This is a genomic window from Streptomyces sp. NPDC033174 (assembly GCF_055577795.1).
Genome location: NZ_JBVIPQ010000001.1, coordinates 718215 through 831641, shown reverse-complemented (window position 1 = coordinate 831641; position 113427 = coordinate 718215). Strand labels below are relative to the sequence as shown.

General features: G+C 71.7%; 102 protein-coding genes and 2 pseudogenes (2 of these 104 running past the window's edge). 60 read left to right on the top strand and 44 right to left on the bottom strand.

Going from position 1 to position 113427, the window contains the following annotated elements; genetic code table 11:
* Together ACZ5VC_RS03880 and ACZ5VC_RS03875 are read right to left on the bottom strand one after the other, a co-directional pair.
* Nucleotides 1-884, bottom strand: partial view of an NADH-ubiquinone oxidoreductase-F iron-sulfur binding region domain-containing protein gene (locus ACZ5VC_RS03880; RefSeq protein WP_469118497.1) — the 5' portion only. Its footprint begins 691 nt before the window's first position; the window shows 884 of its 1575 coding nt (coding positions 1-884); its start codon is at nt 882-884; the stop codon falls past the left edge of the window.
* Nucleotides 881-2230: a hypothetical protein gene (locus ACZ5VC_RS03875; protein WP_469118496.1), complete on the bottom strand. Its 1350-nt coding sequence runs from the start codon at nt 2228-2230 to the stop codon at nt 881-883. Before ACZ5VC_RS03875 ends, ACZ5VC_RS03880 begins: the two co-directional genes overlap by 4 nt.
* A 432-nt stretch (nt 2231-2662) precedes the next feature.
* On the opposite strand from ACZ5VC_RS03875, the gene leuS reads away from it, so the two are divergent.
* The 5 genes from leuS to ACZ5VC_RS03850 all read left to right on the top strand — a co-directional run bounded on the left by leuS (nt 2663) and on the right by ACZ5VC_RS03850 (nt 11469).
* The gene (gene leuS, locus ACZ5VC_RS03870) at nt 2663-5533 is read left to right on the top strand and encodes a leucine--tRNA ligase (protein WP_469118495.1); all 2871 of its coding nucleotides are present in this window, start codon (nt 2663-2665) and stop codon (nt 5531-5533) included.
* Nucleotides 5534-5653: 120 nt separating this feature from the next.
* Nucleotides 5654-6586, top strand: coding sequence for a hypothetical protein (locus ACZ5VC_RS03865; RefSeq protein WP_469118494.1), 933 nt, complete (start codon nt 5654-5656; stop codon nt 6584-6586).
* A gap of 66 nt (nt 6587-6652) precedes the next feature.
* A complete protein-coding gene (locus ACZ5VC_RS03860; RefSeq protein ID WP_469118493.1) occupies nt 6653-7498 on the top strand; it encodes a DegV family protein in 846 nt (281 codons plus the stop codon).
* 426 nt (nt 7499-7924) lie between these two features.
* Nucleotides 7925-8623, top strand: a complete 699-nt coding sequence (locus ACZ5VC_RS03855) for a ComEA family DNA-binding protein (protein ID WP_469118492.1) — start codon at nt 7925-7927, stop codon at nt 8621-8623.
* 281 nt (nt 8624-8904) lie between these two features.
* Nucleotides 8905-11469: a ComEC/Rec2 family competence protein gene (locus tag ACZ5VC_RS03850; protein ID WP_469118927.1), complete on the top strand. Its 2565-nt coding sequence runs from the start codon at nt 8905-8907 to the stop codon at nt 11467-11469.
* A gap of 35 nt (nt 11470-11504) precedes the next feature.
* Here ACZ5VC_RS03850 and ACZ5VC_RS03845 read toward each other — a convergent pair whose 3' ends face one another.
* The gene (locus tag ACZ5VC_RS03845) at nt 11505-11960 is read right to left on the bottom strand and encodes a pyridoxamine 5'-phosphate oxidase family protein (RefSeq protein WP_469118491.1); all 456 of its coding nucleotides are present in this window, start codon (nt 11958-11960) and stop codon (nt 11505-11507) included.
* Between the two features lie 64 nt (nt 11961-12024).
* Here ACZ5VC_RS03845 and ACZ5VC_RS03840 point away from each other — a divergent pair, with 64 nt between their 5' ends.
* Nucleotides 12025-12903, top strand: coding sequence for an arylamine N-acetyltransferase family protein (locus ACZ5VC_RS03840; protein ID WP_469118490.1), 879 nt, complete (start codon nt 12025-12027; stop codon nt 12901-12903).
* Between the two features lie 46 nt (nt 12904-12949).
* On the opposite strand, the gene ACZ5VC_RS03835 is transcribed toward ACZ5VC_RS03840, so the two are convergent.
* A complete protein-coding gene (locus ACZ5VC_RS03835) occupies nt 12950-13192 on the bottom strand; it encodes a hypothetical protein (RefSeq protein WP_468705811.1) in 243 nt (80 codons plus the stop codon).
* Between the two features lie 57 nt (nt 13193-13249).
* Between ACZ5VC_RS03835 and holA the strand changes: the two genes are divergently transcribed.
* Nucleotides 13250-14245: a DNA polymerase III subunit delta gene (holA, locus tag ACZ5VC_RS03830; RefSeq protein ID WP_469118489.1), complete on the top strand. Its 996-nt coding sequence runs from the start codon at nt 13250-13252 to the stop codon at nt 14243-14245.
* A gap of 742 nt (nt 14246-14987) precedes the next feature.
* On the opposite strand, the gene rpsT is transcribed toward holA, so the two are convergent.
* Entirely contained in the window at nt 14988-15254 is a 267-nt protein-coding gene (gene rpsT, locus ACZ5VC_RS03825) for a 30S ribosomal protein S20 (RefSeq protein ID WP_266965826.1), read from the bottom strand.
* 179 nt (nt 15255-15433) lie between these two features.
* Here rpsT and lepA point away from each other — a divergent pair, with 179 nt between their 5' ends.
* The 4 genes from lepA to hemW all read left to right on the top strand — a co-directional run bounded on the left by lepA (nt 15434) and on the right by hemW (nt 22741).
* Entirely contained in the window at nt 15434-17305 is a 1872-nt protein-coding gene (lepA, locus tag ACZ5VC_RS03820) for a translation elongation factor 4 (RefSeq protein WP_469118488.1), read from the top strand.
* Nucleotides 17306-17534: 229 nt separating this feature from the next.
* Nucleotides 17535-19424: an AMP-dependent synthetase/ligase gene (locus ACZ5VC_RS03815; protein WP_469118487.1), complete on the top strand. Its 1890-nt coding sequence runs from the start codon at nt 17535-17537 to the stop codon at nt 19422-19424.
* A gap of 231 nt (nt 19425-19655) precedes the next feature.
* Nucleotides 19656-21452 carry a SpoIIE family protein phosphatase gene (locus tag ACZ5VC_RS03810; RefSeq protein WP_469118486.1) on the top strand — a complete coding sequence of 599 codons (1797 nt, stop codon included), beginning with the start codon at nt 19656-19658 and terminating at the stop codon, nt 21450-21452.
* A 47-nt stretch (nt 21453-21499) separates the two neighbouring features.
* Complete coding sequence (hemW, locus tag ACZ5VC_RS03805) at nt 21500-22741, top strand: radical SAM family heme chaperone HemW (protein ID WP_469118485.1); 1242 nt, start codon at nt 21500-21502, stop codon at nt 22739-22741.
* Here the strand turns inward: hemW and ACZ5VC_RS03800 are convergent, their stop codons facing one another.
* Both ACZ5VC_RS03800 and ACZ5VC_RS03795 read right to left on the bottom strand, forming a co-directional pair.
* A complete protein-coding gene (locus ACZ5VC_RS03800) occupies nt 22742-23554 on the bottom strand; it encodes a DUF3097 domain-containing protein (protein WP_469118484.1) in 813 nt (270 codons plus the stop codon).
* A gap of 10 nt (nt 23555-23564) precedes the next feature.
* Complete coding sequence (locus tag ACZ5VC_RS03795; protein ID WP_469118483.1) at nt 23565-24299, bottom strand: MBL fold metallo-hydrolase; 735 nt, start codon at nt 24297-24299, stop codon at nt 23565-23567.
* Between the two features lie 167 nt (nt 24300-24466).
* Between ACZ5VC_RS03795 and hrcA the strand changes: the two genes are divergently transcribed.
* The 4 genes from hrcA to ACZ5VC_RS03775 all read left to right on the top strand — a co-directional run bounded on the left by hrcA (nt 24467) and on the right by ACZ5VC_RS03775 (nt 28523).
* Nucleotides 24467-25483: a heat-inducible transcriptional repressor HrcA gene (gene hrcA / locus ACZ5VC_RS03790; RefSeq protein ID WP_469118482.1), complete on the top strand. Its 1017-nt coding sequence runs from the start codon at nt 24467-24469 to the stop codon at nt 25481-25483.
* The gene (gene dnaJ / locus ACZ5VC_RS03785) at nt 25484-26620 is read left to right on the top strand and encodes a molecular chaperone DnaJ (protein ID WP_468705788.1); all 1137 of its coding nucleotides are present in this window, start codon (nt 25484-25486) and stop codon (nt 26618-26620) included.
* Nucleotides 26621-26709: 89 nt separating this feature from the next.
* The gene (locus ACZ5VC_RS03780; RefSeq protein ID WP_469118481.1) at nt 26710-27783 is read left to right on the top strand and encodes a nitronate monooxygenase; all 1074 of its coding nucleotides are present in this window, start codon (nt 26710-26712) and stop codon (nt 27781-27783) included.
* Nucleotides 27780-28523, top strand: a complete 744-nt coding sequence (locus tag ACZ5VC_RS03775; protein ID WP_469118480.1) for a 16S rRNA (uracil(1498)-N(3))-methyltransferase — start codon at nt 27780-27782, stop codon at nt 28521-28523. Before ACZ5VC_RS03780 ends, ACZ5VC_RS03775 begins: the two co-directional genes overlap by 4 nt.
* 62 nt (nt 28524-28585) lie before the next feature.
* Here the strand turns inward: ACZ5VC_RS03775 and ACZ5VC_RS03770 are convergent, their stop codons facing one another.
* Nucleotides 28586-28957, bottom strand: coding sequence for a hypothetical protein (locus ACZ5VC_RS03770; RefSeq protein WP_469118479.1), 372 nt, complete (start codon nt 28955-28957; stop codon nt 28586-28588).
* A gap of 81 nt (nt 28958-29038) precedes the next feature.
* Between ACZ5VC_RS03770 and ACZ5VC_RS03765 the strand changes: the two genes are divergently transcribed.
* The 6 genes from ACZ5VC_RS03765 (at nt 29039) to ACZ5VC_RS03740 (ending at nt 34838) form a co-directional block, all read left to right on the top strand.
* Complete coding sequence (locus ACZ5VC_RS03765) at nt 29039-30304, top strand: ATP-binding protein (RefSeq protein ID WP_469118478.1); 1266 nt, start codon at nt 29039-29041, stop codon at nt 30302-30304.
* Nucleotides 30301-31353, top strand: a complete 1053-nt coding sequence (locus ACZ5VC_RS03760) for a tetratricopeptide repeat protein (RefSeq protein ID WP_469118477.1) — start codon at nt 30301-30303, stop codon at nt 31351-31353. Before ACZ5VC_RS03765 ends, ACZ5VC_RS03760 begins: the two co-directional genes overlap by 4 nt.
* The gene (locus ACZ5VC_RS03755; protein WP_469118476.1) at nt 31353-32426 is read left to right on the top strand and encodes a tetratricopeptide repeat protein; all 1074 of its coding nucleotides are present in this window, start codon (nt 31353-31355) and stop codon (nt 32424-32426) included. The genes ACZ5VC_RS03760 and ACZ5VC_RS03755 overlap by 1 nt, the downstream gene beginning before the upstream one ends.
* 143 nt (nt 32427-32569) lie before the next feature.
* Nucleotides 32570-32929, top strand: coding sequence for a histidine triad nucleotide-binding protein (locus ACZ5VC_RS03750; RefSeq protein WP_469118475.1), 360 nt, complete (start codon nt 32570-32572; stop codon nt 32927-32929).
* Between the two features lie 5 nt (nt 32930-32934).
* Nucleotides 32935-33837, top strand: a complete 903-nt coding sequence (locus tag ACZ5VC_RS03745; protein WP_469118474.1) for a ribonuclease Z — start codon at nt 32935-32937, stop codon at nt 33835-33837.
* 5 nt (nt 33838-33842) lie between these two features.
* A complete protein-coding gene (locus tag ACZ5VC_RS03740; protein WP_469118473.1) occupies nt 33843-34838 on the top strand; it encodes an adenosine deaminase in 996 nt (331 codons plus the stop codon).
* On the opposite strand, the gene ACZ5VC_RS03735 is transcribed toward ACZ5VC_RS03740, so the two are convergent.
* A complete protein-coding gene (locus tag ACZ5VC_RS03735; RefSeq protein ID WP_469118472.1) occupies nt 34799-36166 on the bottom strand; it encodes an MFS transporter in 1368 nt (455 codons plus the stop codon). The two genes, ACZ5VC_RS03740 and ACZ5VC_RS03735, sit on opposite strands and share 40 nt — an antisense overlap.
* Before the next feature lie 242 nt (nt 36167-36408).
* On the opposite strand from ACZ5VC_RS03735, the gene ACZ5VC_RS03730 reads away from it, so the two are divergent.
* The 5 genes from ACZ5VC_RS03730 to ACZ5VC_RS03710 all read left to right on the top strand — a co-directional run bounded on the left by ACZ5VC_RS03730 (nt 36409) and on the right by ACZ5VC_RS03710 (nt 40840).
* Nucleotides 36409-37536 (top strand): carbohydrate kinase family protein, encoded by a 1128-nt coding sequence (locus ACZ5VC_RS03730; protein WP_469118471.1) that lies wholly within the window; start codon nt 36409-36411, stop codon nt 37534-37536.
* A 129-nt stretch (nt 37537-37665) separates the two neighbouring features.
* The gene (locus ACZ5VC_RS03725) at nt 37666-38694 is read left to right on the top strand and encodes a PhoH family protein (protein ID WP_469118470.1); all 1029 of its coding nucleotides are present in this window, start codon (nt 37666-37668) and stop codon (nt 38692-38694) included.
* A gap of 12 nt (nt 38695-38706) precedes the next feature.
* The gene (ybeY, locus tag ACZ5VC_RS03720; RefSeq protein WP_468705764.1) at nt 38707-39204 is read left to right on the top strand and encodes an rRNA maturation RNase YbeY; all 498 of its coding nucleotides are present in this window, start codon (nt 38707-38709) and stop codon (nt 39202-39204) included.
* A complete protein-coding gene (locus ACZ5VC_RS03715) occupies nt 39201-40490 on the top strand; it encodes a hemolysin family protein (RefSeq protein ID WP_469118469.1) in 1290 nt (429 codons plus the stop codon). Before ybeY ends, ACZ5VC_RS03715 begins: the two co-directional genes overlap by 4 nt.
* Nucleotides 40487-40840 (top strand): MmcQ/YjbR family DNA-binding protein, encoded by a 354-nt coding sequence (locus tag ACZ5VC_RS03710; protein ID WP_469118468.1) that lies wholly within the window; start codon nt 40487-40489, stop codon nt 40838-40840. Before ACZ5VC_RS03715 ends, ACZ5VC_RS03710 begins: the two co-directional genes overlap by 4 nt.
* A gap of 57 nt (nt 40841-40897) precedes the next feature.
* On the opposite strand, the gene ACZ5VC_RS03705 is transcribed toward ACZ5VC_RS03710, so the two are convergent.
* Complete coding sequence (locus tag ACZ5VC_RS03705) at nt 40898-42322, bottom strand: MFS transporter (RefSeq protein WP_469118467.1); 1425 nt, start codon at nt 42320-42322, stop codon at nt 40898-40900.
* A gap of 102 nt (nt 42323-42424) precedes the next feature.
* Here ACZ5VC_RS03705 and ACZ5VC_RS03700 point away from each other — a divergent pair, with 102 nt between their 5' ends.
* From ACZ5VC_RS03700 to era, 7 genes are all read left to right on the top strand, one after another.
* Nucleotides 42425-43312, top strand: a complete 888-nt coding sequence (locus tag ACZ5VC_RS03700) for a helix-turn-helix transcriptional regulator (protein WP_469118466.1) — start codon at nt 42425-42427, stop codon at nt 43310-43312.
* A 102-nt stretch (nt 43313-43414) separates the two neighbouring features.
* Nucleotides 43415-44146, top strand: a complete 732-nt coding sequence (locus ACZ5VC_RS03695; RefSeq protein ID WP_469118465.1) for a hypothetical protein — start codon at nt 43415-43417, stop codon at nt 44144-44146.
* Between the two features lie 27 nt (nt 44147-44173).
* On the top strand, nt 44174-44527 hold the full coding sequence (locus ACZ5VC_RS03690) for a cytidine deaminase (RefSeq protein ID WP_469118464.1): 354 nt from the start codon (nt 44174-44176) through the stop codon (nt 44525-44527).
* Between the two features lie 80 nt (nt 44528-44607).
* Nucleotides 44608-44976 carry a hypothetical protein gene (locus tag ACZ5VC_RS03685; RefSeq protein ID WP_469118463.1) on the top strand — a complete coding sequence of 123 codons (369 nt, stop codon included), beginning with the start codon at nt 44608-44610 and terminating at the stop codon, nt 44974-44976.
* A 358-nt stretch (nt 44977-45334) separates the two neighbouring features.
* Nucleotides 45335-46681: a beta-xylosidase gene (locus tag ACZ5VC_RS03680; protein WP_469118462.1), complete on the top strand. Its 1347-nt coding sequence runs from the start codon at nt 45335-45337 to the stop codon at nt 46679-46681.
* Between the two features lie 350 nt (nt 46682-47031).
* A complete protein-coding gene (locus ACZ5VC_RS03675) occupies nt 47032-47982 on the top strand; it encodes a DUF916 domain-containing protein (RefSeq protein ID WP_469118461.1) in 951 nt (316 codons plus the stop codon).
* A gap of 30 nt (nt 47983-48012) precedes the next feature.
* Nucleotides 48013-48954 (top strand): GTPase Era, encoded by a 942-nt coding sequence (gene era, locus ACZ5VC_RS03670; RefSeq protein ID WP_469118460.1) that lies wholly within the window; start codon nt 48013-48015, stop codon nt 48952-48954.
* A gap of 202 nt (nt 48955-49156) precedes the next feature.
* Here era and ACZ5VC_RS03665 read toward each other — a convergent pair whose 3' ends face one another.
* The gene (locus ACZ5VC_RS03665; RefSeq protein ID WP_469118459.1) at nt 49157-49885 is read right to left on the bottom strand and encodes an SGNH/GDSL hydrolase family protein; all 729 of its coding nucleotides are present in this window, start codon (nt 49883-49885) and stop codon (nt 49157-49159) included.
* An 85-nt stretch (nt 49886-49970) separates the two neighbouring features.
* Here ACZ5VC_RS03665 and ACZ5VC_RS03660 point away from each other — a divergent pair, with 85 nt between their 5' ends.
* Nucleotides 49971-50612 carry a TetR/AcrR family transcriptional regulator gene (locus ACZ5VC_RS03660; RefSeq protein ID WP_469118458.1) on the top strand — a complete coding sequence of 214 codons (642 nt, stop codon included), beginning with the start codon at nt 49971-49973 and terminating at the stop codon, nt 50610-50612.
* A 38-nt stretch (nt 50613-50650) separates the two neighbouring features.
* Here the strand turns inward: ACZ5VC_RS03660 and ACZ5VC_RS03655 are convergent, their stop codons facing one another.
* On the bottom strand, nt 50651-50917 hold the full coding sequence (locus tag ACZ5VC_RS03655; RefSeq protein ID WP_469118457.1) for a protealysin inhibitor emfourin: 267 nt from the start codon (nt 50915-50917) through the stop codon (nt 50651-50653).
* Nucleotides 50918-50920: 3 nt separating this feature from the next.
* Nucleotides 50921-51982: a M4 family metallopeptidase gene (locus ACZ5VC_RS03650; protein ID WP_469118456.1), complete on the bottom strand. Its 1062-nt coding sequence runs from the start codon at nt 51980-51982 to the stop codon at nt 50921-50923.
* Between the two features lie 292 nt (nt 51983-52274).
* On the opposite strand from ACZ5VC_RS03650, the gene leuA reads away from it, so the two are divergent.
* Together leuA and ACZ5VC_RS03640 are read left to right on the top strand one after the other, a co-directional pair.
* Nucleotides 52275-54038 carry a 2-isopropylmalate synthase gene (leuA, locus tag ACZ5VC_RS03645; protein WP_469118455.1) on the top strand — a complete coding sequence of 588 codons (1764 nt, stop codon included), beginning with the start codon at nt 52275-52277 and terminating at the stop codon, nt 54036-54038.
* A gap of 181 nt (nt 54039-54219) precedes the next feature.
* A complete protein-coding gene (locus tag ACZ5VC_RS03640) occupies nt 54220-54915 on the top strand; it encodes a TerB family tellurite resistance protein (RefSeq protein WP_468705720.1) in 696 nt (231 codons plus the stop codon).
* Nucleotides 54916-54928: 13 nt separating this feature from the next.
* On the opposite strand, the gene ACZ5VC_RS03635 is transcribed toward ACZ5VC_RS03640, so the two are convergent.
* The 5 genes and pseudogenes from ACZ5VC_RS03635 to ACZ5VC_RS03615 form a co-directional block, all read right to left on the bottom strand.
* Entirely contained in the window at nt 54929-56323 is a 1395-nt protein-coding gene (locus ACZ5VC_RS03635) for an FAD-binding oxidoreductase (RefSeq protein WP_469118454.1), read from the bottom strand.
* A gap of 259 nt (nt 56324-56582) precedes the next feature.
* Nucleotides 56583-58379, bottom strand: coding sequence for a helix-turn-helix transcriptional regulator (locus ACZ5VC_RS03630; RefSeq protein ID WP_469118453.1), 1797 nt, complete (start codon nt 58377-58379; stop codon nt 56583-56585).
* A 131-nt stretch (nt 58380-58510) separates the two neighbouring features.
* The gene (locus tag ACZ5VC_RS03625; RefSeq protein WP_469118452.1) at nt 58511-59884 is read right to left on the bottom strand and encodes an FAD-dependent oxidoreductase; all 1374 of its coding nucleotides are present in this window, start codon (nt 59882-59884) and stop codon (nt 58511-58513) included.
* Nucleotides 59885-59998: 114 nt separating this feature from the next.
* Nucleotides 59999-60130 (bottom strand): annotated as a pseudogene (locus ACZ5VC_RS03620) (hypothetical protein); the annotation flags it as partial.
* 143 nt (nt 60131-60273) lie between these two features.
* A pseudogene (locus ACZ5VC_RS03615) lies at nt 60274-60942 on the bottom strand (Scr1 family TA system antitoxin-like transcriptional regulator); the annotation flags it as partial.
* Between the two features lie 165 nt (nt 60943-61107).
* Between ACZ5VC_RS03615 and ACZ5VC_RS03610 the strand changes: the two are divergent.
* Both ACZ5VC_RS03610 and ACZ5VC_RS03605 read left to right on the top strand, forming a co-directional pair.
* A complete protein-coding gene (locus ACZ5VC_RS03610; protein ID WP_469118451.1) occupies nt 61108-61335 on the top strand; it encodes a hypothetical protein in 228 nt (75 codons plus the stop codon).
* A gap of 5 nt (nt 61336-61340) precedes the next feature.
* Entirely contained in the window at nt 61341-61556 is a 216-nt protein-coding gene (locus tag ACZ5VC_RS03605; RefSeq protein WP_469118450.1) for a hypothetical protein, read from the top strand.
* 91 nt (nt 61557-61647) lie between these two features.
* Here the strand turns inward: ACZ5VC_RS03605 and ACZ5VC_RS03600 are convergent, their stop codons facing one another.
* On the bottom strand, nt 61648-61860 hold the full coding sequence (locus ACZ5VC_RS03600; protein WP_469118449.1) for a hypothetical protein: 213 nt from the start codon (nt 61858-61860) through the stop codon (nt 61648-61650).
* Nucleotides 61861-61868: 8 nt separating this feature from the next.
* On the opposite strand from ACZ5VC_RS03600, the gene recO reads away from it, so the two are divergent.
* Together recO and ACZ5VC_RS03590 are read left to right on the top strand one after the other, a co-directional pair.
* A complete protein-coding gene (gene recO / locus ACZ5VC_RS03595) occupies nt 61869-62615 on the top strand; it encodes a DNA repair protein RecO (protein WP_469118448.1) in 747 nt (248 codons plus the stop codon).
* 14 nt (nt 62616-62629) lie between these two features.
* A complete protein-coding gene (locus ACZ5VC_RS03590) occupies nt 62630-63466 on the top strand; it encodes an isoprenyl transferase (RefSeq protein ID WP_468705702.1) in 837 nt (278 codons plus the stop codon).
* 75 nt (nt 63467-63541) lie between these two features.
* On the opposite strand, the gene ACZ5VC_RS03585 is transcribed toward ACZ5VC_RS03590, so the two are convergent.
* From ACZ5VC_RS03585 to ACZ5VC_RS03570, 4 genes are all read right to left on the bottom strand, one after another.
* Nucleotides 63542-63952 (bottom strand): Fur family transcriptional regulator, encoded by a 411-nt coding sequence (locus tag ACZ5VC_RS03585; protein ID WP_468705700.1) that lies wholly within the window; start codon nt 63950-63952, stop codon nt 63542-63544.
* A 73-nt stretch (nt 63953-64025) separates the two neighbouring features.
* Entirely contained in the window at nt 64026-64919 is an 894-nt protein-coding gene (locus ACZ5VC_RS03580; RefSeq protein WP_469118447.1) for a metal ABC transporter permease, read from the bottom strand.
* 2 nt (nt 64920-64921) lie between these two features.
* The gene (locus ACZ5VC_RS03575) at nt 64922-65704 is read right to left on the bottom strand and encodes a metal ABC transporter ATP-binding protein (RefSeq protein WP_469118926.1); all 783 of its coding nucleotides are present in this window, start codon (nt 65702-65704) and stop codon (nt 64922-64924) included.
* Nucleotides 65705-65718: 14 nt separating this feature from the next.
* Nucleotides 65719-66699, bottom strand: a complete 981-nt coding sequence (locus ACZ5VC_RS03570; protein WP_469118446.1) for a metal ABC transporter substrate-binding protein — start codon at nt 66697-66699, stop codon at nt 65719-65721.
* Between the two features lie 197 nt (nt 66700-66896).
* Here ACZ5VC_RS03570 and ACZ5VC_RS03565 point away from each other — a divergent pair, with 197 nt between their 5' ends.
* A complete protein-coding gene (locus ACZ5VC_RS03565; protein ID WP_469118445.1) occupies nt 66897-68279 on the top strand; it encodes a glycine--tRNA ligase in 1383 nt (460 codons plus the stop codon).
* 14 nt (nt 68280-68293) lie between these two features.
* Here ACZ5VC_RS03565 and ACZ5VC_RS03560 read toward each other — a convergent pair whose 3' ends face one another.
* Nucleotides 68294-68737, bottom strand: a complete 444-nt coding sequence (locus ACZ5VC_RS03560) for a hypothetical protein (protein WP_469118444.1) — start codon at nt 68735-68737, stop codon at nt 68294-68296.
* A 168-nt stretch (nt 68738-68905) separates the two neighbouring features.
* Between ACZ5VC_RS03560 and ACZ5VC_RS03555 the strand changes: the two genes are divergently transcribed.
* Both ACZ5VC_RS03555 and ACZ5VC_RS03550 read left to right on the top strand, forming a co-directional pair.
* Nucleotides 68906-70117: a sensor histidine kinase gene (locus ACZ5VC_RS03555; protein ID WP_469118443.1), complete on the top strand. Its 1212-nt coding sequence runs from the start codon at nt 68906-68908 to the stop codon at nt 70115-70117.
* Entirely contained in the window at nt 70105-70752 is a 648-nt protein-coding gene (locus tag ACZ5VC_RS03550) for a response regulator transcription factor (RefSeq protein WP_468705688.1), read from the top strand. Before ACZ5VC_RS03555 ends, ACZ5VC_RS03550 begins: the two co-directional genes overlap by 13 nt.
* Before the next feature lie 67 nt (nt 70753-70819).
* On the opposite strand, the gene ACZ5VC_RS03545 is transcribed toward ACZ5VC_RS03550, so the two are convergent.
* Nucleotides 70820-71404, bottom strand: coding sequence for a TetR/AcrR family transcriptional regulator (locus ACZ5VC_RS03545; protein WP_469118442.1), 585 nt, complete (start codon nt 71402-71404; stop codon nt 70820-70822).
* Between the two features lie 32 nt (nt 71405-71436).
* Complete coding sequence (locus tag ACZ5VC_RS03540; protein ID WP_469118441.1) at nt 71437-72459, bottom strand: aldo/keto reductase; 1023 nt, start codon at nt 72457-72459, stop codon at nt 71437-71439.
* 213 nt (nt 72460-72672) lie between these two features.
* Here ACZ5VC_RS03540 and ACZ5VC_RS03535 point away from each other — a divergent pair, with 213 nt between their 5' ends.
* Nucleotides 72673-72867, top strand: a complete 195-nt coding sequence (locus ACZ5VC_RS03535; protein WP_469118440.1) for a DUF6243 family protein — start codon at nt 72673-72675, stop codon at nt 72865-72867.
* A 108-nt stretch (nt 72868-72975) separates the two neighbouring features.
* Here ACZ5VC_RS03535 and ACZ5VC_RS03530 read toward each other — a convergent pair whose 3' ends face one another.
* Entirely contained in the window at nt 72976-74400 is a 1425-nt protein-coding gene (locus tag ACZ5VC_RS03530; protein ID WP_469118925.1) for an MFS transporter, read from the bottom strand.
* Between the two features lie 128 nt (nt 74401-74528).
* On the opposite strand from ACZ5VC_RS03530, the gene ACZ5VC_RS03525 reads away from it, so the two are divergent.
* Nucleotides 74529-75389 carry an MmyB family transcriptional regulator gene (locus ACZ5VC_RS03525; RefSeq protein ID WP_469118439.1) on the top strand — a complete coding sequence of 287 codons (861 nt, stop codon included), beginning with the start codon at nt 74529-74531 and terminating at the stop codon, nt 75387-75389.
* Here ACZ5VC_RS03525 and ACZ5VC_RS03520 read toward each other — a convergent pair.
* On the bottom strand, nt 75362-76786 hold the full coding sequence (locus ACZ5VC_RS03520; protein ID WP_469118438.1) for an MFS transporter: 1425 nt from the start codon (nt 76784-76786) through the stop codon (nt 75362-75364). The genes ACZ5VC_RS03525 and ACZ5VC_RS03520 overlap by 28 nt on opposite strands.
* A gap of 52 nt (nt 76787-76838) precedes the next feature.
* Between ACZ5VC_RS03520 and dusB the strand changes: the two genes are divergently transcribed.
* From dusB to ACZ5VC_RS03505, 3 genes are all read left to right on the top strand, one after another.
* Nucleotides 76839-77975, top strand: a complete 1137-nt coding sequence (gene dusB / locus ACZ5VC_RS03515; protein ID WP_469118437.1) for a tRNA dihydrouridine synthase DusB — start codon at nt 76839-76841, stop codon at nt 77973-77975.
* Nucleotides 77976-78383: 408 nt separating this feature from the next.
* Nucleotides 78384-81092: a pyruvate, phosphate dikinase gene (ppdK, locus tag ACZ5VC_RS03510; RefSeq protein ID WP_469118436.1), complete on the top strand. Its 2709-nt coding sequence runs from the start codon at nt 78384-78386 to the stop codon at nt 81090-81092.
* A 561-nt stretch (nt 81093-81653) separates the two neighbouring features.
* Nucleotides 81654-82670 (top strand): ArsR/SmtB family transcription factor, encoded by a 1017-nt coding sequence (locus ACZ5VC_RS03505; protein ID WP_469118435.1) that lies wholly within the window; start codon nt 81654-81656, stop codon nt 82668-82670.
* Here ACZ5VC_RS03505 and ACZ5VC_RS03500 read toward each other — a convergent pair.
* Nucleotides 82640-83794 carry an alkaline phosphatase PhoX gene (locus tag ACZ5VC_RS03500; protein ID WP_469118434.1) on the bottom strand — a complete coding sequence of 385 codons (1155 nt, stop codon included), beginning with the start codon at nt 83792-83794 and terminating at the stop codon, nt 82640-82642. The genes ACZ5VC_RS03505 and ACZ5VC_RS03500 overlap by 31 nt on opposite strands.
* A gap of 301 nt (nt 83795-84095) precedes the next feature.
* Between ACZ5VC_RS03500 and ACZ5VC_RS03495 the strand changes: the two genes are divergently transcribed.
* A complete protein-coding gene (locus tag ACZ5VC_RS03495) occupies nt 84096-84506 on the top strand; it encodes a VOC family protein (protein ID WP_469118433.1) in 411 nt (136 codons plus the stop codon).
* Nucleotides 84507-84518: 12 nt separating this feature from the next.
* Here the strand turns inward: ACZ5VC_RS03495 and ACZ5VC_RS03490 are convergent, their stop codons facing one another.
* The 6 genes from ACZ5VC_RS03490 to ACZ5VC_RS03465 all read right to left on the bottom strand — a co-directional run bounded on the left by ACZ5VC_RS03490 (nt 84519) and on the right by ACZ5VC_RS03465 (nt 91089).
* Nucleotides 84519-85451 carry an oxidoreductase gene (locus tag ACZ5VC_RS03490; RefSeq protein ID WP_469118432.1) on the bottom strand — a complete coding sequence of 311 codons (933 nt, stop codon included), beginning with the start codon at nt 85449-85451 and terminating at the stop codon, nt 84519-84521.
* A 69-nt stretch (nt 85452-85520) separates the two neighbouring features.
* Nucleotides 85521-86318: an SDR family NAD(P)-dependent oxidoreductase gene (locus ACZ5VC_RS03485; protein WP_469118431.1), complete on the bottom strand. Its 798-nt coding sequence runs from the start codon at nt 86316-86318 to the stop codon at nt 85521-85523.
* Nucleotides 86319-86432: 114 nt separating this feature from the next.
* Entirely contained in the window at nt 86433-87017 is a 585-nt protein-coding gene (locus tag ACZ5VC_RS03480; RefSeq protein ID WP_469118430.1) for a TetR/AcrR family transcriptional regulator, read from the bottom strand.
* 46 nt (nt 87018-87063) lie between these two features.
* Entirely contained in the window at nt 87064-87390 is a 327-nt protein-coding gene (nirD, locus tag ACZ5VC_RS03475; protein WP_469118429.1) for a nitrite reductase small subunit NirD, read from the bottom strand.
* Nucleotides 87387-89900, bottom strand: a complete 2514-nt coding sequence (nirB, locus tag ACZ5VC_RS03470; RefSeq protein ID WP_469118428.1) for a nitrite reductase large subunit NirB — start codon at nt 89898-89900, stop codon at nt 87387-87389. The genes nirD and nirB overlap by 4 nt, the downstream gene beginning before the upstream one ends.
* Before the next feature lies 1 nt (nt 89901).
* Nucleotides 89902-91089, bottom strand: a complete 1188-nt coding sequence (locus ACZ5VC_RS03465; protein ID WP_469118427.1) for an NAD(P)/FAD-dependent oxidoreductase — start codon at nt 91087-91089, stop codon at nt 89902-89904.
* Between the two features lie 224 nt (nt 91090-91313).
* Between ACZ5VC_RS03465 and ACZ5VC_RS03460 the strand changes: the two genes are divergently transcribed.
* Nucleotides 91314-92090, top strand: a complete 777-nt coding sequence (locus tag ACZ5VC_RS03460) for a sulfite exporter TauE/SafE family protein (protein ID WP_469118426.1) — start codon at nt 91314-91316, stop codon at nt 92088-92090.
* 45 nt (nt 92091-92135) lie between these two features.
* On the opposite strand, the gene ACZ5VC_RS03455 is transcribed toward ACZ5VC_RS03460, so the two are convergent.
* The 3 genes from ACZ5VC_RS03455 to ACZ5VC_RS03445 form a co-directional block, all read right to left on the bottom strand.
* A complete protein-coding gene (locus ACZ5VC_RS03455; RefSeq protein ID WP_469118425.1) occupies nt 92136-92753 on the bottom strand; it encodes a class F sortase in 618 nt (205 codons plus the stop codon).
* A 103-nt stretch (nt 92754-92856) separates the two neighbouring features.
* Nucleotides 92857-93423: a hypothetical protein gene (locus ACZ5VC_RS03450; RefSeq protein WP_469118424.1), complete on the bottom strand. Its 567-nt coding sequence runs from the start codon at nt 93421-93423 to the stop codon at nt 92857-92859.
* A 218-nt stretch (nt 93424-93641) separates the two neighbouring features.
* Nucleotides 93642-94412 (bottom strand): aminotransferase class IV, encoded by a 771-nt coding sequence (locus tag ACZ5VC_RS03445; protein ID WP_469118423.1) that lies wholly within the window; start codon nt 94410-94412, stop codon nt 93642-93644.
* A gap of 136 nt (nt 94413-94548) precedes the next feature.
* On the opposite strand from ACZ5VC_RS03445, the gene ACZ5VC_RS03440 reads away from it, so the two are divergent.
* From ACZ5VC_RS03440 to ACZ5VC_RS03425, 4 genes are all read left to right on the top strand, one after another.
* A complete protein-coding gene (locus ACZ5VC_RS03440) occupies nt 94549-95157 on the top strand; it encodes an NADPH-dependent FMN reductase (RefSeq protein ID WP_469118924.1) in 609 nt (202 codons plus the stop codon).
* A gap of 129 nt (nt 95158-95286) precedes the next feature.
* Nucleotides 95287-96459 carry a DUF418 domain-containing protein gene (locus ACZ5VC_RS03435; protein ID WP_469118422.1) on the top strand — a complete coding sequence of 391 codons (1173 nt, stop codon included), beginning with the start codon at nt 95287-95289 and terminating at the stop codon, nt 96457-96459.
* 136 nt (nt 96460-96595) lie between these two features.
* On the top strand, nt 96596-96919 hold the full coding sequence (gene cutA, locus ACZ5VC_RS03430; RefSeq protein WP_469118421.1) for a divalent-cation tolerance protein CutA: 324 nt from the start codon (nt 96596-96598) through the stop codon (nt 96917-96919).
* Nucleotides 96916-97350 (top strand): gamma-glutamylcyclotransferase family protein, encoded by a 435-nt coding sequence (locus ACZ5VC_RS03425; protein WP_469118420.1) that lies wholly within the window; start codon nt 96916-96918, stop codon nt 97348-97350. Before cutA ends, ACZ5VC_RS03425 begins: the two co-directional genes overlap by 4 nt.
* Here the strand turns inward: ACZ5VC_RS03425 and ACZ5VC_RS03420 are convergent.
* The 3 genes from ACZ5VC_RS03420 to ACZ5VC_RS03410 form a co-directional block, all read right to left on the bottom strand.
* Nucleotides 97310-99391 (bottom strand): molybdopterin oxidoreductase family protein, encoded by a 2082-nt coding sequence (locus ACZ5VC_RS03420; RefSeq protein ID WP_469118923.1) that lies wholly within the window; start codon nt 99389-99391, stop codon nt 97310-97312. The genes ACZ5VC_RS03425 and ACZ5VC_RS03420 overlap by 41 nt on opposite strands.
* Nucleotides 99392-99568: 177 nt before the next feature.
* Nucleotides 99569-100306, bottom strand: coding sequence for a SanA/YdcF family protein (locus tag ACZ5VC_RS03415; RefSeq protein WP_469118922.1), 738 nt, complete (start codon nt 100304-100306; stop codon nt 99569-99571).
* Nucleotides 100307-100386: 80 nt separating this feature from the next.
* Nucleotides 100387-101124 (bottom strand): aquaporin, encoded by a 738-nt coding sequence (locus tag ACZ5VC_RS03410; RefSeq protein ID WP_469118419.1) that lies wholly within the window; start codon nt 101122-101124, stop codon nt 100387-100389.
* A 401-nt stretch (nt 101125-101525) separates the two neighbouring features.
* Here ACZ5VC_RS03410 and ACZ5VC_RS03405 point away from each other — a divergent pair, with 401 nt between their 5' ends.
* The 6 genes from ACZ5VC_RS03405 to ACZ5VC_RS03380 all read left to right on the top strand — a co-directional run bounded on the left by ACZ5VC_RS03405 (nt 101526) and on the right by ACZ5VC_RS03380 (nt 109491).
* Entirely contained in the window at nt 101526-102266 is a 741-nt protein-coding gene (locus ACZ5VC_RS03405) for a hypothetical protein (protein WP_469118418.1), read from the top strand.
* Between the two features lie 147 nt (nt 102267-102413).
* Nucleotides 102414-103355: a sirohydrochlorin chelatase gene (locus ACZ5VC_RS03400; RefSeq protein WP_469118417.1), complete on the top strand. Its 942-nt coding sequence runs from the start codon at nt 102414-102416 to the stop codon at nt 103353-103355.
* Between the two features lie 42 nt (nt 103356-103397).
* Nucleotides 103398-104711 carry a deoxyguanosinetriphosphate triphosphohydrolase gene (locus ACZ5VC_RS03395; protein WP_469118416.1) on the top strand — a complete coding sequence of 438 codons (1314 nt, stop codon included), beginning with the start codon at nt 103398-103400 and terminating at the stop codon, nt 104709-104711.
* Nucleotides 104712-104895: 184 nt separating this feature from the next.
* The gene (locus ACZ5VC_RS03390; RefSeq protein WP_469118415.1) at nt 104896-106155 is read left to right on the top strand and encodes an NAD(P)/FAD-dependent oxidoreductase; all 1260 of its coding nucleotides are present in this window, start codon (nt 104896-104898) and stop codon (nt 106153-106155) included.
* 80 nt (nt 106156-106235) lie between these two features.
* Nucleotides 106236-108128 carry a DNA primase gene (dnaG, locus tag ACZ5VC_RS03385; RefSeq protein ID WP_469118414.1) on the top strand — a complete coding sequence of 631 codons (1893 nt, stop codon included), beginning with the start codon at nt 106236-106238 and terminating at the stop codon, nt 108126-108128.
* A 109-nt stretch (nt 108129-108237) separates the two neighbouring features.
* A complete protein-coding gene (locus tag ACZ5VC_RS03380; RefSeq protein WP_469118413.1) occupies nt 108238-109491 on the top strand; it encodes an RNA polymerase sigma factor in 1254 nt (417 codons plus the stop codon).
* A 133-nt stretch (nt 109492-109624) separates the two neighbouring features.
* On the opposite strand, the gene ACZ5VC_RS03375 is transcribed toward ACZ5VC_RS03380, so the two are convergent.
* The 3 genes in view from ACZ5VC_RS03375 to ACZ5VC_RS03365 are tightly spaced (at most 54 nt apart) and all read right to left on the bottom strand, a layout consistent with a single transcriptional unit that may run on beyond the window.
* Nucleotides 109625-111574, bottom strand: a complete 1950-nt coding sequence (locus ACZ5VC_RS03375; protein ID WP_469118412.1) for an ABC transporter ATP-binding protein — start codon at nt 111572-111574, stop codon at nt 109625-109627.
* Complete coding sequence (locus tag ACZ5VC_RS03370) at nt 111574-113307, bottom strand: ABC transporter ATP-binding protein (RefSeq protein ID WP_469118411.1); 1734 nt, start codon at nt 113305-113307, stop codon at nt 111574-111576. Before ACZ5VC_RS03370 ends, ACZ5VC_RS03375 begins: the two co-directional genes overlap by 1 nt.
* A 54-nt stretch (nt 113308-113361) precedes the next feature.
* On the bottom strand, nt 113362-113427 hold the final stretch of the coding sequence (locus ACZ5VC_RS03365) for an FGGY family carbohydrate kinase (protein WP_469118410.1). It continues 1374 nt past the right edge of the window; only the last 66 of its 1440 coding nucleotides appear in the window; its start codon lies beyond the right edge, outside the window; it ends in the stop codon at nt 113362-113364.

Here is a 113427-nt window from a genome sequence, read left to right as displayed (position 1 = left end):
TTGTGGACGGCCACCGCGTCGATCCAGTTGCCGTGGTAGCCGCCGGTGAGGACGCCCTGAGGCAGCGGCGGGGCGCCCGCCAGCTGGAGCACGTACCGCAGGGGGACCCCGGTGGGCACCTCCACCACCATCGGGCGCGCCACCGCCCCGGAGATCGTCAGCATGACCGTGCCGGGCTCGCTGTCCAGGCCGGTGTTGCCGTAGCGGCGGGGGCCGATCCGGGCCGCGATCGCGAGCTGTGCGAACGTCTCGGCGTTGGACAGCAGCGTCGGCGCGCCGCCGACACCGGACTCCGAGGCGCGCTCCCGGCGCCCGGCCGGCAGGGCGGGACCGCCGCCCGCCGCGCGGATCACCGAGGACGCCTCGCCGGACACCATTCGCTCGGGCGTGCGGACCACCCGCGCGCGGAGCTGCTGTCCGCGCCGGTCGCTCAGACCGCGCTCGGCCAGTGCGGCGCGGATGGAGATCTCGGTGGAGTTGCGGGTCACGGCCACGATCAGGGTGCGGGCGCCCAGCGCCTCGGCGGCCAGCAGGGCGCCGTCCAGGATCAGATGCGGCGCCCGGGCCAGCAGCACGGTGTCCTTGCGGCAGGCGGGCTCGCCCTCACTGCCGTTGATCACCACGACCGGCCGCACCCCTCGGCGGATCGCGGCCTGCCCGACCGCGCGGAGCTTGCGGCCGAAGGGGAACCCCGCGCCGCCGCGGCCACGCAGGGATATGTCGTCGGCGAGCTGGGCGAGGTTCTCGCCGCTCATCGGCTCGAGCGGTCCGTGCACCTTCAGGTGCATGGACAGGTCCAGGCGTTCCACCAGGTCGAAGCCCTGGGTGAGCTGGGGGAGGCCGACGACTCGGACCTCGGGGACATCGGGGAGCGGGGCGTTCAAGAGCGATCTCCTGCGGGTGCGGACCAGGGTTCGCCGGCGGACGGACGGTTGAGCGGGCCGGGATCTGGGTCGGTCGGTGCGTAGGGAGGGGACGGACTCTCATACGCACGGGAGGGGCCATATGACTCGTATGACTCGTACGACGGGGACGGGGCGTACGACGGGGACGGGGCGTACGTGGGGGACGGCGCGGGCGGGGAAGGGGTCGGCCAGTAGCCGGGCCTCGGCGCCGGGTCCTGGACGACCGGTATCTCCTCGGTCATCGGAATGCGTTCGGCGAGCGGTATCTCCTCGGTCTCGTCCGTACGGTCCCTGCGGTCCGCGCGCGAGATGCGGACGGTGGGGGAGCCGCCCACGTTCCCCAGGGACGACACCGTGCGGTACCCGGCCGATATCCCCGCACCGGGGGACGTGCTCCGCGCGGAGACCGGAGGGGCGGCTTCGTACAGCTGGGGAGAGGGCGGGTCGAGCGGGCGCGCGGGTGTGCGCGCCGGTCCGAAGGAGCGGTCCAGGGGCTCCGCCCGTACGGTCGGGCGGGCCGCGTCGTCCTCGTACCGGCCCTGGGAGGGGAGGCCGGTGCCGCCGGGCAGGGGAGCGGCCGACGGGTCGCGGCGGGGCTCCTCGGCGGCGGGCTGTGCGGCGGCCCCGCCGGGTCCGATCAGGGCCAGCAGACGGGCCGCCAGACGGTTGCGGACCGGACGCGGCAGCAGACGCAGCGAGACGGCCCCGGCGACGCCGCTGAGCGCCAGGCAGTACATGACGACGACCCACGTGGCGGCGGGGCGGCCCGTGTAGAGCCCGTGGACCAGCGCGGAGCACCACGCCGGGTAGGCCAGCATGTGCAGCGGCCGCCAGCGCGCGGCGACACTGCCGCGGCCCGCCAGGGTGGAGCGCAGGGCACCGGTCGAGGCGGCGATCACCATCAGCAGTCCGGCGAGCGAGCCGAAACCGATGAGCCCGGAGGTGCCGCTGACGCCCAGACCGAACGGGATCAGGGCGCCGAGCAGCTCCACGTGACCGAGCGACACCTTGACCGTGGCGTGCAGCAGCAGGAATCCGAGCGACGCCACGGCGGTGGCCCGGTGGATGCCCTGGGCGAGCAGCCGGTGGCGGGTGGAGAGCAGCAGCCGGTCGGTGGCGATCAGGCCCCAGGCGACCGAGGCAGTCAGCGACACCAGGGACAGCACGCCGGTGGTGAAGTCGAGCGCGGCGCGGAAGCTGTCACTGCCGCCGATGGCGAGCACGGGGATGAGAACGAGTACGGCCACGGAAAGCCCGCCCTGGACCGGCCTGCTCAGACCGGCGTTCACGGCGGGTATGGAACGGATCTTGCGATGAGGGTTCATGGGGGCGACTCCGAATGGTGCGGATAAGCGGTCCCGTTGCCGCACTCTAAGTCGCCCCATACCGGCGGGTACGAAGTTTGCGGGTTTAGGGAGGGGGTGACTCCGCAACTGACTCCGGGGTTGCCCCGGATAGGGTCGGTACGCGGGGTAACCCCTGCCCGTCCCGGCGCTCCCCGGCGCTTCACGCCCTCCACGCGCGCGCGTGCCCGCACTGCGGATGCTCGATGCGGCCCGTGCGGGGCCTGCGGTACCCTGACGCCATGCGTGCCGTACGCCTTCTGCTTAGCGAGCCGCGCTGATCAGTCCCGACGGATGAGAGATCCGATCGGAATCGGCGCGGCGTCCCCTCCTGTGCGAGGGGATTTTTCATTTCGTCAACCGCGTGGAATGACCGGGCAGCAGGCAGAGACGATCGATGGAGCTTCAAGGATCATGAGCGAGATGAATTCGGCTGCTGAGGCAGTGGCCCCGCATCGTTATACGGCGGTCATGGCCGCCGACATCGAGGCACGCTGGCAGGACTTCTGGGACGCCGAGGGGACCTACGAGGCGCCCAACCCCAAGGGCGATCTGGCGGGCGACGCCGCGGTGGTCGCGCGCCCCAAGAAGTTCATCATGGACATGTTCCCGTACCCCTCGGGCGCGGGCCTGCACGTCGGCCACCCGCTGGGCTACATCGCCACCGATGTGTACGCCCGCCACCAGCGGATGACCGGCCACAACGTGCTGCACACCCTCGGCTTCGACGCCTTCGGGCTGCCGGCCGAGCAGTACGCCGTGCAGACGGGCACGCACCCGCGCGTGTCCACCGAGGCCAACATGGAGAACATGAAGGTCCAGCTGCGCCGGCTGGGTCTGGGCCACGACAAGCGCCGGTCGTTCGCCACGATCGACGCGGACTACTACAAGTGGACCCAGTGGATCTTCCTGCAGATCTTCAACTCCTGGTACGACGACGAGGCCGCGAAGGCCCGTCCGATCAGCGAGCTGATCGCCCTGTTCGAGAGCGGTGAGCGCCCGGTGCCCGGCCACGGCACGCGCGCGTGGAGCGAGCTGACCGCGAACGAACGCGCCGAGGTCCTGGGCGGCTTCCGCCTGGCCTACGCCTCCGACGCGCCCGTCAACTGGTGCCCCGGCCTGGGCACCGTCCTGGCCAACGAAGAGGTCACCGCCGACGGCCGCTCCGAGCGCGGCAACTTCCCCGTCTTCAAGGCCAAGCTGCGCCAGTGGAACATGCGCATCACCGCCTACGCGGACCGCCTGCTGGACGACCTGGACGCGCTGGACTGGCCCGAGGCCATCAAGCTGCAGCAGCGCAACTGGATCGGCCGCTCCGAGGGCGCCCGCGTCGACTTCGCCGTCGGCGACGACGCGATCACCGTCTTCACCACCCGCCAGGACACGCTGTTCGGCGCGACCTACATGGTGCTGGCCCCCGAGCACGACCTGGTCGAGAAGATCGTCCCGGCGGTCTGGCCCGAGGGCACCCACGAGGTGTGGACCGGCGGGCACGCGACCCCCGGGGACGCCGTCGCCGCCTACCGCAAGCAGGCCGCCTCCAAGTCCGACGTCGAGCGACAGGCCGAGGCCAAGGACAAGACCGGTGTCTTCACCGGCGCGTACGCGATCAACCCGGTCAGCGGCGAGCAGGTGCCGGTCTTCATCGCCGACTATGTGCTGATGGGCTACGGCACCGGCGCCATCATGGCCGTTCCCGCTCACGACGCCCGCGACTTCGCCTTCGCGCGCGCCTTCGAGCTGCCGATGCGCTGCGTCGTCCAGCCGTCCGACGACCGCGGCACGGACCCCTCGACCTGGGACGACGCCTTCTCCTCGTACGACGCGAAGCTGGTCAACTCGGCGAACGACGAGATCTCGCTGGACGGCCTGGGCGTCGTCGAGGCCAAGGCGAAGATCACCACGTGGCTGTCCGCACGTGGCATCGGCGAGGGCACGGTCAACTTCCGGCTGCGCGACTGGCTGTTCAGCCGGCAGCGCTACTGGGGCGAGCCCTTCCCGATCGTCTACGACGAGGACGGCGTCGCGCACGCGCTGCCCGAGTCGATGCTGCCGCTGGAGCTGCCGGAGGTCGAGGACTACTCGCCGCGCACCTTCGACCCGGACGACGCGGACACCCAGCCGGAGACCCCGCTGTCGCGCAACGAGGACTGGGTCAACGTCGAGCTGGACCTGGGCGACGGCCCCAAGCGCTACCGGCGCGAGACCAACACCATGCCGAACTGGGCCGGTTCCTGCTGGTACGAGCTGCGCTACCTGGACCCGCACAACAGCGACAAGCTGGTCGACCCGGAGATCGAGCAGTACTGGATGGGTCCCCGTGAGGGGCAGCCGCTCGGCGGTGTGGACCTGTACGTCGGCGGCGCCGAGCACGCCGTACTGCACCTGCTGTACGCCCGGTTCTGGTCCAAGGTGCTGTTCGACCTGGGCTACGTCTCCTCGGCCGAGCCGTTCCACAAGCTGTACAACCAGGGCATGATCCAGGCCTTCGTCTACCGGGACGCGCGCGGGATCGCCGTACCGGCCGCCGAGGTCGAGGAGCGGGACGGCGGCTTCTGGTACCAGGGCGAGAAGGTCAGCCGGGTCCTGGGCAAGATGGGCAAGTCCCTGAAGAACGCCGTGACTCCGGACGAGATCTGCGCCGAGTACGGCGCGGACACCCTGCGCCTGTACGAGATGGCGATGGGCCCGCTGGACGTGTCGCGGCCGTGGGACACGCGCGCGGTGGTCGGTCAGTACCGGCTGCTGCAGCGGCTGTGGCGCAACATCGTCGACGAGTCCACCGGTGAGGCCACCGTCGTCGACGGCGAGCCGGACGAGGACACCCTGCGTGCCCTGCACAAGGCGATCGACGGCGTGGGCCAGGACATGGAGGCGATGCGCTTCAACACCGCCATCGCCAAGGTCACCGAGCTGAACAACCACCTGACCAAGACGGGCGGCCCGGTGGCGAAGTCCGTCGCCGAGCGGCTGGTGCTGCTGGTCGCGCCGCTGGCCCCGCACATCGCCGAGGAGCTGTGGCGCAAGCTGGGGCACACGGAGTCGGTCGTCCACGAGGACTTCCCGGTCGCCGACCCGGCGTACGTCGTGGACGAGACCGTGACCTGTGTCGTGCAGATCAAGGGCAAGGTCAAGGCGCGTCTGGAGGTTTCCCCGTCGATCACTGACGCGGAGCTGGAGGCGCTGGCGCTGGGTGACGCGGGCGTGGTGGCCGCGCTGGACGGCGCCGGGATCCGCAAGGTGATCGTGCGCGCGCCGAAGCTGGTGAACATCGTGCCCGCGTAACGGGCGCGGACCGGGCACTGGGGATTTCCCCTACGGGCAGGTTGGGGGTTCCGATGGAACCCTCGGCCTGCCCGTTCCGTTTACGGTGGAAGGACCACACCCGATGCCGGAGGGGCGTTCATGGAAGCCGCGATTGTGATCATGGCGCTGCTCTTCGTCGCGTTCGTGGCGCTGGGGGTGTACGCGACGGTGAAGGTAGTCAAGGCCGCCAAGCGCGGCGTCGACCGGACCATCACCCACGCCCGGCGCACCGTCGAGGACACCACGCTGCGCGCCAAGAGCTTCGGTCAGGGCGGTGCGGCGGGCGAGCTGGCGCAGCTGCGACTCTCCCTGCGGACGTCGATGCGGGCGACGCAGGAGGCGCTGCACGCCGGTGTGGCGGAGGACGCCTCGCTGAAGGAGTCGCTCGATCTCTTCCGGCGACTGAGCGCGCACGGTCTGGAGTTGGACGAGGAGCTCAAGCGTCTGGAGCGGGAGCCGGACCGGTCCGGGGTGGCCGCGGTGCTCGCCGACGTGCGGGAGCGCGCGGAGCGGATCACCCACTCCGCGGACTCGCTGCGGTGGGCCGCTCGGGACCGGGCGCGCAGGTTCGCCGACGACGAGCTGGCGTCCCTGAGCGCCCAGATCGATGTCGAGGCGGGGGCGCTGCGGCACTGGGACCGGCCTGAGGAGCGGCGTCTCGCGGAGGCGCCGGGGTTCTCGGCGACTTCGGGCGCGGCGGGGGATTCGGGCGCGGCGGGCGCGTCGCGGGGTTCGGGCGCGTCGGGTGCTTCCGCGGGCGTCACGGGAGGCTCGAGCTCCTCGGCTTCGTCCCGCTCCTCGGCTTCTGGCGGGTTCTCGTGGCCGGAGGCCGGAGGGGCGGCGCCGGGGGCGGAGCAGGCATGGCCGGCGGAACCGGAGCACGCGCCGGGGACCGCCGGGTCGGGCGCGGAAGCCGGGCGGGAGTCCGGTGCCGGGAAGACGGAAGGGCCCCAGGCGATCACCGCCCGCGACCCCCGTCAGCAGCCGGTCCACCCGTGGCAGAAGTCGGCCCGTCCCGAGACGACGAACTGACCCCGGCCACCGCTTGTGGTGGGGCCGGGCTGCCGTCCGGCCGCCGTGGCGGGTAACCTCCCGCTCATGTCCCGCCATGTCGCGATCGTCACCGATTCCACGGCCTACCTGCCGCCGCAGACGATGGCCCGGCACGGCATCACCTCGGTGCCCCTGACGGTCGTCATCGGCGACCAGGCCCTGGAGGAGGGCACCGAGATCTCGGCCCGCTCTCTGGAGCAGGCGCTGCGGAAGCGACGGTCCGTGACCACATCCCGGCCGAGCCCCGAGGTGTTCGCGGAGGCCTACCGCGCGGCCGCCGAGGCCGGAGCGAGCGGCATCGTCTCACTGCATCTGTCGTCCGAGCTCTCCGGAACCTACGACGCGGCCGTGCTCGCGGCCAAGGGCGCCCCCGTGCCCGTGCGGGTCGTGGACACCGGAATGATCGCGATGGCGCTGGGATTCTGCGCGCTCGCGGCCGTCGAGGTGGCCGACGCCGGCGGGACGCTCGACGAGGCCGTGAGCGCGGCCGAGAAGCGGGCCGCCGGGACGTCCGCGTACTTCTACGTCGACACCCTGGACTATCTGCGCAAGGGCGGCCGCATCGGAGCCGCCCAGGCGCTGCTCGGCTCGGCGCTCGCCGTGAAGCCTCTGCTCGAACTGGACGGCGGCCGCATCGAGCTGCGCGAGAAAGTGCGGACGGCGTCGAGGGCGATCGCCCGGCTGGAGGAGATCGCCGCCGAGCGGGCGGGCGCGAGCCCGGTGGACATCGCCGTCCACCATCTCGCCGCGCCGGACCGGGCGGCGGCGCTGGCCGACCGGCTGCGCGATCGGGTGCCGGGGATCGAGGAACTGCACGTGAGCGAGGTGGGCGCGGTGATCGGAGCGCACACCGGACCAGGACTCCTGGCCGTTGTCGTCTCGCCTCGGTGAGAGAGTCGTTCACTCACGCGAGTGACGGAGTTATCCACAAGCGGGGGGTTGTCCACGGAAATTGAGCCTGCTCAGCGGGTTCTCGTGGAGATCTCTACCGTCCTCGGCATGGCTCTTCGCACACATTTCGCAACCAGTGGCCCCGGTCGCGCACCGGGCTCCGACGTCCGTACGCACACCGGCGCCCGCACGCGGCGCGGGGCCCGGAGGAGACACCTGGCAGGGGCGGCCGCGGTCGCGTCCCGCAGGCGGGCCGAGGCCCTTTTCGCGGGGGCGATGGCACCTTCGCGGGACGACGCGCAGGAGTTACCCGCTGATACGGCCGGGACCGCGCCGCCGCAGGGCGGGCCGGGTCCTCGCTCGGCCGCAACACCCTCGGACGTACCGGGGCAGGCGCCGGACGCCGGGCGCGGGGGAGGGCCGGAGGTGGCGGAGCCGGGGTGGCGGGAGCGGGCCCGGTTCGCGCTGCAGGAGCGGTTGCCGCTGTGGGTGCGGCTCAGGTGCGGGATGGAACCAAAAACCCTGGCCGCGTTGGCGGTTGTGCTCGTCGTGGCCGCCGGCTCGGCCGGGAGGTACTTCTGGGCCGGGCGCCCGGAGCCCGTCCGGGCGCCCGATGTCGTACGCCTGGCGCCGTCGGCGGCCACCGGCCCGGGCGCTTTCCCCTCCACCACCGCTGCGGCCGGGCCGCCGCCCGTCGTGGTCGATGTGAGCGGGAAGGTGAGGCGGCCGGGGGTGCTCAGGCTGCCGGGCGGGGCCCGGGTCGCCGACGCTCTGCGGGCGGCGGGCGGTGTCCGGCCGGGCACGGACCTCACCGGTCTCAACCGGGCCCGGGTCCTCACGGACGGGGAGCAGGTCGTCGTCGGCCTTCCCGTGGCGGCCGGGGGCACCGGCCCGGGCGGCAATCCGAACACCGCCGGCGCGGGAGGACCGGCCGGGCCGGTGAGCCTCAACTCGGCCACGGTGGAACAGCTGGACACCCTGCCCGGAGTGGGCCCCGTACTGGCCCAGCACATCGTGGACTTCAGGACCGAGCACGGAGGTTTCCGTTCGGTCGACCAGTTGCGCGAGGTCAACGGGATCGGCGACCGCCGGTTCGCGGACCTCCAGACCCGCGTACGGCCATGACGCGCGCGGCTGTTCGCACCGCGCCCCGCCATCCGCTCGGTGCCGCCGATCCGCGGCAGGAGGCCCCGGCCGATCTGCGCCTGGTCCCGCCCGCGCTGGCGGCCTGGGGAGCGGGAGCCCTGGCCCTGGGCGCGTCCGGGTGGTCGGCCCTGATCGGGGTCCTGGCGTGCGTGACGGCAGCGGTCCTGTTGCTGCTGCCGGTCGCGAGGGACGGCGTGCGGGGCCGTGGCAGGGGCGCTGCCGTGGGAGATGGGGCTGACCGGGCCGTGGGCGACGGGGCTATGGCCGATCCGGGCTTGGCCGTGGGGGACAGGGCCGGCCGGGCCGTGGGCGACGGGGATTCGGCCGGTCGGGGCCCGATGGGTGACAGGGCTGGTCGGGCCGTGGGCGGTCGCGGCACAGGTGACGGAGATCTGGCCGGTCGGGGCTTGGGCGTGGGGGACAGGGCTGGTCGGGGCGCGGGCAGCCGGAACCGGCTCCGGTGGTGGGTGGTTCCGGAGGCCGGACAAGGGGCGGCGCGCAGACGGGTGCGTGGGATCAACGCCACCGCGTGCGCGGGGGTGCTGCTCTGCGCCGCGGCGGCGGCGGCCTCCGCCGGGCTGCACGCGGCCGACCTGCGTCGCGGGCCGCTTCCGGGGCTGGCCCGCGCCTACGCGACCGTGACCGCCGAGGTGACGGTCACCTCCGACCCGCGCACAACCCGGCCGCGCGTCAGCGGGGACCGCTCGGTGCCGGAAACGATCGTCCTGGACGCCGAGGTGACCGGTGTGGAGGCGCCCGACGGGGCCGTGACACGGACACGAGCACCCGTCCTGCTGCTCGCGCCGCCCGGCGCACGCGAGGAGTGGCGGCGGCTGCTTCCCTCCACCGGCCTGCGCGTGAAGGCGCGGTTGGCACCCCCGCGGCGGGAGGGGGATCCCTATGCGGCCGTCCTGCGAGTGCGGGGAGCCGAGCCGCCCACCGTCACCGCGCCGCCGAGCCTGCTGCAACGCACGGCCGGGGACCTCCGCGCCGGGCTCCACCGGGCGACCGAGGGGCTCGATCCGGACGCCCGCGCCCTGCTGCCCGGCCTCGTCGTGGGGGACACCTCACGGATCCCGCCCGAGCTGCGCGACGCGTTCGAAGCGACCGACCTCACTCATCTCCTCGCGGTCTCCGGGTCCAACCTCACCGTGGTCCTTCTGCTGCTGATCGGGACACCCTCCACCGCGCTGAGAGCCGAACGCGGAGGTCTCGCGCCGCGAATCGGCATCTCACTGCGGGCCACCGCACTGCTCGGCGGCGGACTCACCCTCGCCTTCGTGATCGTCTGCCGGCCCGATCCGAGTGTTCTGCGGGCGGCCGCCTGCGGACTGATCACCCTGCTCGCGATCGGCACAGGACGCCGCAGGTCGCTGATCCCGGCGCTGGCGGCCGCCGTGCTGCTGCTGGTGCTCTGCGACCCCTGGCTGGCGAGGAGTTACGGCTTCCTGCTCTCCGTACTGGCGACGGGCGCACTGCTCACGATCGCGCCCCGCTGGAGCGCGGCGCTGCAACGGCGCCGGGTGCCGCCCCGGATCGCGGAGGCGCTGGCGGCGGCCGCCGCGGCGCAGGCCGTTTGCGCGCCGGTGGTCGCGGTGTTCGCCGCCCGAGTCAGCCTGGTCGCGATCCCCTGCAACCTCCTCGCGGAACTCGCCGTCGCTCCCGCCACGGTGCTCGGGTTCGCCGCGCTGGGCACCGCGCCGCTGGCCATGCCGGTGGCCGAGCTGTTCGCGACGTGCGCGGGATGGCCGGCCGGGTGGATCGCGGCCATCGCCCGGGCGGGAGCCGCCCTGCCCGGCGCGGAGGTGGACTGGCCCGGTGACTGGCCGGGCGGCTTGCTGCTGGCCGCCGCCACGGGCCTCGTACTGCTCGCCGTCCGCCGGATACCGCACCGCCCCTGGATCGCGGCCGGATGCGCCGTGGTCCTGCTGCTCGTGGTGGCACGGCCCGCGCCGCTCACCCGAATCGTCACCGGCTGGCCGCCGCCGGACTGGGTGTTCGCGATGTGCGAGGTCGGTCAGGGGGACGCGACCGTGCTGGCGGCCGACGGCGACACGGCCGTCGTCGTGGACGCCGGGCCCGAGCCGGAGCTCGTCGACGCCTGTCTGCGCGACCTCGGAGTGCGGCGCGTCGCCCTGCTGCTGCTCACCCACTTCCACGCGGACCATGTCGCCGGTCTGCCCGGTGTGCTCCGGGGCCGGGCGGTCGGGGTCATCGAGACGTCGCCGCTCGAAGAGCCGCCGGGGCAGGCGGCGTTCGTCCGCAGGACGGCCGCGAGGGCGGGCGTACCGGTGATCCGGGCGCAGGCGGGCGAGCGGCGCCGGATCGGCTCACTGGACTGGCAGGTCCTCTGGCCGCCCGCTCCCACGGCGCCCGGTCTGTCGGCCGACGCGCCCGCTCCCACGGCGCCCGGTCTGCCGGCCGACGCGCCCGCCGGTCCCAACGACGCCAGTGTCACGCTGCTCGTCCATACCGCCGGCGGTTTGGTCCTCCTGCTGCTCGGCGACTTGGAACCGCCTGCTCAACAGGGGTTGTTACGAGCGCATCCGACCCTCCCGCGGGTGGACGTGCTCAAGGTCGCCCACCATGGGTCGGCCCACCAGGACCAGGGTCTGCTCCGGCGGGTTCGCCCCCGGCTGGCACTCGTCTCGGCCGGTCCGGAGAACCCGTACGGGCACCCGTCGCCCCGGACGGTCGGTGCGCTGGGCGACGCGGGAGCGCTGGTGCTGCGTACGGACCGGGACGGGGCGATCGCGGTGAGCGGGGCGGGCCGGGAACTCGTGGCCGTTCGGAAAGGAGAGACCTTGGCGGACAGGCCCCCGTGATCGCCGCGGCGAGCGGCGCACGGCCGGACCCGGTCTCACTCGAGCCACTCGCCGTCCCGCATCAGCAGCCGGCCCCGCAGCTCGTTCTCCTCGCGCCACGCCCTCACCGCGCGCGGGGTGGCGCGGACGTACACCCAGACGTCCCGGTCGCGCGGATCCCAGTCCAGCTTCGCCGCGAAGGCGTCCGCGGACTCCGTAGGCAGATCGGCGCCGGCCGTCAACTCCGCTGTGCCCTCGATCAGTACGACGTCCCGGGTGTGGCCGAGGCTCAGCCGCACCTCCGCGTTCGCCGCCAGGTTGAGGGCCGTGGGGTTGGCGCGCTTGGTGCACATCAGCAGCGTGCCCCGGTCCCAGACGAACGACAGCGGTACGAGACACGGTGTGCCGTCCGCCGACGCCGTGGCCACCCAGACGTCCTCGTCCTGGTGGAGCCGGGCCAGTACGTCGCGCCTTCGCCGCTCCCGGCCGCGGGCCGGCTCGTGTTCCGTCATGACGATCAAGCTAGCCGGGTACGCGGCTGCCGTCGTCGGCCAACCGTCCTAGGACTCAGGCCGCATGACGGGCACGGTTCGCGCACGTCAGACTGGGGCCGTGAGTACCTCCCGGGACACGAAGGCGTACCTCCGCCGCATCGGCGAGACGCGTCGTCCTCGTTCACTCCGGCCCGGCGCCGCCACGCTGCGCGAGCTGCATCTGCGGCATCTGCTCACCGTGCCGTTCGAGAACCTCGCGATCCACTGCGGCGAGGCCATCGTGCTGGAGGAGAAGGCGCTGCTCGACAAGGTGGTCGGTGCGGCTCGGGGCGGCTTCTGTTACGAACTGGGCGGGGCCTTCGCGGTGTTGCTGCGGGGCCTCGGCTTCAGTGTCGCCCTCCTCCAGGCGCGCTGCTTCGACGACGAGGGGCGGCTCGGCATTCCGTACGACCATCTCGCCCTGCGCGTCGAGACGGACGACGGGACCGGCCCGTGGCTCGCGGACGTGGGCTTCGGCGACCACAGCCACTACCCGCTCGCCCTCGACGTGCGGGGCGAGCAGAAGGACCCGGGCGGCGTGTTCCGTATCCAGGAGACGCCCGAGGGCGATCTGGACGTACTGCGCGACGGAGAACCGCAGTACCGCCTCGAGCCCCGGCCCCGCGAACTGTCCGACTTCGAGGCCGGGGCCTGGTACCACCGGACCTCGCCCGCTTCGCATTTCACCCGGGCCCCGGTGTGCTCGCGCCTCACCGAGGACGGGCGGATCACCCTCCGCGGACACAAGCTCGTCACGACGGTGGACGGCGAGCGGACGGAGCGGACGCTCGACGGCGACGAGGAGGTGCTGGCGACCTACCGGGACCTCTTCGGGTTCGTGCCGTCCCAAGTACCGGCCGAGCCGGCCCCCGAGGCCGAGGCCGAGGCCGAAGCCGACGGCGACGGCGAGGAGGAGGACTGACCGTCGTCACGTCCCCCGTCCCGCCCGTCGTCCGTCCCCGGTTCCGCTACGGGGCTTCCAGCCAGCCCTCGTACTCCGCCGCCAACGCGTCCAGCGCTCCTGAGTCGAGCCGGCTCTCCGGGTCTTCCACGACCACCAGCCACTGGGCGTCCTCGGCGTCGTCCTCACCGGCCAGGGCGTCCCGTACGAGCTGCGGCTCCTCGCCGATCGCGAAGCGCTCGCCCAGCTCCTGGGCGGCTTCCTCGGCGGCGTCGCGGTCGGGCAGTACCAGTACGTGTCGTTCACTCACCCGCCCATTCTCCGGTACGTCGGGGAGTGTCAGTGGCCCGTGGGATGCTGGAACGCGATGAGCCGCAAACAAAGCCAGCAGAATGCGACGGACGACCTCCTCGCCCCCGTGACGCTCGCCGTGGGCCAGGAGGACCTGCTCCTCGACCGTGCCGTGCAGCAGGTGGTGGCGGCCGCGCGCGCCGCCGACGCCGACACGGACGTCCGCGATCTCACCTCCGAGCAGCTGCAGCCCGGCACGCTGGCCGAGCTGACGAGCCCGTCGCTCTTCGCCGAGCGGAAGGTGCTGGTGGTGCGGAACGCGCACGACCTCTCCGCCGACACGATCAAGGACATCAAGGCGTACCTCGACGCGCCCATCGAGGAGATCACGCTCGTGCTGCTGCACGCGGGCGGCGCCAAGGGGAAGGGCCTGCTGGACGCGGCGCGGAAGGCGGGGGCGCGGGAGGTCGCCTGCCCGAAGACGACGAAGCCCGCGGAGCGGCTGACGTTCGTCCGGGCCGAGTTCCGGGCGCTCGGGCGGTCGGCGACGCCCGAGGCGTGCCAGGCGCTCGTCGACTCCATCGGCAGCGACCTGCGGGAGCTGGCGTCGGCGGTGTCGCAGCTCGTGGCGGATGTCGAGGGCACGATCGACGAGGCGGTCGTCGGCCGGTACTACACCGGCCGCGCCGAGGCCTCCAGCTTCAACGTCGCCGACCGCGCGGTGGAGGGGCGGGGGGCGGAGGCCCTGGAGGCCCTGCGCTGGTCCCTCTCGACGGGCGTCGCGCCGGTCCTGATCACCAGCGCACTGGCGCAGGGCGTGCGGGCCATCGGCAAGCTGTCCTCCGCGCGCGGTGGCCGCCCCGCGGATCTCGCGCGGGAGCTGGGGATGCCACCGTGGAAGATCGACCGGGTGCGGCAGCAGATGCGCGGCTGGACGCCGGAGGGGGTGGCGATGGCGCTGAGGGCCATCGCGGAGGCGGACGCGGGGGTGAAGGGGGGCGGGGACGATCCGGAGTACGCGCTCGAGAAGGCGGTGGTGACGGTCGTGAGGGCGGCGCGCCTCCGGCGCTAGCGCGACGGGTTCGCCTCATCGGGGACGCGACCCCTGGACCGGGTCGGCGTCGGCCCCCCGCTAACGCGACGGGTTCGCCTCATCGGGGACGCGACCCCCGGACCGGGTCGGCGTCGGCCCCGACCAGTAGGGCCGTCGCGCCGACGTCCGTGGCGTGTCGCGGAGATTGGCCGTCGCCGCCGGTGCGGGGCGCCGCCTCCGCCGATGCGGGTTGCCGGAGACGGCACCCGGCGCCGATCACGTTCACGCGGTTGCCCACCCACCCGCGCATCCCTGCGCCCCGGCCCGGGCCCCGCTGGCGCCGTCTTCGAGCCGGCCTTGCCGCCGTCCTGCCCCGTCCGGCCGCCGACCCCGACGACCCCGTTGCCGCGCCGGCCCTCCGCGCCGGCCTGTACCCCGGCCCCCGGCCCCCGCCCCCGGCCGACCCCGTCGTCGCGCCCCCTCCGCGCCCGCCCGCATCCCGCCCCTCGCCCGGCCCCCGCCCCCGCCCGACCCGTCGTCCCGCCACCCCCGCCCACCCACGCAAAACCGCCCCACGCAAAAACCCCGCCCCCGCCCTGGGGAAGGGCGGAGAACGGGGTTCGCGTGAAGATGGTGGGCTCGCACCCGCGTGGCGAACGCAGATCGTGTGCGAGTCCGGGGGCCGGGGCGGAGCGGGAGAGAGGGCCCGCTTGGTCCGTTCCGGCGATCAAGTCGTCCGGCTGGTGACCCTGGGGTCGGCCGGGGGTGTTACGGAAGGAGCTCAGCCCTGCAGAGCGGCAACCTTGGTCGCCAGCGCCGACTTCTTGTTGGCGGCGGCGTTCTTGTGGATGACGCCCTTCGAGACAGCCTTGTCGAGCGCACGCGCGGCAGCGCGAGAAGCCACGGTGGCCTTCTCGACGTCACCGGCGGCGACAGCCTCACGGGCCTTGCGGATCGCGGTCTTGAGCGACGACTTGACGGCCTTGTTGCGCAGGCGCGCCTTCTCGTTGGTCTTGTTCCGCTTGATCTGGGACTTGATGTTCGCCACGAAAGAGCCTTCTCAGGTTCGATGATCTTTGAGGTAGTGACCCGTACTGAGAGGGCACGAGACACAGCTGCCCAGATTACCAGCCGCCCCGCGACCGGCCCAAACCGAGCGCCCGTCCCCGTCCGTGGGACCATGGAACCTACGTATCGATCCAACATCGCCCCGAGACGAGACCCTGCGTGCCCGCGACTCCTACCAACGTGCCCGAGCCGAGCCGTACCGACCCGGCGCTGATCCGCAATTTCTGCATCATCGCGCACATCGACCACGGCAAGTCCACGCTTGCCGACCGGATGCTCCAGCTGACCGGTGTGGTCGACCAGCGGCAGATGCGCGCCCAGTATCTCGACCGGATGGACATCGAGCGCGAGCGCGGCATCACGATCAAGTCCCAGGCGGTGCGGCTGCCCTGGGCGCCCACCGAGGGCCCGGACGTGGGCAAGACCCACATCCTGAACATGATCGACACGCCGGGTCACGTCGACTTCACCTATGAGGTGTCGCGGTCCCTGGCGGCCTGTGAGGGCACCGTCCTCCTCGTCGACGCCGCGCAGGGCATCGAGGCGCAGACCCTCGCGAACCTGTACCTCGCGATGGAGAACGACCTCACCATCGTCCCGGTGCTCAACAAGATCGACCTGCCGGCCGCCCAGCCGGAGAAGTTCTCCGAGGAGCTCGCCAACCTCATCGGCTGTCAGCCCGAGGACGTCCTCAGGGTCTCCGCGAAGACCGGCGTCGGCGTCGACGCGCTGCTCGACCGGGTCGTGCGGAACGTCCCCGCGCCGGTCGGCGTCAAGGACGCCCCGGCCCGCGCGATGATCTTCGACTCGGTCTACGACTCCTACCGCGGTGTCGTGACGTACGTACGTGTCATCGACGGACAGCTCAACAAGCGCGAGCGCATCAAGATGATGTCCACCGGCGCCACCCACGAGCTGCTGGAGATCGGCGTCTCCTCGCCCGAGATGACGCCGTCCGACGGTCTCGGCGTCGGCGAGGTCGGCTACCTCATCACCGGCGTGAAGGACGTCCGCCAGTCCAAGGTCGGTGACACCATCACCACCCTGAACAAGGGCGCCACCGAGGCGCTCGGCGGTTACAAGGACCCCAAGCCGATGGTGTTCTCCGGCCTCTACCCGCTGGACGGCTCGGAGTACCCGGACCTGCGCGAGGCCCTCGACAAGCTCCAGCTCAACGACGCCGCCCTGGTGTACGAGCCGGAGACCTCCGCCGCCCTCGGCTTCGGCTTCCGCGTCGGCTTCCTCGGTCTTCTGCACCTCGACGTCATCCGGGAGCGGCTGGAGCGCGAGTTCGGGCTCGACCTGATCGCCACCGCCCCCAACGTGGTCTACCGCGTGGTCATGGAGGACGGCTCCGAGCACACGGTCACCAACCCGAGCGAGTTCCCCGAGGGCAAGATCTCGGACGTGTTCGAGCCGGTGGTCCGGGCCACGATCCTCGCCCCGACCGAGTTCATCGGCGCGATCATGGAGCTCTGCCAGACCCGCCGCGGCACCCTCCTCGGCATGGACTACCTCTCCGAGGACCGGGTCGAGATCCGCTACACCCTGCCCCTGGCCGAGATCGTCTTCGACTTCTTCGACCAGCTGAAGTCCAAGACCCGGGGCTACGCCTCCCTGGACTACGAGCCCACCGGCGAGCAGGCCTCCAGCCTGGTCAAGGTCGACATCCTGCTGCACGGCGACAAGGTCGACGCGTTCTCCGCCGTCACGCACAAGGACGCCGCGTACGCCTACGGTGTGCGGCTCGTCGCCAAGCTGCGCGAGCTGATCCCCCGGCAGGCCTTCGAGGTGCCGATCCAGGCCGCCATCGGCTCCCGGGTCATCGCCCGCGAGACCATCCGCGCCATCCGCAAGGACGTCCTCGCCAAGTGCTACGGCGGTGACATCTCCCGTAAGCGGAAGCTGCTGGAGAAGCAGAAGGAAGGCAAGAAGCGGATGAAGATGGTCGGCTCCGTGGAGGTCCCGCAGGAGGCCTTCATCGCGGTGCTGTCCAGTGACGACTCCGCCGGCGGCAAGTCCAAGAAGTAGTACGGACGCCGAACGGCGGCAATTGTCTGACTGCTACACCTAACGGGCCCCCGCATGGACAGCGTGGGGGCCCGTTCGTTATGAACCGGGTATCAAGCGGCGACCCACAGCCCCTTACGCACCCGCCCACGGCGCTCTACCCTGATCACGCCCCGAAGGTTACTCGCCAGTTAAACAACCCAGCCCCTCGTGCAGCTCTGCCGCACTGCCCGCAGGCCCGGAGGATGTCGTGAGCGACTCACAAACCTTGATCGAGAACCGACCGCCCTCCGTGGCGACCCTCTTCCTTGAGCGCGTGGCGCGGACTCCCGACGCGGAGGCCTATCGCTACCCCGTCCCGTCGGCCACCGGACAGGGACCCGACGACTGGAAGTCGCTCAGCTGGGAGCAGGCCGCCGAGCGGGTCTACGCCATCGCGGCCGGACTGATCGATCTCGGTGTGCTCTCCGAGGAGCGCGTCGCGCTCGCCTCCGCCACCCGGGTCGAGTGGATCCTCGCCGACCTGGGCGTGATGTGCGCGGGCGGCGCCACCACCACCATCTACCCGCAGACCAACGCCGAGGAGTCCGCGTACATCCTCGCCGACTCCGAGAGCCGGGTGCTGATCGCGGAGGACGCCTCCCAGCTCGCCAAGGCCCGTGAGCGCCGCGGCGACCTGCCGAACCTCGCGCACGTCGTGGTCGTCGACGGCGCCGGTGTCGAGCCCGCCGAGGGCGAGCCCGAGGGCTGGGTCCTCACCCTCGACGAGCTGGAGGTCCGGGGCAAGGCGTATCTGGACAAGCACCCGGAGGTCGTCAAGGAGCGGGTCGGGGCCATCCGCTCCGAGCAGCTCGCCACCCTCATCTACACCTCCGGCACCACCGGCCGCCCCAAGGGCGTACGGCTCCCGCACGACAACTGGTCGTACATGGCCAAGGCGATCGCCTCCACCGGTCTGGTCACCAAGGACGACGTCCAGTACCTGTGGCTGCCGCTCGCGCACGTCTTCGGCAAGGTGCTGACCTCCGGACAGATCGAGGTCGGGCACGTCACCGCCGTCGACGGCCGCGTCGACAAGATCATCGAGAATCTGCCGGTGGTCCAGCCGACCTACATGGCGGCCGTGCCCCGCATCTTCGAGAAGGTCTACAACGGGGTCGCCGCCAAGGCCAGGGCCGGCGGTGGCGCCAAGTACAAGATCTTCCAGTGGGCGGCCGAGGTGGCGCGCGCGTACGCGAAGGAGTCCCAGGACAACTTCCGCCGTACCGGCACCGCCTCCGCGTCCTTCGGTCTCACCGCCAAGCACAAGATCGCCGACGTGCTCGTCTACTCCAAGCTCCGCGAGGCCTTCGGCGGCCGGCTGCGCGCCGCCGTCTCCGGCTCGGCCGCCCTCGCACCCGAGATCGGCTTCTTCTTCTCCGGCGCCGGCATCCACATCCTCGAGGGCTACGGCCTCACCGAGTCCAGCGCCGCGTCCTTCGTCAACCCCGGCGAGGCCTACCGCACCGGAACGGTCGGCAAGCCGCTGCCCGGCACCGAAGTGCGCATCGCGGACGACGGCGAGATCCTGCTGCGCGGCCCCGGCATCATGGAGGGCTACCACGGGCTGCCCGAGAAGACCGCCGAAGTCCTTGAGTCCGACGGCTGGTTCCACACCGGCGACATCGGCGAGCTCTCGCCCGACGGATACCTGCGGATCACCGACCGCAAGAAGGACCTCATCAAGACGTCCGGCGGCAAGTACATCGCGCCGGCCGAGGTCGAGGGCCAGTTCAAGGCGGTCTGCCCGTTCGTCTCCAACATCCTGGTCCACGGTGCCGACCGGAACTACTGCACGGCGCTGATCGCGCTGGACGAGCCCGCCATCCTGGGCTGGGCCGAGGAGAACGGCCTGGGCGGCAAGACGTACGCCGAAGTGGTCGCGACCCCGAAGGCCGAAGCGCTGGTCCAGGGCTATGTGGACCGGCTCAACGAGGGCCTGCAGCGCTGGCAGACCATCAAGAAGTTCCGTCTGCTCCCGCGTGACCTGGACATCGAGCACGGCGAGCTGACGCCCAGCCTCAAGCTGAAGCGGCCGGTCGTCGAGCGGACGTACAAGGACCTCATCGACGACATGTACGCCGGATCGCGCGAGGCGTAGAAACCCGGCGCAAGCCGGCGCACACGACGTCGTAGCAGGTCGAAGGGGGTGGGGCGGCTGCGCCCCGCCCCCTTCGCCTGACACGGCCCCGCCGAGTTCGATGACTCGGCGCTTATGAGCGGGCTCGGTCTGTCACCCTGTCGGTGTCCACGCGGCGCTATGCCACAGCCGATCGGGAGCCGCACAGTGAGGTCCATTCCGTCGCAGCGGGAGACCGCTACCGCTCACCCGGTGTCGTCCGAGGTGCGCGCCGGGCTGCCCGGCGACCCGTTCACCCCGGCCGCCGCCCGGCGCTTCGCCCGCGCCGCGCTCGCCGAGTGGGGCGACGCGGGCGCTGTCGGCGACGGGGTCGCCGACGATGCCGTGCTCGTCGTCAACGAGCTCGTCACCAACGCCATCGTCCATGCCGGTACGGACGTCGAACTCCTCCTCCGGCTGGAGGAGGCCACCGCCGTGGTCGTCGAGGTGACCGACCGGCACCCCGCCCGGACCGTGGCCGTCTGGGACTTCGGCGCGCACGAGTCCGGCGGCGGCCTCCAGCTCGTCGCCGCGCTCTCCGAGTGCTGGGGCGTCACCTACCGGCCCGGCCTGAAGACCGTCTGGGCCCGGCTGCCGCTCGCGGGCGCGGAGGTCCGCACCGACGTCGTCGTCCCGCATGTGCGCGAAGCCCACGGCGGCCATGTCCACGACGACCACGCCGGGGACGCCGGGGCGGACGGCGGCTGGGACAGCGGCTGGGACGCCCGGGGCGCCCTGTCCTTCCTCGCCGAGGCGTCCGAACTGCTCGCCGGACAGCTCGACGAGGACATGGTCGCCGCGCTCGCCGGACAGCTGCTCGTGCCGCGCCTCGCCCACTGGTGCGCGTTATGGCTGGCCCCCGAGGGGGCGAGCGCCGCGCCCCGGCCCGTCGGCGTCTGGCACGTCGAGGAGTCCGCCACCGAGCGGCTGCGTACGGCCCTGAGCAAGGAGCCGCCGCAGGTGCCCGACCCCGTGAGGGCCGGGCCGGTCCCCGCGGCCTGGCCCTACGACGGCGACAGCGAGGACGGCAGCGCCCTCGCCTTCCCCCTCGTCGCCGCCGGACGCGCGCTGGGCACCCTGCTCCTCGGCCGCCGGGGCCCGCACCCCGTACCCGACGACCTCACCAGCCTGGTCGAGGACTTCGCCCGGCGCGTCGCCCTGGCCATCGGCGCCGCCCGCCGCTACGCCCGGCAGGCGACCATCAGCCGGGTCCTCCAGCGCGGGCTGCTGCCCAGCCAGGTGGCCCGGATCCCGGGCGTGGACAGCTGCGTCGTCTACGAGCCCAGCGACGAGTCGCTGGCCGGTGGGGACTTCTACGACATCTTCCCGGCCGGCGGGACCGGCGACCGCTGGGGCTTCATGCTCGGCGACGTCCAGGGCAGCGGGCCCGAGGCCGCCGTCGTCACCGGCCTCGCCCGGCCCTGGCTGCGGCTCCTGGCCCGTGAGGGCTACCAGGTCGGTGAAGTCCTCGACCGCCTCAACGGGCTGCTTCTCGACGACGCGACCGAGGCGGCCGAGGCCGCCGCCCTGATGGCCGCCGCGGCCGGCGGACAGGACGTGCCCGACCGGCCCCAGCCCCGCTTCCTGTCCCTGCTCTACGGCGAGGTCGTGCCCCTCGGCGCGGACGGCGGCGCCCGCTGCACCGTGGCCTGCGCGGGACACCCGCTCCCCCTCGTCCTGCGGCCGGACGGGACCGTACGGCAGGTGGCCGAGCCGCAGATCCTCCTCGGGGTCGTCGGTGACGTCGCGTACGAGAGCCACACCTTCGACCTGGAGCCGGGGGACACCCTGCTGTGCGTCACCGACGGGGTGACCGAGCGGCGCTCCGGCGGGCTGATGTTCGACGACGGGGACGGTCTGGAGCGGGCGCTCGCCGGCTGCGTGGGGCTCACGGCGGACGCGGTCGCCGACCGGATCCGGCAGGCCGTGCACACGTTCGCGGACGCGCCCGTGGCGGACGACCTGGCGCTCCTGGTGCTCCAGGCGGGCCCCCCGGCGGTCGTGCGGTGACCGCCTGGCCGTGAGAGAGGACGGACAAAGCCGCGCGGTGACGGACAATGGACTCCATGCCTTCCGTACTGCCCGATGGTGAGCCCATGCCCGAGGACGGGGCGCTGCCCGCGGCCGCCCTGAGCGGGGCGGGCGAGCGGCCCCTCGGCTTCTATCTGCACGTCCCGTACTGCGCGACCCGCTGCGGGTACTGCGACTTCAACACCTACACGGCCAGTGAGCTGCGCGGAAAGGGGGGCGTGCTGGCCTCGCGGGACAACTACGCCGAGATGCTCGTCGAGGAGGTCCGGCTCGCCCGGAAGGTCCTCGGCGACGACCGGCGGCCCGTCCGTACCGTCTTCGTCGGCGGCGGTACGCCGACGCTGCTCGCCGCCGGCGATCTCGTACGGATGCTCGACGCGGTCCGCGCCGAGTTCGGACTCGCCGAGGACGCCGAGGTGACCACCGAGGCGAACCCGGAGTCGGTCGGCCCCGCCTACCTCGCCGAGCTGCGGGCCGGCGGCTTCAACCGCATCTCCTTCGGGATGCAGAGCGCCCGCCAGCACGTGCTCAAGGTCCTCGACCGCACCCACACCCCCGGCCGTCCCGAGGCGTGCGTCGCCGAGGCGCGGGCGGCGGGCTTCGACCATGTGAACCTCGACCTGATCTACGGCACGCCCGGGGAGTCCGACGACGACTGGCGGGCCTCCCTGGACGCGGCGATCGGCGCGGGCCCCGACCATGTCTCCGCCTACGCGCTGATCGTCGAGGAGGGCACCCAGCTGGCGCGGCGGATCCGGCGCGGCGAGGTGCCGATGACCGACGACGACGTCCACGCCGACCGGTATCTGATCGCCGACTCGGTGCTCGCCGAGGCGGGCTACGACTGGTACGAGGTGTCCAACTGGGCCACCACCGAGGCCGGGCGCTGCCTGCACAACGAGCTCTACTGGCGCGGCGCGGACTGGTGGGGCGCGGGCCCCGGCGCGCACAGCCACGTCGGCGGCGTGCGGTGGTGGAACGTGAAGCACCCCGGCGCGTACGCGGCCGCGCTGGCGGAGGGACGGTCACCGGGTGCGGGCCGGGAGATCCTGGCGGACGAGGACCGGCGGGTGGAGCGCGTGCTGCTGGAGCTGCGGCTGCGGGAAGGGTGCGAGCTGTCCCTGCTGAAGCCGGCGGGGCTGGCCGCCGCCGAGCGCGCGGTAAGGGAAGGGCTCCTGGACCCCGCCCCTTACGAGGCGGGGCGGGCCGTGCTGACGCTGCGGGGGCGGCTGCTGGCGGACGCGGTGGTGCGGGACCTGGTGGACTAGCTAGGGCATCTCCTGGGCCGTCACGAAGTCGATCAGCTCTTCCACCCGGCCCAGCAGCTGCGGTTCCAGGTCCTTGTATGACCGCACCCCCGAGAGGATCCGCTGCCAGGCCGCCCCCGTGTTCTCGGGCCAGCCGAGGGCGCGGCAGACGCCCGTCTTCCAGTCCTGGCCGCGCGGGACCGACGGCCAGGCGCGGATGCCGACCGAGGACGGCTTCACCGCCTCCCAGACGTCGATGTACGGGTGGCCGACGATCAGGGTGTGGGCGTCGGAGACCGACGCGGCGATGCGGGACTCCTTGGAGCCCGGGACCAGGTGGTCCACCAGCACCCCGAGGCGGGCGTCCGGACCCGGCGCGAAGTCGGCGACGATGGCCGGGAGGTCGTCGATTCCCTCCAGGTACTCGACCACCACGCCCTCGATGCGCAGATCGTCGCCCCAGACCCGCTCCACGAGTTCCGCGTCGTGCCGGCCCTCCACATAGATGCGGCCGGCTCGCGCGACCCGGGCCCGGGCGCCCGGGACGGCGATCGAACCGGAAGCCGTACGGGCCGGGCGCACCGGCGCCGGTGCCGCCGGGCGGACCAGTGTGACCGTACGGCCCTCCAGGAGGAAGCCGCGCGGCTCCAGCGGGAACACGCGGTGCTTGCCGAAGCGGTCCTCCAGCGTCACCGTGCCCGCCTCGCAGCGCACCACCGCCCCGCAGAAGCCCGTCGTGACCTCCTCGACCACCAGATCCACGTCGGCGGGCACCTCGGGCACGGGGGCCGACTTCTTCCACGGCGGTGTCAGATCGGGGTTGTAGCTGCGCATTCGCCAGACGCTACGACACGCCGAACCGCCGGGCCAGCTCATCGCGTTGGGCGCGTACGAACGCGGCGTCGACCACCGCGCCGTGACCGGGGACGTACACCGCGTCCTCACCGCCCAAGGAGAGAAGCCGGTCCAGCGCGGCCGGCCAGCGCGACGGGATGGCGTCCGCGCCGGCCTGCGGGTCGCCCGACTCCTCCACCAGATCGCCGCAGAAGACGACCTCGGGGGAGTCCTCGGTCAGGCCCGGCACGAGGAGCGCCAGATCATGGCCGCTGTGGCCCGGCCCCACATTGGCCAGCAGCACCTGGCGCCGTCCCAGCTCCAGGGTCCATTCCCCGGACACCAGATGGTGGGGCCGCACCAGGACGTCGGTGGCCTCGAGGGCCTCCCTCTCGGTGACCCCGTGGCGCACCGCCGAGCCCCGCAGCCCGTCACGGTCGCGGGTGAGGACGTCGTCGATGCCCACCGCCCCGTACACCTGGGCCCCGGCGAACGCCGCCGTCCCGAGTACATGATCGAAGTGGGGGTGGCTGAGTGCGATATGCGTCACCCTGCGGCCGCCGAGCAGTGCCTGCGCCTGGGCACGCAGCTCCGCCCCCTCGCGGAGCGTGGAGCCCGTGTCGAAGAGCAGGGCCGCGTCGTCGCCGACGACGAGTGCGGTGGTGGCGTCCCAGACGGGAAGGCGTCGCCGGCCCACCCCCTCGGCGAGCCGCTCCCACCCGTGGTCTTCCCAACGCACGTCCATACCGCGACGCTATCGGCAACGACCCCGCACCGCCGCGCGGTAGCGTTGCTGGCCGCCCGCCCTTGCTCGGCGCATACCCACTCGCCGTACACTGACCAGGGAATCGCTGGCACTCAGACAGGGCGAGTGCCAGAGGACGACAAGAAACCAGAGCTGGAGGTGCGCGCATGCTCAGCGAACGCAGACTCGAAGTGCTGCGCGCCATCGTCCAGGACTATGTCGGCACCGAGGAGCCCGTGGGCTCGAAGGCGCTCACCGAGCGCCACAAGCTCGGGGTGTCACCGGCGACCGTGCGCAACGACATGGCCGTGCTGGAGGAGGAGGGCTTCATCGCCCAGCCCCACACCAGCGCGGGCCGCATTCCGACCGACAAGGGCTACCGCCTCTTCGTGGACCGGCTGGCGGGCGTCAAGCCGCTGTCGACCCCGGAGCGCCGGGCCATCCACAACTTCCTCGACGGCGCGGTCGACCTCGACGACGTCGTCGGGCGCACGGTCCGGCTGCTCGCGCAGCTGACCCGGCAGGTCGCGGTGGTCCAGTACCCCTCGCTGACCCGGTCGACGGTGCGCCATGTGGAGCTGCTGTCGCTGGCGCCCGCGCGGCTGATGCTCGTCCTCATCACCGACACCGGCCGGGTCGAGCAGCGCATGATCGACTGCCCCTCGCCCTTCGGCGAGACCTCGCTGGCGGACCTGCGGGCGCGGCTCAACAGCCGGGTCGTGGGACGCCGCTTCGCGGACGTGCCCCAGCTGGTGCAGGACCTGCCCGAGTCCTTCGAGGCGGAGGACCGGGGTACGGTCTCGACGGTGCTGGCGACCCTGTTGGAAACCCTGGTGGAGGAGCACGAGGAGCGGCTGATGATCGGCGGTACCGCCAATCTCACGCGCTTCGGGCACGACTTCCCCCTCACGATCCGGCCGGTGCTGGAAGCACTTGAGGAGCAGGTCGTGCTTCTCAAGCTGCTCGGCGAGGCCAAGGACTCGGGCATGACCGTACGAATCGGGCACGAGAACGCTCATGAAGGGCTGACCTCCACGTCCGTCGTCGCGGTCGGCTACGGTTCGGGCGACGAGGCAGTCGCCAAACTCGGCGTGGTCGGACCGACCCGCATGGACTACCCCGGAACGATGGGAGCGGTACGCGCAGTGGCACGTTACGTCGGACAGATCCTGGCGGAGTCGTAAGTGGCCACGGACTATTACGCCGTTCTCGGCGTGCGCCGCGACGCATCGCAGGACGAGATCAAGAAGGCGTTCCGGCGCCTCGCCCGCGAGCTTCACCCGGATGTGAATCCGGACCCGAAGACGCAGGAGCGGTTCAAGGAGATCAACGCGGCGTACGAGGTGCTCTCGGACCCGCAGAAGAAGCAGGTCTACGACCTCGGCGGCGACCCGCTGTCCGCTTCGGGCGGCGGGGGCGCGGGCGGTTTCGGAGCCGGCGGCTTCGGCAACTTCTCCGACATCATGGACGCGTTCTTCGGTACGGCGTCGCAGCGGGGTCCGCGTTCGCGCACCCGGCGCGGCCAGGACGCCATGATCCGTCTGGAGATCGACCTCAACGAGGCGGCCTTCGGCACGACGAAGGACATCCAGGTCGACACGGCCGTCGTCTGTACGACGTGCTCCGGCGAGGGCGCGGCGCCCGGGACGTCGGCGCAGACGTGTGACATGTGCCGCGGTCGCGGTGAGGTGTCACAGGTGACGAGGTCCTTCCTGGGCCAGGTCATGACCTCCCGTCCCTGCCCGCAGTGCCAGGGCTTCGGCACCGTCGTCCCGACCCCGTGCCCCGAGTGCGCGGGCGACGGCCGGGTGCGGTCGCGCCGGACCCTCACCGTGAAGATCCCCGCCGGTGTCGACAACGGCACCCGCATCCAGCTCGCGGGCGAGGGCGAGGTCGGCCCCGGCGGCGGTCCCGCCGGTGACCTGTACGTCGAGATCCACGAGCTGCCGCACGCGGTCTTCCAGCGGCGCGGCGACGATCTGCACTGCACGGTCACGATCCCGATGACGGCGGGCGCGCTCGGTACGAAGGTGCCGCTGGAGACGCTCGACGGGCTCGACGAGGTCGACATCCGCCCGGGCACCCAGTCCGGCCAGTCGATCCCGCTGCACGGCCGGGGCATCACGCATCTGCGGGGTGGCGGCCGGGGCGATCTGATCGTCCATGTCGAGGTCATGACCCCGTCGAAGCTGGACCCGGAGCAGGAGCGACTGCTGCGGGAGCTGGCGAAGCTCCGGGGCGAGGAACGGCCCACCGGCCAGTTCCAGCCCGGGCAGCAAGGACTGTTCTCCCGCCTGAAGGACGCGTTCAACGGGCGGTGAGCGGGATTTCTCCCTCGGCCCCCTTCCGCCGCATCTTGGCGGAAGGGGGCCGTCCCCTTGTGCCGCCGGGGACGTGACACCATGCGTCCATGTCCTCCGCACTGACCGATCTCTGCCGTTATCCGATCGTGCAGGCCCCCATGGCGGGTGGCGCCTCCCGTCCCCAGCTTGTCGCGTCCGTGTCCGAGGCCGGTGGCCTCGGCTTCCTGGCCGCCGGGTACAAGACCGCCGACGGCATGTACCAGGAGATCAAGCAGGTCCGCGGGCTGACCGGTCAGCCGTTCGGGGTCAATCTCTTCATGCCGCAGCCCGGGCACGCCGATCCCGGCGCCATCGAGGTGTACCGGCACCAGCTCGCCGGAGAGGCCGGCTGGTACGAGACCTCCCTCGGGGACCCCGACGCGGGGCGCGACGACGGCTACGACGCCAAGCTGGCGATCCTCGTGGAGGACCCGGTGCCCGTCGTGTCGTTCACCTTCGGCTGTCCGACGCGCGACACCCTCGACGCCCTCGCGCGTGTCGGGACGTTCACCGTCGTCACCGTCACCACGCCCGAAGAGGCCCAGGCCGCCCAGTGGGCCGGAGCCGACGCCGTGTGCGTCCAGGGCGTCGAGGCCGGCGGGCACCAGGGCACCCATCGAGACGACCTCGCCGGCGACGGCGCCGGGGTCGGACTGCTGTCCCTGGTCACCCAGGTCCGTGAGACCGTCCAGCTGCCGATCATCGCGGCCGGGGGGCTGATGCGCGGCAACCAGATCGCCGCGGCCCTCGCGGCCGGGGCCGACGCCGCGCAGCTCGGGACCGCGTTCCTGGTGTGCCCCGAGTCGGGCGCCCACACCCTGCACAAGCAGGCCATGACCAACCCGCTGTTCGTACGGACCGAGCTCACCCGGGCGTTTTCCGGGCGACCGGCCCGCGGCCTGGTCAACCGCTTCATGCGGGAGCACGGGCCGTACGCCCCCGCCGCGTACCCCGAGGTGCACCACCTGACCTCCCCCCTGCGCAAGGCCGCCGCCGCGGCCGGTGACGCGCAGGGCATGGCCCTGTGGGCCGGACAGGGCCATCGGCTGGCCCGGGAACTGCCTGCCGGGCAGCTCGTCGAAGTCCTCGCCGCCGAACTCGACTCGGCGCTCGCCGCCCTGGCACTGCGGAGCGTGTCATGACCGCCCCCGTCTTCGTCGTCGACCAGGTGCCCGCCGGCGGGCAGTTCCTCCTCGACGGACCCGAGGGGCGGCACGCCGTCTCCGTGAAGAGGCTGCGCGCGGGGGAGGAGATCGTGCTCACCGACGGCCTGGGCCACTGGGCGCGGTGCGAGGTGCTCGCCGCCGAGGGCAAGGACCAGCTGACGGTGGAGGTCTCCGGCCGCCACGAGGACCCGGCGCCGTCGCCGCGGATCACCGTCGTCCAGGCCCTGCCCAAGGGCGACCGCGGAGAACTGGCCGTCGAGATCATGACGGAGACCGGTGTGGACGCGATCGTCCCCTGGTCCGCCTCGCGATGCATCACGCAGTGGAAGGGCGACCGCGGCCTCAAGGCGCTGGGCAAGTGGCGCGCCACGGCCCGCGAGGCGGGCAAGCAGTCACGCCGCACCCGTTTCCCCGAGGTGACGGACGCGATGACGACGAAGCAGGTCGCGGCGCGCCTCGCCACGGCGGACTTCGCGGCGGTACTCCACGAGGACCGCGACCACGCGAGCGGCGCGCTCGCCACGGCCGCGCTTCCCTCCGAGGGGGACATCGTGCTGGTCGTGGGCCCCGAGGGCGGCGTCTCCCCGGACGAACTCGCGGCCTTCGAGAAGGCGGGCGCGAAACCGTACCGCCTCGGCCCCACGGTCCTGCGCACCTCCACGGCGGGCACGGCGGCGACGGCACTCCTCCTGGGCCGCACGGGCCGCTGGAGCTGAGGGGACGCAGGCCTCGGGCCGGCCCCGCGGCCAGGTCTGACTCCCGGCCCGCACCGGGCCCCTCACTCCCGCCCCGTCAGGGTGTCGAAGAGGGGCCAGCCGTCCGCTTCGTGGATCCCGTGGGCCGTGGGCAGGAGGCCGCGTGTCCCGGCCTCCTCCAGGAGGCGGCGGACCGCGCCCGGCTCGTGCAGGTTGAGGTCGTGGCCCTGGGTGTCGCCCACGGAGCCGGAGGGCCAGTACGCGTCCCGGGTCAGCCGGCCCGGGCGTTTCGCGAAGACCAGGCGCAGTTGGGCGTGGCGCGTGTCGGCGCGGCGCAGGGTGAGGAGTTCGCGGCAGTCGCCGCCGGCCCCTCCGTCGGTGTGTGCGTGGCTCACCGCCCACAGCCACACCGTGTCGCCGACAACCAGCCTGCGGGGCGCGCGATCGCTTCTCATGCCCCTACCGTAGGCCGCGGCCCGGCCGGTTCGCCGCGACCCCGTGGCGGCCGCTCCGGACCCCCTCCGTAGGGTGTCCGCATGCCCGACGAGTCCCCCCTGATCCGCAGCCTGCGCGCCGCCGTGGCGGCCGCGCCCGACGACGTACCCCTGCGGCTGCACTTCGCCGAACTCCTGCTCTCCGAGGGGCGGAACGACGAAGCGGTGACCGAGGCCGCCGTCGCTCTCCAGCACGCGCCGGGCGACGCGACGGCGCGGGCGCTGATGGTACGGGCGATGGGCGTGCCCGAGGCCGCCACCCCGCCTCCCGCGCCCCAACCGCCCTCTCCGCCCGCCCCGTTCGACTGGGCCGCCGCCGAGCAGGAGGTCGGTGACGCCGTCCCGCCCCGGTTCGTCGAGCCGGCGCCCGAGCTCGAGCAGCCGCTGACCGCCGACGGCAGCGGCGACCCCGCGGACGCCTCCGCGTGGGACATCGACGCGCCCGGATCCGTACGCCTCGCCGACGTCGGCGGCATGCAGGAGGTCAAGGACCGCCTGGAGGCCGCCTTCCTCGCCCCCATGCGCAATCCCGAACTGCGCAAGCTGTACGGCAAGAGCCTGCGCGGCGGACTCCTGTTGTACGGGCCGCCCGGCTGCGGCAAGACGTTCATCGCGCGCGCCGTCGCCGGTGAACTCGGCGCGAGCTTCATGTCGATCTCTCTCTCCGACGTCCTCGACATGTACATAGGCACGTCCGAGAAGAACGTCCACGACATCTTCGAGACCGCCCGCGCGCAGGCCCCGTGCGTCGTCTTCCTCGATGAACTGGACGCGCTCGGCGCCAAGCGCAGCCGTACCCACCACAGCGGTCTGCGCAATGTCGTCAACCAGCTCCTCACCGAACTCGACGGCGTCGACAGCGGCGCCAACGAAGGCGTGTTCGTGCTCGCCGCCACCAACGTCCCCTGGGACGTGGACCTCGCGCTGCGCCGCCCCGGCCGGCTCGACCGCACCCTGCTCGTCCTGCCGCCCGACCCCGCGGCCCGCGAGGCGATCCTCCGCTACCACCTGCGGGACCGGCCCATCGAGGCCGTCGACCTCGGCAAGCTCGTCAAGGCCACCGAGGACTTCTCGGGCGCCGACCTCGCCCATCTCTGCGAGACCGCCGCCGAGTCGGCGCTCCTCGACTCCGCCCGCACCGGCACCGTACGCATGATCAACATGAAGGATCTGCTGGGCGCGGCGAAGCAGCTCAGGCCCTCCAGCGAGTCCTGGTTCGCCGCCGCGCGCAATGTGGCGATGTTCGCGAACGACGGCGGCATGTACGACGACCTGGTCACGTACCTGAAGAAGAGGCGCAAGCTGTGAGCGGTCCGCACCCGCAGGTCGAACAGGCCCAGATGCTCTACGAGATGCGCCGCTACGAGCAGTCCGCCGAGCTGGCCGCCCGCCGTCTCGCCGACGCCCCGGACGACTCCCGCGCCTGGGCGATGCTCGCCAAGTGCCACATCGGTCTCGGTCGGCACGAGGAGGCCCTCACCGCCGCCGACGAGGCGCTGAAGGCCGAACCCGAGTACGCCCACGGGCACTATGTGCGCGGCTTCGCCCTGCGCCGGATGTCCCGGCTCCCCGAAGCCGAAGAGGCACAGCGCGAGGCGATCCGCCTCCAGCCGGACGACTGGGGGCCGCACTCCGAGCGCGCCGAGATGCTGATCTTCTTCCCCGACCGCAAGGAGGAGGCGCTCCAGGAGGCCATGGAGGCGGTGCGGCTCGGGCCGGACGAGACCAGGCCGTGGGAGACGATGTACAAGGTCGCGCCGTTCAGCGCGCGTTTCGACCTGGTCGACGAATCGCTTCGGCAGATGCTGCGGATCGATCCCACCCACACCCTCGCCGTCAGCGTGACGGCCGAGCGAGAGGCGAGGAACGCCCCGGCCGCTCAGGCCGCCGATACGTACGCCACCGCGCTGGCCGCCGCCCCCGACTCCAACTGGCTGCGCGGCGACCTCGACCGGGCGGTGTACCGGATGCTGCGTGGCACCCGCTGGCTGGCCCTGCTCTGTCTCGTCATGGCGGCCGTCACCGTCGACATCTTCCCGACCGACGGAGAGGTGAAGGAGCTCCCGGTGCCGCTCGGCACCCGCCTGTGGGCGATGACCCTGATGGCCGCCGTGTGGGGCTTCGGCGCCTGGCGCCGCTACCGGCGGATGCGGACGGGCGCGCGGCTGACCGTACGGTCGCTGGTGCGGCGGCTGTTCTGGCCGCGCGTGGTCCTCGGGCAGGCGACCTGGGCCACCCTGTGCGGGCTGCTGATCATCACGGTGCCGTGGACCGAACGGGGCGTGCCCCAGTGGCTGTTCTGGCTCGGACTCGTACCGAACCTGCTCAGCATCACGCACGACCGGGACAAGGTCTGATGGCAGCCGGCCTGGAGCGTGCCGATGCCCTCTACGACGTCGGCCGGTACGAACAGGCCGCCGCGCTCCTCTCCACGCACCTCGCCTCGGAGTCCGGCGACGCGGGCGCGCTCATACGCCTGGCCCGCTGTCACAACCGGCTCGGCGACCGGACCGCCGCGCTGGCCGCCGTCGACGAGGGACTGCGCGCGGACCCGGGGGACCTCGCCGGCTGGATCGTGCGCGCGGACGCACTCCTCGGGCTCGGCCGTCACGCCGAGGCCGAGCAGGCCGCCCGCCGCGCGATCGAGATCGCCCCGAACAGCTGGAGCGGGCATCTCGCCCTCGGCACGGTCCTGGACCGGGCCGGCGGGTCGCGCCGCCGCGAGGCGTACGCCGCTGCCCTCCGCTCCGTCGAGCGCGGCCCCGAGGAGGACGCGACCCACTTCCTCGTCGGACTCACCGCCCAACGGCTGGGCGACCACGCCACCGCGCAGCGGGCGTACGAGACGGCCCTGCGGCTCAACCCGGAGAGCAGCGAGGCGCACAACAACCTCTCGCTCCTCCACATGCGCCGGCGGTGGTTCCGGCGCGGCGCGTGGACCCGCGCGGCCGAGGGCTTCGTGGAGGCCGCGGCTCTCGACCTGGACGACCGTGAGGCCCGCTACAACCTGGAGACCATGGCCTGGGGGACGGCGGCGGGGGCCCGCTGGGTGGCGCTCATCGGCTTCTTCGCCGCGGCGGCCGGCTCGGCGCCACTGCGCACCGGGGGCACCGGCAGCGCGGCGCTGAGCGCCGAACTGGTCGGTGCGGCCGTCCTGATCGGTGCCTGGACGGCCTGGGCGCTGTGGATGCGCCGCCGCGTCCCGCCCCGGCTGCGCCGGCCGCTCCTCCTCCTGGCCCGCGGCTGCCCGCCGGTTCTCGCGATGACGGCCGCGGTGGCGCTCCTCGGCCTCCACTCGGCGATCACTCTGGCCGTGCCCGGCCTGGGTGGGGGGATCGTGGCCGGCCTGGGCGCGCCGCTGTTCTGGGGCGTCGTGATCACGTACTGGGCGAGCCGAGCGTTCATGAAGCGCCGGGCACCCCGGGGTTGAATCCCCCTCCCGCCCCGATGGCGGCGGGCCGCGCCGACTGGGGACGGACGGGAGGCCCGGCCCCCGCGCCCCCCACGAACCCCAGCCGCAGGCGGATAGCATGCCCCCTGTCAGTGATCATCGGAGGCGAGGAGGCCCACGCCATGGCCGGAGAGCCGCAGAGCGACTGCCTGTTCTGCAAGATCGTGGCAGGGGAGGTCCCGGCCACCCTCGTGCGTGAGTCGGAGACCACCGTCGCCTTCCGTGACATCAACCCCCAGGCGCCCAGCCACGTCCTGGTCATCCCCCGCGTCCACTACCCGGACGCCGCCTCCCTCGCCGCCGCCGAGCCGCAGATCGCCGCCGACATACTGCGGGAGGCCGGGGAGGTCGCCGCCCAGGAGAAGACCGAGGCGGCCGGCTACCGCATCGTCTTCAACACCGGCACCGGCGCCGGCCAGACCGTCTGGCACGCGCACGCCCACATCCTCGGCGGCCGCGGTCTCAACTGGCCCCCCGGATAGCCGGAATGTCAGTACGCGAACTCGTCGTCCTCGGCACCGCCAGCCAGGTCCCCACACGGCACCGCAACCACAACGGCTATCTGCTGCGCTGGGACGGCGAGGGTCTTCTCTTCGACCCGGGCGAGGGCACCCAGCGGCAGATGCTCCGCGCCGGGGTCGCCGCACACGACATCAACCGGATCTGCGTGACGCATTTCCACGGGGACCACTCCCTGGGCCTCGCCGGGGTCATCCAGCGCATCAACCTCGACCAGGTCCCGCACCCCGTCACCGCGCACTACCCGCTCAGCGGGCAGCGGTTCTTCGACCGGCTGCGGTACGCCACCGCCTACCGCGAGACGGTGGACCTGCTCCAGGAACCGGTCGCCGGCGACGGACCCCTCGCCGTCACGGAGGCGTACAGCGTGGAGGCCCGCAGGCTGTCGCACCCCGTCGAGTCGTTCGGCTACCGGCTCGTGGAGCCGGACCGCCGCCGCATGCTGCCCCAGAAGCTCGCCGAGCACGGCATCAAGGGCCCGGACGTCGGCCGGATCCTGCGCGACGGCGCGCTGGACGGCGTCACCCTCGACGAGGTGAGCGAGGTCCGGCGCGGCCAGCGGTTCGCGTTCGTCATGGACACCCGGCTGTGCGACGGTGTCCACGCGCTCGCCGACAGCGCCGACATGCTGGTCATCGAGTCGACGTTCCTCGACGAGGACGTCCGGCTCGCCACCGACCACGGCCACCTGACAGCCGGCCAGGCGGCGGCCGTCGCGGCCGACGCGGGCGTACGTCACCTCGTACTGACCCACTTCTCGCAGCGCTACAGCGACCCCGACGTGTTCGAACAGCAGGCCAGGGCCGCCGGATTCGACGGCGAGCTGACCATTGCCCGGGACCTCGTCCGGGTCCCCCTCCCCAAGCGATAGGGACCATGCACCTTCCCAAGGCCGAACTGCACCTCCACATCGAGGGCACCCTCGAACCCGAACTCGCCTTCGCGCTCGCCGCCCGCAACGGCGTCGCCCTGCCTTACGCCGACACCGAGGAACTCCGCGAGGCGTACCTCTTCAGCGATCTGCAGTCCTTCCTGGACCTGTACTACGCGCTGATGTCGGCCCTGCACACCGTGGACGACTTCGCCGAACTCGCCGAGGCGTATCTGGCGCGCGCCGCGGAGCAGGGCGTGCGCCACGCCGAGATCTTCTTCGACCCGCAGGCCCACACCTCCCGCGGCGTCCCCATCGGCACGGTCGTCGAGGGCCTCGCGCGGGCGCTGGACCACAGCGAGGAGCGGCACGGCATCTCCACGCAGCTCATCATGTGCTTCCTGCGCGACCAGCCGGCCGAGTCGGCGCTCGCGACGCTGGAGGCGGCGAAGCCGTATCTGCACCGGATCACCGGCGTCGGACTGGACTCGGCCGAGGTCGGGCATCCGCCGTCCAAGTTCCGCGAGGTGTACGCGGCGGCCGAGGCGCTCGGTCTGCGCAAGGTCGCCCACGCGGGCGAGGAGGGCCCGCCCGCGTACATCCGGGAGGCCCTGGACATCCTCGGTGTCGAGCGCATCGACCACGGGCTGCGGGCGATGGAGGACCCGGAGCTGGTGGAACGCCTCGTGCGGGAGCGGGTGCCGCTCACGCTGTGCCCGCTGTCGAACGTACGGCTGCGCGCCATCGACGTCCTGGAGGACCATCCGCTGAAGGCGATGATGGAGGCCGGGCTGCTGGCGACGGTCAACTCCGACGACCCGGCGTACTTCGGCGGCTATGTCGGGGACACCTTTCACGCCGTGCGCGAGGCGCTCGGTCTCAGCCGGGACCAGCTGCGGCAGCTGGCCCGGAACTCCTTCGAGGCGTCCTTCCTGGACCACGACGAGGAGCGCAGGGCGCGCTACCTCGCCGAGGTCGAGGCGTACGTCTTCGAGGACTGAGCCTCCGCCTGCCGCGGGGCCGGGCGCGTCAGGCGGAACGAGCGCTGTACGAGGAGCCTGCGCGCCGGGGCCGGTACGGAGATCTCCGCCACCGTCTGCTCCGGCGCGCCGATCTGCGGCAGCAGACCGGCCGCCGCGCCGGTCCTTCCGGCGACCACCGCGGCCGGGGCGCCGCCGCGGCGCCGGACCGAGCCGGGGACCAGCGGACGGCCCGAGGTGTGCAGGGCGACCGCCGTCATCGGCGCCGCGACCAGCAGCAGCACCGCGCACAGCACCAGCCCCATGCCCGGATAGCCGGCGTGCTCGGACAGCACGCTGCCGGCGACCGGGCCGCAGGCCACCCCCAGGGAGGAGGCGGAGCCGACCAGGACCGCCCAGCGGCCGCGCGGGTCGAGGGAGGCGGCCAGTCCGATCAGATACGACAGGACGACCGGGTAGAAGGTGTTCCAGAGAATCTCGCCGGTGGCGAAGGCGGCGAGGTCCTCGGCGGCCGAACTCGCCACCACACAGGCCGCGATGACGACCGTGCCCACGCCGATCGGCACCGCGCGTCCCAGCCGGGCGCCCAGAGCGCCGGCCGCCGTGACTCCGGTCAGACCGGCTCCCAGCGCCACCGCGAAGACCGCGCCGACGGTGACCTCGGAGAGTCCGGCCTGGGTCAGTCCGATGCGGCCACTGACCCCCCACAGCGCGTTCTGCGCGAGTGACCAGAGCAGGATCGCGACGGCCAGGACGACCCCGGACCGCAGATGCGGCACCCGGCCGGCGGCGGCCACCGAGGGCGTGTGCGGCGAGGCGTCGGCCAGCCGGCCCGTGACCGGCCACACCAGGGCCGCGACCAGCGCGATCGAGGCGAACGGCAGCGCGTGTCCGCCGCCGAGGTGCGGGATCGTCAGATAGAGCGCGCCCGCGGTCGCGGAGACCGAGAGCAGCCCGAGCGCGGAGGCGCGGTGCGGGTCGCGCTCGGCGGCGATGCCGGCGGCGGCGACGGCCGTCGCCGTACCCGAACCGAAGCCGCCCACCGCCGCACCGAGGACGACCAGGGGGACGTACGAGGTGAGCGCGGCGCAGCCGTACCCGCCGATGGCGAGCGCGAGTCCGAGACGGGCCAGCGGGCGCGGACCGCAGCGCTCGACCCGGGAGGCGAGCGTGAAGCCGGCGGCCGAGGAGCCGAGCAGCAGGACAGAGCCGACGAGACCCGCCTGCGCGGGTGTCAGACCGAGTCCCGCGGAGAGGCGTCCGACGACGGTCGGGAGGAGATATGCGGCGAGATACCCGGCGGTGAAGAGCGCGACGAGGGGCCACGGGGCGCGGGGGCGCGAGGGCATGGGCGTTCCAGGAAAAGAGCGAAAGGGAGGTGGAGCGCCCGGTGTTGCACGGGATCGCGGCCAATTTGTATCAACTGTCCCAGGCGCGGGAGAAGGCAGACTGCTGTGATCTGAGTCACAATCGGTTTGTTGCCCATGCGAGCGGGTAAAGAAGTCGATTTTCGCGGTGTCGGAACCCCACCGCCGTCCCGTCTCCCATCGGGCACACTGGCAAGATCTGAACCGCGACCGGGGAGCCTGCCGTGACCGAAGTCAGGGGAGAGACACCACAACACACGACCGGATTCGATCCGTTGCGAGCAGTGCGCTCCCCGGCGGATCCGGTGTGCGACGTCTTCCTCACCGGCACGGTCTTCCTCGACATCATCTTCACCGGCCTCGACAGCGCCCCGGTACGGGGCACCGAGTCGTGGGCCAGGGGCATGGGCCAGAGCCCCGGCGGCGTCGCCAACATGGCCACCGCGCTCGCCCGCCTCGGACTGCGCACCTCGCTCGCCGCCGCGTTCGGCGACGACCACTACGGCGACTACTGCTGGGACGCCTTGGAGCAGGGCGAGGGCATCGATCTGTCCCTGTCACGGACCGTCCCCGGGTGGCACTCCCCCGTGACCATCTCCATGGCGTACGAGGGCGAGCGCACGATGGTCTCGCACGGTCACGACGCGCCACCCGAAGACGCCCCGCCGCTGGACGGCGCGCTGCCCCAGTACCCGCCCCGCGCGCGCGGGGCCGTCGTCTCCCTGGTGCCGGGGCGCGGCGAGGAGTGGGTCGCCGAGGCCGCGCGCCGCGGCACCCGGGTCTTCGCCGACGTCGGCTGGGACGACACGGGCCGCTGGGACCTCGCGGGCCTGGAGGACCTGGAGCACTGCGAGGCGTTCCTGCCGAACGCCGAGGAGGCCATGCGCTACACCCGTACCGACTGCCCCCGCGCGGCTGCCCGCGCCCTCGCCGACAAGGTCCGCTACGCCGTCGTCACGCTCGGCGCGGAGGGCGCGTACGCCGTCGACGGGGCCACCGGCGAGACCGCGGAGGTACCGGCGATCGAGGTGGCCGCCCTGGACCCGACCGGCGCCGGCGACGTCTTCGTCGCCGGATTCGTCACCGGCACGCTCGCCGACTGGCCGCTCGCCGACCGGCTCGCCTTCGGCGGTCTCGTCGCGGCGCTGTCCGTCCAGGAATTCGGCGGGTCGCTGTCCGCGCCGGGCTGGCCCGAGGTGGCGGCCTGGTGGCACCAGGTCCACAACCACCCCGACCAGGACGCCGCCGCCCTGCGGCGCTACGCCTTCCTGGAGGGCCTGGTGCCCCCGCTCGGCGGCCCCATCCCGCTGCGCCGGGCCGTCCCCACCATCGGCTTCCGCCGCTCCGCCTAGCGGCGGCCACGGCGGGCCGGGAAAAGCCCTCGGACTTGTCAGTGGCACGTCGTAGGCTTGGTATTCCAGAGGTTGTCGAGCAGCGAGAACCCTGCAACGGGAGGTATGTGCAGGCCACAGTGCCGGCCCATGACTCAGACACCCACAGCCCAGACACCGCCGCCCGGGCAGGCGCGAGCCCACTTCACCGTCCCGGCCAAGCACCCGATGGTGACGGTGCTCGGTTCGGGTGACGCCCTGCTGCGCGTGATCGAGAAGGCGTTCCCGGCCGCCGACATCCACGTCCGGGGCAATCAGGTCAGCGCGATCGGCGACGCGGTGGAAGTCGCTCTGATCCAGCGCCTGTTCGACGAGATGATGCTGGTGCTCCGCACCGGTCAGCCGATGACGGAGGACGCAGTGGAACGCTCGATCGCCATGCTCAGAGCGAGCGAGAGCGGCGACGGGGGCGGCCCGGAGACCCCGGCGGACGTGCTCACGCAGAACATCCTCTCGAGCCGTGGCCGCACGATCCGCCCCAAGACGCTCAACCAGAAGCGCTACGTCGACGCGATCGACAAGCACACGGTCGTCTTCGGCATCGGCCCCGCGGGCACCGGCAAGACCTATCTCGCCATGGCCAAGGCGGTCCAGGCCCTGCAGTCCAAGCAGGTCACGCGGATCATCCTGACCCGGCCCGCCGTCGAGGCGGGCGAGCGGCTCGGCTTCCTGCCCGGCACGCTCTACGAGAAGATCGACCCGTATCTGCGGCCGCTGTACGACGCGCTGCACGACATGCTCGACCCCGACTCGATCCCGAAGCTGATGGCCTCGGGCACGATCGAGGTCGCACCGCTGGCGTACATGCGCGGCCGGACGCTCAACGACGCGTTCATCATCCTGGACGAGGCGCAGAACACCAGCCCCGAGCAGATGAAGATGTTCCTGACCAGGCTCGGCTTCGACTCGAAGATCGTCATCACCGGTGACATCACCCAGGTCGACCTGCCGGGCGGCACCAAGAGCGGTCTGCGTCAGGTCCAGGACATCCTCGAGGGCGTCGAGGATGTGCACTTCTCGCGCCTCACGTCGCACGATGTCGTACGGCACAAGCTCGTCGGCCGTATCGTCGACGCGTACGAGCAGTACGACAGCCGTAACGGCTCCGACGGGAAGTAGTCCAACCGCACCATGTCGATCGACGTCAACAACGAGTCCGGAACCGAGGTCGACGAGCAGGCGATCCTCGACATCGCCCGCTACGCGCTCACGCGGATGCGCATCCACCCGCTCTCCGAGCTCTCGGTGATCGTCGTGGATGCCGACGCCATGGAGCAGCTGCACATCCAGTGGATGGATCTGCCCGGCCCGACCGACGTCATGTCCTTCCCGATGGACGAGCTGCGCCCGCCGGCCAAGGACGACGAGGAGCCCCCTCAGGGCCTCCTCGGTGACATCGTGCTCTGCCCCGAGGTCGCCAAGCAGCAGGGCGAGGACGCGCCGACGCAGCACTCCATGGACGAGGAGCTCCAGCTCCTCACCGTCCATGGCGTGCTGCACCTGTTGGGCTACGACCACGAGGAGCCCGACGAGAAGGCCGAGATGTTCGGGCTCCAGGCGGCGATCGTGGACGGCTGGCGTGCGGAGAAGGGCCTCACCGGCCCCTCCCCGGCGCCGACCGTCTCATGAGCGCCCAGCTGATCCTCGGAGCCGTCGCCCTGGTCGTCGTGGCCTGGCTGGCCGCCTGCGCGGAGGCCGGCCTCGCCCGGGTCTCCATGTTCCGGGCCGCCGAGGCCGTACGGTCCGGGCGGCGCGGCGCGGACAAGCTCACCCAGGTCGCCTCCGACCCCACCCGCTATCTCAATGTGGCCCTGCTCGTCCGGGTAGCCTGCGAGATGGCGGCCGGTGTCCTGGTCACCTACGCCTGCCTGCAGGAGTTCTCCAAGACCTGGCAGGCGCTGACCGTGGCCATCGCGGTGATGGTGCTCGTGTCGTACGTCGCCGTGGGCGTCTCCCCCCGCACCATCGGCCGCCAGCACCCGCTGAACACCGCGACCGCGGCCGCCTACGTACTGCTTCCGCTGGCCAGGATCATGGGCCCGATCCCGCAGCTGCTGATCCTCCTCGGCAACGCCTTCACCCCCGGAAAGGGCTTCCGCAAGGGACCCTTCGCCTCCGAGGCCGAGCTGCGCGCCATGGTCGACCTGGCCGAGCAGGAGTCGCTGATCGAGGACGACGAGCGCCGCATGGTGCACTCCGTCTTCGAGCTCGGCGACACCCTCGTCCGCGAGGTGATGGTGCCCCGCACCGACCTGGTCTGCATCGAGCGCTTCAAGACCATCCGGCAGGCCCTCACCCTGGCCCTGCGCTCCGGCTTCTCCCGCATCCCGGTCACCGGCGAGAACGAGGACGACATCGTCGGGATCGTCTACCTCAAGGACCTGGTCCGCAAGACGCACATCAACCGGGACTCCGAGGCCGACCTGGTCTCCACCGCGATGCGGCCCGCCGCCTTCGTGCCCGACACCAAGAACGCCGGTGACCTGCTGCGCGAGATGCAGCAGGAGCGCAATCACGTCGCCGTCGTCATCGACGAGTACGGCGGCACGGCCGGCATCGTCACGATCGAGGACATCCTGGAGGAGATCGTCGGGGAGATCACCGACGAGTACGACCGGGAGCTGCCGCCGGTGCAGGACCTCGGCGGCGGGCGGTACCGGGTCACCGCCCGCCTCGACATCGGCGATCTCGGCGAGCTCTTCGGGATGGACGAGTACGACGACGAGGACGTCGAGACCGTCGGCGGACTGCTCGCCAAGGCGCTCGGCCGGGTCCCCATCGCGGGCGCGACGGCCCTGGTGCACCTGCCGGACGGGCGCGAACTGCGGCTGACCGCCGAGTCCACGGCCGGTCGGCGGAACAAGATCGTCACCGTACTGGTCGAGCCGACCGCGGCCGAGGGGGAGCCCGAGTGACACCGGAGCAGCTGCGCACGTTCTGTCTGGCGTTCAACGACGCGACGGAGGAATTCCCCTTCACGCCGGAGACGTCCGTCTTCAAGGTCGCCGGAAAGATGTTCGCGCTCGCGGCCCTGGACGCCCGGCCGCTGAAGGTCAATCTGAAGTGCGACCCGGAGATCGCGGTACGGCTGCGCGAGGAGCATCCCGCGATCGTGCCCGGCTGGCACATGAACAAGCGCCACTGGAACACCGTCACCGTGGGAGAGCTCCCGGACCGCATGGTCCGGGAGCTCGTCGAGGACTCCTACGATCTGGTCGTCGCGGGCCTGCCCAGGGCCGAGCGGCTGCGCCTCGACCGCCCCTAGGGCCCGCCTTTCGGATCTTGCCGGGCTCGCGTGCCCTGGCACACGCACCTGGGGCCCTCAGGCCCGCGCCTTGCGCAGGCCCGCCGCGACCAGCAGGGCCGTCGCGACGACGATCACCGCGTCCACCGCGAGGACCAGGCGCACGCCGGAGAAGAGATCTCCGCCCGTCGTGGCCAGCACCCCCAGCAGCGGGATGCCGACCGTGATGCCGACCTGCTGTGTCGTGGTCACGAGCCCGGTCGCCAAACCCTGCTCCTCGTTCGGCACGCCCGACGTCACCGTCAGGCCGTACGAGATGATCGCTCCCAGGTGGCACATGCTCGCCAGCGAGACGGCGGCCGTCGCGAGCAGCGCGCCGGAGTCCGTGCCGATGCCCAGCAGGGCTGCGACGAACACACCCTGGCCCAGGAGCGAGCCGACCAGTGTGCGACGGGCACCGAAGCGGCCGATCACCTTCGGGGTGAACGCCCCGGCCACGATCGACAGCACCCCCTGCACACCGAAGACCAGACCGGTCCGGAAGGCGCTGAGTCCCAGCGTCTCCTGGAGGTACAGGGTCAGGACGAAGATGACGGTGGACATCATCGAGAAGGTGATCAGGCCGCCCAGATTGCCGAAGGCGACGGTTCCCCGGCGCAGCATCGGCAGCGAGACCAGCGGCGCGGCGTGCCGCGACTCGACCAGGACGAACGCGGCCAGCAGCAGCAGTCCGACGACCAGCGTCACGAGGACGTCCGTCCCGCCGAACCCGCGCTCGGCGGCGGTGGACAGCGCGTAGATCAGCGCGAGCAGTCCGCCGGTGACGGTCACCGCGCCCGGCACGTCCAGACGCGGCCTCTCCAGAGTACGGGACTCGGGCAGCAGCCCGGGCGCCAGGGGCAGCACGATCAGCGTGAACAGGGCCAGCAGGCCCATCGTGGAACGCCAGCCCAGTGTGTCGGTCATGACCCCGCCCAGCACCATGCCGATGGTGAAGCCCAGCGACAGCAGCGTGCCGGAGATGCCCAGCGCCCGGGCGCGCTGCGGCCCCTCGGGGAAGGTCGTCGTCAGCAGGGACATCCCCGTCGGCACGATCGCGGCCGCGCCGATGCCCTGGAGCGCCCGCCCCGCCAGGAACGAGGAGGGGTCCCATGCGAACGTCGCCAGCAGCGAGGCCGCGCCGAACAGGGACAGACCCGTCAGGAACAGCTTCTTGCGCCCGTACAGGTCGCCGATCCGGCCGAAGAGCAGCAGAAATCCGCCGGACGGCAGCGCGAAGGCGGTGACCGCCCACTGCAGCGCGGACTGGTCGAGGCCCAGCTCGGGGCCGAGCACGGGCAGCGCCACATTCAGTACGGAGAAGTCGAGCGCGACCATGAACTGCGCCGCGCACAGCACGAAGAGGATGAGCTTGGCGCGGCCGGTGAGCCGCGGTGGAACGGCCGTGTCCGGCACGGCGGTCGGGGCCGTCGCGGGAGTCGGGGCGGAGGTGTCGATTGCCATGCCCCCACCCTCGGGCCCGGGGAACAGCGGTGGGGAGCGGGAACTTATCCTGTTGGTCGCACCACCAGGCATCAGGCGATCAGGCAGGGGGACAGCTCGCAGATGGCCACCACGCTCGAGAATCCGTCGATGAAGGCGCACCGACTCACCGAGCTGCGTGAGTTCCTGATGAGCCGTCGGGCCCGGGTCAGTCCGGCCGAGGCGGGGCTCCCGGACGGTGGCGCCCGCCGCCGCACGCCCGGCCTGCGCCGGGAGGAGGTGGCCGTCCTCGCCGGAGTCGGCGTCTCCTGGTACCAGTGGCTGGAGCAGGGCCGCGACATCACCGTCTCGCCGCAGGTACTGGACTCGGTGGCCCGGGTCCTGCGCCTCAGCGCCGCCGAGCGCCGCCATCTGTACGTCCTGGCCGCGCTCAACCCGCCCGCCCCGGAGGTGGATCCGGGCGCGCGGGACATGTGCCAGGGGCTGACCCGGCTGATCGACGCGTGGATGCCGTTCCCCGCGCACATCATGGACGCGTACTGGAACACCGTCATGTACAACGACTCCGCGTCGATCGTCCTCGGGATGCGCCCGGAGATCTCTCAGAACTGCCTGGTCGCCTTCTTCACCGACCCCATCTACCGTGATCGTGCGAAGAGTTGGGAAATCAACGCCCCTCGGGTCGTCGCGCAGTACAGGGCCGCGTGCTCGGAGGGCCCCGACGACGAGGGATTCCGGGCAGTCGTCGAGGAGGCGCGGGCGGTCAGCGAGGAGTTCTCCGCACTCTGGGAGCGGCGCGACATCACCCCCGGCGGCCAGACCCGCAAGGAACTCGAGCACCCCCTGGTCGGCACGCTGGTGGTGGAGTCCACTCAGCTGAGGGTCCCCGCCCGGCCGGACCTGACGATCGTGCTGCACACCCCGCTCCAGGAGGCGGACACGGCGGCGAAGCTGGAGTGGCTGGTGTCGCCACAGGGGCGGCGCGGGGCGATGTACCCCATGGCGGGCTGAGCGCGGGGCTGTCACCCGTGCCGTATATCCTCCTCGCCGTCCGGCCCGGGGGAGGGCCGTGACGCCCCTGCCACCCTCATACCCCCAAGGGGAGTACTCCTCGTGCGTACCCGTATGCGCCACGGTCTGGCCGCGGCCCTCACCGTCTCCGCGCTCTGTCTCACCTCCGCCTGTGCCGGCGGTTCCCAGGACTCCGACGCCAAGAAGCCGGCCGACGGGCAGACGGCCACCTCGGCGGCGCCCGCGCCCACCACTCCCGAGCCGGCGAAGCCGCTCACGGCCGCACAGATGAAGGCCGCGGCGCTCGGCGTCAAGGATCTGCCGGCCGGCTGGAGGGCCGCCAAGATCGAGCAGCCGGGCGGCGCCGCGACGGCGGACAAGCCCGAGTGCGCCCCGATAGCCGCCATGCTCGCCGACAAGGTGTCCGGCGCGCTGATGGGTCCGAACCTGGAGTTCGAGCGCGACAAGGGCGACACCACCTTCGCCCAGCAGGTCTTCACCTACCAGGGCAGCGGTGCCACCGACTACCTGAAGGAGATCACCACCGCGCTGGCGAGCTGCACCTCGTTCACCGCCCGGCAGGACGGCATGGAGCTCTCGGCCAAGGTCGAGAAGCTCACCGCCCCGGCCGCCGGGGAGGAAGCTCTGGCGTTCCGGCTGAAGCTGGACATCGCCGAGGCGTCGGTGAAGTTCGAGGCCAACATGTTCGTGGCCCGCCAGGGCGCCGGCGTGACCCGGCTCGCGCACCTGCCCGCCGACGCCTCCGGTCACAAGGACTTCGCCGCCCTGGCCAAGCTCGCGGGCGACAAGTTCACCAAGGCTGCCCAGAGCTGATCGCGGGCGCCGTCTTATCCTCGGTCCATGACACAGAGCAGCGATCTCGGCGCCGAGGACCTCAAGATCATCACGCTGGCGCGCAGCGCCCGCGCCCGCAACGGTGTGCCCGAGGGCGCGGCCGTACGGGACGAGACGGGGCGGACCTATGTCGCGGGGACGGTGGCGCTGGAATCGCTCCAGCTGAGCGCGCTCCAGACCGCCGTCGCCATGGCGGTCGCCAGCGGCGCCCGGTCGTTGGAGGCCGCCGCGGTCGTCTCGGACGCCGAGGCGGCCTCCGACGCGGACCGGGCGGCGGTGCGCGACCTGGGCGGCCCGCAGACGCCGGTGCTGCTGGCGGGCCCCGACGGGGCGCTGCGCTCTTCGGTGACGGCGGGCTGACGCAGCCGGTGGGGAAGGCTCCGACCGGCCACGGATCGCGCCGGAACACGACGGTCGTCCTGTGCGTTGGTCTCGTCGGCGTGCTGATCAACACCGTCGACGGGGTGATGAGGCAGCGGGTGGCGCCGCACGACGCGTTTGCGCTGCTTCTCTCCCTGTGGGCGGGAGCCGAACTGCTGAAGGGCCGCAGGCCCCGGGCCCGTCGGGCGCTCCGGGGCGCCGCGGCGGTGGTGACGGTCGCCGCCGGTCTGGCCGCCGGAATCCCGGCGGCGGTCGCGCTCGTACGTGGCGACCCGTTCGACTGGCTCGACCTCGCGCTCGGCGTCTGTGTGGTGCTGGGTGCGGCGCTCGGGGGCGCGGCCCTTGTCGGCCGCCTCAGGGCGCGCGGGACCGTCGCTCCCCAAGGGGCGGCAAGGCGGGTCGCTCCCCAGGCGCCGGCGCGACGGTGATGGGCCCAAGAATCACCGGACCTTCTCTTGCCATCGGGACCCGCTCGCGCATCAATGACAGCGGGACATCCGACGGGCCGTCAGATGCCCCTGCCGAGCCGGACGGGGCCGGACCGGGCGCGAGCCCGCGCCGGCGTCGCGCCCGGCTCGGCCGCCGGGACCGTCCGTCGTCGGCCGACAGCTCCGCACTCCAGGGCCGGCGCCGCCGTGTCGGTGGCGCCGGTCCCCGTGCTGACCTGCGCAAACGCGGATCTTGACAGTATCTGATGGGTCATCAGGGAATGCGGCCCGATGCCATTGACTTCTCCCTCCCCGCAGCCGTCAATGGCGCCCTCTCATCCCTCAGGAGGGGGCACACATGGCATCCCTGCTCATCCCGAGATCCAGCGGTCGAAAACGCCGCTGGACAGCCGTCCTGGGTGTGGCCGCGCTCGCGGTCACCGCCGGCGGCGCGCTCGCCGCACCGGCCGGCGCGCTGGCGACCGCGTCCCAGGCGGTCGACTTCCCCACGCACTGCGTACCGCCGCCGATCGCCGGCATCCCGCCCATCGACGGCACGACCACCGCCAAGATCACTGTCGACAAACCCACCCCGAAGGTGGGCGACTCGGTCACCGTCACCTACACGGTCACCAAGCCCGCCGCGAGCAACCCGGTCGACCTGGCCCTGCCCGCCGACATCATGACGCCCAGCGGAAAGGTCGCCCTCGGCGGCGCCCAGACCGGCGCGGTCACGGTCACCGGCCCCAAGAAGAACCCGCCGGTGCCCGGCAAGGGCACCTTCCCCGAGTTCTCGATGACCGGCACGTTCACGGTCACCGCCCCGGGGTCGATCACCCTCTCGCCCGGTGACTACAACATCCACACCAGCTACATCATGGAGCTGGACACCCCCTGTACGGTCACCAATCCGCCCGCCCCCGTCTCCGAGACGGTCGTCGCGTCCCCGCAGCCGGGGGCCAACGAGCGGGCCGTCCAGCTCGGCACCGCCTCCGGCGCACCGGGCGCGCAGGTCGCCGTCACCGGCGCAAAGTTCACCCCGCTCGCCGAGGTGACGGTCGCCGGACGGGCCGGGGCCGCCGAGACCGCCGACAGGACGACGGTCACGACGGACAGTGCGGGCGGCTTCACCGCGAGCCTCAAGGTCAGCGACAAGGCGACCACCGGGATCGTGGCGTACGAGGGCGCCGACTGGAACGCCGACAAGGGCGCCGGACCGGCGGCGTACACCGTCATCGACGACACCCCGCCGCCGCCGGGCAGCCAGAAGCTCACCTCCGCGGTCACCGCGGGCGAGCTGTCCATGTCCCAGGCGGGCGACACCGTCCGGATGTCGGCCGTCGACTTCGGCCGGGGCGGCGCGTCCACCGGCGACCTGCGGACCGTGACGGTCAAGGACTTCCGCGGCGGCCCCGCCGGCTGGTCCCTCACCGGAAAGGTCACCGATTTCACCGGCCCGGGCGGCTCCATCGCCGCCGACAAGCTGAGCTGGACGCCGGCCTGCACCACCAAGCAGGGCAGCCCGAGCACCTGCGCGCCCGGCTCCGCCGGGACCGTGGGCGGCGGGGGAGCGACCCTGGCCTCCACGCCGAACGGGGCGCTCACCGGCGGCGAGTTCACCGTCGACGCCAAGCTCTCGCTCGACGTCCCGGCGTTCACGGCACCCGGTTCGTACGCGGGAGTCCTGACGCTCACGCTCACCTGACCCGGTCGCACCGTTTGACTCAGTCGCACCGATCAAGGCGAGTGAGCCAAAGGGGCGCGCGGGTGTCGAAAGGGGGTCCCCCCGTCGAAGGTAGGGGGAGCGCGGAGGTCCCAGGTCCTGACGCTCACGGACCCGGCGCTCACCGATCAAGGCGAGTGAGCCAAAGGGGCGCGCGGGTGTCGAAAGGGAGAACGCGCGGAGGTCCCGAGGAACGAGGGACCGAGCAGGATCGACCGTCGACACACGCTGAAAGCGCCCCGGAGGCGAACCGAGCCTTCAAATAACAACGCGGGCCGGGCGCGCACCCGGTCGGCCCGCTCCGCCTCGACCCGTCCCCTGGGGGCCGCACCGTGCGTCGCAAGCTGTACGTCCTCCTCGTCATCGGCGCGCTCTTCCTCGTCTCCGCGCCCACGACCCTCGCCCGGGCCGCCGAGAACAGCGAATGGTCCGTCTACCCGGCCGCCTCCGAACTCGGCAGGCGGCCCTACTTCTATCTCGCCGCCGACCCCGGCACGACCCTCCGCGACGAGGTCACCGTCAGCAACAAGAGCGCCGCCCCTCTGACCTTCCGGCTGTACGGCGCCGACGCGTACAACACCGAGCGGGATGGCGGCTTCGCGGTCCGCACCGAGAAGGAGCCGCAGCGCGGCGCCGGCGCCTGGATGAAGCCCGCCCGAAGCCGCGTCACCGTCCCGGCGCACGGCAAGGTCACCGTGCCCGTCACCCTCACCGTCCCGGCGGACGCCGAGCCCGGCGACCACCCCGGGGCCCTGGTCGCCCTCGACGAGCGCGTCTCCCGCACGGCCGACGGGTCCGTCGCGGTAGGTGTGCGGCGCGCGGTCGGCGCCCGGATCTATCTGCGCGTGAACGGGCCGACCGTCCCCGCGCTCGCCGTCGAGGACGTCACCCTCTCCCAGGACCGGCCCCTCGTCCCCGGCACCCGCGAGAGCAGCGCCCTCATCTCGTACACGCTCCACAACCGGGGCAATGTCACACTCAACCCCAAGGTCGCCCTGAAGGCCGAGGGCCTGTTCGGCCGGACGCTGCTCGACCGCGATCTCGCCCGGATCCCCTCCGAGCTGCTGCCCCGCCAGAAGATCCGGCTCACCGAGCGCTGGGCGGGCTCACCGCAGTTCGACTGGGGCGAGGTGACCCTGACGGCCAGCGCCAAGGATGTCCGCGAGTCCGCGCGCGCGGGGTTCGTCGCGCTGCCCTGGCTGGTCGGCGCGGTGGTCCTGGCGGCGGGCGCGGCGGCGCTCGGGTGGACGGTGGTGCGGCGTCACCGGGCACTCGGTACGTGAGCGCCGCCGGGATCGGGGAGAATGACCCCCATGAGCGCTCGTACTGATGAGAACAACGCCCCGCACCGGGCCGGCTTCGCCTGCTTCGTCGGCCGTCCCAACGCGGGCAAGTCGACCCTGACGAACGCTCTGGTCGGACAGAAGGTGGCCATCACCTCCAGCCGGCCGCAGACCACCCGGCACACCGTCCGCGGCATCGTGCACCGCCCGGACGCGCAGCTGATCCTGGTGGACACCCCCGGTCTCCACAAGCCGCGGACCTTGCTCGGCGAGCGGCTCAACGACGTCGTGCGGACCACCTGGGCCGAGGTCGACGTCATCGGCTTCTGCCTGCCCGCCGACCAGAAGCTCGGCCCCGGCGACCGTTTCATCGCCAAGGAGCTCGCCGGGATCAAGAAGACCCCCAAGGTCGCCATCGTCACCAAGACGGACCTGGTCGACTCCAAGACCCTGGCGGAGCAGCTCATCGCCATCGACCAGCTCGGCAAGGAGCTCGGCTTCGAGTGGCAGCAGATCGTCCCGGTCTCCGCGGTCGGCAACAGTCAGGTCGACCTGGTCGCCGACCTGCTGATCCCGCTGCTCCCGGAGAGCCCGCCGCTCTACCCGGAGGGCGACCTCACGGACGAGCCGGAGATGGTCATGGTCGCGGAGCTGATCCGTGAGGCGGCGCTGGAGGGCGTACGGGACGAGCTGCCGCACTCGATCGCGGTGGTCGTCGAGGAGATGATCCCGCGTGAGGACCGCCCGGCGGACAAGCCGCTGCTGGACATCCACGCCAACGTCTACATCGAGCGCCCGAGCCAGAAGGGCATCATCATCGGCCCGAAGGGCAGCCGCCTCAAGGAGGTCGGCATGAAGTCCCGCAAGCACATCGAGGCGCTCCTGGGCACACCGGTCTTCCTGGACCTCCATGTGAAGGTCGCGAAGGACTGGCAGCGCGATCCGAAGCAGCTGCGGAAGCTGGGCTTCTGAGCGGGGGCCGGTGACGTCGGCCGGAGGCCGGCGGGGGCGCTCGAAGCCCGTGAGGCCTCCCGGGGCCGACCGGTGCGAGGGCGGCCATGGGGAGGGGTCCCGAAGCGGCTGCGGAGCTGGGCTTCTGAGGGGGCCGGTGACGGTCGGCCGGCCCGTCCCCGGTGCGGCCGGTGCGGCGGCAGCCCTGGGGTGGCGCGGGTGATCAGGCCCGTAGCAGCCGCGCGAGGTCGGTTTCCGTGTCCGTCTCGATGAGGGTCGCGATTCCCGCCGCCAGATTGCGCGCCCAGCCCCGGTAGCCGGGCACCGACGGGTGGAAGCGGTCGGCGGCCAGCCAGTCGCCGGCGTAGCGGGGCGGCCCGCTCGACGGGATGTGGAAGAGCGCGTTCCCCTGTCGCGCCACCGCCTTCAGCTGCCGGTCGAGCAGGCGTACGTACACCCCGAAGGGCCGCCGCAGTCGCGGTGGCAGCCCACCGTGGGCGTCCAGCTCGGGAAGCCCCGCGAAGGCGATCGCCACGTCGTGGCCGAGGCGCAGCCGGATCTCCCGCACCAGCCGCCGCACCTCGCTGCGCAGGGCGCGGGGGCGGCGGCCGCGCATGGCGTCGTTCGTGCCGGCCGAGAGCAGGATCAGGTCGGGCTGCCAGCGCTCAGTGGGTTCGGTGAGCCGGTTCATCAGGCTCTCCCCGATCTCCCGGACGGTGGCGCCGGAGCGCGCGACGACCCGCCAGCTGACGGAACGGCCGGTCAGGGCGGTCACGGCGGTGGCGACCTGGCCCGCGAGAGCGTCCCGGTGGTCGGTGGTCCCGACCCCCGCGGCGGTGGAGTCCCCGAGCAGCAGCAGGCGCAGCGGCGGGCCGAACCCGGGCGTGGTGCCACTGTCCCCGCTCGCGTCGGGCAACCGCGGTGTTCTGGGCCGCAGCCTCTGCTTGATCATCGAGAGCACGATCCGATGCCTCCCCGTTCGGTGGGCGCACGCTTCCATAACGCTGTTATGCCCATAACAGCGTTATGCTGCTCGCGTGTCAACCACGATGCGTCGCAAGCTCCTCGACGAAGCCGCCCGGATCCTGGCCGAACAAGGACCCGCCGCGCTCAGTGCGCGCCGTCTCGTCCAGGCCGCCGGAGCCTCCACCATGGCCGTCTACACCCACTTCGGTTCCATGGCCGAGCTGGTGAGAGAGGTGATGCGGGAGGGCTTCGAGCGGTTTCGGGCCCGCCTGCGGGTGGTGGAGGAGGCGGAGGGGGACGACCCGGTGGCCGGCCTGACCCGGCTCTGCGCCACGTATCAGGAGTTCGCCCGGGCCGAACCGGACGTCTACGCCGTCATGTTCGGCGGTTCGCGGCTGGCCGGCTTCGCCTTCACCGACGAGGACCGGGCGATGGGGGTGGACGTCCTGCGCGTCCCGCACGCCGCGATCCGCCGCTGTGTGGCGGCGGGCCGCTTCCGGCGTGGTGACGAGGGCGAGACGTCATTGCTGGCGTGGCAGCTGTGGTGCCAGATGCACGGCCTCGCCCAACTGGAAGCCGCCGGCTACTTCGTCGGCCGGCACAGCGCCGCGGTGACCTTGTCAGCGCTGATGCGCGACTTCGCCGTGGCGGCCGGCGACGACCCACAGTCCGCGACGGCCTCGGTGGCATCGGCGACGACGCCGGCAGCCTGAGCGCCCGACGGCCTCCCGAGCAACCCCCCGCCGCAGCCCTACGCGCCCTCCTTGAGGACGCGGGAGATCAGTTCGCGCTGCTCCCGCGTCAGGTCCGGGTCCGCGCAGTACACCGTCCGGCCGTCGACGGTGATCTCGTAGGCGAAGCCGTCCGGCACGCCCACCGGTGGTCCGTCCCCGGCGCAGGCGACCGCCTCCGCGGCCAGGGCGTGCCACTCCGCGGCATCGGGCCGTCCCGAGGTGTCCACCTCGGCGTACCGCTCGATGCCGCCGAATCCTCCCGTGCGTCGTACCTGGATACGCATGGGCTACTCGATACCCACCCCCACCTGGGACCACGCCTTGACCACGGCCTCGTGCTCCGCCGCCTCGCCGTAGCGCGCGGCGGCCGCCGCCACCGAGGCCTTCGCGAAGTCGGTGAAGCTCGCGTCGACCTGCAGGGCGCCGCCAGTCAGGACGTCGTACCAGATCTGTCCCGCGCGCTCCCAGGCGTAGCCACCGAGGGCCGTGGCCAGCAGGTAGAAGGCGTGGTTCGGGATGCCGGAGTTGATGTGAACGCCGCCGTTGTCGCGGCCCGTGCGGACGTAGTCCTCCATCTTCGCGGGCTGCGGGTCCTTGCCGAGGACGTCGTCGTCGTACGCCGTGCCGGGCGCCTTCATCGATCGCAGCGCGACGCCCTGGACGTTCTCGTGGAGCAGGCCCGCGCCGATCAGCCAGTCGGCCTCGGCGGCGGTCTGGCCGAGGGCGTACTGCTTCACCAGTGAGCCGAAGACGTCCGAGACGGACTCGTTCAGCGCCCCGGGCTGACCGAAGTAGGTCAGATTGGCGGTGTACTGCGTGACGCCGTGGGCCAGTTCGTGGCCGATGACGTCGACGGGGATCGTGAAGTCGAGGAAGATCTCGCCGTCACCGTCGCCGAACACCATCTGCTCGCCGTTCCAGAAGGCGTTGCCGTAGTTCTCGTCGTAGTGGACCGTCGCGTCCAGCGGCAGCCCGGATCCGTCGATGGAGTCGCGCGCGTACGCCTTCATGAAGAGGTCGAACGTCGCGCCGAGGCCCGCGAACGCGCGGTTGACGGTGGCGTCCTGCGTGGGCTGGTCGCCCTCGCCGCGGACTCTGGTGCCCGGCAGGGTCGTCCCGTGCCCGGCGTCGTGGACCGTCCGATGGGGCTTGCCCTCCTCCGCCCCGGCGGGCGCCGCGACGGGCCGGGCTCCGGTGACGGTGGTCAGGCGGCGGCTGGTGCGGTGGGCCGAGTCCGCGACGAGGGTGCGGCGGGCGGCCTCGGCGACGGCCGGATTCTCGGCGCGCGCGAGCTTGTCGAGGAGATGCGGCGGGACGATGGTGCAGAAGACGGGCTGAATGGCATCCATGTCCGGACTGTGGCACTGAGTCATCAAGCTGTCACTAGATGCGACGAGGATTGGTGAAATGGAGTGATGCATCACTGTTTGGGCTTGACGACCCACGTGTCCCGCATACTGATACGGGACCGGCGCTCTTGGCGCCCCTCGGCTAGGCTGCGGTCATCATGCGTTTCGGGCTGCTTCTCCTTAGCTGCCGCGGCGAGGGCCTGTAGTCGTAGGCCGACCCCCTCCCCGCGGGATCTGGTGTTGCGTTCGACAGTCGGCCGTCCCCCCGCAGGACCCCGAGGAGCCCTACGCAATGACTCAGTCCCAGTGGATCGGCCGTCCCACCCCGATCACCAACGAGACCCACACTCAGAAGCCCTCCGGGATGCCCGTGCACAAATACGGCGTCTACGAGCAGGTGGACATCCCCGACCGCACCTGGCCGGACGCGCGGATCACCAAGGCGCCCCGCTGGCTGTCGACCGACCTGCGCGACGGCAACCAGGCGCTGATCGACCCGATGAGCCCCGCCCGCAAGCGCGAGATGTTCGACCTGCTGGTGCGCATGGGCTACAAGGAGATCGAGGTCGGCTTCCCGTCCTCCGGTGAGACCGACTTCGCGTTCGTACGGTCGATCATCGAAGAGGGCGCGATCCCCGAGGACGTGACCATCTCCGTCCTGACCCAGGCCCGCGAGGACCTGATCGAGCGGACCGTGGAGTCGCTGCGCGGCGCCCACCGGGCCACCGTGCACCTGTACAACGCGACCGCGCCGACCTTCCGCCGGGTCGTCTTCCGGGGTTCCAAGGACGACATCAAGCAGATCGCCGTCGACGGCACCCGTCTGGTGATGGAGTACGCCGACAAGATCCTGGGTCCGGAGACCACCTTCGGCTACCAGTACAGCCCGGAGATCTTCACCGACACCGAGCTGGACTTCGCCCTGGAGGTCTGCGAGGCGGTCTGTGACGTCTGGCAGCCCGGCCCGGGCCGCGAGATCATCCTGAACCTGCCCGCCACCGTGGAGCGTTCGACGCCGTCCACGCACGCGGACCGCTTCGAGTGGATGTCGCGCAACCTGTCCCGGCGCGAATACGTCTGTCTGTCCGTGCACCCCCACAACGACCGCGGCACCGCCGTCGCCGCCGCCGAGCTGGCGATCATGGCCGGCGCGGACCGGATCGAGGGCTGCCTGTTCGGCCAGGGCGAGCGCACCGGCAACGTGGACCTGGTGACCCTCGGGATGAACCTGTTCTCGCAGGGCATCGACCCGCAGATCGACTTCTCGCAGATCGACGAGATCCGCCGGACCTCCGAGTACTGCAACCAGATGGAGGTCCACCCGCGCCACCCCTACGCGGGCGACCTGGTCTACACCGCCTTCTCCGGCTCCCACCAGGACGCCATCAAGAAGGGCTTCGACGCCATGGAGGCCGACGCGGCCGCCGCGGGCAAGACCGTCGACGACATCGAGTGGGCCGTGCCGTACCTGCCGATCGACCCGAAGGACGTCGGCCGCTCGTACGAGGCCGTCATCCGGGTCAACTCGCAGTCCGGCAAGGGCGGTATCGCCTACGTCCTGAAGAACGACCACAAGCTGGACCTGCCGCGCCGGATGCAGATCGAGTTCTCGAAGATCATCCAGACGATGACCGACACCGAGGGCGGCGAGGTCACGCCGAAGGCCATCTGGTCCGTCTTCCAGGACGAGTACCTGCCCAACCCGGCGAACCCGTGGGGACGCATCCAGCTGCGCTCGGGCCAGACCACGACCGACAAGGACGGCACGGACACGCTGACCGTCGAGGCCGTCGTGGACGGCACCGACACCGTGCTGACCGGCAGCGGCAACGGTCCGATCTCCGCGTTCTTCGCGGCGCTGCAGGACATCGGCATCGACGCCCGTCTGCTGGACTACCAGGAGCACACCATGAGCGAGGGGGCCAGCGCGCAGGCCGCCTCGTACATCGAATGCGCCATTGACGGAAAGGTCCTGTGGGGCATCGGAATCGACGCCAACACGACGCGTGCCTCGCTGAAGGCGGTCATCTCCGCAGTCAACCGCGCTGCTCGCTAGCCAGCCATACGGGTCGGCGGCCTCTGTCGCCCCCGATTCGACGAAGCCCGCCCGCCTTTCCGGCAGGCGGGCTTCGGCCATGTCGAGCGCGTTCTCACGACGAGGTACTGACGCCACATCACCGATGTGGCTAACATCACGCCAACGCGGCAGTGTTGCCGGAACGTGACGGAGGTGCGTCGTGCGGTCAGCCCGGGGATCAGGTGGCGGAAAAGTGGGCGTCTGCGGCATTCGCACTTCTTGGAACACCATCGGTGACGGTGAGTTCTTCTGCCCCGACTGCGGAGGCGACCGCAATTACCGCCGCCGCACCGGCCGGCGCCGCTTCGCCTTCTTCGGTGTCCCGCTGATGCCGCGCGGCTTCACCGGACCCGTCGTCGAATGCGCCGCGTGTCATACCCACTTCGGTACCGAGGTCCTGGACCACCCCACCACCAGCCGCTTCTCGGCGATGCTCCGCGACGGCGTGCACACCGTCGCCCTCGCCGTCCTCGCCGCGGGCGGCACCTCCTCCCGGACGGTCGTGGAGACCGCGGTCTCGGCGGTGCGGGCGGCCGGGTTCGAGGAGTGCACCGGTGATCAGCTGACCTCCCTGGTCGAGGCCCTGGCCGCGGACACCGGCAGATTCATCCCGGACGCCGGCCCGTGCGGCGCGGCCCTCGCCATCGAACTCCACGAGGCCCTGGAGCCCCTCTCGCCCCACCTGGCACCGGCCGGGCGGGAGTCGATCCTCACCCAGGGCGCGCGGATCGCCCTCGCGGACGGCCCCTACAGCCCGGCGGAGAGGGACGTCCTGACCACTGTCGGCAACGCGCTGCAACTGGGCGCGGACGACACGGCCCGGCTCCTCGCGGCCGCCTCGCGCACACCGTTCTAGTCCCCCTCCCGCCCTACGGGGCGACGTTGTGATTGACCCGGAAGAGGTTCCCGGGGTCGTACCGGCCCTTGATCGCCCGCAACCGTTCGTAGTTCTGGCGGTAGTTGGCCCGGACCCGGTCCTGGTCGTCGGCATCGAGGAAGTTGATGTAGCCGGCCTCCTCGGTGTACGGGCGCAGCGCCGCGTCGTAGGCGCGCGTCCAGGCGACATTGCGCTCGGTGTCGGCGGGATCGGTGTAGCTGGCGCCGAAGGCCGTGGAGAAGAGCGCGTCGCGGTAGGCGAAGGCGGTGTCGCCCGGGCCGACGCGGTGGCAGGCGCCGTCGATCGGGAAGATCACGGTCTGCGTGTGCATCGACGGGATCGTCTCCCCGTACGTCATATGGGCATCGATCGCACCGTCGGACAGCTCCTTGCTGAAGTTGCCCTTCCAGTAGTGGAAGAGTCCCGGCGGCAGATCCTCGTCGAAGAGGGTGTTGATCACCGGGTACGGCATCCGGTCCACGGCCTGCCCGACGACCTTCCCCAGCCCGGCGAGAGCGGCGCGGACCTTCTCGTCCCCCTCGACCGGACCGCTGAAGCAGGTCAGAACTCCACAGACCGGCCGACCGTGCCAGCGCTCCGGCAGGAACGGCAGCTGAGGGCCGAGGAACACGGCGAAGAGGGTGTTCAGCTCCTCCGGGGACTCGGCGTTCAGCTCCTGCCAGCGGCGGGCGACATCACCGTCGAGCGGATAGAGCGTGACACCGCCGAAGATGTCGTCCACCGGGTGAAGCCGGTACTCGAGCGACGTCACGACGCCGAAGTTGCCGCCTCCGCCGCGCAACGCCCAGAAAAGGTCGCTCTCGTGGCGCTCGTCGCAGGTCACGAAGGTGCCGTCGGCGGTCACCACGTCGGCCGAGACGAGGTTGTCGCAGCTCAGGCCGCAGCGGCGGGAGAGCGTGCCCATGCCGCCGCCGAGGGTCAGGCCGCCGATGCCGGTCGTGGAGACGACACCGCCGGTGGTGGCGAGGCCGAACGGATGGGTCGCGTGGTTGAAGTCGCCCCACGTGCAGCCGCCCTCGGCGCGGGCGGTCCGGGCCTCGGGGTCGACACGGACCGCGCGCATCCGGGTCAGGTCGGCGACGACGCCGCCGTCACAGGTGCCGTATCCGGCGGCCGAGTGGCTGCCGCCGCGGATCGCGAGCGGCAGCCCGTTGTCACGGGCGAAGCCGACGGCGGCGATCACGTCACCGGCGTCGACGGCCCGCACCACGACCGCGGGGTGGCGGTCGTGCATCGCGTTGTAGACGTGGCGGGCCTGTTCGTACGAGGGGTCGCCCGGCGCGACGACCTCGCCGCGCACGGCGGCGCGCAGCAGCTCCAGGGGCAGATCCGCGAGGTCGGGGGGTGGGGTGGCGAGTGTGCTCATGATGCGCCCTTCAGGAGTGCGGGGACGTGTCCTCGCTGTGCCTGTCGCGCGGGGCCGCCGGTCCCGCGCGCCTCACTTCGTTCGTAGGCCCCGGGCGGCGGGCGGCGCATCGGCCGAACCGCCCAACCACGGGCAGTCGGCGGCGTGGGCGGAACAGCCCATGCGCCGCGCCTGGGTCCTGTCCATTTTTCGGATCTTGCCGGGCTCGCGTGCCCTGGCACACGCATCTGTTGCGTTGTCGTCGGTCGCCAATGCTCCCCTAGGCCGCGAGGCCGTGCGTATACGCATAGGCCGTCGCGGCCGCACGGGAGGACACGCCCAGCCTGGCGAAGATGTTGTTGAGGTGCCGGGCGACGGTGTGTTCGCTGATCACCAGCGACCGGGCGATGTCCCGGTTGGTGCCGCCCGCCGCGACCAGCCGCAGGACCTCTGCCTCCCTCGTGGTGAGGCCGCCGGGCAGGGACCTGCGCGTCCCGCTGACCAGGGCCGCCGCACGTCGCGCGTCGGGCACCGCGCCGAGCTGCTCGAACGCGGCCCGCGCGGCCGTCAGCTCCAGCCGCGCTGCCTCGTCGTCGCCCGCGGCCCGGTACGCGGCGGCCAGCAGCACCCGTACCTGCGCCGCCTCGTACGGCACCCGCAGCTCCCGCCAGCCCGCCAGCGCGCGGCGCAGCGGCCGCAGGGCCCGGTCGGGGTCGTGGGCGCCGTACCGGGCCAGTTCCAGCGCGCCGAGGGCGGTGTCCGCCATGGACCCCAGCAGCGTCGCGCCGGCCGTCGGTTCACCGGCGAGGGCCAGGAGCTCCGCGACCGCCTCGGCCGCGCCCTCGATGTCTCCGACGGCCAGATCCACCTCGGTCTGCGCCGCCCGCAGCCGGGCGCGCCCCAGCACGTCATGGCGCGCGTCGCCCTGACACGCCAGGGCCAGCCGCAGCCCGGTCACCGCGGCGTCGGCCTTCCCCTGCGCGAGCCGGAGCAGCGCGAGGCCGGGCTGCGGGATGCGGCCGAGGTCGTTGGCATGGGTGTACGAGACGGCGGCGTCGTCGTGCCGGCCGCGGCGACGGGCGATCTCCCCGGCGACGTACTGCGCCTCCGCGGCGGCCTCCAGACTGTCGGGCAGCACCTCCTCGCAGACCAACTCGGCCTCGGCATCGGCGAGGGCCCACTCCCCGAGCAGATCCAGCACCTGCACATGGTGGATCCTGCAGAGCCCCCGGAACGGGTTGTCGGTGCGAACTCCCGGGCCGGGCACGAGCGGGGCGGTGGGCCAGGGCGGAGGGACGGGGGTGACGGGCGCCCGGCGGGCGACGGCCCCGCGCGCCGCGTCCCCCGCCGCCCCGCGTCCGGCACCGGACCAGGGGCCCGCGCACCAGGCCATCGCTGCCGTCGTCCATTCGACCGCTCGGCCGAAGTCCGCCGCCTCCATGCACTGGGTGAGCGCCAGGCAGTACAGCCAGCCGGTGAACATGCCGTTCAGCTCGCCCGCCGTCACCGCGCACATCGCGTCGTCCAGGACGGCCAGCCCCTCCGTCCTGCGGCCGTTGCCGAACAGTGCCGTCGCGTGGGCCTGGCGGCTCAGGGCGACGAGTCCGGGGCTGCCCGCCTGACGGGCGATGCGATACATGCGGCGGGCGGCGGCCAGGGCGCCGACCGGGTTGTGGTGCTCCCCGGCCTCCTCCACATCGGTCCAGGCCAGATAGCACTGCTCCGGGCACTCCGGTACCTGCTCCAGATGGTGGCGGGCACGGTGCAGCCAGCCCGCCGCGGCGGCGGGCCGCCCCAGGTTCCGGTACTCGAAGTGGATCCACCAGGCCGCGTACCCGGCCCGCCGGTGGTCGCCCGCCGCCGCGTAGCCGGCGTGGGCCCGCAGCCGGGCGCCGAGCGACTCGTCCACACGCCCCGCCCACCACGCGGCGTCGGCCAGCGTGTCCAGGTCGTGGGGGTCGAGGGCGTGGGAGGGATGCTCGTCGAGCTGGCGCAGGACGGCGTACGCCTCGGCCCAGGACTCACGGGCCGCCGCGTCCCGCGCCCACTCCACGGAGGGGGCCTGCTGGACGGCCATGGCCGCTCCCTTCCCTTCCAGAGTAGGAGCGGACGGGTTCTCCCGCGCACCCCCGGCGCACAGACGGCCGCGCCCCGCCCATCCCGTGAGGATGAGCGGGGCGCGGCCGTCTGCTCGTACCGGTCGTCAGCTCACTCGGCGAGCGTCACACCGCTCGCGCGGAGCATCTCCTCGCGCTCGACGAGCTTCACCCGCTCACGGCCCTGCGCCTCGCCGAGCGCCTTCTCCGCCGCGTCCAGGCTGTGCCAGCCCTCCCACGTCGTGTACGTGACGCCCCGCGCCTCCAGGAACTCCACGATCGACTGCTCGTCCGGGGCGTCGGGGGTGTGCAGGCGGCCCTCGCGGTGGTCGTCGAGGAGGTTCGCGACCGTCTCGTTGGCGTCGCCCTTGGTGTGGCCGATGAGGCCGACCGGACCGCGCTTGATCCAGCCGGTGACATACGTCGACCGGAGGTGCTCGCCGCCCTCGACGACCCGTCCGCCCTCGTGCGGCACGGTCCCGCTGGCGAAGTCGAAGGGGAGCTTGGGCAGCTCGTCGGAGAGGTAGCCCACCGCGCGGTAGACGGCCTGCACGTCCCAGACCTGCGTCTCGCCCGTGCCCTTCACATTGCCCGTGCCGTCCAGTTCGGTGCGCTCGGTACGGAGTCCGACGACTTTGCCGTCCTCGCCGACGACCTCGGTCGGCGACTCGAAGAAGTGCAGGAACAGCTTGTGCGGCCGGTCGCCGACGTCCCGGATCGCCCAGTTCTCCAGCGTCTTGGCGACCATGTCGGTCTGCTTGTTCTTGCGGCGCTCGGCGATCGAGCCCTCGTCGTAGTCGATGTCCTCGGGGTTGACGACGACCTCGATGTTCGGCGAGTGGTCCAGCTCCCGCAGCTCCATGGGGCTGAACTTCGCCTGGGCCGGCCCGCGCCGTCCGAAGACGTGGATCTCCAGCGCCTTGTTCGCCTTGAGTCCGTCGTAGACGTTCGCGGGGATCTCGGTCGGCAGCAGCTCGTCCGCCGTCTTCGCGAGGATCCGCGCCACGTCCAGGGCGACGTTGCCGACACCGAGCACGGCCACCTTCTCGGCCTCCAGCGGCCAGGTGCGCGGCACGTCCGGGTGCCCGTCGTACCAGGACACGAAGTCGGCGGCGCCGTACGACCCGTCGAGGTCGATCCCGGGGATGTCCATCGCCCGGTCGGCGCTCGCGCCGGTCGAGAAGATCACCGCGTCGTAGAACGCGCGGAGGTCGTCGAGGCCGAGGTCCGAGGGGTAGTCGACATTGCCGAAGAGACGTATCTGCGGCTTGTCCAGCACCTGGTGCAGCGCGGTGATGATGCCCTTGATGCGGGGGTGGTCGGGCGCGACGCCGTACCGGATCAGCCCGAAGGGCGCCGGCATCCGCTCGAAGAGGTCGATGGACACGCCCGGCTCGGCGGCGGCCTCGGACTTCAGCAGGGCGTCGGCGGCGTAGATGCCGGCGGGGCCGGCGCCGACGATTGCGACCCGCAGGGGGCGAGGCATGAGGGTTCCCTTCGAGCGACCTGGGCGGCGGACAGCCGTCCTACTTAGGTCACCCTTTCAAACCACTGACGCGGGCCGGTACCCGCCCCCGGCCTATGACCCCATAAGGCGGCCTTATGGGGTCCCATGGGGTCGGCTTATGAGAGCGAGCCGACGAAGGCGGCCCAGGCGGGGGCGCCGATCAGGAGGACGGGGCCCGGCCAGGGTCTTGCTGTCCCGGACAGGGACGACGCCGGCGATGTCGTCGAGGACCTCGAGGCAGTCGCCGCCGTCTCCGTCGCTGTAGGAGCTCTTGGGTCAGGGGGCGGAGCCGGGGAAGTCGTACGCGACTTCGACGCCTCCGGCGACAGAGCGGCGGCCCTCAGTAGATCGTAAGCCGCCCGTGTGCGTTTCACTACTGCTGGTTCGTCCAGCAGATTCCCCGAATACACGGCTTCCGTATAGGCGGTTGGAGGTGCGTCCTCGAACTTCATGAGCTTCACCGGTTTGCCCATCTGCGCGTACGCGCCGTCCTCGAAGGGGAGTGCCTGGGGCCAGGACCCTCCGCTCGCGGATCAGCACCGCGATGTGGTCGAGCCGGCTGGCCATGGCGGCGTGGCTGCCCACCGGGACGCGCAGCACCGCCTCGTGCACGATCCCCAGTACTCGGGCCGGGCGTTTTTGAGGATCTGGGCGCGCTCCATGCGTGCCGTGACTGTCTCATCGATGTACTCCTCGCCGGCGAGTGGATTGCTCGCCAGAGTCACCGCCCGGGCGTAGGCGGGAGTCTGGAGTAGGCCGGGCGCGACCGTCGGTTCGAACTCGCAGATCTTCGTCGCCAGCGCCTCCAGCTCCGCCACCGCAGCGAAGTAGTCCGCGTACCGCGAATTGCTGATCGGCTTCCGGCGCATCCGCTCGAAAATGCCATCGGTTTGTAGCACCTCGTCGATCCGCTGCGCCACGTCCAGCTGCGGCTTCCGAATCGCCTGTTCGAACTGTCCGATAGACCCGCCGGAAACGAAGACCCGCCGCCCCAGCTCCGCCTGGATTGACCCCGCCGCCTCCCGCCGCCGCTTCAGCTCGGTCCCGAAGAACTCCTACGCATCCTGCCGCGACCTGTTGGCCATGGGTTAACTGCCCTGTGCTGCTCCGCAGTTGTAGCGCGTGTGCAACGGACGATTCTAGGTGGGTAGGGCCAAAGTGGGGGACGTAAACAGGAAATGGATTCGGGAAGGTTCGCCAGGGTGAAGAAGGAAGAGGAGAACCAGGCTCCGGTCGGGAGCATTGACGATGCGCGGGAGGCGGTGGCGGAATTGCGTGCGGCTCTGGAGAAAGTCGGTATCAGGCTGCCTTCGCTGGGACTCGACCCCGTCTCGTGCGCGGACGAAGTGCCCCGGCCCCTGGTCGAATTGGGACGCTGCACGGTCGAGACGGCCCGCCGACTGGCCGCTGCTCTACCGGGGGAAGGATGAACGGGATGGCCTTGCCCGTAGGGCTGTACGTCGTAGAGATCAGCACAGGACGTGTGGGCCGCGTCATGGGGCACGAGGGGCCCTATCTCCAGCTGAGACCCTTCGGCGGTGGCCGGGAGTGGGACTGCGAACCGGAGGGCGTACGGCTCGCGACGGCTTCGGAGCGGCTCAGCGCGGCGACGGCGTACGCGAACGCGCGGAGCCGGGGCGAGGTGCCGTGAAGGGGCCGTCGGGCGGTGCCCGCGTCAGCCGTACCAGGTGATGTCGCGGATGTGGACGTACGCGTGACGCGGCACAGCGGAACGCTCTCGATCACAGCCCTGCCTCGGATTCCGCCGTCTCCCTGATCCGGCGGATCTCCTCGATCGCCTCCGCCGGGTCCGCGACGTCCGCGTCGACGATCTGCTCCAGCTCGCGCAGACGGGCCGCTCTTCGAGGGAACCGTTCGATCGCGACGAAAACGGCCCACGAGTGCACAAAGGCGCGCAGCGGGAGGGGCCGCCGGGGCCCCGCCGTACGGGACAATGGGCCGTATGAGTCTGTTCCGCGACGACGGCATCGTGCTGCGCACCCAGAAGCTGGGTGAGGCGGACCGCATCATCACGCTCCTCACGCGCGGTCACGGGCGCGTACGCGCCGTGGCACGCGGGGTGCGGCGGACGAAGTCGAAGTTCGGGGCGAGGCTCGAGCCCTTCTCGCACGTGGACGTGCAGTTCTTCGCGCGGGGCAGCGAGCTGATCGGGCGTGGGCTGCCGCTGTGCACGCAGAGCGAGACGATCGCGCCGTACGGCGGCGGGATCGTCAGCGACTACGCCCGCTACACCGCCGGGACGGCGATGCTGGAGACGGCGGAGCGGTTCACGGACAACGAGGGCGAGCCGGCGGTGCAGCAGTATCTGCTGCTCGTCGGGGGGCTGCGGACGCTCGCCCGGGGCGAGCACGCGCCGCATCTCATCCTCGACGCGTTCCTGCTGCGCTCCCTGGCCGTCAATGGCTACGCGCCCAGCTTCGAGGACTGCGCGAGGTGCGGCATCCACGGCCCGAACCGTTTCTTCTCGGTCGCGGCGGGCGGAGTCATATGCGGCGACTGCCGGGTGCCCGGCAGCGTCGTACCCTCACCGGAGGCCATCGGCCTCCTCAGCGCGCTGCTGACCGGCGACTGGGAGACGGCGGACGCGTGCGCACCGCGTCATGTCAGGGAGGGCAGCGGACTGGTGTCCGCCTATCTGCACTGGCACCTGGAGCGCGGCCTGCGCTCGCTCAGATACGTAGAGAAATAGGAGATGTGAGCCGCATGGCACGACGCGGAATCCTCGGACGGTCCCGCCGTGAGTACAAGGTCCCCGAGCCGCACCCCTCCGGCGCGCGCCCCCCGAAGATCCCGGCCGAGCTGGTGCCGAACCATGTGGCGTGCGTCATGGACGGCAACGGCCGCTGGGCGAAGGAGCGCGGGCTGCCGCGCACCGAGGGCCACAAGGTCGGCGAGGGTGTCGTCCTCGACGTGCTCAAGGGCTGCATCGAGATGGGCGTCAAGAACCTCTCCCTGTACGCCTTCTCCACCGAGAACTGGAAGCGCTCGCCCGACGAGGTCCGCTTCCTGATGAACTTCAACCGGGACGTCATCCGGCGGCGCCGGGACGAGATGGACGAGCTGGGGATCCGGATCCGCTGGGTCGGCCGGATGCCGAAGATGTGGAAGTCGGTCGTCCAGGAGCTCCAGGTGGCGCAGGAGCAGACTGTCGACAACGACGCGATGACCCTGTACTTCTGCGTCAACTACGGCGGCCGCGCGGAGATCGCGGACGCGGCGCAGGCGATCGCGCGGGACGTGGCGGCGGGGAAGCTGGACCCGTCGAAGGTGAACGAGAAGACCTTCGCGAAGTACATGTACTACCCGGACATGCCGGACGTGGACCTCTTCCTGCGGCCGAGCGGCGAGATGCGCACCTCCAACTACCTGATCTGGCAGAGCAGTTACGCGGAGATGGTCTTCCAGGACGTGCTGTGGCCGGACTTCGACCGGCGCGACCTGTGGCGCGCGTGCCTGGAGTACGCCCAGCGCGACCGCCGCTTCGGCGGGGCGGTCCCGAACGAGGAACTCGTGGCCATGGAGAACGGGCTCGTCAAGTGACGGCCTGACCGCGACGGCGTACGCGAGGGGCCCGCACCGATCAGTCGTCGGTGCGGGCCCCTCGCGTACCTCGGGTCACTTCGCCGCGCACTCCGCGCAGGTGCCGAAGATCTCGACCGTGTGCGCCACGTTCACATAGCCGTGCTGCGCCGCGATCGTCTCCGCCCACTGCTCCACCGCCGGGCCCTCGACCTCGACCGCCTTGCCGCACATGCGGCACACCAGATGGTGGTGGTGGTCGTCCGTCGAACAGCGGCGGTAGACCGACTCGCCGTCGCTGGTGCGCAGCACGTCGACCTCGCCCGCGTCGGCGAGGGACTGGAGGGTGCGGTAGACCGTGGTCAGGCCGACGGAGTCGCCTCGGTGCTTGAGCATGTCGTGCAGCTCCTGCGCGCTGCGGAACTCGTCCACCTCGCTCAGCGCCGCCGATACGGCGGCCCGCTGCCGGGTCGACCGGCCGCGCACGGGGGGTCCTGCAGTCGCCACAGGTGCCTCCTCACAATCGCCCGCACAAATACTCTGTCGGGCGCCATTCTGCCAGCTCGCGCTGTCGGTCCGGTCAGGCCGCGACGTCGTCCTTCGGTGGGCGGGTGCCCGGGACCGCCATGTCGCACGTGTCGGCGGCGGCCTCGACGGTGCGCGCGCGGCGCCTGGCGAGGGGCCCCGCGAGCGCGGTGAGGGCGATGAACACGGCGATGGCCAGCAGCACGATGGTCGCGCCCGGGGAGACGTCCTGGTAGTACGTCGTGACCGTGCCGGCCAGCGTGACGCCGGTACCTATCACCACGGACAGGACGAACGTGGCCCGGAAGCTGCGCGTCAGCTGCTGCGCCGCCGCGACCGGAACCACCATCAGCGCGCTGACCAGCAGCAGACCGACGACCCGCATCGCGACCGTCACCGTCACGGCGGCGGTGACGGCGATCAGCAGGTTGAGCGCCCGTACCGGCAGACCCGTGACCCGGGCGAACTCCTCGTCCTGGCTCACCGCGAAGAGCTGGCGGCGCAGCCCGATCGTGACGAGGACCACGAAGGCCGCCAGGACGCAGATCGCGGTGACGTCCTCGGTGGAGACCGTGGACAGCGAGCCGAAGAGGTAGGAGAGGAGGTTCGCGTTCGAGCCGTTCGGCGACAGGTCCATCAGCAGGACGCCGCCGGCCATGCCGCCGTAGAAGAGCAGCGCCAGCGCGATGTCGCCGCGGGTGCGCCCGTACGCCCGGATCAGCTCCATGGCGACCGCGCCGGCGACCGAGACGGCCGTGGCCATCCAGACGGGGCTGGCCGACAGGAGGAAGCCGAGGCCGACGCCCGTCATGGCGACATGGCCGATGCCGTCGCCCATCAGCGCCTGGCGGCGCTGCACCAGGAAGATGCCGACGGCGGGCGCGGTGATGCCGACGAGTACGGCCGCGAGGAGCGCCCGCTGCATGAAGGCGGGCTCGAGGAATTCCATGATCAGGTCAGCAGTCCCGTGCGGAGCGGCTCGTCGGCCGCGTGCGGATGTACGTGGTCGTGGCCCGGCAGCGCGTGCTGGCCGACGGCCTTCGGCGGGGGGCCGTCATGGACGACGCAGCCGTCCCGCAGCACCACCGCGCGGCTGATCAGTGGCTCCAGGGGACCCAGCTCGTGCAGGACGAGCAGCACGGTCGCGCCGCCCGCGACCTGCTCGCGCAGGGTCTCGGCGAGGATCTCCTGGCTGGCCAGGTCGACCCCGGCCATCGGCTCGTCCATGATCAGCAGCTCGGGGTCGGAGGCGAGCGCGCGGGCGATCAGGACCCGCTGGTGCTGGCCGCCGGAGAGCGCGCCGACGGAGTCCTTGGCCCGGTCGGAGAGGCCGACGAGTGCGATGGCGCGGTCGACGGCGGCCCGGTCCGCCCTGGACATCGGGCCGAACCTCCTGCGGGAGAGCCGGCCCGAGGAGACGACCTCGCGCACGGTGGCGGGGACGCCGGAGGCGGCGGTGGTCCGCTGGGGCACGTACCCGACGCGCGTCCAGTCGCGGAAGCGCCGCAGTTGGGTGCCGAAGAGGGAGATGGCGCCGCCGGTCAGCGGGACCTGCCCGATGACGGACCGGACGGCGGTCGACTTGCCGGAACCGTTGGCGCCGAGCAGCGCGACGACTTCGCCGCGCCGGACGGTGAGGTCGATGCCGCGCAGGACGGGGCGCGAGCCGAGCGCCGCCGTGGCTCCACGGACGGATATGACGGGCTCCATGGGCTGCTCCTCCATTGCCTGCATCGCTGCTGTACGGGTCACTTCGCGCCGAGGGCCTTCTTCAGCGCGGCGAGGTTGGACCGCATGACCTCGATGTAGTCATCGCCCCTGGACGTGTCCGTGATTCCCTCCAGCGGGTCCAGGACGTCGGTCTTCAGACCGGTGTCCTTCGCGAGGGTCTTGGCGGTCTTGTCGCTGGCGAGGGTCTCGAAGAAGACGGTGGTGACCTTCTCCTTCTCCGCCATGTCCTGGAGTTCCTTGATCCGGGCGGGGCTGGGCTCGGCCTCCGGGTCCACCCCGGAGATGCCCTCCTGGTCCAGGCCGTACCGCTCGGCGAGGTAGCCGAAGGCGGCGTGGGTGGTGATGAAGGTCTTGGTCGCCGTGTTCTTCAGGCCCTGCCCGAAGGAGGCGTGCAGGGCGCCGAGCTTGGTGACCAGCTCGGCGGTGTTCTTCTTGTAGGCCGCCGCGTGGGAGGGGTCGGCCTTCTCCAGGGAGGCGCCGACGCCCTTGGCGACCTCGGAGTACTTCACCGGGTCCAGCCAGATGTGCGGATCGGCGCCGGCCTCGCTCTCGTGGCCGTGCTCCTCGGCTGCGTGCGCCTCGCCCTCGTGGCCGTGGTCGTGGCCGACCCCGGTTCCGTGGCTCTCCAGAGTGGTGAGGGTCCCGGCATCCACGGTGTGCTCCACGCCGGCCTGCTTGATCGCCTCGTCCACGGCGGGCTGCACGCCCTTGAGGTAGAGGATGTAGTCCGCTTCACCGAGCTCGCCGATCTGCCTCGGCTTGAGCTCCAGGTCGTGCGGCTCGACCCCCGGCTTGGTCAGAGTGGTGACCGATACGTGTTCCCCACCGATCTGCTCGGCGAGATACTGCAGGGGGTAGAACGACGCCACCACGCTCAGCTTGCCGTCGCTCTTCCCGTCGGCGGCGCCGGAGGTTCCGGAGCAGGCGGACAGGGAGACGAGGCCGAGGCAGACAGCCCCGGCGACGGCGGTGGTGGGTATGAGGCGGCGTACGTTCATGACACTCATTTTCAACAAAAGTGGAAACGATTGTCAACAAAGCCGCTGAGTGGCCTCGACCACCTACCGATTTGATCCTGGGGGTGCGGCCGCCGGTAATCTGAAGCATTCGCCCGCCCGTCTCCCGACCACCACCCCCCACCGAGCGCTTCGCGCCTCCATCAGTCCAAATTCGTCCTCGTAATGAAGAGAGCACCGTGGCCGCCGACAAGATCGACACCATCGTCAGCCTGAGCAAGCGCCGTGGCTTCGTCTACCCGTGCAGCGAGATCTACGGCGGTTCCAAGGCCGCCTGGGACTACGGACCGCTGGGTGTCGAGCTCAAGGAGAACATCAAGCGCCAGTGGTGGCGCGCGATGGTCACCGCGCGCGAGGACGTCGTCGGCATCGACTCCTCGGTGATCCTCGCGCCCGAGGTCTGGGAGGCGTCCGGTCACGTCGCCACCTTCTCCGACCCGCTCACGGAGTGCACCTCCTGTCACAAGCGTTACCGCGCGGACCACCTGATCGAGGCGTACGAGGCCAAGCACGGCAAGGAGCCGGCCAACGGCCTCGCCGACATCAACTGCCCCAACTGCGGCAACAAGGGCCAGTTCACCGAGCCCAAGCAGTTCTCCGGCATGCTCGCCACGCACCTCGGCCCGACCCAGGACGCCGGCTCCCAGGCGTACCTGCGCCCCGAGACCGCGCAGGGCATCTTCACCAACTTCGCCCAGGTGCAGCAGACCTCGCGCAAGAAGCCGCCGTTCGGCATCGCGCAGATGGGCAAGTCCTTCCGGAACGAGATCACTCCGGGCAACTTCATCTTCCGCACCCGCGAGTTCGAGCAGATGGAGATGGAGTTCTTCGTCAAGCCGGGCGAGGACGAGCAGTGGCACGAGTACTGGATGGAGCAGCGCTGGAACTGGTACCGCGACCTCGGTCTCCGCGAGGAGAACATCCGCTGGTACGAGCACCCCAAGGACAAGCTGTCCCACTACTCGAAGCGCACCGCCGACATCGAGTACCGCTTCAACTTCGGTGGCAGTGAGTTCTCCGAGCTGGAGGGCGTGGCCAACCGCACCGACTTCGACCTGAAGGCGCACTCCGCGGCCTCCGGCCAGGACCTGTCCTACTTCGACCAGGAGGCCGGCGAGCGCTGGACTCCGTACGTCATCGAGCCGGCGGCCGGCGTCAACCGCGCCATGCTCGCCTTCATGCTCGACGCGTACATCGAGGACGAGGCGCCCAACGCCAAGGGCGTCATGGAGAAGCGCACCGTGATGCGTCTCGACCCGCGCCTCGCGCCGGTGAAGGTCGCCGTGCTGCCGCTGTCCCGCAACCCGCAGCTGTCGCCGAAGGCCAAGGGCCTGGCGACCGACCTGCGCAAGAACTGGAACATCGAGTTCGACGACGCGGGCGCCATCGGCCGCCGCTACCGCCGCCAGGACGAGATCGGCACGCCGTTCTGCGTGACCGTCGACTTCGACACCCTCGACGACGACGCGGTGACCGTGCGCGAGCGCGACACCATGAAGCAGGAGCGCGTCTCGCTGGACCAGATCCAGTCGTACCTGGGCGGCCGTCTGCTCGGCTGCTGACGACAACGCCTGCCCTACGAAGCCTCTGGTTCCGCACGACGGAACCGGAGGCTTCGTACTGCCAGCACCCCGCACACCACCGCGAGCGGCAGTTCCGCGCAGACCGCCATCGTGACGGCGGTGATCCGCTCGGGCCCCGGCGCCGCCGTCACCACGTCGAACCAGGCGTCCGTCACCAGCAGCGCGGACGTGGCGGCGGCGGTGAGCGCGCCACGCGGGTCGCGGCGCCCGAACAGCACCCCGGTGCCGGTCAGGCCGGCCGCCATCAGGGCGTCCAGACCGACCCAGGCGGTGGCCCAGTGGGAGACCTCGGTGGTGTCGGGAAGAGTGCGGGCCAGCACGAACATCCACGGCACCAGCGCCACCCCGCAGGCCGTGAGCAGCCGGGCAGCGAGGCGCGGGGCGGTACGCGGCTTGCCGCCACGGTCGAGACGGGCGGTCGGCACGACGGCGGTCATGACGCGGGCTCCTTCCGTACCGGGCTCTCCGGCACGTGATCAAGCCTCCGGCGCGGGGCGACGGGAGTCAGTAACACCTGATGCCGACTTGGGGTGGCACTGGTTGCACCCCTGATCCGGTAGGGGGGTTCATGGCTGCCGGTCGAACCGGGCACCTACGGTTGGATCATGAACTTGCCGCCCCGGCTGCGCCGCTCGCTCACGCGGTTGCGGCGTGACCTCCTCTTCATCGCCTCCGGGATACCCCTGCATCTGGTCACGGCCGCTCTGTTCGTGTGGGCTGTGACGCACGCGGCGGGGCTCCTGGCGGGGACGTCGGACGCCGCCCCCTATCTGCTCCCGATCGCCGTCGCCCTCATCGCCGTCGCGGGGTTCGGGCTCACCGAGGGGCACCGCCGGCGCTACCGGGAGCTGTTCGGGAGGGACCTGCCCCGGCTGCGGTACGCGGTGGCCGGGCGCCAGTTCGCGTACAACTGCCTGGTCGCGCCCCTGCTGGGAGTGCTCGAACTGGCCGTGCTCGCGCTGCTGGTGGGGGGAGTGGCCGCGACCACGGTCTTCGGATGGGAGATGGTGGTGCCGGCCCGGGTGCGGATCGCCCACCCCGGCTGGACCACCTGGGCCGCTTATCTGATGGTCGCGGGCATCGCCGCCCTCGCGCTCGTACCGCGTCTCGCCGGAGCACTCGTACGGCTGGAGAACCGCATCGCCCCGGCCGTGCTGAGGGACGCCCCGGGGGAGGCGCTGAAGCAGCGGGTCGAGGACCTCACCGAGAGCCGGGCCGGCGCCGTCGACGCGGCCGATGCCGAGCGCCGCCGTATCGAGCGGGATCTGCACGACGGTGCCCAGCAGAGGCTCGTCTCGCTCGCGCTGAACCTGGGGATCGCCAAGGTGACGCTCAAGGACCTGCCGCCCGAGGTGTGGCAGGTGATCGACGACGCGCACCGGGAGGCCAAGGAGTCGATCGAGGAGCTCAACCAGCTGGTACGGGGGCTGCATCCGGCCGTACTGGACGAACTGGGCCTCGACGCGGCGCTCTCCGGCCTGGCGGCCCGGGCACCGCTGCCCGTACGGCTGCTGGTGGACATGCCGGAGCAGGCCGCGCCCGCGGTCGAGGCCGTCGCCTACTTCGTGGTCTCCGAGGCCCTGACCAACATCGCCAAGCACGCCCGGGCGACCCGCGCCGGCGTGATCGTCACGCGGCTGCCGGACATACTGCGGGTGGTCATCACCGACGACGGTGCGGGGGGTGCGGACCCGTCCGGGGGCACCGGGCTCACGGGGCTCGCCCAGCGGGTGCGGTCCGTGGACGGGGCCTTCCGGATGAGCAGCCCCGTCGGGGGCCCGACCGTCATGACTGTGGAGCTGCCGTGCGTGCTGTGATCGCCGAGGATTCCGTCCTGCTCAGGGTCGGCGTGGTCAAGATCCTGGAGATGGCCGGGTTCGAGGTCGCCGCGGAAGTGGGCGACGCGGAGGGGTTGTTGGAGGCCGTGGCGGAACATCGCCCGGACCTCGCCGTCGTCGACGTCCGGATGCCGCCGGGCTTCACGGACGAAGGGGTACGGGCCGCGCTGCGGCTGAGGCGTCAGTGGCCCGGGACGGCGGTGCTGATGCTGTCGCAGTACGTGGAGGAGCGGTACGCGACCGAACTGCTCTCGGCCCACACCAGTGGTATCGGCTATCTGCTCAAGCAACGGGTCGCGGACGTGGAGGAGTTCATCGAACTGCTGCGCCGGGTCGCGAACGGCGGGACGGCCCTGGACCCGCAGGTCGTGGCACAGCTCCTGGTACGCCGGCAGAGCGATCCGCTGGAGCGGCTGACCGAGCGGGAGCGGGAGGTCCTCGCGCTCATGGCGGAGGGCCGTTCCAACGCCGGGATCGCCGGCCGGCTGGTGATCAGCGAGAGCGCGGTGGCCAAGCACATCAACAGCATCCTCGCCAAGCTGGATCTGCCCCGGGCCGACGCGGACCACCGGCGGGTCCTGGCGGTCCTGCGCTTCCTGGGGGGCGGCTCCTGAGGCTCGGGCGCCCCGGCCTCGGCGTCCGGCGTCCGGCTCGTGTGACCTGTGGGCTCCCGTGCGGGGCCTATGCGCGCAGGCCGCGCAGCAGCAGCGCCACCACCGCGTCGAACTCGGCGTCGATGGTGGGGCTGCTCCACTCCGGCGCGTACGCCGGGTCGTGGAAGCGGGCGGTCGCGTCGAAGACGGCGCGGGCGGTGCTCCCCGTTTCCGCCGGCGCGAAGTCCCCGGCGCCGACGCCCTCGTCGAGGATCTGCCGGACCTGGCCGACGAGCGCGACGATGTGGGCGTCCACGACCCCGCTGTTCTCGTCGATCAGCACGCCGTACGTGGCGAACAGCTCGGGGTCGTCCAGGGCCTTGTGGCGCTTGGACGCGAAGAGCGCGGCGAGCCAGTCGCCCAGCTTCCCGGGCGCCGGACGGCCCTGCGCCCCGGTGATCTCGGACAGCGCGCCCTCGGAGCGGGCCAGCCAGCGCTCGGTGACGGCCTCGCGCAGCGCCGCCTTGGTGCGGAAGTGCCGGTAGACACTGCCGTGGCTGACGCCCAGCGCCCGGGCCACGTCCACGACCGTGGCCTTCGCCGGGCCGTAGCGCCGCAGCACCTCCTCGGTGGCTTCGAGGATGCGGTCGGCGGTCAGCGGCTCGGTGCTCATAACCAGTGAAGGTACCCGCCTCCGCGGACGGCTCAGCGCTCGCTGTCGAGGTGGGCCATCTGGGCGGCGGGGTAGCGCTCGCCCGCCGCCGCGCCCGCGGGGACGGCCTGCTCGATGGCGGCCAGGTCGTCGGCGTCGAGGGTGAGGTCGAGGGCGCCGAGGGCCTCGGAGAGCCGGTCGCGGCGGCGGGCGCCGACCAGCGGGACGATGTCGGTGCCCTGGGCGAGCACCCAGGCGATGGCGGTCTGGGCGACCGAGGCGCCCTTGCGCTCCGCGAGCTCACGGAGCCGGTCCACCAGGGCCAGGTTGTGCCGGAGGTTCTCGCCCTGGAAGCGGGGGCTCATCCCGCGGAAGTCATTGGCGGCCAGCTCGCGGTCACGGGTGAAGTGGCCGCTGATGAGACCGCGCGAGAGCACGCCGTACGCGGTGACGCCGATGCCGAGCTCGCGGGCGGCCGGCAGGATCTCGTCCTCGATGCCGCGCGAGATCAGGGAGTACTCGATCTGGAGATCGGCGATCGGGGCGACGGCCGCGGCCCGGCGCAGGGTGTCCGCGCCGACCTCCGAGAGGCCGATGTGGCGGACGTGGCCCGCCTCGACCAGCTCGGCGATGGCGCCGACCGTCTCCTCGATCGGGACGTCGGGGTCGACACGGGCGATCCGGTAGACGTCGATGTGGTCGGTGCCGAGGCGCTGGAGCGAGTACGCGGCGAAGTTCTTGATCGCGGCCGGGCGGCCGTCGTAGCCGGTGAAGCCGCCCTCGACCGTGCGCAGGGCGCCGAACTTCACGCTCGTCAGGGCCTGTTCGCGCAGCCCGGCCGGAGCGGTGCGGAGCGCTTCGTTGATCAGCAGCTCGTTGTGGCCCATGCCGTAGAAGTCGCCGGTGTCGAGGAGGGTGATGCCCGCGTCGAGCGCGGCGTGGATGGTCGCGAGGGACTCGGCGCGGTCGCTGTCTCCGTAGAGCGCGGACATGCCCATGCAGCCGAGGCCGAGCGCGGAGACGAGGGGGCCGGTGGCGCCGAGCGGGCGGGTGGGGAAGGGGGTGGTCGTCGTCATGACGCCACTATGGCATATCGAATAACAGATTTCAATATCTGTCATTCGATGCGCGAGGCGGTGGAAACCGGGTGCCGGGGCGCCGGAAAGCGGGGTACCGTCACGGGCATGTCTTCGTTCCTCCAGATCTACGAGTGAGAGTGCGGCGGGCCCGCACCCGCCCCCCGACCACGCGATTGCCGGATCACTTCTCACCAGGACTGGGAGACCCCCATGGCCAAGAGCCGCAACAACCTTCTCGGCGTAGGCGGACAGCGCAAGAAGCTGTCCCGCGCCGACCAGCAGGGCAACGGCCCCGCGCGCAACGCCGACCGCAAGTCGGCGGCCGAGCAGAAGCTGGAGCTCGTCCGCAAGATGCGCGAGCGCGCGACGGGCACGGAAGGCGCCGACAACGCCGAGGCCGAATAGCCGTGCGAGCAGGCGCAGCCGCGTGAACGGCTGAACCTGCCGCCAGTCACCACAGCGCGGGGCCCGGGGCACTTTCGTGACCCGGGCCCCGCGTTCGCGCATGTCGCCTCAGCCCACCGCCCTCGGCAGCCGCAGACCCAGCAACCCCGTCAGGGCCACCGCCCCCAGCTGCACCAGCAGCGTCACCACCAAGGCGTCACGCATACCCGTCGACTCCGCCAGGGCCAGGAAGAGCGAGCCCAGCGTCGCCACGCCCAGCGCCAGGGCCGACTGCTGCGTCGTCACCATCACACCGCTGCCCACGCCGGCCCGGTCCGCCGGGATCTCGGACAGGACGATGCGGAACAGGACCGGCAGCTGGAGCCCCTGGCCGAAGCCGGCGAGCACCACGCCGGGCAGCAGCTCCACGAAGCCGAGCCCGGGCCAGGCGCGCCAAGCCGCCAGGATCAGCAGCCCGATGCCGGCCGCCTGGATCACCGCCCCGGCCACGACCACCCGGCTGCCGTGCCGCCGGACCAGACGGGGCCCCGACAGCGACGCGACGAAGAAGGCGGCCGCCATCGGCACCAGGGCGAGCCCGGAGGCCACCGCGCTGTGTCCGAGCCCCTGTTGGAGCACGACCGCGATCACGAACATGAAGCCGCTGAAGCCGATCGAGAAGGGCAGCACCATGCTCAGCCCCCGCCGCAGCGACACCAGCTCCAGCAGACTCGGCGGCACCAAGGGCGTCCGGCCCTGACGGTCCGCGCGACGCTCCACCCGCCAGAAGGCCACCGCCGCGAACGGGAAGACCCCGAGGGCGACCCACGTCCACAGCGGCCAGCCCGTCGAGCGGCCCTCGGTGAGCGGGGCGAGGAGCGTCAGGAGGGCGAGGGCCAGCAGGAGGGTTCCGGGGACGTCGATCGGCGCGGGCCGCTCGGAGCGGGTTTCCGGCATCGTACGGAAGGCCAGCGCGAGCCCTGCGAGCGCGACGGGCACGTTCACCAGGAAGACCGGCCGCCAGCCGGTCCCCGCGATGTCCGCCGCGACGAGGACACCGCCGAGGATCTGGCCGGCGACCATGGACAGTCCGGCCGTGGCCCCGTACAGGCCCATGGCCCGCGCCCGGCGCGCTCCCGTCGTCGAGGCCTGGATGGTCGCCAGCACCTGAGGCAGCATCAGCGCGGCCGCCGCGCCCTGCGCCACCCGCGCGCCGACCAGTGTCCAGGCGGTCGGCGCGAGGCCGCAGGCCAGTGAGGTGAGGCCGAAGGCGGCCATGCCCGCCAGGAACAGCCGACGGCGGCCGAGGAGGTCACCGAGCCGTCCGCCGAGGACGAGCAGGACGGCGTACGCGAGCCCGTACCCGGCCACCACCAGCTCCAGCAGCGCCGGTCCGGCGGTCAGGTCCTGGTCGATGGTCGGCAGGGCGACGTTGACGATGAAGAAGTCGACCAGCGGCAGTGCGGCACCGAGGAGCACGGTGAACAGGCCGAGCGCGCCGAGCGCGGGCGCGGGGTGGTCGACGACCGCGCCGATGGGCGCGGCCTTGACAATTGCGGAGGAGGAGTCGGTAGTACTCACGGCATGGACGATCCACCCGTCCTCAGCCTGGTACCAGAGTCTCTTTATCCTGGTACAACCACTACCTGGCAACGGCCCGGCGCCTTGGGCACCCTGGGGGCATGACGATGGTGGCGCAGCACGACGGGACCGACGTACGACGGCACGAGCTGGCCGGGTTCCTGCGCAGCCGTCGCGAGCGCATCACCCCCGAACAGGTCGGTCTGGTCCGGGGCCGCCGCCGGCGCACCCCGGGGCTGCGCCGCGAGGAGGTCGCCCAGCTCTCCGCCGTCGGCGTCACCTGGTACACCTGGCTGGAACAGGCCCGGCCCATCCAGGTCTCCTCGCAGGTCCTGGACGCGCTCGCCCGTGCGCTGCTGCTCGACCCCGTGGAGCGGGCCCATCTCTTCTCCCTGGCGGGAGCCGTCGACCCGGCGCCCGAGACGCCCTGTCCGGCCGTCACCCCGGCGCTGCGGCACATGCTGGACCAGTTGGAGCCCGTGCCGGCCTGCGTGATGAACAGCCGCTACGACATCCTCGCCTACAACCGCACCTACGGGCGGCTGCTGTGCGACATGGACGCCCTGCCCCCGGAGGACCGCAACTGCATGTGGCTCGCCTTCACCAACGCCGACTGGCAGGCGGCGGTCGCCGATCTGCCCGACTCGCACCGGGTGATGGCGGGCAAGTTCCGTGCGTCGATGGCCGGGCATCTCGCCGAGCCCGCGTGGAAGGCGCTGCTCGCGCGGCTGGAGGCGGCCTCGCCCGCGTTCCGTGAGGTGTGGGCGCGCCACGAGGTCCTCCCGCAGGGGCGCAGGATCAAGGGCATCCGCAACGCCCACGTCGGCCTGCTGCACCTGGAGCACACCAATCTCTGGCTCGGTCCGGCGGCGGGCCCCCGGCTCGTCGCCTATGTGCCGGTGGACGAGGAGTCCCGGGCGGGTCTGGAGCGGCTTCAGGCGCTGGCGCTCGCGGAGGTCTGAGCGTCGGCGGACTCCAGGCGGGCGGCGTTGCGTTCGGCCGTGTGGCGGGCCCAGGCCCCGCTGGTCAGCGCGCCGGCCAGCAGGACGCACAGGCCGCACGCGGTGATGACCCACCAGGCGGCCCGGCTCGCCTCGACGAAGCCCTCGATGTGCGACGTGGGGCTCACTCCCGACGCCAGTACGGCCCCGATGACGGCGACGCCCAGGGTCGCCCCGATCTGGCGGCTGGTGGAGGCGACGGCGGCCGCCACGCCCGCCTGGGCGCGGGGCATCCCCGAGACGGCGGTGTTGGTGATGGGCGCGTTCACCATGCCGAAGCCGAGACCGAACAGGACGTACCCGGTGAAGAGCAGCGGGGTGGACGCCTCCGCGTCGAGGACCGCGAAGACGAGCCCGCTCGCGGCCATCGCGACACCCGCGACCAGCAGCGACAGCCGGGGCCCGCGACTGCCCACGAGCCGTCCGGACAGTGGCGCGCAGACGAGGGTCAGGCCCGCCATCGGCAGCATGTACAGCCCCGCCTGCAGAGCGGACAGGCCGCGGACGTCCTGCAGATAGAGCGTGTTCAGGAAGAGGAACCCGCTCAGCGCGGCGAACGCGCTCACCGCGATGACCGTGGCCCCGCTGAACGGCGCCGAGCGGAAGAAGCGCAGGTCGATCAGGGGCTCGCGGCGCCTCGGCTCGTACAGCAGCAGCCCGGCGAGCGCGACGGCCGCCGGCGCGGCGACGAGCGGTTCGCGCTCGATGATCGCGTATGTGAGCGAGCCCAGGAACACGATCACCAGGAGCTGGCCGACCGGGTCCACCCGGCGCGGCCTGGGCGCGCGGGACTCGGGGACGTACCGCAGGGTCAGCAGCAGCGCGGCGAGACCGATGGGCAGATTGATCCAGAAGATCGAGCGCCAGCCGACCGACTCGACGAGGAGGCCACCGACGATCGGCCCCGCCGCCATGGAGATGCCGACGACCCCGCCCCAGACGCCGATCGCGCGGGCCCGCTCCCGGGGCTCGGTGAAGGTGTTGGTGATGATCGACATGGCGACCGGGTTGAGCATCGACCCACCGACGGCCTGGACCATGCGGAACGCGACGAGCGAGGTCAGATCGGGCGCGAGCGAGCAGAGCAGCGAGCCGAGGGAGAAGAGGACCAGGCCGGTGACGAAGACCTTGCGGCGGCCGATGCGGTCGGCGGTCGAGCCGGCGAGCATCAACAGCGAGGCGAGGACCAGGGTGTAGGCGTCGATCGTCCACTGCAGCCCGGCGACGGTGGCGTGCAGCTCCTTCTGGATGGAGGGGAGCGCGACATTCAGGACGGTGTTGTCCAGGCTGACGATCAGCAGGCTCATGCAGCAGATGACCAGGACCAGCACGCGCCGCCGGGATGTGAGCTCTGGCATACGTCGATAGTACGACTAACTAATGACTGCGGGTGTGCGCGACAATGGGGCAATGACCGCGTTCACTCCTCTCGCCATCGGCCCGCACACCGTGCAGCCGCCGGTGGTGCTCGCGCCCATGGCCGGCATCACCAACGCTCCCTTCCGCACTCTCTGCCGTGAATTCAGTGGCGGCAAGGGACTGTTCGTCAGCGAGATGATCACGACGCGGGCGCTGGTCGAGCGCAACGAGAAGACCATGCAGCTGATCCATTTCGACGAGACGGAGACGCCCCGCTCGATCCAGCTGTACGGCGTGGACCCGGCCACCGTCGGCAAGGCCGTCCGCATGATCGTGGAAGAGGACCTGGCCGACCACATCGACCTGAACTTCGGCTGCCCGGTCCCGAAGGTGACCCGCAAGGGCGGAGGCTCCGCGCTGCCGTACAAGCGGCCGCTGCTGCGGGCGATCCTGCATGAGGCCGTCTCGGGCGCGGGCGACCTCCCGGTCACCATGAAGATGCGCAAGGGCATCGACGACGACCACATCACCTACCTCGACGCCGGGCGGATCGCCGTCGAGGAGGGTGTGACGGCGATCGCTCTGCACGGGCGGACGGCGGCGCAGCACTACGGCGGCACGGCGGACTGGGACGCGATCGCGCGTCTGAAGGAGCACGTCCCGGAGATCCCGGTGCTCGGCAACGGCGACATCTGGTCGGCCGACGACGCCCTGCGGATGATGCGCGAGACGGGCTGCGACGGCGTCGTCGTGGGGCGCGGCTGCCTGGGGCGGCCGTGGCTCTTCGGCGACCTGGTGGCGGGCTTCGAGGGCACCGGCGCCTTCGCCGAACCGACGCTGCGGGAGGTCGCGGACGTGATGATCCGGCACGCGACGCTGCTCGGCGAGTGGATCGGCGACGAGTCGCGCGGGGTCATCGACTTCCGTAAGCACGTGGCCTGGTACCTGAAGGGCTTCGCGGTCGGCTCGGAGATGCGCAAGCGGCTGGCGGTCACCTCGTCGCTGGACGAGCTGAGCGCTCAGTTGAGCGAGCTGGACCTGGATCAGGCGTGGCCGGTGGGCGCGGACGGCCCCCGTGGCCGCACCTCGGGCAACAACCGGGTGGTACTGCCGGACGGCTGGCTGAAGGACCCCTACGACTGCTCCGGGGTCAGCGCGGACGCAGAACTGGACACGTCGGGCGGGTGAGCCCACATGGGCGAGGGGCCGCTCAGATGGTCCGGATGCTGGAATTCCGGCTGCGAGTGCGGCGTGATCCTCGCCACCCCTGATAGGGGGTGCGCTCAGATGAGCGGTTGTGAACTGACTGCATTTCTCAAAGGGTGGCACTGGGTGCCACCCTTTGTGTGTTCAAGACTTAAACGCAAGAGTCGAGAAGTTCGCTCATGTGAGCGTTTATTCTCTGGTTTGAGTCAAAGAACCTTCGAGGGGTGAAGGACTGCGGCGCCCCTGAGTTACCCCCTAGTCACTTTCGATCTGCTGGCGGACGGGTGGTTAAGGCCGTATGACGGGTAGGCGTACATACCCAGACGCCTTCGATCTGGGTATGTTCCTCGCCGTCAGGGCAGCCACCGAGTCCTCGAGGAGTCGAGACCCGTGTCGGAAAACAAAGATCAGAAGTTCGTGTACGACTTCACCGAGGGCAACAGGGACCTCAAGGACCTGCTCGGTGGCAAGGGCGCGAACCTCGCCGAGATGACCAACCTCGGCCTCCCGGTTCCTCCCGGCTTCACCATCACCACCGAGGCCTGCAAGGTCTACCTGGAGAGCGGCACCGAACCCGCCGCGCTGCGCGACGAGGTCAGCGCGCACCTCGACGCCCTCGAGCAGACCATGGGCAAGAAGCTCGGCCAGGCCGACAACCCGCTTCTGGTCTCCGTCCGCTCGGGCGCCAAGTTCTCCATGCCGGGCATGATGGACACCGTCCTCAACATCGGTCTGTCCGACGAGTCCGTGACCGGGCTCGCCACGCAGGCCGGCGACGAGCGCTTCGCCTGGGACTCGTACCGCCGTCTGATCCAGATGTTCGGCAAGACGGTCCTCGGCGTCGACGGCGAGCTCTTCGAGGAAGCCCTCGAGGAGGCCAAGCAGGCCAAGGGTGTCGTCATCGACACCGACCTCGCGGCCGCCGACCTCAAGAAGCTGGTCAAGCACTTCAAGAAGATCGTCTCCCGCGAGGCCGGGCGTGACTTCCCGCAGGACCCGCGCGAGCAGATGGACCTGGCCATCAAGGCCGTCTTCGACTCCTGGAACACCGACCGCGCCAAGCTCTACCGCCGCCAGGAGCGCATCCCCGGCGACCTGGGCACCGCCGTCAACGTCTGCTCCATGGTCTTCGGCAACCTCGGCCCCGACTCCGGCACCGGCGTCGCCTTCACCCGCGACCCCGCCTCCGGCCACCAGGGCGTCTACGGCGACTACCTGCAGAACGCGCAGGGTGAGGACGTCGTCGCCGGTATCCGCAACACCGTGCCGCTCGCGGACCTCGAGTCGATCGACAAGAAGTCCTACGACCAGCTGATGACGATCATGGAGACGCTGGAGACCCACTACAAGGATCTCTGCGACATCGAGTTCACCATTGAGCGCGGCCAGCTGTGGATGCTGCAGACCCGGGTCGGCAAGCGCACCGCCGGTGCCGCCTTCCGGATCGCCACCCAGCTCGTGGACCAGGGTCTGATCGACGAGGCCGAGGCCCTCCAGCGCGTCAACGGCGCGCAGCTCGCGCAGCTGATGTTCCCGCGCTTCGACGACCAGGCGAAGGCCGAGCTGCTGGGCCGCGGTATCGCCGCCTCGCCCGGCGCCGCCGTCGGCAAGGCCGTCTTCGACTCGTACACCGCCGTCAAGTGGTCGCGCTCGGGCGAGAAGGTCATCCTGATCCGCCGCGAGACCAACCCGGACGACCTCGACGGCATGATCGCCGCCGAGGGCATCCTGACCTCGCGCGGCGGCAAGACCTCGCACGCCGCCGTCGTCGCCCGCGGCATGGGCAAGACCTGTGTCTGCGGCGCCGAGGAGCTCGAGGTCGACACCAAGCGCCGCCGGATGACCGTCAACGGGACCGTCATCGAGGAGGGTGACGTCGTCTCCATCGACGGCTCCACCGGCAAGGTGTACCGCGGTGAGGTCCCCGTCGTGCCGTCCCCGGTCGTCGAGTACTTCGAGGGCCGGATGCATGCCGGCGCCGACGACGCCGACGAGCTGGTCGCGGCCGTCCACCGGATCATGGCGTACGCGGACCGAGTACGCCGCCTGCGCGTACGGGCCAACGCCGACAACGCCGAGGACGCCTCGCGGGCCCGCCGCTTCGGCGCCCAGGGCATCGGCCTGTGCCGCACCGAGCACATGTTCCTCGGTGAGCGGCGCGAGATGGTCGAGCGTCTGATCCTCGCCGACACGGACGACGAGCGCGAAGGGGCACTGAGTGCCCTGCTGCCGCTCCAGAAGAAGGACTTCGTCGAGCTGTTCGAGGCGATGGACGGCCTGCCCGTCACGGTCCGTCTGCTCGACCCGCCGCTGCACGAGTTCCTGCCCGACATCACCGAGCTGTCGGTCCGGGTCGCCCTCGCCGAGTCCCGCAAGGACGCCAACGAGAACGACCTGCGCCTCCTCCAGGCCGTGCACAAGCTGCACGAGCAGAACCCGATGCTGGGTCTGCGCGGTGTCCGCCTCGGTCTGGTCATCCCCGGCCTGTTCGCCATGCAGGTCCGGGCCATCGCCGAGGCCGCCGCCGAGCGGAAGAACGCCAAGGGCGACCCGCGCCCCGAGATCATGATTCCGCTCGTGGGCACGGTCCAGGAGCTGGAGATCGTCCGCGAGGAGGCCGACCGCGTCATCGCCGAGGTCGAGGCCGCCACCGGCACCGACCTGCGCCTGACGATCGGCACGATGATCGAGCTGCCCCGCGCCGCCCTGACCGCCGGTCAGATCGCCGAGGCCGCGCAGTTCTTCTCCTTCGGCACCAACGACCTCACCCAGACGGTGTGGGGCTTCTCGCGGGACGACGTGGAGGCCAGCTTCTTCACCGCGTACCTGGAGAAGGGCATCTTCGGGGTCTCGCCGTTCGAGACCATCGACAAGGACGGCGTCGGCTCGCTCGTCCGCAGTGCGGTACAGGCCGGCCGTGCCACTCGCCCCGACCTGAAGCTCGGCGTCTGCGGCGAGCACGGCGGCGACCCGGAGTCGGTGCACTTCTTCCACGAGGTGGGCCTGGACTACGTCTCCTGCTCGCCGTTCCGCATCCCGGTGGCGCGCCTGGAGGCCGGCCGCGCGGCGGCCACCTCCACGGGCTCCGACAGCCGGTAGGGCCGAAGAGCCACTGAAGCACCGGAGCCGCCGTCCGTCCCCGACCCTCACCGATGGGCGGCGGCTCCGGGATGAAAGAGACGGGGCGGGACACCTTGTGCGGAGGTGTCCCGCCCCGTAGTCATTCGTCCGGTTTCAGAAATGTCAGTTCCTGTTCAGTCCCGGCCGGTTGAATTGTGGTCTGTTGAAGACCAGAAGATGTCCGTTGAACTCCGGACCATTTCTCGGGGGTATTGGCGGAGGTCGATTTCCGCCATTCGTCCCGCAAAGAATGGTGGGGGCGCGGCCGCCGGATCCCCACCCGGCGGCCGCGCCCATTACCGCTGTCGGGCAAGTGAGCCGCAACCTTCGCCGACCGCCGCCGGACGCGCAAAGCCCCCCACGGTCTTCACGACGTCACCTCGGTCCTGAAGGTTTCCTGCCCGACGCCGTACAGCCTTTCGGTTTGCGCCCGGTCTCCGCGATGCGTTTCAACTGTGGCTGAAACACCCTGGTAACGTCCTGTGATGGCGTGCATACTCTTCGACGGGGGTGATTGCGGGTGCAACAGGTGGGGGTTCAATGCTTCGGATTCATTTCACTGGTGAAGACCTTGCCGGTGTCCGTATGGCCGCCCGGCCGGATGTGTTGTGGGAAACGATTCTGAGCTTTCACCGGTTAAGGGACCGGCGAGGCCCGATGGTGTTCGGGGAATGGCGCTCCGAAACGCGCACGCGGTTGAACGGTGAAACACGACTGCTCGGCGCACTCGTGCCGACGCGTGGCTATTTCCCCGACTTTCTGACACCGCCGGAGGGCGTCCTCGGCCTCGACGAGGGCCTCCAGGCGCTGCGCGCCACCCCGCCGGCCCGGCTCCACGCGGAACTGGCCCTGCTGGCCTCGGACCGCTATGGGACGCGCGTCCTGCCCTCGCCGCTCTCCTCGCTCGCCGAGGGCTGCACGGCGCCGCTGAGCCGCCTCCTGGGCGCGCTGCGCAGCTACCACCGGGCCGCCATCGAGCCGTACTGGCCCTACATCCAGGCCCGCGTGGACGCGGACCGGGCCGTCCGGGGCCGGGCCGTCCTGGACGGCGGAGCCGACGAACTGCTGGCCTCGCTCCCGCCGATGCTCCGCTGGCAGGCCCCCGTCCTGGAGGCCGACTACCCCGTCGACCGCGACATCCATCTGGACGGGCGCGGGCTGCTGCTCCAGCCCTCGTACTTCTGCCGGGGCACGCCGGTGATGTACCGCAACCAGGAGCTCCAGCCGGTCCTGGTCTATCCGATCACCCACACCGACGCCCCGGTGTGCAGCGAGCCGGGCGGCCCCTCCCTCGGCAAGCTCGTCGGCCACACCCGCTCCGCCGTGCTCCACGCCATCGGCGACGGCGGCACGACCAGCGAACTGGCCCGCAGGGCCGGGGTGTCGCTCGCCTCGGCGAGCCAGCACGCCGGGGTGCTGCGCGATGCCGGCCTGGTGGTCACCCTGCGGCACGGCAACTCGGTCCTGCACACGCTGACCCCGCTGGGCGCCGCCCTGCTCGGGGCGGGCGCCCAGCGGGACCCCTGTTACGCGCGGAACGGCCCGGTCACCTCGTAGGTGATGCCGCCGGACGAACTGCCGGTGGTGCCACGCTGGCTGGAGAAGTACAGCCGGTTGCCGGCCGGCGAGAAGGCCGGGCCGGTGATCTCGGAGCCGGACTGGCCGCTGATCCGGAGGAACGGCGCGACGATGTCGTCGGGCGTGATGACGCAGATCTCCATGTTGCCGCCGTCCTCGGCGACGAAGAGGTCACCGGAGGACGTGCCGGTGATGTTGTCGACGCCGGTGAGCGGAGCGGTGCCGGAGACCAGCGAGTCGTCGTAGGCCAGCTCGTAGGTGCTGTTCGAGAGGTTGACCTGCCAGACGCGGTTGTCGCCCTTGGTGGTGAACCAGACGGTGTTGTTCGCGTAGTAGCAGCCCTCGCCGCCGTTGAACCGCTTGGCGCCGGAGACCTGGTCGCGGGTGACGGTGGGGGAGCCGTCCGGGTCCGGCACGGTCTGCCAGGTGAAGGAACCGGAGGTGCCGGTGCCCGCCTTGAAGACCTGGAGCGTGCCGGTGGACAGGTTGCCCCATGTGGTGGGGATGAACCGGTAGAAGCAGCCGTTCGTCTCGTCCTCGGTCAGGTAGATCACCTGACGGACGGGGTCCGCGGCGGCCGCCTCGTGCTTGAACCTGCCCATCGCGTCCCGGCGGGTGCTGGTGCCGCCCCACGGGTCGGTCTCGTAGACGGAGCCGAGGGACACCTCCTCGCACGACAGCCAGGTGTTCCACGGCGTGGCGCCGCCCGCGCAGTTCTGCCGGGTGTTGGAAAGGATGCGGTAGGCGCCGGTGATCGTGCCGGAGGAGTTGAACTTCACCGCGCTCGCGCCGCCACCGGGGTTGATCTCCGAGTTGGAGACGTAGATCCAGCCGCTGCCGTCGGCGAAGCAGGCGCCGCCGTCAGGGGCGTTGTGCCAGGTGTACGAGGTACCCGGGACCGTCTGGCCGGACCGGGCCATCACCCGGCTGGTGAACCCGCTGGGCAGCTGGATACCGTTCGCGTCCGCCGCGCCGAGCGCTCCGTACGGACCCGTTCCGGGCTGGGCGGGAGCCGCGAAGGCGGCCCCTCGCCACAAGGTGCCGCCGAAGGCGGCTGCCGACGTGCCGATGACCGCTCCGCGCAGGAAACTGCGTCGCTCCACGTCTCACTCCAGAGGGGGTGGTGACCGCCCCGCCGCACCGGTCGGCGGCGGGGTCGCGCGCTTCCGGAACCTAGGAGTACGGAATTGACGGTGCAGCAACAGCCGGTGAAGGGGAAGCGTCGGGTCGCGGTCACTGCCGCGGAGCGCCCCGCCGGGGTCAGGATGCCGACGGGGGCACGCGCCCGTCCCGGGGCCCTTCCTGGAACCTCAAAAAAATCTTCCGGGCAGCGATGAGTTTCGCTCCGGCCTCCCGTCTACCCCTTCGTAAGCAACACGCAGACCAGGGAAGAGAGACGGAACCATGCCTCAGATGATCTTCGTGAACCTGCCCGTGAAGGACCTCGACGCCTCGAAGGCCTTCTGGGGCAAGCTCGGCTACTCCTTCAACCCGCAGTTCACCGACGAGACCGCCGCCTGTCTGGTCATCAGCGACACCATCTTCGCGATGCTCCTGACCGAGCCCAAGTTCAAGGAGTTCACCAAGCCCGGCAAGGAGATCGCCGACGCGACGACGACCACCGAGGTGCTTCTCGCCCTGAGCGCCGAGAGCCGCGAGAAGGTCGACGAGCTCGTCGACGGCGCCCTTGGCGCGGGTGGCTCCGCGGCGAAGGACCCGATGGACTACGGCACGATGTACGGCCGTTCCTTCACGGACCCGGACGGGCACCACTGGGAGGTCATGTGGATGGACCCGTCCGCGATCCAGGGCTGAACGGAACCGGCCTCAGGCCTTGAGCCTCTCGTACGTCACGCCGGTGAGCTGCTCGGACGCGATCCAGAGCCGCTCGCCGGCGACGTCGTTCAGCGTCCACTTCGCCCGCCACGAGGGCGCCGGAGCGCCCCGCCACAGCAGGAACGACGGCCCGGTGAAGGAGTCCGGCCGCACCCCGCGGGCGGTGGCCGCGTACAGCGTCGGCAGCGCGCCCGACTCCGCCGGCTGGGCGATGATCCGGTTGCCGAGCTCCACGATCCGCTCAGCGGCCCGGCGGCCCTCCATCCGGACACCGGCGGTCTGGAGGTTGGTCGACGCGTAGCCGGGGTGGGCCGCCGCCGCGATCACGTCCGCGCCGGCCGTCTTCAGCCGCCGCGCCAGTTCGTGGGTGAAGAGCAGGTTGGCCGTCTTCGAGCGGCCGTAGGCGACCCAACGGCGGTAGCGCCGCTCGCTGTTGAGATCCCCCATGTCGATGTTGGCGAGGGCGTGCAGCCCGCTGGACACGGTCACCACCCGGGCCTCCGCCGCGCCGAGGAGCCGGGGGAGCAGCAGCCCGGTGAGCGCGAAGTGCCCCAGGTGGTTGACGCCGAACTGCGTCTCGAAGCCGTCCGCGGTGCGTCCGTACGGCAGGGCCATCACGCCCGCGTTGTTGATGAGCAGATCGAGCCGCTCGTACGGGAACGAGCCCGCGAAGTCCCGGACGGAACCCAGGTCTGCCAGATCCAGCGGCTTGAACTCCACCCGGGCGGTGGGGACGTCCCGGCGAATGGCCGCCACGGCGGCGTTGCCCCGGGCCTCGCTGCGGCACGCGAGCACGACCCTCGCCCCGCGCCGGGCGAGCTCGCGCGCGGTGACGAGCCCTATGCCGCTGTTGGCGCCGGTGACCACGGCGGTACGGTCGCCCTGGTCGGGGATCTTGCCTATGTGCCAGCCGGTCGGGGCCATGCGGACCTCCTCGTTCTTACTGTCCAGTAGGAAGGAGCTCCGCACAGCCTACGGCCGCCCCCGGCGCCGTCAGGCGGAGGCTCCGCCGTCGATCACCAGGTCCGTGCCGACCACCGACCCGGCGTCCTCCGACGCCAGGTAGAGCACCGCGGCGGCGACCTCGCCGCCGGTCGAGATCCGTCCGAGCGGCGACTGTTCCTTCATCCGTACGGCGCGCTCGGCGTCCGTCTCGCCGGGCAGGAGCGACATCGACGAGTCGGCGGGGCCCGGGCTGACCGCGTTGATCCGGATGCCGTCCGCGACGTGGTCCAGGGCGGCGGCGCGGGTGAGCGCGGAGACGGCGGCCTTGGAGACGGCGTAGCCGGCGAGGCCCGGACGGCGGGTGTGGGCGCCGAGGTTGGAGGCGATGTTCACGATGGCGCCGCCGCCGTTGGACCGCATATGGGCGACCTCGGCCTGCAGGGAGAGCAGGACGCCGGTGACGTTGATGTCGAGGAGCGTCCGCCAGTCCTCCTCGGGGAGGTCCGCCACCGGCTGCCCGCCGCGGAAGACCCCGGCGTTGTTGACGGCGACGTCGAGGCCGCCGAACCGTTCGGCGGTCCGCCGCACCAGCTCCCGTGCGTCCCCGGAACGGGACACGTCGGCGGTGAACGCGGCGGCGGCCCCGCCCGCCTCCTCGATCAGGGCGACCGTCTCGGCCAGCGGCCCGGCGCCGCGGCCGGCGACCGCCACCGACGCGCCCTCGTCGGCGAAGGACAGGGCGATCGCGCGGCCGAGACCGGTACCGCCGCCGGTGACGAGGACGGTCCTGCCCTGGAAGCGGGCGGACGGGCGGGCGGACGAATGGGCGGACGGGCGTGCGGACATGGTGACAACTCCCCGAATCATGGGGGCCCGAGATCGGACCCTCTCTTATTTGACCGTACGTTCCAATATGAAGGCAGAAAGAAACGGCGCCGCAGCGCCGTTCCGGCAAGCCGTTCAGTCCAGCAGTTCCAGCGCCTGCTCCGCCGCCTCCCGCACGCGTGCGGGGTCCGTCGAGGCCTTGCCGACCAGCCGGATGCCCTGGAGGAGAACCAGCAGCATCCGGGCCAGCGCCTGCGGGTCGCGGCCCTCGGGCAGCTCGCCCCGGGCCCGGGCCCGGACGAGCGCCGAGTGCAGCAGTGTCTCGATCTGCTCCCAGCTCCGCTCCACCCGGCGGGCCGCACTCGCGTCGTGCGGCCCCAGCTCCGCCGCCGTGTTGGTGATGAAACAGCCGGTCAGGCGCAGGTCGTCGGCCGCGGCCTCGGCGGCGAACCGGCGCACCACCGCACGTACGGCGGGCAGCGCCGGCCCCGGCCGGGACAGCTCCTCCATCAGCAGCGGATCGTTCAGCCGGAGGTAGCGGTCCATCGCCTTCAGATACAGCTCGTGCTTGTTGCCGAAGGTCGCGTAGATGCTGGCGCGGCCGATCCCGAGGTGCTCGACGAGGTCCGACATCGTCGTCGCCTCGTAGCCGCGCCGCCAGAACAGTTCGAGCGCTGACTGGAGCGCGGCGTCCGGATCGAATTCCTTGGTCCTGGCCACGCCGTGACTCTAGATCGAATTGGAACGATCGGTCAAGGAAGGGTGGTTATACCGTCCGCACCTCGAACACCTCGACCGAGACCTCCTCGTCGTCCAGGCATCTGCCCGTCTCCAGGTCGAAGCGCTGCTTCAGCAGCGGCGACGCCACGAACGGGCGCCCCGACACCGAGCCGAGCAGCCCCCGCGAGAGCACCTGCGCGCCCGTGAACGGATCGCGGTTGTCGATCGCGTACGCCCGCCCCGACCGGTCCACGAAGAGCGCTGCCTGCCGCCCGTCCGGCAGCAGCGCCGCCACCCCGCGGCCCGGTGTCAGCCGGGACTCCTCGCAGATGGTGAGCCAGTTGTCGGAGGCGTGGGAGAGCTGAAGAGTCATCGCGCGGAAACCCCTTCCAGGGTGAGGATGGTGAGGTCGGGCTTGATCTGGTCGCGCTCCGGCACGAACCGGACCGACGGGTCCGGCGCGTCCGGCGCGTTGACGAAGGAGACGAAGCGGCGCAGCCGGTCCGGGTCGTCCAGGGTCTGCGCCCACTCGTCCTGGTAGCCGTCGACGTGCGCGGCCATCAGGGACTCCAGCTCGTCGCAGAGCCCCAGGGAGTCGTGGACCACGACGTCCCGGAGGTGGTCCAGGCCGCCCTCCAGCCGCTCCAGCCAGGTGGAGGTGCGCTCGAGCCGGTCCGCCGTACGGATGTAGAACATCAGGAACCGGTCGATCAGCCGCACCAGTTCGGCGTCCGAGAGGTCCTGCGCGAGGAGGTCGGCGTGGCGCGGGGTCGCGCCGCCGTTGCCGCCCACGTAGAGGTTCCAGCCGCTCGCCGTGGCGATCACCCCGAAGTCCTTGGACTGGGCCTCCGCGCACTCACGGGCACAGCCCGAGACCGCCGACTTGAGCTTGTGCGGGGAGCGCAGGCCCCGGTAGCGCAGCTCCAGGTTGATCGCCATCTTCACCGAGTCCTGCACGCCGTAGCGGCACCAGGTCTGTCCCACACAGGACTTCACCGTGCGCAGCGACTTGCCGTACGCGTGGCCGGACTCGAAACCGGCGTCCACCAGCCGCGTCCAGATCGCCGGCAGCTGCTCCACCCGGGCGCCGAACATGTCGATCCGCTGACCGCCCGTGATCTTGGTGTAGAGGCCGAAGTCGCGGGCCACCTCGCCGATCACGATCAGCTTCTCCGGAGTGACCTCGCCGCCGGGGATGCGCGGCACCACCGAGTACGAACCGTTGCGCTGCAGGTTCGCCAGGAAGTGGTCGTTGGTGTCCTGGAGCGAGGCCTGCTCGCCGTCCAGGATGTAGCCGTTGTTGAGGCTGGCCAGGATCGAGCCGACGGTCGGCTTGCAGATCTCGCAGCCCTCACCGCCACGCGCCTCCGGCCGCCCGTGCGAGTCCAGGAGCGCGGCGAACGAGGTCAGCCGCAGCGTGCGGGTGATCTCGTACAGCTCGCTGCGGGTGTACGAGAAGCAGGCGCACAGACCGCTGTCGGCGGGCGCCGGGAGCAGCTGACCGATCAGCTTCACACAACTGCCGCAGCCCGTACCGGCCTTGGTGCACTTCTTCACCTCGGGCATCGAGGAGCAGGCCGTGATCGCCTTCTTGGTCACGTTGTGGCAGCTGCAGATCACCGCGTCGTCGGGCAGCGCGGACGGGCCGAGCGCCACGGGCGCTCCCGCGCCGGCCGGCAGCACCAGCTGCTCGGGGGAGACCGGCGGGACGGACCCGGTGAGCGGGCGCAGCATCCCGTACGCGTCGGCGTCACCGACCAGTACACCGCCGAGCAGCACGCCGTCGCCGTCCACGACCAGCTTCTTGTAGATACCGGAGCGGGAGTCCGAGTAGACGACGTCCAGGCAGCCCTCCGCCGTGCCGTGCGCGTCGCCGAACGACGCCACGTCCACGCCGAGCAGCTTCAGCTTCGTCGACATGTCGGCACCCGTGAACGCGTGCTCCTCGGCCGCGGCGATCGTCGCGGCGGCCGTCTGCGCCATCTCGTAGCCCGGCGCGACCAGGCCGTAGACCTTGCCGTCCGAGGCCAGCGCGCACTCGCCGATGGCGTACACCGCCGGGTCCGACGTACGGCACTGCTCGTCGACCGCGATACCGCCGCGCTCGCCGACCGCCAGACCGCAGTCGCGGGCCAGCTGGTCCCGGGGCCGCACACCCGCCGAGAAGACGACCATGTCGGTCTCCAGCTCGGAGCCGTCCGACAGCCGCATCGCGGTGACCGTGCCGTCGGCCGTCAGGACCTCCTGGGTGCCCGTGCCGGTGTGGACGGTCAGCCCCATCTGCTCGATCGTGCGCAGCAGCGCCGCGCCACCGCCCTCGTCGACCTGCACCGGCATCAGCCGGGGCGCGAACTCGACGATGTGCGTCTCCAGGCCGAGGCCCTTCAGGGCGCCCGCCGCCTCCAGACCGAGCAGACCGCCACCGACCACCGCGCCGACCTTCGACGTCTTCGCGAACTCCTCGATCGCGAGGAGGTCCTCGATGGTGCGGTAGACGAAACAGCCGCGCGCGTCCTTGCCGGGCACCGGCGGGACGAACGGGTACGAGCCGGTCGCCAGCACCAGCGTGTCGTAGGTGAAGGACCGCCCCGAGCGGGAGACGACCGTGCGGCTCTCCCGGTCGACGGTCTCGGCCGGGTCGTCCAGATACAGCTCGATCCCGTGCCGCTCCATGAAGTCGCCCTCGACCATCGAGAGGTCGTCCGGGGTCTTCCCGTCGAAGTACGAGGTCAGCTTGACCCGGTCGTACGCCGGGCGCGGCTCCTCGCAGAGCACCACGACACGGGCCCGCTCGGTGACACCGCGGTCCGCGAGGGCCTCCAGGAACCGCTGGCCGACCATCCCGTGGCCGACCAGGACGATGGTGGGGGTGTTCACGGTCATCTCAGGACCCTCCGTCATGGGTGAGCAGGTGGAGCAGGGGAGCTTCGGGCAGGGCCTCGTCGCCCTCCCAGGCCCGGGCGAGCGCCCCGACCGCGGCGAGATCGCCGAGAAGTACACCGCCGACCAGCCGGTCGCCACGGACGACGACCTTCCGGTAGGCGCGGCGGGTGGCGTCGGTCAGCTGGACGACGTCGTCGCCCGGCTGCGCCGTGGCCTCGCCGAACGCGGCGAGGTCCAGCGCCTCGGGCCCGCCGAGAGTGAGCCGGGTCAGCGCCCGGGTGCCGGCGTAGGCGGGGCCGCCGTCGCCGGTCAGTACGGAGACCAGCGCGTCGGCCTGTTCCAGCGCGGGGCCGGCCAGGCCGTAGACCCGGCCCTGGTGCTCCGCGCAGTCGCCGACGGCGTGGATGAACGGATCCGAGGTGCGCAGCTCGTCGTCGACGACGACGCCGGTACGGACGTCCAGCCCCGCGTCCCGGGCGAGACCCACGCGGGGCCGTACCCCGCAGGCCAGGACGACGACCTGGGCGTCCAGGACGAACCCGTCCGCCAGCTCCACGGCCGTGACCGCGCCGTCGCGCTGCCGCAGCCCGCTCACCCGGCACTCCGTGTGCACCTCGACGCCGAGCGATTCGACGTGGGAGCGCAGGAGGGCCGAGGCCTGCTCGTCCAGCTGGCGCTCCATCAGCCGCTCGCCCTGCTGCGTCAGGACGACCTCCGCGCCGCGCGCCGCCAGCGCCCGGGCGGCGGACACCCCGAGCAGACCGCCGCCGACGACGACCGCCCGCACCCCGGGGCGCACCAGCGCCCGGAGCTCCAGGCAGTCGTCGAGCGTGCGGAACGGATGGACCCCCTCGGGCAGCCTGCTGCCGCGCAGACCGCGCAGCGGCGGCAGCACCGGGTTGGAACCCGTCGCCAGGACCAGCCGGTCGTAGCCGACCGTGCTGCCGTCGGCGCAGTGCACCACCCGGGCCTCCCGGTCGATGCGCTCCGCCCGCACGCCGTGCCGTACCGGCTCCAGGGGCGCCGGCAGGGCGATCACCTCCGGCGCGTACCGTCCGGCCAGGACGTCGGCCAGCAGCACCCTGTTGTAGGGCGCGTGCGGCTCTTCGCCGAGGAGGGTGACCGGCAGGCGCTGGGCGAGCCGGGCGCCCGCCGTCCCGCCGCCGACCACCACGATCCGTGTACTCATACCCGCAGCGTGCGGGGTCGGTGTTACCCGACGGCATCCCGTCTGTTTCCCGTACGGAACGCTGACCTCAACCGCCGTCCACCCGGGATGTGAGGGACATCGACCGGACAGCGCTGCCCGGGACCGCCGCGGCCGCCGTGCCGCGGCCCCGCAGCCTCAGGCGTACCTCAACTCTCACCGAGATCGATGGACGGCACACTCATCGTCTCCCTAGGCTCGCGGTCATGCCTGACATGTCGCTGACCACCGTCGTCCTGCTGTGTCTCGCCGCCCTCGTGGCCGGCTGGATCGACGCGGTGGTCGGCGGCGGCGGGCTGCTCCTGCTGCCGGCGCTGCTGCTGGGCATGCCGCACGTGCCGGCCGCCCAGATCCTCGGCACCAACAAGGCCGTGTCCATCGTCGGTACGTCCGGCGCCGCCGTGACCTATGTGCGCAAGGCGCCCGTCCAGGTGGGGACGGCGGTACGGATCGGTCTCGCCGCGCTCGCCGGATCCATGACCGGGGCCTTCTTCGCGGCCGGGATCAGCAGCGAGGTGCTGCGGCCGGTCATCATGGTCGTCCTGCTGGGCGTGGCCGCGTTCGTGATGCTGCGGCCGTCCTTCGGGACCGGCGAGGACAAGGGCCCGGCGACCCGGGCCAGGGTGATCGCCGCGATCGTCCTGGTCGGCGGGGGCATCGGTTTCTACGACGGCCTCGTCGGCCCCGGCACCGGCACCTTCCTGGTCCTCGCGCTGACCGCCGTGCTCCATCTCGACCTGGTGACCGCCTCCGCGACCGCCAAGATCGTCAATGTGTGCACCAACGCGGGGGCGCTGGCGATGTTCGCGTACCAGGGGACCGTGCTGTGGCAGCCGGCGGCGGTGATGGCGGTCTTCAACCTGACCGGCGGGATGATCGGCGCGCGCATGGCCCTGCGCAAGGGTGCGGAGTTCGTGCGCGGGGTCCTGCTGTTCGTGGTCTTCTCGCTGGTCGCGAAGCTCGCCTTCGACCAGTGGGCGTAGGGACGGGCGCGGGGCCGGCGCACGCCGGGGGGCCCGGGACGCGTCCTAGCGCACCCCGATGAGATGCGCGAAGGCCACGACGTTGCCCTGGTAGCCGGACTTCTTGGAGAAGCCGCCGCCGCAGGTGATCACCCGTAGCTCGGCGCGGTCGGCCTGTCCGTACACCTTCTCGTCCGGAAAGGCGTCGTTCTCGTACACCTCGACGGCGTCGATGGTGAAGACGGCGGTGCGGCCGTCCACGCGGTCCACCTCGATGCGGTTGCCCTTCTGCAGCGCCCCGAGCGCGTAGAAGACGGCCGGTCCCCGGGCGTTGTCGACATGGCCCGCGACGATCGCCGTGCCCTTGGCGCCGGGTGGGGTGCCGTCCTTGTACCAGCCGGCCAGATTGCGGTTGCCGGCCGGCGGCACCTCCAGCCGGCTGCTCCCGTCGAGCCCCAGGCGCATCACCGGGGCGTCGACGTCGATCTTCGGGATGCGCAGCCGGTACGGCGGCGACGGAGGCAGCGGGTCGGCGGCCGCCTCCGTGTGCAGTTCGGGGCCCGCGGCGAAGGCCTGGGCGGCGGACGGGACGGGCGGGGTCACGTCGTGGGAGCCGTTCTGGACCAGCCAGAGACCGACGCAGACGGCGGCCGCTATGCCCCAGCCCTTGTTCTTGGTGGTCACGGTCGGGGTCCTCCGGGGGTGATCCGGGTGTGGCCCCGCCCCCGCCGGGCCGGGGGGCGCGCAGCGGGGGCGGGGCGGCGGTACGCGGGACGGAAGGTCCCGGCTAGTGGCCCTGCGCGCCGCTCGCCCGGCGGCGCAGGAGCCAGGTACCGCCGACGGCGGCAGCGGCCAGTACGGCCACGCCCGCCGCGATCTGGGTGGTGTCCGGGCCGACGCTGCCGCCGACTCCGGTGCTCACATGGCCGCTGGGGCCGTGGTGGCGGACCACCAGCTCGCCGCTCGCCCGCTTGCCGTTGTCGCACTCGACGGTGATGCGGTGGGTGCCGCCCTCGGCGTGGTGCGGGACCGTGAACTGGCCGGCCACGACCTCCTTGTGCATGCTCGGCGACAGCTGGAACCGGCCCGCGTCGAGTCCGTGGACCTCACCCACGCCGTGGCCGTTCTTGCCGCAGGCGGTGGTGTTCACGGTGATGCGCGTGCCCGGGGAGGCGGTCGAGGGGAAGACCTCGAGCCCCTCGTGCTTCCCGGTGCGGTCCTCCGCCTCGTGGTTCCCGGTGCGGTCCTCCTCGTGGTCTCCTGCGTACGCCACGGGCGCGGCGACCGCGACCAGGGCGCAGAACGGTAGGAGCGCCGACGCGGTACCGGTCAGCAGGCGGGTGGTGGTGCGCATGGAATCCTCCGGGGCGCGCGTTTTCGGGCGGTGTCCTCTCCACGAGATAAGGCCGGGCACAGCGTCCGCGCCTGCTGATGGAGGGTCAGATCCGCCGACGGAGACGGCGTGTCGCCCTGGACGCGGCGCGTTTCCGCAGGTGGGAGCGAGTTACGAAGCGTCAGCTACGCTCCCGCGCCGAACGGGTGACAGGGCCGCGCCCTTTCCGCCCCGCCCGCTCAGATCTCGTCCCACTCCACCGACTCGTACGCCGCGTAGACCCGCTTCATCAGGTCCTCGTCCACCTCGTACGTCACCCCGTCGATCCTCCGCACCGGTGCGATCCCCCGGGCGTTCGTCACGAACGCCGCACGGAAGGACGGGAGGTCCGACAAGGTCACCGGGGCGTGGGCCGAGGGGAGGAGGGGCTCCAGGAGGGCCATCGTGATGCCGCGCAGGGACGGGGCGTCCGGCCAGATCACCGAGGTGCCGTCCCAGAAGGCGATGTTGGTGATCGAGCCCTCGGAGATCACGCCGTCGGGGCCCGTCAGCAGCGCCTCGTCGAAGCCGGCGCGCTCCGCCTCGGTGCCGTAGTAGAGCTGGCCGAAGCCGCCCAGATGCTTGATGTGGGGGACGGGCCGCTGGTACGGCACGGACATCAGGCTCCGCGGCTCCCGGCCCGTCGTCACCGGCTCGCGGACCGTCACCACCGGCAGTACCTCCCCGTCCGGCCGCCGGTACACATGGACCCGGGTGGCCGCGTCCCGGCGGTCCGCCGCCGCCATGGCCTGCCGGACGAGCGCGCGCACCCGCCCGCCGTCCAGGCCCGTGCCGAAGAGCTCCCGGGTGGCCGCGTCCAGCCGGGCCAGGTGGAGGTCGAGGCCCCGGACCCGCCGGTCCCTCACCTGCATCGCCGTGAAATGCCCGTAGCCGCTCTGCGCGACACCGAAGAGCTCGGCCTCGCCCACGGCCCTGCCGTCGGCCTCGATGTATACGGATGCGGTCGTCATGGCCCCCACCGTACGACCGCCGTTCGGCACGCCGAGCGGATCTTTCCAAGAGCCGCTTGACCTCAACCAAACTTGAGGAACGAGTCTCTTCCCCATGACCACGCACACCGTGCCGACGCGCACCACGCCCGCGCCCATGTCCACGACGACCTCCACGTCCGCCACCCCCGCCCCGCCCACCCTCGCCGTCATCGTCGCGAGCACCCGCGAGGGCCGCTTCGCCCCCGTCATCGCCGACTGGTTCCTCTCCCGGACCGGCGAACGCACCGACTTCGCCGTCGACCTCATCGACCTCGCGGACATCGACCTGCCCCCGGCGCCCTCCCACAACCCCGGCCCCGGCGTCCGTGCCGAACTGGAGAAGGTGAGCCCCCGGCTCGCCGCCGCCGACGCCTTCGTCGTCCTCACCCCCGAGTACAACCACTCCTTCCCGGCCTCCCTGAAGAGCCTCATCGACTGGCACTACAGCGAATGGCAGGCCAAGCCCGTCGGGTTCGTGTCCTACGGCGGGATCTCCGGAGGCCTGCGCGCCGTCGAGCAACTGCGCCAGGTCTTCGCCGAGATGCACGCCGTCACCGTCCGCGACACCGTCTCCTTCCACCACGCGCACTCCCACTTCGGACCCGACGGGCGGCACAAGGACCCCGAAGCCGCCAATGCCGCTGCCACCGCCATGCTCAACCAGCTCGGCTGGTGGGCGAGGGCACTGAGCGAGGCCAAGTCCGCCCGCGCCTACGCCGCGTGAAGGGAATCCGGGCCGGGTGCCGCCCGCCTTGAGAAGGAGGCCGCCGGGGCCGCGCTGCATCCTTCGGCGCAGCGCGGTCTCGTCTCCGCTCACGACGATCTCCGCGCGCGGCGCCGGGACGATGGGTGCATGACCGAGACTCTGCGCCCGAAGCCAGCAACCACTCTTGTTAGTAAGGCAGTTGGGCGCCTGCCATTGCTCGACGTACTGCGCGGCGCGGCCATCCTCGGCACCCTGATGACCAACGTCTGGATCTTCACCGCCCCGGGCTCCGAGTGGGGCCTCGTGGAGAACGCGACCGGGGCGGAGCCCTTCTCGGCCCAGGGGGTCTTCCGGCTCGCCGCCGACGGCAAGTTCCTGTCCCTGCTCACCGTCCTCTTCGGAGTCGGCCTCGCCCTCCAGTACGACTCCGCCGCCCGGCGCGGAGAGCCCTGGCCGGGCCGCTACCGGTGGCGGGCGCTCTTCCTCTTCACCGAGGGCACCGCGCACTTCGTCCTCGTCTTCGCCTGGGACGTCCTGATGGGGTACGCCGTCACCGCCCTCCTCGTCGCCTGGCTGCTGGCCCGCACCGAGCGCGTGAGGCGGGTGGCGATGTGGTGCGCGGGCGGCTTCCACCTCGCGGTGATGGCCCTGCTCACCCTGGCATTGGCCGGGGAGTCCGACACCGGCCCGGACCCGGACGACGAGGGCGCGGTCGCGCTCTACGCCCACGGCGGCTACCTCGACCAGATCGCCTTCCGTCTCGACCACGCCCTCGCCCTGCGCATCGAGCCGGTGATCTCCTTCGGGCTGCTCGTCTTCCTCTTCCTGCTCGGCGTGCGCCTCCACCGGGCCGGAGCGTTCGGCGCGGACGCCGCCGGCCGCCGGATCCGCGTCAGGATGCTCCGCTGGGGCCTCGGCGTCGGCGTGCCGCTGAACGTCGCCACCGCCGCGGGCGGCTCCGACTTCTTCCTGCTCGGCCGCTATGTCGCCGCCCCGGTCGTGGCTCTCGGCTACATCGGCCTGATCGGCGTGCTCCTCGACCGCGCCCGAGGCACCGGGATCCTCACCAGCGGTCTGACCGCGGTCGGCCGCACCTCCCTCTCCTGCTACGTCGCCCAGAACGTGCTGTCCATGCTCGCCTGCTACGGCATCGGCCTGGGTCTCGCCGCACGCCTGGGCGAGGACGGCAGCCCGTGGTGGGTGATGGGACTGTGGGCGGCGGTCTGTCTCGTCCTCGTGACCGGCGCGAGCCTCTGGCTGCGCCGGTTCGACCACGGCCCGCTCGAGGCTCTCCAGCGGTGGGTGCTGCGGCGCGGCTAGCGGACGGCCCGGGGCTGCGAGCGGCGGGCGCCCGGCCGTGCGTACGGTGAAGGCGGGGCGACCCGCCCGCTGAACCCGCCGCCCGGGCCGCCCCGGAGGCGAACCGAGCCCCGAAGGACGAAGAAGGAGCGCGCCCGTGACGCTGGCCCTGACCGTACTCACCACCACCGACAGCGCGGCCAAGGCCGAGGAACTGGCCCGTGGCGCCGTGGAGGCGCGGCTCGCCGCCTGCGCGCAGATCACCGGACCCGTCACCTCGATCTTCCACTGGCAGAAGGCGATCGAGACCAGCGAGGAGTGGCAGGTGACCCTGAAGACGACGGACGCCTGTTACGACGATCTGGAGGCCCATCTCGTCGCCGCGCACGACTACGAGACCCCGGAGATCATCGCCACGCCGGTGGTCCGCGCGAGCGCCGCCTACCTCGCCTGGCTCCAGGCGGAGACCGTCGCCAGGTGACCGGTCCCGAACTGCCGTTCTTCGTCTACGGAACACTGCGCCCGGGCGAGCACAACCACGACCGCTTCCTGCGGGGCCGTACGGCGGGCGAGGAGCCGGCCACGCTGCCGGGAGCGCAGCTGTACGACGGCCCCGGCTACCCGTACGCGCTCCCGGGCCCCGGGGAGGTCAGGGGTGAGCTGGTGACCGCCGCGCCCGGCGCGTACGCCTCCCTGCTCTCCGTACTCGACGCCCTGGAGGAGTACTTCGGGACCGGGCATCCGCTCAATCTGTACGAGCGGCAGGCGCGGGACGTCGTCCGGGACCGGGACGGCGCGGCCGTCCGCGCCTGGGTGTACTTCGCGGCGCCCGGGGCGGCCCTCGGCCCGCTCATCCCGGGCGGTGACTGGGTCACCCGCGCGCGGCCTCCAGGCGCACCGCGCACACCTTGAACTCCGGCATCCGCGAGACCGGGTCGAGCGCCGGATTGGTCAGGGTGTTGGCGCGGCCCTCGCCCGGCCAGTGGAACGGCATGAAGACCGTGTCGGGCCGGATGTTCGTGGTGATCCGGGCGGGGGCCACGGCCCGGCCCCGCCGTGACACCACGGCGACGGAGTCGCCCTCGGCGACTCCGAGGCGTTCGGCGAGCCGGGGGTGGAGCTCCACGAAGGGGCCGGGGGCCGCCGCGTTGAGCTCGTCGACGCGGCGGGTCTGCGCGCCGGACTGGTACTGGGAGACGACGCGGCCGGTCGTCAGCACGACCGGGTACTCCGCGTCGGTCTCTTCGGCGGCCGCCCGGTGGACCACGGGAACGAACCGGGCCCGCCCGTCAGCCGTGGCGAACCGGTCCAGGAAGAGCCGGGGCGTCCCCGGGTGGTCCGGCTCGGGGCAGGGCCAGAAGACCCCGTCCTCCTCGGCGATCCGGCGGTAGCTGATGCCGGAGTAGTCGGCGGGGCCGCCGGCGGAGGCGCGGCGCAGCTCCTCGAAGACCTCCTCCGGGTCGGTCGGGAAGCCCTTCTCCCGGCCGAGGAGGGCGGCGAGCCCGTTGAGTACCTCCAGGTCGGTGCGGACTCCGTCGGGCGGGGTGATCGCCCGCTGCCGCAGCAGGACGCGACCTTCCAGGTTCGTGGTCGTACCGGTCTCCTCGGCCCACTGGGTCACCGGCAGGACGACATCGGCCAGTTCCGCCGTCTCCGAGAGGACCACGTCCGCGACGGCCAGGAAGTCCAGGGAGCGCAGACGTCCCTCGATGTGCGCGGCGCGAGGCGCGGAGACGACCGGGTTGGAGCCCATCAGCAGCAGCGCCTTCACGTCACCGCCGAGGGCGTCGAGGAGTTCGTAGGCGCTGCGGCCCGGGCCCGGCAGTGACTCGGGGGGCACGCCCCACACCTGGGCGACGTGCTCGCGGGCGGCGGGGTCGTCGAGCTTGCGGTAGCCGGGGAGCTGGTCGGCCTTCTGGCCGTGCTCGCGGCCCCCCTGGCCGTTGCCCTGGCCGGTGAGGCAGCCGTAGCCGGACAGCGGGCGGCCCGCCTTGCCGGTCGCCAGGCAGAGGTTGATCCAGGCGCCGACGGTGTCGGTGCCCTTGGACTGCTGCTCGGGGCCGCGCGCGGTGAGGACCATGCCGGTGGGGGCGTCGCAGAACATGTGGACGGCGTCGCGCAGCCGGGGGACCGCGATGCCGGTGATGCGTTCGACCAGCTCGGGCCAGTGGGCCATCGCGCCGGACCGGGCGGCCTCCCAGCCGTCCGTACGGGCGGCGATGAACTCCTCGTCCGTACGCCCCTCGGCCACCACCAGGTGCAGCATCCCCAGCGCGAGCGCCAGATCGGTGCCGGGGCGCGGCGCGAGATGGAGATCGGCCTGCTCGGCGGTGCGGGTGCGACGCGGGTCGATGACGATCAGCTTGCCGCCGTTGGCCTTCAGCTCGGTGAGGTAGCGCAGGGCGGGGGGCATCGTCTCGGCCAGGTTGGAGCCGACGAGGATCACGCAGCCGGTGCGGGGGATGTCCTCCAGCGGGAACGGGAGCCCCCGGTCGAGGCCGAAGGCGCGCTGGTGGGCGGCGGCGGCGGAGGACATGCAGAAGCGTCCGTTGTAGTCGATCTGCGAGGTCCCGAGGACGATCCGGGCGAACTTCCCGAGCGCGTACGCCTTCTCGTTCGTGAGCCCGCCGCCCCCGAAGACGCCCACGGCGTCGGCCCCGTGCCCGTCCCGGGTCCGTCGCAGTCCCTCGGCGACCGCGCCGAGGGCCTCCTCCCAGGTGGCCGGTTCGAGCCTGCCTGTGTCAGGGCATCGGACCAGGGGCCCGGTCAGCCGGACCTGGGAGGAGAGCACAGCGGGCGCCGTCCGCCCCTTGCCGCACAGCGCGCCCCGGTTGACGGGGAAGTCGGTGCGCTCGACCACCTCGACGGGCAGCGCCCCTTCGGTGGGGCGCAGCGACATGCCGCACTGAAGGGCGCAGTAGGGACAGTGCGTGGGGGTGGTGACCTGGGGCATGACGGGCATACCAGCGAGCGTGCGACGCGAGTGTTACGCCCGTGGTAGCGCCTGATTACGACCCCGGTACGTCGTACTCCACGCCGGGAGGGGGCGGGGGTGAGGATTCCCCCGGCCGAGGGCGCCGGGAGTGGCGGCGGTCAGGGCACGGCCGGGGGACGGCGGATACGACGGCGGTCAGCGCGTGTCCGACGCCAGCGCCTCCGTCACGCCCGGCTCCTCGCGGCCCAGGAAGTGCGGTTCCGGCCGGAGGGCCGCGTCCACGGCCGCTTTGCCCGCCGCCGCGAGTTCCCGGACGCCGCCGTAGTACCAGACCGAGTCGTGCGGCTCGGTGACGCCGACGCCGTACGCGTCCACCCCCGCCGCCCCGCAGAGCGCCACCGCGCGGCGGATGTGGAAGCCCTGGGTCACCAGGACCGCCCGCTCCACCCCGAAGATCTTCTTCGCGCGGACGCAGGAGTCCCAGGTGTCGAAGCCCGCGTAGTCGCTGACGATCCGCCCGTCCGGCACCCCGCGCGCGGTGAGGTACGCGCGCATCGCGTCCGGCTCGTCGTATTCGACCCGGCTGTTGTCACCGGTGACGAGCACGACCCGTACCTTCCCGGCCCGGTACAGCTCGGCCGCCGCGTCGAGCCGGTGTGCGAGGTACGGGGTGGGGCGCCCCTTCCACAGGCCGGCGCCGAAGACCACGGCCACGTCCCGCGCGGGAACGTCCGCGGTGGTGCGCAGGCGGCTGTCGGCGACGGCGTGCATCCAGGTTGCCGGCGCGAGCGCGAGCACGCATCCGGCCATGACGGCCTGGAGGACCCGTCGTTGCGCGCGACGCGTCCGGGGCAGCCGGAGCCGTGGCAGTCGAAGCCGGGGCAGCCGGAGCCGGGGCAGGCCCGGCCCCGGCAGTCCGGGCCCCGGCGTCATCCGTGCCCTGCGTCGCATGTACGAACCTCCTGGTGGTGTCACCCGTCGCCTGCTCCGACGCACCACACACGCGTACGGTTTCAGCCCGCCCCGAGATCGCCGGGCCCCGCCCCGGCAGGATGCCGACGGGCGACGCGCACGGGACCGTACAGCACCGCCGCGAGCCCCGCCCCCAGCGCTCCGCCGACGAACTGCGCGGCGATGAACCCCGGCAGCGAGGCGGGGGCGATCCCGGTGAACGAATCGGTGAACGCCCTCCCCACCGTCGCCGCCGGATTGGCGAAGGAGCCGGAGGAGGTGAACCAGATCGCCGCCGCGATGTACGCGCCCACCGCGACCGGGGCGAGCTGCGCCCGCCCGATCCGCTGGAGCCCCACGATGAGCAGCACCAGACCGGCGGTGGCCACGACCTCGCCGAGCCACAGGTGGCCGGCCGACCGCACCTGGGTGGACCAGACGCCGGGCGTCCGCCCGAACATCGCCTCCGCGAGCAGCGCCCCGCCGACCGCCCCGGCGAGCTGCGCGGCGATGTAGCAGGCGGCGGCGCGCCCGTCGGGTCCGTCCTCGCCGCCGCGCCGCGCCCACCACGCGGAGAGGGTGACGACGGGGTTGAGGTGTCCGCCGGAGACCGGGCCGAAGAGGGCGATGAGCAGCCCGAGCCCGATCGCGGACGCCAGGGAGTTGGCCAGCAGCCGGATGCCGACGTCCTGGCTGAGCGCGCTGGCCTGGATCCCCGAACCGATGACCACGGCGACCAGCGACGCGGTGCCGACCAGTTCGGCGACGACCCGGCGCGGCAGGGCGCGCTGTGTGCTCATGATGGTGTGTCCCCCTCGCTCTTGTTCATGTGGCGGAAAATATATTCCGTTCTTCGGAAAATGTGGAGGGCGCATGGGTGTGTGACGGGGGAGTGGGGGAGACATCGGTCGAGCCGCTCCCCCGGCGCGGGCGTGGCTCCTCGCGCTGGCCGGAGGCGACGGCGTCCCGACGGCGCGCCCGGCCTGCTCTTTTCTGGTCCTCCTTCTCCTCCTGGTCCTTCGGACCGCCGGACGACAGATGCGCGACGAAGCATTCGCGGCCTCGACGCCGGTCGCGTGTCGGCCGAACACGGCCGTCGCGATGGCCGTGGCGCAGGGCCGCCGGATGAGGGGGGCGGATCGGCGGCGCATCGTACGGAGGTCCGGCCCCCGGGCCCGAGACCGTCTGCCATGATCTGTGCATGATCACGGGGAGGGACAGCGACAGGGACCGCGGGGCCGCCGCCCGCAACAACGCCGAGTGGTGCGACGCCATGTGCCGCGCCCACGGCCTGCCGGGCAGCTGGGGCGAGCGCGCCTGGACCACCGCCCGCCGCGCCCCGACGTACTACCCCGACGCCGTGACGCTCACCGCCGACGCCTCCGTACGCGACGTGCTCGGCGCCGTCGACCGGTCGGCGCCCGGCTGCTCGGTCAAGGACAGCTACGCCACGCTCGACCTGGAGGCGGAGGGCTTCACCCTCCTCTTCGAGGCCGAGTGGATCCACCGACCGGCCGGCCTCGCGCTTCCCGCCCCCTCCGCCGCTCAGTGGGGGCCCGTCCGTGCGCCCGGCGAACTCAGCGCCTGGGAAAAGGCCTGGAGCGGCGACGACCCGGAGCTGGCCGGCCTCTTCCGGGCCGCACTCCTCACCGATCCGTCGACGACCGTCCTCGCAGGCCGGGCCGACGGCCGGATCGTCGCCGGCGCGGTGCTCAGCGCCCGCGCGGACTCCCCGGTGGTCGGCGTCTCCAACCTCTTCGCGGCCGACGACACGAGCGCGGCGGCCGACGACGCCTGGGCGGGCTGTCTCTCCGCGGCCGCGTCGCTGCACCCGGACAGGCCCGTGGCCGGTTACGAACACGGCGACGACCTCACCGCCGCCCTCCGCCACGGCTTCACCCCGACGGGCTCCTTGCGGGTCTGGCTCGACACCTCCGCCTGACGCGCCGGCCGAAACGGCCGACACGCCGGCGGCCCCCGCTCCCACGCCCCGCCCCCCACACCCCGCGCCCCCATCGTGTGAGCCCCCGGAAAACACCCGTCACTCCCGCGCAACCGCCACGCAATCTGTGGACGTCAGGATCGGTTCATGACGGAGCCGGTACACCTTCGTGAGTCCCCGTTCCCTCCCGCCGACGACACGTTCGACAGCACCGCCGCGCTGCTCACCCGGATCACCGCGCAGCTCGGCAGCCAGCTGGGCAACGTCCACCTGAACGGAACGCGCAGGCCCATGACCACTCCCCGGCCCGGGTCCGACCGGCCCACCCTCATAGCCGTCGCGCACGGCAGCCGCGACCCCCGTGCCGTCGCCGTCGTGAGCGATCTCCTCGAGCGGGTGCGGGAGCTGCGACCCGGTCTGGACGTCCGGCTCGGGCACATCGAACTGAACGAGCCGCTGCTGCCCGACACCCTCGAAGGCCTCACCGGGGGCGTCGGCGAAGGCCCGGCCGAGGCCGTTCTCGTACCGCTGCTGCTCAGCCGCGGTTACCACGTCAAGCACGACCTGCCCGCCGCGGCCGCCGCCGCCCGCCACGCGCGCGTCCGGATCGCCGCCCCGCTCGGCCCCCACCCGCTGCTCGTCGAGGCGCTCCACGACCGGCTCGCCGAAGCCGGGTGGCGCCCCGAGGACAGCGCCGGCCGCTCCACGGGCGTCGTCCTGGCCGCCGCCGGATCGCGGGACCCCGAGTCGGCCGCCGACACGCGCCGTACGGCAGCGCTCCTGAGCGAACGGCTGGGCGGAGTCCCCGTCGCCGCCGCCTTCGCCTCCGCCGCCGCCCCCACCGTCCCGGAGGCGATCCGCGCCCTCGCCGCCCGTGGACGCCACCGGGTCGCCGTCGCCTCCTACTTCACCGCCCCCGGACTCTTCGCCACCCGCAGCGCCGCGGCCGCGCCCTGGATCGCCGCCGCCCCGCTCGGCGCCCACCCGGCTCTCGCCCGGCTCGTCCTCCACCGCTACGAACAGGCCCTCACCGCCCACCCCGTCGCCGCCCCCCGGGAACTCGCCCCACTGGAACTCGCCAGCGCCTAGTCGTGGGGGAACAGACCCACCGGCTCCGGATACCGTCGGTGCATGGACGGCATGGAAGGCACCACCGAGCACACCGCACCCCCCGAGTACGACGAGGCCGCGACCGAGCGCTGGGCCCCCGAGCCCGACAAACGCCCCGGCCGCACCGCCTTCCAGCGCGACCGCGCGCGCGTGCTGCACTCCGCCGCGCTGCGCAGGCTCGCCGGCAAGACCCAGGTCGTGACACCCGGCTCCCGCAGTCACGTCTGGGACGCGAGCCCGCGTACCCGGCTGACCCACTCCCTGGAGTGCGCCCAGGTCGGGCGCGAGCTGGGGGCCGCCCTCGGCTGCGACCCCGACCTCGTCGAAGCCGCCTGTCTCTCCCACGACATGGGCCACCCGCCGTTCGGGCACAACGGCGAGCAGGCGCTCAACGACGTCGCCAAGGACTGCGGCGGCTTCGAGGGAAACGCCCAGTCACTGAGGCTGCTCACCCGGATCGAGCCCAAACGGTTCGTCGCCGACCCCGCCACCGGCGAACTCGTCAGCGTCGGCCTCAACCTCACCCGCGCCGCGCTCGACGCCGCCACCAAGTACCCCTGGCCGCGCGGCGGCCACCCCGACGACCCCGACTCGTCCAAGTTCGGTGTGTACGAGGACGACCTGCCGGTCTTCGACTGGGTGCGCCAGGGCGCCCCCAAATACCGCAAGTGCTTCGAGGCCCAGGTCATGGACTGGTCCGACGACGTCGCCTACTCGGTGCACGACGTCGAGGACGGCCTGCACGCCGGCCACATCGACCCGAACCTGCTGTACGCCGAGCCCGAGCGCGCCGACATCTTCGCCGTGGCCATCGGCCGGTACGTCCCGGACGACACCGACCCGCAGGAGCTCGCCGAGGCCCTCGACCGGCTCCTCGGACAGCAGTGGTGGCCCCACGGCTACGACGGTTCCGCCGTCGCCCAGGCCCGCCTCAAGGACGCCACCAGCCAACTCATCGGCCGTTTCTGTCTGGCGGCCGAGGGCGCGACCCGACAGGCCCACGGCTCCGGCCGCCTCACCCGCTACTCCGCCGAGCTGGTCGTCCCGCGCGAGACGCGCAACGAGTGCGCCGTGCTCAAGGCGGTCGCCGACCGCTATGTCATGCAACGCGCCGAGCAGGAGGCGCTCCGCGCCGACCAGCGCATCGTCCTCGCCGAACTCGCCGAGGCGCTCACCGCCCGCGCCCCGGACGGCCTGGACCCGCAGTTCCGCGCCCTGTTCGACGCCGCGGGAGACGACCGCGCCCGCAAACGGGTGATCATCGACCACATCGCCTCGCTGACCGACGCCTCCGCCCGTACGCTGCACGCCCGGCTCACGAGCCGGCGCGGATGACCGGCCGGGGTCGGGAACCGGCCATCGGCGCGCCGCCGTGACACGCCCGGAGAGCGGCCCCTCTTCCGCCATCACGCTCCGTGCGGGACGCTCGCCGGTAGCGGCATGACCGGCGAGCGAGCCCGGAACGGAAGGGCTGCGGCGGCGGCGTAGCGTAGAAGCGGGCGCAACGAGGAGGCATCAAGTGGTCGACGCAGATCAGACCTTCGTCATCGTCGGCGGGGGACTGGCCGGGGCCAAGGCGGCGGAGACGCTCCGCGCCGAGGGGTTCAAGGGCCGGGTGATCCTCATCGGTGACGAACGCGACCACCCGTACGAACGGCCGCCCCTGTCCAAGGGGTACCTCTCCGGCAAGGAGGAACGCGACAGCGTCTTCGTCCACGAGCCGGCCTGGTACGCCAGGGCCGAGGTCGAACTGCACCTCGGCCAGCCCGTGACCGCCATCGACCGGGAAGCGCGGACCGTGCGCCTCGGCGACGGCACCCCCATTCGCTACGACAAGCTGCTGCTGGCCACCGGCGCCGAGCCGCGGCGCCTGGACATCCCCGGCACCGGCCTCGCGGGCGTCCACCATCTGCGCCGCCTCGCCCACGCCGACCGGCTGCGCCGCGTGCTGGCCGCGCTCGGCCGCGACAACGGCCATCTGGTCATCGCCGGCGCCGGCTGGATCGGCCTGGAGGTGGCGGCCGCCGCCCGCGGCTACGGCGCCGAGGTCACCGTCGTCGAACCGGCCCCCACCCCCCTGCACCACGTCATCGGTCCGGAGCTCGGCCAGCTCTTCGCCGACATCCACGCCGCCCACGGCGTCCGCTTCCACTTCGGCGCCCAGCTCACCGAGATCACCGGACAGGACGGCATGGTCCTCGCCGTCCGCACCGACGACGGTGAAGAGCACCCGGCCCACGAGGTGCTCGCCGCGATCGGCGCCGCCCCCCGTACCGCCCTGGCCGAGACCGCCGGCCTCGCGCTCGTCGACCGGTCCCACGGCGGCGGCGTCGCCGTCGACGCGAGCCTTCGCACCTCGGACCCCGACATCTTCGCCGCCGGGGACGTGGCCGCCGCCCAGCACCCGCTGCTGAACCTCCGCCTCCGTGTCGAGCACTGGGCCAACGCCCTCAACGGAGGCCCGGCCGCCGCCCGCGCGATGCTCGGCCGACAGGTCTCCTACGACCGTGTCCCGTACTTCTTCTCGGACCAGTACGACCTGGGTCTCGAGTACTCGGGGTGGGCGCCGCCCGGCTCGTACGACCAGGTGCTGCTCCGCGGCGACGTGGGAAAGCGCGAGTTCATCGCCTTCTGGCTGAAGGACCGCCGGGTGCTGGCGGGGATGAACGTGAATGTGTGGGACGTCACAGATCACATCCAGCAACTCATCCGCTCCGGCGCCCCCGTGGACCCCGACGCCCTCGCGGACCCGTCGGTGCCGCTGGACACCCTGATCTGAGGCATCGCCGTCCGGGGTGCTCGGGGGTCCGGGCCCCGAGAGGGTCCGGGCGCCGCACCCCGGGACCGTAGACTCGTGGCGTGGCAGGCAGGATCAACGATGACGACGTGAAGGCGGTACGGGACGCGGTCCCGATCGACGCCGTCGTGTCCGAGTACCTCCAGCTGCGCAACGCCGGCGGCGGCAACCTCAAGGGCCTGTGCCCCTTCCACGACGAGAAGTCCCCCTCCTTCCAGGTCAGCCCGAGCAAGGGCCTGTTCCACTGCTTCGGCTGCCAGGAGGGCGGCGACACCATCGCCTTCGTGATGAAGATCGACCATCTCTCCTTCTCGGAGACGGTCGAGCGTCTCGCCGCCAAGGCGGGCATCACCCTGCGTTACGAAGAGGGTGGCTACAACCCCGGCCACCAGCGCGGTGAGCGCATCCGGCTCGTCGAGGCGCACAAGGCGGCCGCCGACTTCTACGTCGCCCAACTCGACAGCGCCGAGGCGGAGATCGGCCGTAAGTTCCTCGCCGCCCGGGGCTTCGACCAGGCCGCCGCAGCCCATTTCGGCGTCGGCTACAGCCCGGCCGGCTGGGACCACCTCACCCGCTTCCTGCGCGGCAAAGGGTTCAGCGACAAGGAGCTGATCCTCTCCGGGCTCTCCCAGGACGGCCGCCGCGGCCCCATCGACCGCTTCCGCGGCCGGCTGATGTGGCCGATCCGCGACGTCGGCGGCGAGGTCGTCGGCTTCGGCGCGCGAAAGCTCCGCGACGACGACAACGGCCCGAAGTACCTGAACACCCCCGAGACGCCGATCTACAAGAAGTCCCAGGTGCTGTACGGCATCGACCTGGCCAAGAAGGACATCGCCAAGGTCAGCCGCGCCGTGGTCGTCGAGGGCTACACCGATGTCATGGCCTGCCACCTCGCCGGGGTCACCACCGCCATCGCCACCTGCGGCACCTCCTTCGGCGGCGACCACATCAAGATCCTCCGCCGCCTGCTGATGGACAACGGCTCGGCCCGCGTGATCTTCACCTTCGACGGTGACGCCCCCGGTCAGAAGGCCGCGCTGCGCGCCTTCGAGGACGACCAGAAGTTCGCCGCCGAGACCTACATCGCCATCGCCCCGGACGGCATGGACCCGTGCGACCTGCGGCTCGCGAAGGGCGACGAGGCCGTGCGGGAGCTGGCCGAGCCGCGCACCCCGCTCTTCGAGTTCGCGCTCCGCCAGATCGTCGGCCGCTACGACCTGGAGACTCCGGCGGGACGCGGCGCCGCGCTCGACGAGGCGGCGCCGGTCGTCGCCCGGATCAAGAACATCTCCTCGCAGCACGAGGTCGCCGTCCAGCTCGCCGGGATGCTCGGCATCCTCGACACCCAGTTCGTGGTCAAGCGGGTCGCCCAGATCGCCCGCTGGGCCCGCGACCGCGGCGGACGCGGACCGGCCGCCCCGGAGCGAACGTACGAGAGGCAGCCCGTGGCCTCGCCGCGGACGGCCACCGGCGGACCCGCGCTCAACCTCCGCAGCCCCGCCCACCGCACCGAACGCGAGCTGCTGAAGCTTGCCCTGCAGTACCCGGCGCTGGTCTCACCCGCCTTCGACGCGTACGGCATCGACGAGTTCACCGCCCCTCCGTACGCCGCCGTCCGCCAGTGCATCCAGGACGCGGGCGGCGCCACCGACGCGCCCTCCGACTATCTGGCGGTGGTCCGCGAGTCCGCTCCCAACGACACGGTCCGCGCGCTCGTCACCGAGCTGGCGGTCGAGGCCATCCACGCCCGGGTCGTCGACGAGGCCTACGCGGGAGAGCAGCTCGTCTGGGTGCGCAGACGCGCCGTCGACCGGCGCCTCCAGGAGATCCAGGGCACCCTGGCCCGGCTCGGGCAGAACGGCGACCCGGCCCAATTGGCCTCGGTGCAGAACGAGTTGTGGGTCCTCCAGCAGTACGGCCAGTCCCTGCGGGACCGGGGCGCGGACGCGCTCTGACGCTCCCCGCGGCCTCCGTCAGGGGGTAACCGCTCGGTGACGCCCCGGATTCAAAAAGTCACCGCACGCCCCTCGTGGCGGTGATGTGTCGTACCCCACACTGGGTCCGGTGCCTGAGTCCTCGGAGCGCGCCCCCGCGGTTCCGCTCATCGTGTACGGGACGGAAACCGGCGGCCCGGCCGCCCCCGTCCCGCTGCCGCACGCCCCCGACCCGGCAGCGATCACCCTGGAGGTCGCCCCCGTGCAGACCCAGACCCTGACAGAAGCAGAGGCCGTGGCGGGGGTCCCCGTGCAGGCCCTCGCCGCACACCATCCGGAGGCGGTGCCGGATCCCGTCCCCGACCCCGATCCCGCGCCGGACCTCGGGCCTGACCTCGGGCCGGAGGCCGTCGCGGATGTGCCCGACCTCCCCGAGCCCCCCGAGCCGCGCGCCGTGCGACCCGACACCAGCGGGCCGACCTCCGACCTGTTCCGCCAGTACCTGCGCGAGATCGGCCGCATCCCGCTGCTCACCGCGGCCGAGGAGGTCGAGCTGGCCCGTCGGGTGGAAGCCGGCCTGTTCGCCGAGGAGCGGCTCGCCCGCACCCCCGACCCCGACTCACAACTCGCCGTCGACCTGGACCGGTTGGTCGTCATGGGCCGGATGGCCAAGCGCCGGCTCATCGAGGCGAACCTCCGGCTCGTCGTCTCCGTGGCCAAGCGCTACATCGGCCGGGGCCTGACCATGCTCGACCTCGTCCAGGAGGGAAACCTGGGCCTGATCAGAGCCGTCGAGAAATTCGACTACGCGCGCGGCTACAAGTTCTCGACGTACGCGACCTGGTGGATCCGGCAGGCGATGTCCCGCGCCCTCGCCGACCAGGCCCGGACCATCCGGGTCCCGGTCCATGTCGTCGAACTCATCAACCGGGTCATCCGCGTCCAGCGCCGGATGCTCCAGGAACGCGGCTACGAACCCACCCCCGAAGAGGTCGCAGCCCACCTCGACCTCACCCCGGAGCGCGTCAGCGAGGTCCTGCGCCTGGCCCAGGAACCCGTATCGCTGCACGCCCCCGTCGGCGAGGAGGAGGACGTCGCCCTCGGCGACCTCATCGAGGACGGCGACGCGGCGTCCCCCGTCGAATCGGCGGCCTTCCTGCTGCTGCGCGAGCACCTGGACGCTGTGCTCTCCACCCTCGGCGAACGCGAACGCAAGGTCGTCCAGCTGCGCTACGGCCTGGCCGACGGCCGTCCTCGCACGCTGGAGGAGATCGGCCGGATCTTCGGCGTGACCCGGGAACGCATCCGCCAGATCGAGTCCAAGACACTGAACAAACTGCGCGACCACGCCTTCGCGGATCAGCTGAGGGGCTATCTCGACTGACGGCCCGACCCCACGGCGAGGGGCGGGCCGCCTGCCGGCGCCCCGCCCCGTCTTTCCGACCGTGGTCCGAGGGTCGTGTCCGTGAAGTCTCGCCCGGCCCGCCGGGCGGACGACGATACTTTGCGGACCCTCCCTAGTCGACCTCGGCCACCGCCTGCGCGAACTGCGCCGCGTACAGCCGGGCGTAGGCGCCCTCCGCCGTGAGCAGTTCCTCGTGCGTGCCCTGCTCGACGATCGAGCCGTTCTCCATCACCAGGATCACGTCCGCGTCCCGGATCGTGGAGAGCCGATGGGCGATCACAAAGCTCGTCCGGCCGTGCGCCAGTCGGGCCATCGCCTTCTGGATGAGCACTTCGGTACGGGTGTCGACGGAGCTCGTGGCCTCGTCGAGCACCAGGATCACCGGATCGGACAGGAACGCCCGCGCGATGGTGATCAGCTGCTTCTCGCCCGCGCTCACGCCCGAACCCTCGTCGTCGAGCACGGTGTCGTAACCGTCGGGCAGGGTCCGGACGAACCGGTCGGCGTGCGCGGCCCGCGCCGCCTCCTCGATCTCCTCCCGGGTGACCTTCCGCGAGGCGCCGTAGGCGATGTTCTCGGCGATGGTGCCGCCGAAGAGCCAGGTGTCCTGCAGGACCATGCCGATCCCGGAGCGCAGTTCGTCCCGGGTCATCGTCGACACATCGACTCCGTCGAGGGAGATCCGGCCGCCGGTCACCTCGTAGAACCGCATCAGCAGATTGACCAGCGTCGTCTTGCCCGCGCCCGTCGGACCGACGATCGCGACCGTCTGCCCCGGATCCACGGCCAGCGACAGATCCTCGATCAGCGGCTTCTCCGGCTCGTAGCGGAACGACACCTTCTCCAGCTGCACCCGGCCCCTCGGCCCGCGCGGCTCCTTCGGCTCCACCGACTCCCGCTCCCGCACCGGGGCGTCCGGCTCCATCTCGTCCGCGTCGAGCAGCTCGAAGATCCGCTCGGCGGAGGCGACACCGGACTGCACGAGATTGGCCATCGAGGCGACCTGCGTCAGCGGCATCGAGAACTGGCGGGAGTACTGGATGAACGCCTGCACATCACCGATGGACAGCGAACCGGACGCCACCCGCAGCCCGCCGACCACGGCCACCAGCACATAGTTGATGTTCGAGATGAAGAACATCACCGGCTGCATGACCCCGCTGTTGAACTGGGCCTTGAAACCGGCCTCGTACAGCGCCTCGTTCTGTTCGCGGAAGTCGGCGGCCGACTCGTCCTGCCGCCCGAAGACCTTCACCAGCGCGTGGCCGGTGTACATCTCCTCCACATGGGCGTTGAGCCGCCCGGTGGACTTCCACTGCTGCACGAAGTGCGGCTGGGACCGCTTGCCGACCTTCGTCGCCACGACCACCGACACCGGCACGGTCACCAGCGCGACCAGAGCCAGCAGCGGCGATATCCAGAACATCATCGCCAGCACACCGACGATGGTCAGCAGGGAGTTGATGAGCTGTCCCATCGACTGCTGCATCGTCTGCGAGATGTTGTCGATGTCGTTGGTGGCCCGGCTCAGCACCTCGCCCCGCTTGGCCTTGTCGAAGTACGACAGCGGCAGCCGCGCCAGCTTCGCCTGGACGTCCTCGCGCATCCGGTACACGGTCCGGTTGATGACCTTGATCGACATCCGGGTCGACACCAGCATCAGCAGACCGGCCGCCACATAGATGCCCAGCGCCCACAGCAGCACTCCGCCCACGGCGGTGAAGTCGATGCCCTGTCCGGGCACGAAGTCCACGCCGGAGAGCATGTCGGCGAGCCCGTCGTCCCCCTTGGCCCGCAGCGCCGCGAGCGCCCGGTCCTTGGTGACCTCCTTCGGCATACCGCGCCCGACGACCCCGGCGAAGACCAGGTCGGTCGCCCGGCCGAGGATCTTCGGGCCGACCACGGACGCCGCCACGCTCAGCACACCCGCGCCGAGCATCACCCACAGCGCCGCCCGCTCCGGCGCCAGCTGCCGCAGCAGCCGCTTGCCGGACCCCTTGAAGTCCATCGACCGCTGGTCGGGGCCGCCACCGGCCATCATTCGTCCACCAGGACCGGCCATCAGGCTGCCTCCGCCTCGGTCAGCTGGGAGAGCACGATCTCCCGGTAGGTCTCATTGCCCGCCATCAGCTCGTGATGGCGTCCTGTGCCGACGACCCGGCCCTCGTCGAGGACCACGATCCGGTCGGCGTCGCGGATGGTCGACACCCGCTGGGCGACGATCACGACGGTCGCGTCGGCGATCTCCCGCGACAGCGCGGCGCGCAGGAGGGCGTCGGTCGTGTAGTCGAGCGCCGAGAAGGAGTCGTCGAAGAGATAGATCTCCGGCCGCTGCACCAGCGTCCGCGCGATCGCGAGGCGCTGACGCTGCCCACCGGAGACATTGGTGCCGCCCTGCGCGATCGGCGCGTTCAGCCCGTTCTCCAGACCGCGTACGAAGTCGGCGGCCTGGGCGACCTCCAGCGCGTGCCAGAGGTCCTCGTCACTCGCGTCCGGCTTCCCGTAGCGCAGGTTCGTCGCCACGGTCCCGGAGAAGAGGTACGGCTTCTGCGGCACGAGGCCGACGGTCTTGGCGATCAGCGCCGGGTCGAGCGTGCGGACATCGACCCCGTCCACCAGGACATCCCCGCCGGTCGCGTCGAACAGCCTGGGCACGAGTCCGAGCAGCGTCGACTTCCCGCTGCCCGTCGACCCGATGATCGCGGTCGTCTCGCCCGGCCTGCCGATCAGATCGACCTCCCGCAGCACCGGCTCCTCGGCCCCCGGATAGCGGAAGTCGGCGCTCCGTACCTCCAGATGACCGCGACGGGACAGCTCCCGCACCGGCGCGGACGGCGGTACGACACTCGTCTCGGTGCTCAGCACTTCCTCGATCCGCTCGGCACACACCTCGGCCCGCGGCACCATCATGAACATGAAGGTGGCCATCATCACGGCCATCACGATCTGCATCAGATAGGCCAGGAACGCCGTCAGCGCGCCGATCTCCATCCCACCGCTGTCGATGCGGTGGGCGCCGAACCAGACCACCGCGATGCTGGAGACGTTCACGACCGTCATCACGGTGGGGAACATCAGCGCCATCAGCCGGCCGGTCGACATCGACACGTCCGTCAGCTCGCCGTTGGCGTGGCCGAAGCGCTCCTTCTCGTAGCCGTCCTTCACGAAGGCCCGGATGACGCGATTGCCGGTGATCTGCTCGCGCAGCACCCGGTTCACCGTGTCGAGCCGGTCCTGCATGGTGCGGAACAGCGGCCGCATCCGCTTCACGATCAGGCTCACGGAGACACCGAGCACCGGCACCACGGCCAGCAGCACCGCCGACAGCGGCACATCCTGGCCGAGCGCCATGATCACACCGCCGACGCACATGATCGGCGCCGACACCATCAGGGTGAACGCCATCAGCACCAGCATCTGGACCTGCTGGACGTCATTGGTCGTGCGCGTGATGAGCGAGGGCGCCCCGAAGTGGCCGACCTCGCGCGCGGAGAAGGACTGCACCCGCTCGAAGACGGCCGCACGCACATCGCGGCCGAGCGCCGAGGCGGTACGCGCCCCGTAGTAGACGGCCCCGATGTTGCAGACGACCTGGAGCACGGAGACCGCGACCATGATCGCGCCGAACTCCAGGATGTAACCGGTGTCCCCGTCGACGACACCGTTGTCGATGATGTCCGCGTTCAGGGTGGGCAGGTAGAGGCTGGCGCAGGTCTGCAGGAACTGCAGCGCCACCAGAAGGCTGATCGGTTTCTTGTACGGTCCAAGATGGGTTCGGAGAAGTCGTATGAGCACGGGTTCACTATCGCGTGTGCCCGCACAACGTTACGACTCGGTTTTTCCGGGTGATCAGGAAGCGAACGAACCCGGGTGCACCTGGTCCCGCGCGGCGATGTACTGCTGGCGCACCGCCTG

What these genes read in the sequence shown, in the direction of transcription:
- ACZ5VC_RS03875 (WP_469118496.1), bottom strand. Translation starts at nt 2,230, where the DNA reads ATGAACCCTCATCGCAAGATCCGTTCCATACCCGCCGTGAACGCCGGT.
- leuS (WP_469118495.1), top strand. Translation starts at nt 2,663, where the DNA reads ATGAGCGAGATGAATTCGGCTGCTGAGGCAGTGGCCCCGCATCGTTAT.
- ACZ5VC_RS03865 (WP_469118494.1), top strand. Translation starts at nt 5,654, where the DNA reads ATGGAAGCCGCGATTGTGATCATGGCGCTGCTCTTCGTCGCGTTCGTG.
- ACZ5VC_RS03860 (WP_469118493.1), top strand. Translation starts at nt 6,653, where the DNA reads ATGTCCCGCCATGTCGCGATCGTCACCGATTCCACGGCCTACCTGCCG.
- ACZ5VC_RS03850 (WP_469118927.1), top strand. Translation starts at nt 8,905, where the DNA reads ATGGCCGATCCGGGCTTGGCCGTGGGGGACAGGGCCGGCCGGGCCGTG.
- ACZ5VC_RS03845 (WP_469118491.1), bottom strand. Translation starts at nt 11,960, where the DNA reads ATGACGGAACACGAGCCGGCCCGCGGCCGGGAGCGGCGAAGGCGCGAC.
- ACZ5VC_RS03840 (WP_469118490.1), top strand. Translation starts at nt 12,025, where the DNA reads ATGACGGGCACGGTTCGCGCACGTCAGACTGGGGCCGTGAGTACCTCC.
- holA (WP_469118489.1), top strand. Translation starts at nt 13,250, where the DNA reads ATGAGCCGCAAACAAAGCCAGCAGAATGCGACGGACGACCTCCTCGCC.
- hemW (WP_469118485.1), top strand. Translation starts at nt 21,500, where the DNA reads ATGGACTCCATGCCTTCCGTACTGCCCGATGGTGAGCCCATGCCCGAG.
- ACZ5VC_RS03800 (WP_469118484.1), bottom strand. Translation starts at nt 23,554, where the DNA reads ATGCGCAGCTACAACCCCGATCTGACACCGCCGTGGAAGAAGTCGGCC.
- ACZ5VC_RS03795 (WP_469118483.1), bottom strand. Translation starts at nt 24,299, where the DNA reads ATGGACGTGCGTTGGGAAGACCACGGGTGGGAGCGGCTCGCCGAGGGG.
- hrcA (WP_469118482.1), top strand. Translation starts at nt 24,467, where the DNA reads ATGCTCAGCGAACGCAGACTCGAAGTGCTGCGCGCCATCGTCCAGGAC.
- ACZ5VC_RS03780 (WP_469118481.1), top strand. Translation starts at nt 26,710, where the DNA reads ATGTCCTCCGCACTGACCGATCTCTGCCGTTATCCGATCGTGCAGGCC.
- ACZ5VC_RS03775 (WP_469118480.1), top strand. Translation starts at nt 27,780, where the DNA reads ATGACCGCCCCCGTCTTCGTCGTCGACCAGGTGCCCGCCGGCGGGCAG.
- ACZ5VC_RS03770 (WP_469118479.1), bottom strand. Translation starts at nt 28,957, where the DNA reads ATGAGAAGCGATCGCGCGCCCCGCAGGCTGGTTGTCGGCGACACGGTG.
- ACZ5VC_RS03765 (WP_469118478.1), top strand. Translation starts at nt 29,039, where the DNA reads ATGCCCGACGAGTCCCCCCTGATCCGCAGCCTGCGCGCCGCCGTGGCG.
- ACZ5VC_RS03755 (WP_469118476.1), top strand. Translation starts at nt 31,353, where the DNA reads ATGGCAGCCGGCCTGGAGCGTGCCGATGCCCTCTACGACGTCGGCCGG.
- ACZ5VC_RS03750 (WP_469118475.1), top strand. Translation starts at nt 32,570, where the DNA reads ATGGCCGGAGAGCCGCAGAGCGACTGCCTGTTCTGCAAGATCGTGGCA.
- ACZ5VC_RS03745 (WP_469118474.1), top strand. Translation starts at nt 32,935, where the DNA reads ATGTCAGTACGCGAACTCGTCGTCCTCGGCACCGCCAGCCAGGTCCCC.
- ACZ5VC_RS03740 (WP_469118473.1), top strand. Translation starts at nt 33,843, where the DNA reads ATGCACCTTCCCAAGGCCGAACTGCACCTCCACATCGAGGGCACCCTC.
- ACZ5VC_RS03735 (WP_469118472.1), bottom strand. Translation starts at nt 36,166, where the DNA reads ATGCCCTCGCGCCCCCGCGCCCCGTGGCCCCTCGTCGCGCTCTTCACC.
- ACZ5VC_RS03725 (WP_469118470.1), top strand. Translation starts at nt 37,666, where the DNA reads ATGACTCAGACACCCACAGCCCAGACACCGCCGCCCGGGCAGGCGCGA.
- ybeY (WP_468705764.1), top strand. Translation starts at nt 38,707, where the DNA reads ATGTCGATCGACGTCAACAACGAGTCCGGAACCGAGGTCGACGAGCAG.
- ACZ5VC_RS03715 (WP_469118469.1), top strand. Translation starts at nt 39,201, where the DNA reads ATGAGCGCCCAGCTGATCCTCGGAGCCGTCGCCCTGGTCGTCGTGGCC.
- ACZ5VC_RS03705 (WP_469118467.1), bottom strand. Translation starts at nt 42,322, where the DNA reads ATGGCAATCGACACCTCCGCCCCGACTCCCGCGACGGCCCCGACCGCC.
- ACZ5VC_RS03700 (WP_469118466.1), top strand. Translation starts at nt 42,425, where the DNA reads ATGGCCACCACGCTCGAGAATCCGTCGATGAAGGCGCACCGACTCACC.
- ACZ5VC_RS03690 (WP_469118464.1), top strand. Translation starts at nt 44,174, where the DNA reads ATGACACAGAGCAGCGATCTCGGCGCCGAGGACCTCAAGATCATCACG.
- ACZ5VC_RS03680 (WP_469118462.1), top strand. Translation starts at nt 45,335, where the DNA reads ATGGCATCCCTGCTCATCCCGAGATCCAGCGGTCGAAAACGCCGCTGG.
- era (WP_469118460.1), top strand. Translation starts at nt 48,013, where the DNA reads ATGAGCGCTCGTACTGATGAGAACAACGCCCCGCACCGGGCCGGCTTC.
- ACZ5VC_RS03665 (WP_469118459.1), bottom strand. Translation starts at nt 49,885, where the DNA reads ATGATCAAGCAGAGGCTGCGGCCCAGAACACCGCGGTTGCCCGACGCG.
- ACZ5VC_RS03655 (WP_469118457.1), bottom strand. Translation starts at nt 50,917, where the DNA reads ATGCGTATCCAGGTACGACGCACGGGAGGATTCGGCGGCATCGAGCGG.
- ACZ5VC_RS03650 (WP_469118456.1), bottom strand. Translation starts at nt 51,982, where the DNA reads ATGGATGCCATTCAGCCCGTCTTCTGCACCATCGTCCCGCCGCATCTC.
- leuA (WP_469118455.1), top strand. Translation starts at nt 52,275, where the DNA reads ATGACTCAGTCCCAGTGGATCGGCCGTCCCACCCCGATCACCAACGAG.
- ACZ5VC_RS03635 (WP_469118454.1), bottom strand. Translation starts at nt 56,323, where the DNA reads ATGAGCACACTCGCCACCCCACCCCCCGACCTCGCGGATCTGCCCCTG.
- ACZ5VC_RS03630 (WP_469118453.1), bottom strand. Translation starts at nt 58,379, where the DNA reads ATGGCCGTCCAGCAGGCCCCCTCCGTGGAGTGGGCGCGGGACGCGGCG.
- ACZ5VC_RS03625 (WP_469118452.1), bottom strand. Translation starts at nt 59,884, where the DNA reads ATGCCTCGCCCCCTGCGGGTCGCAATCGTCGGCGCCGGCCCCGCCGGC.
- ACZ5VC_RS03605 (WP_469118450.1), top strand. Translation starts at nt 61,341, where the DNA reads ATGGCCTTGCCCGTAGGGCTGTACGTCGTAGAGATCAGCACAGGACGT.
- recO (WP_469118448.1), top strand. Translation starts at nt 61,869, where the DNA reads ATGAGTCTGTTCCGCGACGACGGCATCGTGCTGCGCACCCAGAAGCTG.
- ACZ5VC_RS03590 (WP_468705702.1), top strand. Translation starts at nt 62,630, where the DNA reads ATGGCACGACGCGGAATCCTCGGACGGTCCCGCCGTGAGTACAAGGTC.
- ACZ5VC_RS03580 (WP_469118447.1), bottom strand. Translation starts at nt 64,919, where the DNA reads ATGGAATTCCTCGAGCCCGCCTTCATGCAGCGGGCGCTCCTCGCGGCC.
- ACZ5VC_RS03575 (WP_469118926.1), bottom strand. Translation starts at nt 65,704, where the DNA reads ATGCAGGCAATGGAGGAGCAGCCCATGGAGCCCGTCATATCCGTCCGT.
- ACZ5VC_RS03570 (WP_469118446.1), bottom strand. Translation starts at nt 66,699, where the DNA reads ATGAACGTACGCCGCCTCATACCCACCACCGCCGTCGCCGGGGCTGTC.
- ACZ5VC_RS03560 (WP_469118444.1), bottom strand. Translation starts at nt 68,737, where the DNA reads ATGACCGCCGTCGTGCCGACCGCCCGTCTCGACCGTGGCGGCAAGCCG.
- ACZ5VC_RS03555 (WP_469118443.1), top strand. Translation starts at nt 68,906, where the DNA reads ATGAACTTGCCGCCCCGGCTGCGCCGCTCGCTCACGCGGTTGCGGCGT.
- ACZ5VC_RS03545 (WP_469118442.1), bottom strand. Translation starts at nt 71,404, where the DNA reads ATGAGCACCGAGCCGCTGACCGCCGACCGCATCCTCGAAGCCACCGAG.
- ACZ5VC_RS03540 (WP_469118441.1), bottom strand. Translation starts at nt 72,459, where the DNA reads ATGACGACGACCACCCCCTTCCCCACCCGCCCGCTCGGCGCCACCGGC.
- ACZ5VC_RS03535 (WP_469118440.1), top strand. Translation starts at nt 72,673, where the DNA reads ATGGCCAAGAGCCGCAACAACCTTCTCGGCGTAGGCGGACAGCGCAAG.
- ACZ5VC_RS03525 (WP_469118439.1), top strand. Translation starts at nt 74,529, where the DNA reads ATGACGATGGTGGCGCAGCACGACGGGACCGACGTACGACGGCACGAG.
- ACZ5VC_RS03520 (WP_469118438.1), bottom strand. Translation starts at nt 76,786, where the DNA reads ATGCCAGAGCTCACATCCCGGCGGCGCGTGCTGGTCCTGGTCATCTGC.
- dusB (WP_469118437.1), top strand. Translation starts at nt 76,839, where the DNA reads ATGACCGCGTTCACTCCTCTCGCCATCGGCCCGCACACCGTGCAGCCG.
- ACZ5VC_RS03505 (WP_469118435.1), top strand. Translation starts at nt 81,654, where the DNA reads ATGCTTCGGATTCATTTCACTGGTGAAGACCTTGCCGGTGTCCGTATG.
- ACZ5VC_RS03495 (WP_469118433.1), top strand. Translation starts at nt 84,096, where the DNA reads ATGCCTCAGATGATCTTCGTGAACCTGCCCGTGAAGGACCTCGACGCC.
- ACZ5VC_RS03490 (WP_469118432.1), bottom strand. Translation starts at nt 85,451, where the DNA reads ATGGCCCCGACCGGCTGGCACATAGGCAAGATCCCCGACCAGGGCGAC.
- ACZ5VC_RS03485 (WP_469118431.1), bottom strand. Translation starts at nt 86,318, where the DNA reads ATGTCCGCACGCCCGTCCGCCCATTCGTCCGCCCGCCCGTCCGCCCGC.
- nirD (WP_469118429.1), bottom strand. Translation starts at nt 87,390, where the DNA reads ATGACTCTTCAGCTCTCCCACGCCTCCGACAACTGGCTCACCATCTGC.
- nirB (WP_469118428.1), bottom strand. Translation starts at nt 89,900, where the DNA reads ATGACCGTGAACACCCCCACCATCGTCCTGGTCGGCCACGGGATGGTC.
- ACZ5VC_RS03465 (WP_469118427.1), bottom strand. Translation starts at nt 91,089, where the DNA reads ATGAGTACACGGATCGTGGTGGTCGGCGGCGGGACGGCGGGCGCCCGG.
- ACZ5VC_RS03460 (WP_469118426.1), top strand. Translation starts at nt 91,314, where the DNA reads ATGCCTGACATGTCGCTGACCACCGTCGTCCTGCTGTGTCTCGCCGCC.
- ACZ5VC_RS03450 (WP_469118424.1), bottom strand. Translation starts at nt 93,423, where the DNA reads ATGCGCACCACCACCCGCCTGCTGACCGGTACCGCGTCGGCGCTCCTA.
- ACZ5VC_RS03445 (WP_469118423.1), bottom strand. Translation starts at nt 94,412, where the DNA reads ATGACGACCGCATCCGTATACATCGAGGCCGACGGCAGGGCCGTGGGC.
- ACZ5VC_RS03440 (WP_469118924.1), top strand. Translation starts at nt 94,549, where the DNA reads ATGTCCACGACGACCTCCACGTCCGCCACCCCCGCCCCGCCCACCCTC.
- ACZ5VC_RS03435 (WP_469118422.1), top strand. Translation starts at nt 95,287, where the DNA reads ATGACCGAGACTCTGCGCCCGAAGCCAGCAACCACTCTTGTTAGTAAG.
- ACZ5VC_RS03420 (WP_469118923.1), bottom strand. Translation starts at nt 99,391, where the DNA reads ATGCCCCAGGTCACCACCCCCACGCACTGTCCCTACTGCGCCCTTCAG.
- ACZ5VC_RS03415 (WP_469118922.1), bottom strand. Translation starts at nt 100,306, where the DNA reads ATGACGCCGGGGCCCGGACTGCCGGGGCCGGGCCTGCCCCGGCTCCGG.
- ACZ5VC_RS03410 (WP_469118419.1), bottom strand. Translation starts at nt 101,124, where the DNA reads ATGAGCACACAGCGCGCCCTGCCGCGCCGGGTCGTCGCCGAACTGGTC.
- ACZ5VC_RS03405 (WP_469118418.1), top strand. Translation starts at nt 101,526, where the DNA reads ATGATCACGGGGAGGGACAGCGACAGGGACCGCGGGGCCGCCGCCCGC.
- ACZ5VC_RS03400 (WP_469118417.1), top strand. Translation starts at nt 102,414, where the DNA reads ATGACGGAGCCGGTACACCTTCGTGAGTCCCCGTTCCCTCCCGCCGAC.
- ACZ5VC_RS03395 (WP_469118416.1), top strand. Translation starts at nt 103,398, where the DNA reads ATGGACGGCATGGAAGGCACCACCGAGCACACCGCACCCCCCGAGTAC.
- ACZ5VC_RS03375 (WP_469118412.1), bottom strand. Translation starts at nt 111,574, where the DNA reads ATGGCCGGTCCTGGTGGACGAATGATGGCCGGTGGCGGCCCCGACCAG.